The 83,968-nt window shown below is 42.3% G+C and carries 81 protein-coding genes, 1 tRNA gene and 1 riboswitch; of the genes, 32 read left to right on the top strand and 50 right to left on the bottom strand.

Annotated features, from left to right (window positions below):
- The coding region (locus F957_RS21815) for a hypothetical protein (RefSeq protein ID WP_016660104.1) at positions 1-173 on the bottom strand (173 nt) is incomplete at its 3' end.
- A gap of 56 nt (positions 174-229) precedes the next feature.
- The gene (locus tag F957_RS18985; RefSeq protein ID WP_016542685.1) at positions 230-1,486 is read right to left on the bottom strand and encodes a hypothetical protein; all 1,257 of its coding nucleotides are present in this window, start codon (positions 1,484-1,486) and stop codon (positions 230-232) included.
- 226 nt (positions 1,487-1,712) lie between these two features.
- Between F957_RS18985 and F957_RS18990 the strand changes: the two genes are divergently transcribed.
- The 3 genes from F957_RS18990 to F957_RS19000 all read left to right on the top strand — a co-directional run bounded on the left by F957_RS18990 (position 1,713) and on the right by F957_RS19000 (position 2,774).
- Positions 1,713-2,195 (top strand): hypothetical protein, encoded by a 483-nt coding sequence (locus F957_RS18990; protein ID WP_016542684.1) that lies wholly within the window; start codon positions 1,713-1,715, stop codon positions 2,193-2,195.
- Positions 2,196-2,271: 76 nt separating this feature from the next.
- Positions 2,272-2,598: a gamma-glutamylcyclotransferase family protein gene (locus F957_RS18995; protein WP_016542683.1), complete on the top strand. Its 327-nt coding sequence runs from the start codon at positions 2,272-2,274 to the stop codon at positions 2,596-2,598.
- A gap of 100 nt (positions 2,599-2,698) precedes the next feature.
- A tRNA-Thr gene (locus F957_RS19000) sits at positions 2,699-2,774 on the top strand.
- 9 nt (positions 2,775-2,783) lie between these two features.
- On the opposite strand, the gene F957_RS19005 is transcribed toward F957_RS19000, so the two are convergent.
- The 4 genes from F957_RS19005 to F957_RS19020 all read right to left on the bottom strand — a co-directional run bounded on the left by F957_RS19005 (position 2,784) and on the right by F957_RS19020 (position 6,642).
- Complete coding sequence (locus F957_RS19005; protein ID WP_016542682.1) at positions 2,784-3,206, bottom strand: GFA family protein; 423 nt, start codon at positions 3,204-3,206, stop codon at positions 2,784-2,786.
- Between the two features lie 7 nt (positions 3,207-3,213).
- A complete protein-coding gene (locus F957_RS19010; RefSeq protein WP_016542681.1) occupies positions 3,214-4,041 on the bottom strand; it encodes an SAM-dependent methyltransferase in 828 nt (275 codons plus the stop codon).
- A 2-nt stretch (positions 4,042-4,043) separates the two neighbouring features.
- Positions 4,044-5,342, bottom strand: coding sequence for an FAD-dependent oxidoreductase (locus F957_RS19015; protein WP_016542680.1), 1,299 nt, complete (start codon positions 5,340-5,342; stop codon positions 4,044-4,046).
- A gap of 433 nt (positions 5,343-5,775) precedes the next feature.
- Positions 5,776-6,642: a pirin family protein gene (locus tag F957_RS19020; RefSeq protein ID WP_016542679.1), complete on the bottom strand. Its 867-nt coding sequence runs from the start codon at positions 6,640-6,642 to the stop codon at positions 5,776-5,778.
- A gap of 286 nt (positions 6,643-6,928) precedes the next feature.
- Between F957_RS19020 and ycaC the strand changes: the two genes are divergently transcribed.
- Positions 6,929-7,555 (top strand): isochorismate family cysteine hydrolase YcaC, encoded by a 627-nt coding sequence (gene ycaC, locus F957_RS19025; protein ID WP_016542678.1) that lies wholly within the window; start codon positions 6,929-6,931, stop codon positions 7,553-7,555.
- A 69-nt stretch (positions 7,556-7,624) separates the two neighbouring features.
- Positions 7,625-8,551, top strand: coding sequence for a LysR substrate-binding domain-containing protein (locus F957_RS19030; RefSeq protein WP_016660103.1), 927 nt, complete (start codon positions 7,625-7,627; stop codon positions 8,549-8,551).
- Positions 8,552-8,558: 7 nt separating this feature from the next.
- Here the strand turns inward: F957_RS19030 and F957_RS19035 are convergent, their stop codons facing one another.
- Positions 8,559-9,479, bottom strand: a complete 921-nt coding sequence (locus F957_RS19035; protein WP_032861117.1) for a LysR substrate-binding domain-containing protein — start codon at positions 9,477-9,479, stop codon at positions 8,559-8,561.
- A 136-nt stretch (positions 9,480-9,615) separates the two neighbouring features.
- Between F957_RS19035 and F957_RS19040 the strand changes: the two genes are divergently transcribed.
- Positions 9,616-10,293: a hydrolase gene (locus F957_RS19040; RefSeq protein ID WP_016542675.1), complete on the top strand. Its 678-nt coding sequence runs from the start codon at positions 9,616-9,618 to the stop codon at positions 10,291-10,293.
- 66 nt (positions 10,294-10,359) lie between these two features.
- Here the strand turns inward: F957_RS19040 and ssb are convergent, their stop codons facing one another.
- From ssb to F957_RS19055, 3 genes are all read right to left on the bottom strand, one after another.
- Positions 10,360-10,956, bottom strand: a complete 597-nt coding sequence (gene ssb, locus F957_RS19045) for a single-stranded DNA-binding protein (RefSeq protein ID WP_016542674.1) — start codon at positions 10,954-10,956, stop codon at positions 10,360-10,362.
- Positions 10,957-11,007: 51 nt separating this feature from the next.
- Positions 11,008-12,372 (bottom strand): MFS transporter, encoded by a 1,365-nt coding sequence (locus F957_RS19050; protein WP_032861115.1) that lies wholly within the window; start codon positions 12,370-12,372, stop codon positions 11,008-11,010.
- Positions 12,373-12,527: 155 nt separating this feature from the next.
- Positions 12,528-13,610, bottom strand: a complete 1,083-nt coding sequence (locus F957_RS19055) for a DUF475 domain-containing protein (RefSeq protein WP_004657231.1) — start codon at positions 13,608-13,610, stop codon at positions 12,528-12,530.
- A 172-nt stretch (positions 13,611-13,782) separates the two neighbouring features.
- On the opposite strand from F957_RS19055, the gene tenA reads away from it, so the two are divergent.
- The gene (gene tenA / locus F957_RS19060) at positions 13,783-14,457 is read left to right on the top strand and encodes a thiaminase II (RefSeq protein WP_016542672.1); all 675 of its coding nucleotides are present in this window, start codon (positions 13,783-13,785) and stop codon (positions 14,455-14,457) included.
- Positions 14,458-14,610: 153 nt separating this feature from the next.
- Here tenA and F957_RS19065 read toward each other — a convergent pair whose 3' ends face one another.
- The 3 genes from F957_RS19065 to F957_RS19075 all read right to left on the bottom strand — a co-directional run bounded on the left by F957_RS19065 (position 14,611) and on the right by F957_RS19075 (position 16,619).
- A complete protein-coding gene (locus tag F957_RS19065) occupies positions 14,611-14,964 on the bottom strand; it encodes a DUF1304 domain-containing protein (protein ID WP_016542671.1) in 354 nt (117 codons plus the stop codon).
- Between the two features lie 65 nt (positions 14,965-15,029).
- A complete protein-coding gene (locus F957_RS19070; RefSeq protein ID WP_016542670.1) occupies positions 15,030-16,013 on the bottom strand; it encodes a zinc-binding dehydrogenase in 984 nt (327 codons plus the stop codon).
- A gap of 3 nt (positions 16,014-16,016) precedes the next feature.
- A complete protein-coding gene (locus tag F957_RS19075; RefSeq protein ID WP_016542669.1) occupies positions 16,017-16,619 on the bottom strand; it encodes a TetR/AcrR family transcriptional regulator in 603 nt (200 codons plus the stop codon).
- Positions 16,620-16,863: 244 nt separating this feature from the next.
- Between F957_RS19075 and uvrA the strand changes: the two genes are divergently transcribed.
- Positions 16,864-19,695 (top strand): excinuclease ABC subunit UvrA, encoded by a 2,832-nt coding sequence (gene uvrA, locus F957_RS19080; protein ID WP_016542668.1) that lies wholly within the window; start codon positions 16,864-16,866, stop codon positions 19,693-19,695.
- A gap of 120 nt (positions 19,696-19,815) precedes the next feature.
- Here the strand turns inward: uvrA and F957_RS19085 are convergent, their stop codons facing one another.
- Together F957_RS19085 and gigD are read right to left on the bottom strand one after the other, a co-directional pair.
- Positions 19,816-21,537: a GGDEF domain-containing protein gene (locus F957_RS19085; RefSeq protein WP_016542667.1), complete on the bottom strand. Its 1,722-nt coding sequence runs from the start codon at positions 21,535-21,537 to the stop codon at positions 19,816-19,818.
- A 274-nt stretch (positions 21,538-21,811) separates the two neighbouring features.
- Positions 21,812-22,264: an Lrp/AsnC family transcriptional regulator GigD gene (gigD, locus tag F957_RS19090; RefSeq protein WP_016542666.1), complete on the bottom strand. Its 453-nt coding sequence runs from the start codon at positions 22,262-22,264 to the stop codon at positions 21,812-21,814.
- A gap of 147 nt (positions 22,265-22,411) precedes the next feature.
- Here gigD and kynU point away from each other — a divergent pair, with 147 nt between their 5' ends.
- The 4 genes from kynU to F957_RS19110 are packed head-to-tail and all read left to right on the top strand — an operon-like array spanning position 22,412 to position 27,057.
- A complete protein-coding gene (kynU, locus tag F957_RS19095) occupies positions 22,412-23,662 on the top strand; it encodes a kynureninase (protein WP_016542665.1) in 1,251 nt (416 codons plus the stop codon).
- 40 nt (positions 23,663-23,702) lie between these two features.
- Positions 23,703-25,109 carry an amino acid permease gene (locus tag F957_RS19100; protein WP_016542664.1) on the top strand — a complete coding sequence of 469 codons (1,407 nt, stop codon included), beginning with the start codon at positions 23,703-23,705 and terminating at the stop codon, positions 25,107-25,109.
- Positions 25,110-25,116: 7 nt separating this feature from the next.
- Positions 25,117-25,872, top strand: a complete 756-nt coding sequence (locus F957_RS19105; RefSeq protein WP_016660102.1) for an alpha/beta hydrolase — start codon at positions 25,117-25,119, stop codon at positions 25,870-25,872.
- 24 nt (positions 25,873-25,896) lie between these two features.
- Positions 25,897-27,057, top strand: a complete 1,161-nt coding sequence (locus F957_RS19110) for a porin (protein ID WP_016542662.1) — start codon at positions 25,897-25,899, stop codon at positions 27,055-27,057.
- 346 nt (positions 27,058-27,403) lie between these two features.
- On the opposite strand, the gene F957_RS19115 is transcribed toward F957_RS19110, so the two are convergent.
- Complete coding sequence (locus tag F957_RS19115; RefSeq protein WP_081401608.1) at positions 27,404-28,246, bottom strand: OXA-286 family carbapenem-hydrolyzing class D beta-lactamase OXA-671; 843 nt, start codon at positions 28,244-28,246, stop codon at positions 27,404-27,406.
- 726 nt (positions 28,247-28,972) lie between these two features.
- Here F957_RS19115 and omp33-36 point away from each other — a divergent pair.
- Positions 28,973-29,872, top strand: a complete 900-nt coding sequence (gene omp33-36, locus F957_RS19120) for a porin Omp33-36 (RefSeq protein WP_016542660.1) — start codon at positions 28,973-28,975, stop codon at positions 29,870-29,872.
- A 119-nt stretch (positions 29,873-29,991) separates the two neighbouring features.
- On the opposite strand, the gene F957_RS19125 is transcribed toward omp33-36, so the two are convergent.
- Complete coding sequence (locus tag F957_RS19125) at positions 29,992-30,642, bottom strand: response regulator (protein WP_016542659.1); 651 nt, start codon at positions 30,640-30,642, stop codon at positions 29,992-29,994.
- A 349-nt stretch (positions 30,643-30,991) separates the two neighbouring features.
- Between F957_RS19125 and msuE the strand changes: the two genes are divergently transcribed.
- Together msuE and sfnG are read left to right on the top strand one after the other, a co-directional pair.
- Positions 30,992-31,732 carry an FMN reductase gene (gene msuE, locus F957_RS19130; RefSeq protein ID WP_016542658.1) on the top strand — a complete coding sequence of 247 codons (741 nt, stop codon included), beginning with the start codon at positions 30,992-30,994 and terminating at the stop codon, positions 31,730-31,732.
- A gap of 24 nt (positions 31,733-31,756) precedes the next feature.
- Entirely contained in the window at positions 31,757-32,863 is a 1,107-nt protein-coding gene (gene sfnG, locus F957_RS19135) for a dimethylsulfone monooxygenase SfnG (RefSeq protein ID WP_016542657.1), read from the top strand.
- A gap of 77 nt (positions 32,864-32,940) precedes the next feature.
- Here the strand turns inward: sfnG and F957_RS19140 are convergent, their stop codons facing one another.
- On the bottom strand, positions 32,941-33,354 hold the full coding sequence (locus F957_RS19140; protein WP_016542656.1) for a winged helix-turn-helix transcriptional regulator: 414 nt from the start codon (positions 33,352-33,354) through the stop codon (positions 32,941-32,943).
- A gap of 104 nt (positions 33,355-33,458) precedes the next feature.
- On the opposite strand from F957_RS19140, the gene F957_RS19145 reads away from it, so the two are divergent.
- Positions 33,459-34,001 (top strand): cysteine hydrolase family protein, encoded by a 543-nt coding sequence (locus tag F957_RS19145; protein ID WP_016542655.1) that lies wholly within the window; start codon positions 33,459-33,461, stop codon positions 33,999-34,001.
- 60 nt (positions 34,002-34,061) lie between these two features.
- Here the strand turns inward: F957_RS19145 and acs are convergent, their stop codons facing one another.
- On the bottom strand, positions 34,062-36,005 hold the full coding sequence (gene acs / locus F957_RS19150; RefSeq protein WP_016542654.1) for an acetate--CoA ligase: 1,944 nt from the start codon (positions 36,003-36,005) through the stop codon (positions 34,062-34,064).
- A gap of 339 nt (positions 36,006-36,344) precedes the next feature.
- On the opposite strand from acs, the gene F957_RS19155 reads away from it, so the two are divergent.
- Positions 36,345-36,908, top strand: coding sequence for a DUF805 domain-containing protein (locus F957_RS19155; protein WP_016542653.1), 564 nt, complete (start codon positions 36,345-36,347; stop codon positions 36,906-36,908).
- 130 nt (positions 36,909-37,038) lie between these two features.
- Positions 37,039-38,019 (top strand): mechanosensitive ion channel family protein, encoded by a 981-nt coding sequence (locus F957_RS19160; RefSeq protein WP_016542652.1) that lies wholly within the window; start codon positions 37,039-37,041, stop codon positions 38,017-38,019.
- Here F957_RS19160 and F957_RS19165 read toward each other — a convergent pair.
- From F957_RS19165 to prfB, 5 genes are all read right to left on the bottom strand, one after another.
- A complete protein-coding gene (locus F957_RS19165; protein ID WP_016542651.1) occupies positions 37,999-38,709 on the bottom strand; it encodes a 16S rRNA (uracil(1498)-N(3))-methyltransferase in 711 nt (236 codons plus the stop codon). The genes F957_RS19160 and F957_RS19165 overlap by 21 nt on opposite strands.
- Complete coding sequence (locus F957_RS19170; RefSeq protein ID WP_016542650.1) at positions 38,706-40,025, bottom strand: 3-deoxy-D-manno-octulosonic acid transferase; 1,320 nt, start codon at positions 40,023-40,025, stop codon at positions 38,706-38,708. Before F957_RS19170 ends, F957_RS19165 begins: the two co-directional genes overlap by 4 nt.
- 110 nt (positions 40,026-40,135) lie before the next feature.
- Positions 40,136-41,200, bottom strand: a complete 1,065-nt coding sequence (locus tag F957_RS19175; protein ID WP_016542649.1) for an alkene reductase — start codon at positions 41,198-41,200, stop codon at positions 40,136-40,138.
- A 27-nt stretch (positions 41,201-41,227) separates the two neighbouring features.
- Positions 41,228-41,530 carry an ArsR/SmtB family transcription factor gene (locus F957_RS19180; RefSeq protein ID WP_010590065.1) on the bottom strand — a complete coding sequence of 101 codons (303 nt, stop codon included), beginning with the start codon at positions 41,528-41,530 and terminating at the stop codon, positions 41,228-41,230.
- 162 nt (positions 41,531-41,692) lie between these two features.
- Positions 41,693-42,788 (bottom strand): peptide chain release factor 2 gene (gene prfB / locus F957_RS19185; protein ID WP_141669894.1). Its coding sequence is split into 2 segments (ribosomal slippage): positions 41,693-42,715 and positions 42,717-42,788, totalling 1,095 coding nucleotides; the frame shifts between segments, so codons are not numbered across the junction.
- Positions 42,789-43,200: 412 nt separating this feature from the next.
- Here prfB and F957_RS19190 point away from each other — a divergent pair.
- Positions 43,201-44,013 (top strand): putative porin, encoded by an 813-nt coding sequence (locus F957_RS19190; protein WP_016542648.1) that lies wholly within the window; start codon positions 43,201-43,203, stop codon positions 44,011-44,013.
- Positions 44,014-44,235: 222 nt separating this feature from the next.
- Positions 44,236-45,093, top strand: coding sequence for a putative porin (locus F957_RS19195; protein ID WP_016542647.1), 858 nt, complete (start codon positions 44,236-44,238; stop codon positions 45,091-45,093).
- Between the two features lie 49 nt (positions 45,094-45,142).
- On the opposite strand, the gene recJ is transcribed toward F957_RS19195, so the two are convergent.
- The 10 genes from recJ to F957_RS19245 form a co-directional block, all read right to left on the bottom strand.
- The gene (gene recJ, locus F957_RS19200) at positions 45,143-46,843 is read right to left on the bottom strand and encodes a single-stranded-DNA-specific exonuclease RecJ (RefSeq protein ID WP_016542646.1); all 1,701 of its coding nucleotides are present in this window, start codon (positions 46,841-46,843) and stop codon (positions 45,143-45,145) included.
- A complete protein-coding gene (gene pdxH / locus F957_RS19205) occupies positions 46,844-47,494 on the bottom strand; it encodes a pyridoxamine 5'-phosphate oxidase (RefSeq protein WP_016542645.1) in 651 nt (216 codons plus the stop codon). It abuts the gene before it with no gap.
- A gap of 12 nt (positions 47,495-47,506) precedes the next feature.
- Complete coding sequence (gene glmM, locus F957_RS19210) at positions 47,507-48,844, bottom strand: phosphoglucosamine mutase (RefSeq protein ID WP_016542644.1); 1,338 nt, start codon at positions 48,842-48,844, stop codon at positions 47,507-47,509.
- Between the two features lie 128 nt (positions 48,845-48,972).
- Positions 48,973-50,439, bottom strand: a complete 1,467-nt coding sequence (gene guaB, locus F957_RS19215; protein ID WP_016542643.1) for an IMP dehydrogenase — start codon at positions 50,437-50,439, stop codon at positions 48,973-48,975.
- Between the two features lie 267 nt (positions 50,440-50,706).
- Complete coding sequence (locus F957_RS19220; RefSeq protein WP_016542642.1) at positions 50,707-51,513, bottom strand: oxygen-binding di-iron domain-containing protein; 807 nt, start codon at positions 51,511-51,513, stop codon at positions 50,707-50,709.
- A gap of 162 nt (positions 51,514-51,675) precedes the next feature.
- Positions 51,676-52,251: a TMEM165/GDT1 family protein gene (locus tag F957_RS19225; protein WP_016542641.1), complete on the bottom strand. Its 576-nt coding sequence runs from the start codon at positions 52,249-52,251 to the stop codon at positions 51,676-51,678.
- An 82-nt stretch (positions 52,252-52,333) separates the two neighbouring features.
- A riboswitch (yybP-ykoY riboswitch) is annotated at positions 52,334-52,475 on the bottom strand.
- Positions 52,476-52,509: 34 nt separating this feature from the next.
- Positions 52,510-52,797, bottom strand: coding sequence for a hypothetical protein (locus F957_RS19230; RefSeq protein ID WP_016542640.1), 288 nt, complete (start codon positions 52,795-52,797; stop codon positions 52,510-52,512).
- A gap of 121 nt (positions 52,798-52,918) precedes the next feature.
- A complete protein-coding gene (locus F957_RS19235; protein WP_016542639.1) occupies positions 52,919-54,886 on the bottom strand; it encodes a 2-oxo acid dehydrogenase subunit E2 in 1,968 nt (655 codons plus the stop codon).
- Between the two features lie 2 nt (positions 54,887-54,888).
- Positions 54,889-57,606, bottom strand: coding sequence for a pyruvate dehydrogenase (acetyl-transferring), homodimeric type (gene aceE, locus F957_RS19240; RefSeq protein WP_016542638.1), 2,718 nt, complete (start codon positions 57,604-57,606; stop codon positions 54,889-54,891).
- 204 nt (positions 57,607-57,810) lie between these two features.
- Complete coding sequence (locus F957_RS19245; protein WP_016542637.1) at positions 57,811-58,515, bottom strand: M23 family metallopeptidase; 705 nt, start codon at positions 58,513-58,515, stop codon at positions 57,811-57,813.
- 105 nt (positions 58,516-58,620) lie between these two features.
- Here F957_RS19245 and F957_RS19250 point away from each other — a divergent pair, with 105 nt between their 5' ends.
- A complete protein-coding gene (locus F957_RS19250; RefSeq protein WP_004657154.1) occupies positions 58,621-59,061 on the top strand; it encodes a hypothetical protein in 441 nt (146 codons plus the stop codon).
- A gap of 98 nt (positions 59,062-59,159) precedes the next feature.
- On the opposite strand, the gene lpxC is transcribed toward F957_RS19250, so the two are convergent.
- The 9 genes from lpxC to F957_RS19295 form a co-directional block, all read right to left on the bottom strand.
- Positions 59,160-60,062, bottom strand: a complete 903-nt coding sequence (gene lpxC / locus F957_RS19255; protein ID WP_016542636.1) for a UDP-3-O-acyl-N-acetylglucosamine deacetylase — start codon at positions 60,060-60,062, stop codon at positions 59,160-59,162.
- A gap of 111 nt (positions 60,063-60,173) precedes the next feature.
- Positions 60,174-61,355, bottom strand: a complete 1,182-nt coding sequence (ftsZ, locus tag F957_RS19260; RefSeq protein ID WP_016542635.1) for a cell division protein FtsZ — start codon at positions 61,353-61,355, stop codon at positions 60,174-60,176.
- 164 nt (positions 61,356-61,519) lie between these two features.
- Positions 61,520-62,782: a cell division protein FtsA gene (gene ftsA, locus F957_RS19265; RefSeq protein WP_016542634.1), complete on the bottom strand. Its 1,263-nt coding sequence runs from the start codon at positions 62,780-62,782 to the stop codon at positions 61,520-61,522.
- A gap of 61 nt (positions 62,783-62,843) precedes the next feature.
- On the bottom strand, positions 62,844-63,701 hold the full coding sequence (locus F957_RS19270; RefSeq protein WP_016542633.1) for a cell division protein FtsQ/DivIB: 858 nt from the start codon (positions 63,699-63,701) through the stop codon (positions 62,844-62,846).
- Between the two features lie 6 nt (positions 63,702-63,707).
- On the bottom strand, positions 63,708-64,634 hold the full coding sequence (locus F957_RS19275) for a D-alanine--D-alanine ligase (RefSeq protein WP_016542632.1): 927 nt from the start codon (positions 64,632-64,634) through the stop codon (positions 63,708-63,710).
- A gap of 39 nt (positions 64,635-64,673) precedes the next feature.
- Positions 64,674-66,119 (bottom strand): UDP-N-acetylmuramate--L-alanine ligase, encoded by a 1,446-nt coding sequence (gene murC, locus F957_RS19280; protein WP_016542631.1) that lies wholly within the window; start codon positions 66,117-66,119, stop codon positions 64,674-64,676.
- Positions 66,120-66,132: 13 nt separating this feature from the next.
- Positions 66,133-67,230, bottom strand: coding sequence for an undecaprenyldiphospho-muramoylpentapeptide beta-N-acetylglucosaminyltransferase (gene murG / locus F957_RS19285; protein WP_016542630.1), 1,098 nt, complete (start codon positions 67,228-67,230; stop codon positions 66,133-66,135).
- Between the two features lie 225 nt (positions 67,231-67,455).
- Complete coding sequence (gene gshB / locus F957_RS19290) at positions 67,456-68,400, bottom strand: glutathione synthase (RefSeq protein WP_016542629.1); 945 nt, start codon at positions 68,398-68,400, stop codon at positions 67,456-67,458.
- Between the two features lie 225 nt (positions 68,401-68,625).
- The gene (locus F957_RS19295; protein ID WP_004657140.1) at positions 68,626-69,105 is read right to left on the bottom strand and encodes a glutathione peroxidase; all 480 of its coding nucleotides are present in this window, start codon (positions 69,103-69,105) and stop codon (positions 68,626-68,628) included.
- Positions 69,106-69,283: 178 nt separating this feature from the next.
- Here F957_RS19295 and F957_RS19300 point away from each other — a divergent pair, with 178 nt between their 5' ends.
- The 7 genes from F957_RS19300 (at position 69,284) to F957_RS19330 (ending at position 73,743) form a co-directional block, all read left to right on the top strand.
- Positions 69,284-69,736, top strand: a complete 453-nt coding sequence (locus tag F957_RS19300) for a MarR family winged helix-turn-helix transcriptional regulator (protein ID WP_016542628.1) — start codon at positions 69,284-69,286, stop codon at positions 69,734-69,736.
- Complete coding sequence (locus F957_RS19305) at positions 69,737-69,934, top strand: DUF3565 domain-containing protein (RefSeq protein WP_016542627.1); 198 nt, start codon at positions 69,737-69,739, stop codon at positions 69,932-69,934.
- 98 nt (positions 69,935-70,032) lie between these two features.
- Positions 70,033-70,431: a hypothetical protein gene (locus tag F957_RS19310; RefSeq protein WP_016660098.1), complete on the top strand. Its 399-nt coding sequence runs from the start codon at positions 70,033-70,035 to the stop codon at positions 70,429-70,431.
- Positions 70,432-70,553: 122 nt separating this feature from the next.
- On the top strand, positions 70,554-71,429 hold the full coding sequence (locus tag F957_RS19315) for a DUF6414 family protein (protein WP_016542626.1): 876 nt from the start codon (positions 70,554-70,556) through the stop codon (positions 71,427-71,429).
- Between the two features lie 252 nt (positions 71,430-71,681).
- Positions 71,682-72,401 carry an SDR family NAD(P)-dependent oxidoreductase gene (locus F957_RS19320; RefSeq protein WP_016542625.1) on the top strand — a complete coding sequence of 240 codons (720 nt, stop codon included), beginning with the start codon at positions 71,682-71,684 and terminating at the stop codon, positions 72,399-72,401.
- Between the two features lie 182 nt (positions 72,402-72,583).
- Complete coding sequence (locus tag F957_RS19325) at positions 72,584-73,063, top strand: hypothetical protein (RefSeq protein WP_016542624.1); 480 nt, start codon at positions 72,584-72,586, stop codon at positions 73,061-73,063.
- Between the two features lie 35 nt (positions 73,064-73,098).
- Positions 73,099-73,743 carry a hypothetical protein gene (locus F957_RS19330; protein ID WP_016542623.1) on the top strand — a complete coding sequence of 215 codons (645 nt, stop codon included), beginning with the start codon at positions 73,099-73,101 and terminating at the stop codon, positions 73,741-73,743.
- A 161-nt stretch (positions 73,744-73,904) separates the two neighbouring features.
- Here the strand turns inward: F957_RS19330 and F957_RS19335 are convergent, their stop codons facing one another.
- Positions 73,905-74,207 carry a hypothetical protein gene (locus F957_RS19335; protein ID WP_016660095.1) on the bottom strand — a complete coding sequence of 101 codons (303 nt, stop codon included), beginning with the start codon at positions 74,205-74,207 and terminating at the stop codon, positions 73,905-73,907.
- Between the two features lie 155 nt (positions 74,208-74,362).
- Positions 74,363-75,013 carry an orotate phosphoribosyltransferase gene (gene pyrE / locus F957_RS19340; protein WP_004657130.1) on the bottom strand — a complete coding sequence of 217 codons (651 nt, stop codon included), beginning with the start codon at positions 75,011-75,013 and terminating at the stop codon, positions 74,363-74,365.
- 41 nt (positions 75,014-75,054) lie between these two features.
- Between pyrE and F957_RS19345 the strand changes: the two genes are divergently transcribed.
- Together F957_RS19345 and F957_RS19350 are read left to right on the top strand one after the other, a co-directional pair.
- Positions 75,055-75,879: an exodeoxyribonuclease III gene (locus tag F957_RS19345; protein ID WP_005209503.1), complete on the top strand. Its 825-nt coding sequence runs from the start codon at positions 75,055-75,057 to the stop codon at positions 75,877-75,879.
- A 424-nt stretch (positions 75,880-76,303) separates the two neighbouring features.
- Positions 76,304-76,654: an arsenate reductase gene (locus F957_RS19350; RefSeq protein WP_016542622.1), complete on the top strand. Its 351-nt coding sequence runs from the start codon at positions 76,304-76,306 to the stop codon at positions 76,652-76,654.
- Positions 76,655-76,719: 65 nt separating this feature from the next.
- On the opposite strand, the gene F957_RS19355 is transcribed toward F957_RS19350, so the two are convergent.
- Positions 76,720-77,157, bottom strand: a complete 438-nt coding sequence (locus F957_RS19355) for a DUF2147 domain-containing protein (RefSeq protein WP_016542621.1) — start codon at positions 77,155-77,157, stop codon at positions 76,720-76,722.
- A 204-nt stretch (positions 77,158-77,361) separates the two neighbouring features.
- On the opposite strand from F957_RS19355, the gene F957_RS19360 reads away from it, so the two are divergent.
- The gene (locus F957_RS19360; protein WP_016542620.1) at positions 77,362-78,273 is read left to right on the top strand and encodes an alpha/beta hydrolase; all 912 of its coding nucleotides are present in this window, start codon (positions 77,362-77,364) and stop codon (positions 78,271-78,273) included.
- Positions 78,274-78,544: 271 nt separating this feature from the next.
- Positions 78,545-79,732, top strand: a complete 1,188-nt coding sequence (locus F957_RS19365) for a GGDEF domain-containing protein (protein ID WP_016542619.1) — start codon at positions 78,545-78,547, stop codon at positions 79,730-79,732.
- Between the two features lie 34 nt (positions 79,733-79,766).
- On the opposite strand, the gene F957_RS19370 is transcribed toward F957_RS19365, so the two are convergent.
- The 4 genes from F957_RS19370 to F957_RS19385 form a co-directional block, all read right to left on the bottom strand.
- Positions 79,767-80,462, bottom strand: coding sequence for a glutathione S-transferase family protein (locus F957_RS19370; RefSeq protein WP_016542618.1), 696 nt, complete (start codon positions 80,460-80,462; stop codon positions 79,767-79,769).
- 2 nt (positions 80,463-80,464) lie between these two features.
- Positions 80,465-82,315, bottom strand: coding sequence for a protein-disulfide reductase DsbD (dsbD, locus tag F957_RS19375; protein ID WP_016542617.1), 1,851 nt, complete (start codon positions 82,313-82,315; stop codon positions 80,465-80,467).
- Positions 82,316-82,392: 77 nt separating this feature from the next.
- Entirely contained in the window at positions 82,393-83,160 is a 768-nt protein-coding gene (locus F957_RS19380; protein WP_016542616.1) for a transporter, read from the bottom strand.
- Positions 83,161-83,192: 32 nt separating this feature from the next.
- Complete coding sequence (locus F957_RS19385) at positions 83,193-83,738, bottom strand: ankyrin repeat domain-containing protein (RefSeq protein WP_016542615.1); 546 nt, start codon at positions 83,736-83,738, stop codon at positions 83,193-83,195.
- Between the last annotated feature and the right edge of the window lie 230 nt (positions 83,739-83,968).

Genomic DNA, 83,968 nt, shown 5'->3' with positions numbered 1-83,968 from the left:
GTCGATAAACAGATCAGTTCTACAGATAATCCATCATTAATGCCATGATAACCCTCTAGGCGTTGCAGCATGATTTGAGTATTTAGAGCTGTATTTGAAAACCGCATACTCATCGCACGTTTTTGAGTGCCAACGCCTAATTTATCTAAGACGTTAAAGATATTATTCAACATTATTATTGCCTTATTCTTGATCAATAAAAGCTACCAGAATGACCTGTCTGATTCAATTATGAACTGTTTTCATTTTGTGTCATTTCAAATAAAAGTCTTCGATAACCTTGAACAACATAGCGACCCAACTGATATTTTTCTTGTATTTTCGCAATACTGAATTGCTCCAAATCCTGTTGGTGTTGTTTTACCCAAGCTCTCTTTTGATCCTCAATCGTAATATTTAGAAATTTTCTTAAAATCATACGATTTTTAATAATATATTTTTCACTCCGTTTTAATTTTTTTGCAATTTCAGTCACACTCAAATGTAAGTCTAATAAAATCTCCTGATTTTCTAAACGCCATGCCTGCACTTGATCCTTATGTTTTGGACGTCCTAAACGCTGTCTTAATTCATCTTTCTTCCGAAAAATTTGTTCAAGGCTCAGACCAAGCTTTTTAACTAAATCGGCATTACTCAGCTCAGGATTCAATAGATCATGCTGATGTAACGCGAACCAAGCCTCTTTTTGCGCCTTAATTTTTGGAATATCAAGGATTTCTCTTAATCTTGCTTTTGCTCTTAAAATTTCTCCTGGCATTTTTTGGAATTGATCCGCTAAGACAGCAACCGTTTTTCCTGAGTTTAATAATTCCTCCTGATGATCCAATAGCCATTGCCGCTTTTCTTGCTTATCATTTTGAAATTTTTCAGAAAAACTGAATTCATCTAGCGCTTGCCGAATACGGTTATAAAATTTTTTAGCGATGAATACACTCACATCAAATTTTTCTACGATTTCTTGAACAGTTAAGCCTTTCAGCTGTTGTTTATTGGCTTGAAACCATTGTTCTTGAATCACCTCAGCTTGTTTTTTTCGAAGTCTCTTACGCACAGGAATATCGACAAGTTCAGCCAACCAGATTTTATGTTGATAAACTTGAGGTCGCGTTAGCCCATATTTAGCTTTTAATGTGTCTAAACTGTCATACAACAGTTCATCTTGATGCGCCAAAAGCCATCGATCATTTCGATAGATAAAATTTCTTTGAATCCCCAATAATCGCCTGAATTTACCGACCATACTTAAAGACAGCTCAAGCTTATTTGCAGCTTCAAAAACTTTGTATTCCTTTACGAAATCAGCAACTTCTGGCGTTAAAATCACTGAAAATCCTGGCCCAACTCCCTCATCTTTAGCGCTCAGTCCATAAGGCCAGCCACGATAAACCATAATACCTACATGTGTTTTTCGCTCCTCATAGGCATCCCAGTACTCCCCCTCCCAATCCTTAACGGTTTTAATTTTAAAATGTTTATATTTTCCCATTATTTTATTTCACTGCTCACAATCCAATATAAAGCCGTATCCATCAGGCTTCTTAATATGCTTGATACTAACTAATCTTTATTTTAAAGATCAACAATCAACCTAATATGGATATTAAACTGACCTATTATGTGTATTGTTTTAAATAATTTTTTTTGGCATTCTTTTATTTGAAAAACGTAGAAAAATATGAATTCATAAAATTCAGTATAAAGGAAATTATGAAATGCAAATTTATGGAAGAGATACATTATCTACAGAAGAAATTTGGCAACTCTATCAGTTTATTATTCAAACACCAGAATTATGGCGCCCTGAAACATTTAAAGAAGCTGCAAAGAAATGTGGTCTAAGTCGAGTTGCTGCTCGCGAAGGTTATTTCAGTTTTACAGGCAAAAAAAATATTAAAGGGCAAGCTCATATTGTCAATAACTTTGTCGAGGAGATCCGTTTTTTCATTGTGAATGAACCCAGAAATTTAACAGAAGAACTTTATAAAAAAGATCGCCATAAAGTTAAACAGCTTGCTGCTGAATATTCAACCAAATTTAAGCAACAACTGGGAGAACCAAGAGTATCAAGCAATAATGATATTTTCGAATATAACGATCACCGCCTTAGAGTATTACCGAACAACCAAATTTGGGTGGTCATTTCTAAGCTTTCAATCCTTAAACAATTGCCAAATGACTGGTGGGCCGAGAAATAGAAAAATCATTTTCTCATCTGATACCCACACTTATCCATTTTTGCTACTCTATTTGTTTTACTTTCTAGCTTTCACTATGCTCAGTTTATTTGTTTACGGCACTTTAGGACCCAACCGTCCCAATGCCCATATCATGGAAAATATTGGTGGTACGTGGGCAGATGCACATGTATTTGGCACATTCAAACAACAAGGTTGGGGAGCTGAACTCGGCTTTCCGGGCATTGTGCTTGATCAAACAGATCAAAAGGTGTCTGGATTTGTGTTCTTCTCAGACAATCTAGAACAACACTGGCAAGCACTGGATGAATTCGAGGGTGCAGGCTATCAACGTGTCCCTGTTCAAGCACACTTAAGTACAGGTGAAGTGATTGATTCTTTTGTCTATGCACTCAATAGCTAAGCTGAAATTGGCGAAAATTCGACAATCCAATTAAATTTATCTGATTGCTCATTTTTTCGCTTGTTTTTTTAATTAGATTCTGTAGAATTCTCGCCACGTTGCCGGCATAGCTCAGTTGGTAGAGCAACTGACTTGTAATCAGTAGGTCCACAGTTCGAATCCGTGTGCCGGCACCATTTCTCGCTTTATTCTCGTTTCTTCCCCATCATTTTTTCAAAATGCGAAATATTCGGATTTAATAAATCCCATTCATTTGCATGACTCACAAAACATTCTGCTTGTGGTTGATACAAATTAGGATCATCCAGCGTTCCTGCACGTATCGAAATCATTTCAGGTACAAGTTCGGGTAGGCCAAACATTTGTGAGCCACAATTGGGGCAAAATGCACGGCGGATCGGCTTGCCTGACAGTCCCAAAGACTCAAAATATTTCAGCTCACCTTCAATTTTTAGTTCGGACTGATGAAAGAAGGCAATTGGCGCATAAGCACTGCCTGTAGCTTTCTGACAATCACGACAATGACAATTAAAACGATAACGTGGCGCAACCTCGGCCTGATAGCTCACTGCCCCACACAGGCATGAACCTTTATATTGATTTGGCATCTTGTTCTCACTTTTTTACTGCGCTGATTTGAATATAACGTACTAATTCATCTTGGTAGAGTTTTCGGCACAACTTGGCAGTCATGTTTATTTTGAGTTGGGCCAAATCAAAGGCAGATTTTTCATTTTTTTGTGTTTCGATATATTCAGCAAAACCATTCAATACAGGTTCGGAAAAATCCTGAATTTGAATTTCACCAAAACCATGCTGCGCTAAAGTCTGTCCCAACTGCTGCTGATCCATCAAATACTGCCAATTCACATCGGCACTTTTTAATAGATAGCGATATTTTTGTTTTTGTAGAGTAGAACACTGTAGCCAATTTTCCGACCACATTAGCGTGTGAAATGCGATGCGACCTTTTGAATTCAAAACTGGAGATGTGGATTCAAGAAATGAATTCAAATCACTGTGATAAGCCGCATCTATACACAGCACCACATCAAATGAATTCAAAAGTCCGAGTGTTTTTAAATTCAAAAAAGATCCACAATGAATTTGAACCTGCGGTAATTGTTTTTGAATTCGTTTGACGCATTCGGGCTGTAACTCAACAGCACTAAGTTGTTGAATGTGATAATGCTGGAGCCAATGCAACAGACTGGCACCTTGTCCACAACCCAGATCTAGAACACGATCTGTGGATTTCAGTTGAATGGATTGTGCAATTTGATCAGCCAGACTTTGGCAGGCTTGTGGATAACTATCATGTTGGCTTTGCCAAAAACCTAAATTACTCCAAGCAAGCCATGCATCATCACCAAGTCGTTTGGCATCAATCGCATATTTATGCCCAATGACTTTTTCGATCAACGCTTGCTTGAAGGTGGTCATGCTTAATAACCGAGTTCAGGCGCAACTTTAACTTTTGGTTTTAATCCAACAAAAGGTACGGCTGCACCTAAGATTTCAGAAATATGCATCGCTGATGTCACAGCAGATTCTAAAATTGGCAAGCCATCACATGACCATGAACCGCAATAAAACACTTTACGGTTTAAATCTAAATGACGTTGTTGAATTTGTTTATTCAAAGCCACGGTTTCCGAATCAACCACTGCGCGAGTGAGTTTGACTTTGGAAATCACTTTCTTTGGATCGATATCAATCACCGGACACCACGTCTGGAACACGGCATTTTTACCCACCAAGCTGGGTTCAATCGCATTAATCCACACGGTAAATTGCTGACGGGTAAATTTACGATCCATCATATAGCTCAATACCGCCCAATCTTTACGGCGTTGCGGCATCACAATTGGATCGGTGTGAATCACCAAATCACCCTGCTCAAAGCGGAATTTTTTCAGCAAGGCAATATCCTCAGCAAATTGTGGTTGCTTGAGAAAATCTTCAATTACTGGGGTTGGTGTCGCAATCACCACACGGTCAAATAATTGGCTTTCACCCTGTGCATTTTCCACCAAAACTTTTTCGCCCTGCTCTTCAACTTTTTGAACAGGCGAACCACTATGAATTTCAATGCCTTCAATCAAGCGATTGACCAGTGCAGGCGTTCCACCTTTCATTCGCAATAAGGCTTCACCTTCGGTCAACTGACGAATAAATTCCAATAAAGGTTTGGCTGGCCATTCTCCAATGGTTTTAGGATGGCAAGTACAAATGGTATACAGCACAGGCATCACCGTACCATGCCAAAACACTTCCTCAATATGATATTGATTCATGAATTCAGCTAGTGTGATGTCCTGATTCTCTGATTTAAAGAATTGATGTACCGCAGTTTTCAGTTGCAACATGCCTTTGACCAAGCGCCAACCATATTGCTGAATGCCTTTGCGGTTATTAATAATCGGGAAATTGCCGATACGGCTACGTGAAGTGGTGAGCCATGTATCGGTTTTATCTTCAAACAACCAACTGCAAGCCATAAAGGTACGGACAGGGAAAGTTTCGATACCTAAATAGCTGGCTAAACTTAAAGTATTTTGCCAAAGCTTTGGATTCATTACACGTAGCGGGGCATCAATAATGCCACCATCAAAATCAATACTATGACTATCCATGCCTCGCCCTGCGAGTGCTTCGAATATCGTTACCTTATGCCCTGCATCATGTAGGATTCTGGCTGAGGCAAGTCCTGCCATTCCACTGCCAATAATTGCAATATCCAAAATTATGTCCCATCAGTTGATGATTTTTCTTGATTATGACTGATAGTTAAGCGAAACACGGTATTAAAAAATACCAGATTCAGGGCTTCTGCCAGACTTTTGTCGTAATATCGTTGTTGATTTTTTGTTACATTTCATCACAAATTGCATTTCTATCTTAACATAATGAAAAAATTAAATTTATTACATTTTAGGCCACAAAAATATACAGAACATTCTATATTTTTTCATTTTCAGCACTTTACCGACTTCCCATTGCCCTAATTCAGTGCTATGTTTATTGAACAACAACGAGAATAAAGTCACATAACAAGCTGAATAATTATAAGTGACATAATATTAAAAAAATCAATAGAGGACCCTTACAGCGAAAGCCTATCACTCTAACGGAGTGATAGGCTTTCTTATATATGCAACTAATTTAGCTCAGCATTTAAGCTTCCATCGAACCAAATTTACCGCTATTGAAATCACGAACCGCATCCATGATTTCCGCTTTGCTGTTCATGACAAACGGCCCATAACCTTCAATCGGCTCATTCAGTGGTTGGCCTGTCAAGATCAGGAATTTACTGTCTTGTTCGGCCTTGATGCTAAAGTCAATTTCTTCACGGCTCAGTACCACCAAACTCGGTGCTTCTATGCTTTGGTTCTCATTTAAGATCACCTGACCAGAAAGCAAAACCAACAATGTGGTATGACCTTCAGTCGCATAAAAAGTATGTTCCTGATCTTTTACAATCATGCCATCCCAAACATTGACTGGGCTAAAAGTGGTTGCTGCACCAGCGGTGTCTTGATATTGACCTGCAATCACCCGCATTTCGCTACCCGCATCATCCAATTTAATGTGCTGAATTTGATCGGCTTCAATGGCTTGGTATTTTGCTGGCGTCATTTTCGAATGCGCTGGCAAATTAACCCACAACTGAACCATTTCAAACAAACCACCTTGATGGGCAAACTCAGGCGAATGAAACTCTTGATGCAAAATCCCACCACCTGCGGTCATCCACTGCACATCACCTGCTTTGATGGTTCCACCACCGCCACTCGAATCTTTATGGGTGACCTCACCTTGATAGGCAATGGTTACCGTTTCAAAGCCACGATGCGGATGCGAACCCACACCATGCTGAGCTGTGGTTGGATCAAATTGATACGGTGCAGCATAGTCCAAGAGTAGAAATGGACTAATGCTTTGACCTAAACGGTCATAAGAAAACAAGTTATAGACTGGAAAACCATCACCAACCCAGTGCATGTGTTTGTTTTGATACACACCAAGAATTCTTTTCATTCGCTTTCTCCTATAAGGTAGAAACTCTGTTCTTGAGGTCTATTTTACGCCTCCTCACACCGTGCTTATAGCCTCAGAATGACAACACATTATTCTACATATAGGACAATTTAAAATTAAAAACTGTATTGAACCCTAAACACTATCAATCATCCTATTTTTGATATTGTTTATCTCATTTTTTACGCTTCATCTACATGAAAAACTTAACTAGCATAATTTCAAGCACGACGGAAACTCACTGTCTTTTCCGTGTTCTTTTCTACAAAAACATGAGGATACAACCATGACTAAAGACTATATTCGCCTAGACAAAGACAACGCAGCCGTACTTTTGGTCGACCATCAAGCGGGGCTACTTTCATTGGTTCGGGATATTGATCCAGACAAATTTAAAAACAATGTCTTGGCATTGGCTGATGCTGCAAAATACTTCAACCTGCCGACAATTCTCACCACCAGCTTTGAAAATGGCCCAAATGGTCCATTGGTACCAGAGCTGAAAGAACTGTTTCCCGATGCCCCTTATATCGCTCGTCCAGGCCAAATTAATGCCTGGGACAATGAAGACTTTGTCAAAGCAGTGAAAGCCACAGGTAAAAAACAATTGATTATCGCGGGTGTAGTGACTGAGGTCTGCGTGGCTTTCCCTGCCCTGTCTGCACTGGCAGAAGACTTTGAGGTATTTGTGATTACCGATGCTTCAGGAACATTCAATGCCTTAACCCGTGATGCAGCGTGGGATCGTATGTCGCAAGCAGGTGCGCAATTGATGACCTGGTTTGGGATGGCCTGTGAACTGCACCGTGACTGGCGCAATGACATCGAAGGCTTAGGTGCTTTATTCTCAAATCACATTCCTGATTATCGTAACTTGATGACCAGTTATTTCACCAATAGCTCAGAAAAATAAATAAAGCCCTCGGAAGATGAGAAGAGTTAATGCTATTCTCATCTTTTGCTATTTCGGATTCGCTTTGCCTTGATCAACTCATTTGATGACTTTCATTATTTCTATTTGGTGGTAAAACACGGCGGATTTAGTGCGGCCAGCGAAGCTGAGAATATCAGCAAATCTAAACTTAGCCGTCGCATCATTGAACTTGAACATAAATTTAATGTTAGCCTGATCCAACGCACCACCCGTCATTTTAAAGTCACGGATTTAGGTCAAGAGTTTTATGAAGAATGCTGCAAAGTGATTGCTCAAGTCGAATGTGCCGAGAATGTCTTGCTCAAGCAGAAAAATGAACCACAAGGCATGGTCAAAATCAGTTGCCCACCGTTAATGATGCATTTCCAGATTCGGAAATTACTCAATCAGTTTTTAAAAGCCTATCCCAAAGTTGAAATCTCTTTAGAATTGACCAGCCGCCGCGTCGATGTGCTGCATGATGATATTGATATCGCGATCCGCACCAGTTTTGAACCGAATCAAGATTCCAGTTTAATTGTTCGCGATGTGATTCGAACTGAGCATTGTTTGGTGGCTGCACCCGAGTTACTTCAAGACAGAACCATTCAGCATTATTCAGAATTACAGCACTATCCAAGCGTGGCCCTAGGCATTCAAAAACATCAATATTATTGGCATTTATGTCATATCCACAGTGACGAAACTGTAGATATACCTTATCAACCACGAGTCAAAAGCAATGATTTGGCTGGGGTCTATTATGCGGTTCATGATGGTTTAGGTATTGCGGATTTACCTTATCTCACGGTGCAAGCCGATATTCAAAAAGGTAAACTGATTCACCTATTACCCGAATGGAAGTCCAATCGAGGTACCGTACAGCTGGTCTATGCCTCACGCAAAGGTCAACGTTTGGTGGTGGAAAAGCTGATTGAGACCCTGATGGAGGGCCTGAGAGAATTGGCAAAAACTGACAGTGGCTATTCTTTATAGTGCAGTATTAGTAAAGCACCGAATTGTGTTGTTTCAGTTCTGCAAATTTCTGTACCAGAAAATCAATCAATAATTTCATCGATGGCAATAATCCTCGTCTAGAGGTATAGACCAAATGAATCAGCTCAGGTTTAGGCTGCCATTGGGGTAGTACATGAATCAAACGCCCTTGTTTAATGTCTTCAGCTACCATTAATTCTGGTAATTTTGCCACGCCCAAGCCTTGCAGCGTGGCTTCTCTAAGCGCAGTCAAATCCGTGGTGGTCAGTCGTGGATGACATTGGACTTTGAGTTCTTGCTGATCTTGAGAGAATAACTGCCAAGCATATTCAGGCGCAAAGGACTCCATCATCAACACAGGGAACTGCGTCAGTTGTTGTGGCTCATGGATTGAATAAAACTGATGTAACAGGTCTGGACTGGCAACAATCAATTGTCGTGCCAAAGCCAGTTCTCGCACAATCAATTCACTGTCGGCTAAGGGTAAAGGACGAATTCGTATCGCCAAATCAAAACGCTCATTGATTAAATCAACACGGCGATTGGTGGCTTCGACATGCAGACTGATTTTGGGATATAGCTGCAAAAACTCATTCAGCATTGGACTAATATTGATATGCAATAAATTGGTCGGGCAAGACAGCTTGATCAATCCACGTGGCTCGGCGGTTAAAAATTCAATTGCTTCTTCGGCAGCTTCCGCTTCAATCAACATGGCCTTGCAATGCTGATAATAAATTTTACCCACCTCGGTAATTGACACCTGTCGGGTAGTTCGATTGATCAACTTCACCCCCAGTCGATCTTCCAATTCGGCAATACGCCGGCTCAGTAAAGACTTGGTCACCATCAATTCTTGGCTGGCTGCTGAAAAACCACCGCAATCAATCACTTTCACGAAGAAATATAAGTCATTTAAATCTTTCATGTTATTTGCTCGACCCACCAATAATGACAACAATTGTTCTTTTGGCATGACAATATATCCTATTGCAGATATTTTTCAGCCATCGTCATGTCTATATCATCAATTATACCCCCTAAGACAAGATGAGGATACAACAATGACAATGCCAGCAAACTTCAATGGTCAAGCACCTGTTATCGATGTCAATGATGCCGTGATGCTTTTGATTGACCACCAAAGTGGTTTATTCCAAACCGTCGGCGATATGCCAATGCCTGAATTACGTCAACGTGCTGCAGCACTTGCCAAAATCGCAAGTTTGGCCAAGATTCCTGTGATCACCACCGCTTCCGTACCGCAAGGCCCCAATGGTCCTTTAATTCCTGAAATCCACGCCAATGCCCCGCATGCCCAATATGTGGCACGTAAAGGTGAAATTAATGCATGGCATAATCAAGACTTTGTCGATGCCGTTAAAGCGACAGGCCGTAATACCCTGATTATTGCAGGAACCATTACCAGCGTGTGTATGGCTTTCCCTGCGATCAGTGCCGTTGCCGAAGGTTATAAAGTCTTTGCCGTGATTGATGCTTCTGGAACGTATAGCAAAATGGCAGAAGAAATTACCTTAGCACGTGTGGTACAAGCAGGTGTGGTGCCGATGGACACCGCAGCTGTGGCATCTGAAATTCAACGCACGTGGAATCGTGATGATGCATTGCAATGGGCAGAGGTTTATACCCAGATTTTCCCGGCTTATCAGCTTCTGATTGAAAGTTACAGCAAAGCTCAAGAAGTGGTGACTAACCACGAAACCTTGGACTCTGCGCGATAAAATCAACACCAAAAAAAAAGGCATAGAACTGAGTTCTATGCCTTTTTTCATGCTGAACGCGAAGCGTTAAAACGGTAAATCGTCATCTAAATCCGCTGGCGCTGCCGCAGCAGGTTGAGGTGCTGCTTTTGGTGTATTAAAACCATTGCCTGCTTGTGGGCTACCTGCATAATTACCTTGCTGGTTGCCGCCATTAAAGCCGCCACCTTGGCCATAACCACCTTGGTTGTTGTTATTGTTATAGCCTGTATTTTGGTAACCACCGCCTTGGTTATTATTGTTGTTAAAACGAGGTTGGTTAAAGTCGCCACCGCTCTGCTCGCCTTGTTGACGGCTATCCAACATCTGCATTTGATCGCCACGAATTTCAGTGCTGTAACGCTCTTGACCATTTTGGTCTGTCCATTGACGGGTACGCAATGAACCTTCGATATACACTTTTGACCCTTTACGGAGATACTGTTGTGCAATTTCACCTAAACGGTTGTGCAACACGATACGGTGCCATTCTGTTTGCTCTTTACGCTCACCCGTACTTTTATCCATCCACGATTCACTGGTTGCAATCGAGAATTGAGTTAATGATCCACCATTTGGAAAAGTTTTAGTTTCTGGATCTTTACCTAAAGTACCTACTAAAATAACTTTATTCACACCACGCATTAGCTGTCTTCATCCTATATATTTCTATGTTTTACTTTATAAGAGTTATGATTAAATGGCTACCTCTTTGCCAATCAAGTGCGTTAAATCTTGTCGCCCAGCATCATCAATGCACTGTTTATCGACTTTAATATACGCAACTTGCTGTTCTGGCATCACCACGACTTCTTCAATACCACGAATCGCCAACAGTTTTGAAGTCCATTCATCTGTTTGTATTGCTTGAGGTAAAGGCAACACAATAGAAGACAAATATCTCGGCTGAGCCAGACCAAAACTAATTAGCAGCCATATTATAGCAATCCCCGTCAACACACTCCACCCGAGCGCAGTATTCTGTAACATCAAAAGCTGACCACCCAAGGTTCCGCCAAAAAACGCTCCCAAAAACTGGCTGCTGGCATTGACGCCCATGGCAGTGGCTTTGGATTGGATCGGAGCTGCTTTGGATAACCAAGAGGGTAATAATGCTTCCATCACGTTAAATGCAATAAAGAATAAACCCAGTCCTGCCAACAATACATATTTAGACTCATAGCCAAAGATCAGAATCAGTAAACCACCAATAAGCCCAGCAATGGCAGTGAGAAAAATGCCGCGCATTTTGCGATATTTTTCCGCAATGATAATGCTTGGGAAGGCAAAAAACAGGCTGATCACTAACAGAGGTAAATAGACTAAACCATGCTTTGCCAATGGAATTTGCGCGTACTCAATCAACTGTGAAGGCACATAAATAAACATGGCCGTCAGCAATAAATGTAGTGCAAACACCGACACGTGCAAACGGTTCAACTCACCCATTTGGATGACTTGCTTGAGCTGATTCAAATAGCCTTGCTGATAATTTCGGTGGTGTCGCGTAACTTTAGGCACCAATAGCAACATCGAAATCGCAGCCAACCCCATAATGGTGGTGACAAAGAATAGACCTGATATACCGACCAAACTGGTCAGCCATGGCCCCAAACTAAAAGCAACAACGAAGGATAAGCCAATACTCATGCCCATCGCCGCCATAGCTTTGGTCCGTTGTTCTTCACGGGTGACATCGGCCAGTAATGCCATCACCACGGCTGAAACTGCACCTGCACCTGCAATCGCACGGCCAATAATCACCCCATAAATGGTGTCGGATAGACCCGCAATGGCACCGCCAATGGCAAATAACAATAAGCCGAGCACCACCAAAGGCTTACGGCTGAAGCGATCGGCCAAGAGGCTAAATGGAATTTGTAAAATTGCTTGGGTTAAGCCATAGACTCCCACCGCGAGACCGATTAAGGCAGGTGTGGCATATTGATAGGATTGTCCTGCAACTGAAAATACAGGAATAATCATGAACAAGCCCAACATGCGTAAGGCAAAAATGCTACTTAAGGCAAAGGTTGAACGGCGTTCTAAAGCATTCATTATTGATAAGACACTATAACTGGCTCAGCGAATTATAAGCCATTCGCCTACAAAGGTTGTACGTAGATTATGAAAAACACAATCTTTCTGCAGAGAAAAAAATAAAGGAGCGATGTTCGCTCCTTTATTTACACTAACTGATCAAGCTGAAAACAAGCTTAAGAAGCTTGCTGTTCTCGCTTGCTATACTGAATCGAAGCCAACACCGCCCACACAATAAAGGCCACCCCGATCAAACCCGTGACTACTTCAGGTACATGCAAGCCCGTACCACTTGCGATCATGATGAATGCCAGTGCACCAATCGCATAATGTGCGCCATGCTCTAAGTAGATATACGCATCCAAAGTGCCCTTTTCGACCAGATAAATGGTCATTGAACGGACAAAGATCGCACCAATCGCTAGACCGAGCATAATGATCACCACATCACTGGTAATCGCAAAGGCACCAATCACTCCGTCAAAGCTGAAGGATGCATCTAGTACTTCAAGGTAGAGGAAACCACCAAAACCGGCTTTTACCACACCCGAAGCTGCACCACTTGAGTCATGGCCAATGGCATTGCCATTTTCATCAATCTCAGGCTCACCACCCAATAAATGACTCAAGACCTGCACCCCGATGTACACCACGATGCCCCAGATTCCTGCCATGGTTACAGCCAAGCGAGCAGACTCATCGACATTCGCCGCCATAATGATCATCGCGATCAAGGCCAAGAACACCGACATGGCCGGCACGTTGGCCAAATGGGCTAGTTTCGCTTCCAACCATTTAAACCAATGGGTTTCTTTACCATCGTCAAAGAAGAAGTTTAAGAACACCATCAATAAGAAGGTCCCACCAAAAGCTGAAATTTCAGCATGATGCGCCATCAAACGCTCTGAATAGGTCTTCGGATCATTCAGGGCCATTTTGGCGACTTCAACCATGCCCATATCAGCGGTTACCGCGACAATCACCACAGGGAAGATTAAACGCATCCCAAATACGGCAATCAGGATACCGACGGTTAAGAAGATCATTTTCCAGAAATGATCCCAACCCCGCAGTACTGAGGCATTCACCACCGCATTGTCGAAAGAAAGAGACACTTCCATCACCGCTAGAATGGCAGTAATGGTCAGTGCTTTTAGCATGGTGGCAACACCCGCTTCAGGGCCATGCGTATAGCCCCAGTAGGCCGAAAGTGCTAAACACACAATCGTAAAAAATATTGAGAAACGGAAATGCTTCATGAGCAGCCTTTTATCCAAATATAGAGTGATAAAAATGTGCTTATTGTAGGCGAGTTTTGACCCAAAAACAGAAAAGATTGTTGGACTTGTTTGGCAAAAAAAACCATCCCGACCAGACTCTGCTATAGTGCTGAAAAGATTTCTTTTATATGTACTTTCATAGGTTCATTCCATGACGTTTTCTCAAGATGTTTGGCAACGTAATCAAGATTTATATCAAAAAATATTAGCACTACCTTTTAATCAGGAGCTTGCAGCAGGCACACTCGATCGTTCAGCCTTTTGTCATTATGTGATTCAAGATGCGCATTACTTATTGGCCTATGGACGTGCCTTGGCTGTTGCTGCCGCTAAAGCCTATGAAGCTGATGATGTGATTCAATTTTCTGAAGCGGCTAAAATTGCCATTATTGTAGAACGAAGTTTACACAATGATTTTATGCAGGAATTTGATGTCAGCAAAACCGAGTTTGAAAACACACCACTAACACTGGCCTGCCATCATTACACATCTTTCCTGACAGCAACCGCATGGTCAGAAAGCTATCCTGTGATTTTGGCAGCCTTATTGCCATGCTTCTGGATTTATGCCGAAGTCGGTAAAGACATCGTCAGTCAATCGGTTGCCAACAATCCTTATCAAGCATGGATCGATACCTATGCAGGGGAAGAATTTAATACCGCGGTGCGTAATGTGATTGCGACGGTTGATAAAGTCGCTGCACGGTGTGATGAGGATACCTTAGCCAAGATGCATGCGGCTTATCGCATGGGTGCAAAACTGGAATGGTTATTCTGGGACAGTGCCTATCAACAACGTCAATGGTTAGGACTCGATCAAGCCTAAGTATCAGTTTAGTCGTATTTTCTCCAGACATAAAAAAGCCCCAATTAAGGGGCTTAGTCGTATATCGTATCGTCCGATATACTGTATGAGGCTCATCTCAAACTGAGCGCATTAAAACATAAATAGGCTCAAATGCCTACTTTTATTGCTGGGTTAAAAAACATTCACTACAATTAAAGCAATCAATGCAGGCACCGCCTGAATGTAGATAATCTTTTTACTCGCAGTCAGACCCCCATAAATCCCGGCAATCAACACACAGCCTAAAAAGAAGTTGGCAATCGCCGTTGCATAGTCGGCAGGTGCCAGTAATGACCAAAATAAACCTGCGGCAAGGAAACCATTATACAGCCCCTGATTTTGTGCCAATACTTTGGTCAGTTGTGCTTTTTCCAGACTATTGCCAAAGGCCTTTAAACCATAGGGCTTGTCCCACAAAAACATTTCCAGTACCAAGATATAAACGTGCAATACTGCAATTAACCCGATCAATACTTGTCCCAACATGCGATTTTTTCCTTTTTATTGTGTTTGAATTTAATTGGATCAGTCGCAAAACTGACCCAGTATTTTTACAAAGATGGTGCTAACAACACTTTACCCTGACGCGCGCCTTGAGTTGCTTTCAACGCGGCAGTATTAATCTGGTCAAAACTAAAGATACCCTCAACAGGTAGAACCAGTTTTTTCTGCGTCGCCAATGTAATCAGTTCTACAAACAAAGCCTTTTTACGTTCCACTGGCATTTCTTTATTGACTACACTGGCCCAGAACCCTTTAACCGTAGCTTGTTTAAAAATCAGATCACCCGATGAGATCTGCATGGTCTCGCCAGTCATACTGCCAAACGACACCAATAGGCTATTTTCACTGAGTAAACTCAACATTTCCCCGCTGGCGCTGCCACCAATTGAGTCCACCCCAGCAATTAAGGGCTGATCTGTATGTATGGCTTTGACTTGTTGCTTCCAATCTGGCTGATCCGTCGCCACCACATGCTGAATCCCCAAAGCCTGCATTTCTGCTATCGCATCAGTACGACGAACCAAATGAATGACGTGTAGTCCGCGCGCTTGAGCAATCATGGCAACGGTTTTACCCACCGCACCATTTGCCGTATTTTGAATCAACCATTGATCTGCTTGTACGTTGACAAAATCGAGGAGCATCAGCGCACTGATCGGCATCCCGATTAGTTGTGCGGCGGTTTGGTCATCAATCGCATCATTTAAAGCAATAATACTGGCTGCTGGCGCGATAAAATATTCCGCCCAACTGCCATGTACGCCAGCAACCGCAACGCGCTGTCCTAATTTGCTGCCATCTACACCGTCACCTACTGCATCGACGATCCCTACCGCTTCGCTGCCACCAATGGCAGGCAAGGTTGGCTTATAACCATAACTACCACGTACAGTCCAAACATCGTGATTATGCATAGGAGACATGATCATCTTGATACGAACTTCACCCGCTTTCGGCTCAGGTTGCGGCATCTCACCCAACTGCAATACATCGACGGGTTCACCAAAACTGTGATGGATAATACTTTGCATGTTTTATTCCTTAATCGGTTGGAGCAGCTGTTGAGTGGTTTCTAAGGCTAAATGTAGCGGTGCTTTGTCTTGGGCCAGTTTGGTCATCAAGGCGGCACCCAGCCACAATTGATACATCACCTGAGCGGTTTTAAGTGGGTCAAGATGGGCAGGAATCGAGCCTTGTTGTTGCCCTTCTTGTAATAACAAGGCCACACGTTGCGTCAATCGATGCACGCCGAGATTGAGAATTTGACGCATGTCGTCGGACAAATCAGCAACCTCTGCTGCTAATTTCACAATCAGACAATTCTCTGCCCAGCTGCCATAAACAGGATCATCGATCCATGCCTGCCATAACGCTATCAAACGTGCATGCGCACTTTGTTCGGTATGTTGCCAGAGCTGTTCGACACGGACTTTATAATCCGCCATATATTGTTCGAGCAAAGCACAGCCAAATGCTTCTTTAGAAGCAAAATAATGGTAGAACGACCCTTTCGGGACATCACAAGCTTTGAGAATCTCTTGCAAGCCAACACCCACAAAACCTTTACGTAATACCAATTCAAAGCTGGTATCGAGAATATGTTGTCGCGTGGCTTCACTTTTATTTGATCGTTTCATGCACACACTATAAATCAATATTAGACCAGTCGTCTAGTTAAATATCTATTTTAATAAGTGATCAATTTTTACATGGTAATCTGCGGCATTGAATGCTAAAAATACGAGGCGCATCGCGTGAGATAAATGTGAACCAGTTCATTAACCGTCACAATTTGTCGTTTTAATTATTTTTATACCACTTGAACGATTTTAAATCGCTATCATATACCTGTTTTCATATTCAGCTTATTGAGATGTATTTATGAGTCAAAGTCATATCCGTATTCGAGGCGCACGTACCCATAATTTAAAAAATGTGTCACTCGATATTCCACGTGACAAGTTTGTGGTGATTACGGGACTTTCTGGCTCAGGTAAATCATCCTTGGCCTTTGATACCTTGTATGCCGAAGGTCAACGTCGTTATGTCGAATCACTTTCGGCTTATGCGCGTCAATTCCTTTCGCAAATGGAAAAACCAGAAGTCGACTCGATTGAAGGTTTATCCCCTGCAATTGCGATTGAGCAAAAGTCGACCAGCCATAACCCACGTTCAACCGTGGGTACCATTACCGAAATTTATGACTATTTACGTTTGCTCTATGCGCGCGTAGGTACACCCTACTGCCCTGAACATGATTTGCCGATGGTGGCACAAACCATTTCAGAAATGGTCGATGCAGTCAAAAGCCTTGAAGAAGGCACTGCCTTGATGTTGCTTGCGCCTGTGGTGCGCGAACGTAAAGGCGAATACACCCAACTGTTTGAACAGTTGCAAGGCCAAGGCTTTGTGCGTGCCCGTGTCGATGGTGAAATCATTGATATTGATACCCCGCCTGAACTGGACAAAAAGAAAAAACATACCATTGAAGTGGTAGTCGATCGCTTTAAAGTGCGCGACGACCTCGGTAACCGTATTGCAGAGTCGTTTGAAACGGCACTGCGTCTAGGCGGCGATATTGCAGTTTTATCGTGGATGAATGGCGAACATCCTGAACGTGTGTTTTCAGCCAAACACTCCTGTCCTGAATGTGACCGTGCTGTAGCAGAGCTTGAACCACGTCTATTCTCATTCAACAACCCCTTCGGTGCCTGCCCCGTTTGTGATGGCTTGGGAACACGCAGCCATTTTAGTGCTGATAAACTGATTCCGAATCCAGAAGTATCCATTAGCCAAGGGGCGATTCGCGGCTGGGACAGACAGCGTCCGTATTACTACACCATGCTGCAAAAAGTGGCTGATCATTTCAATATTGACCTCGACCAACCGTGGAACGCACTGGATAAAGACACGCAAAAGAAATTCTTACAGGGCTCAGGCAAAGAGAAAATCGATCTGAGTTATATTGATGAACGTGGTCGTAAACACAGTCGTGTGCAAGCCTTTGAAGGGATTTTGCCGCATTTAGAACGTCGCTACCGCGAAACTGAATCGAATTATGTGCGTGATGATCTGGCGCAATATCTGTCGAATGCGGCTTGTGATGCTTGCGGCGGTTCACGTCTGAATGAAATCTCTCGCCATGTGCGGGTCAAAGACAAGACCATTGCCCAAATCACCAAAATGTCGATTGGCGATGCTGAACACTATTATCAAGACCTGAACCTTGAAGGGGCCAAGGGTGAAATCGCCGATAAAATCTTTAAAGAGATTCGTGAACGCTTACACTTCTTAGTTAGTGTTGGCCTGAATTACCTCAGCTTGGCACGTTCAGCTGAAACCCTTTCAGGCGGTGAAGCGCAACGTATCCGTTTAGCCTCACAGATCGGTGCAGGTTTAATGGGCGTGATGTATGTACTGGATGAACCGTCAATTGGTCTACATCAACGTGATAATGATCGTCTACTGCAAACCCTGATTCGTTTACGTGATCTCGGCAATACCGTGTTGGTGGTTGAGCATGATGAAGATGCAATTCGTGCCGCTGACCATATTATTGATATCGGTCCAGGTGCGGGGATTCATGGCGGTGCGGTGATTGCTGAAGGCACTTATGATGAATTGGCCAATCATGCGGACTCGCTCACAGGCCAATACCTGTCAGGCAAGCTCAAAATTGAAGTACCGAAACAACGTACCATCTCACCGCGTCCAGATGAAGTGATCAAATTGTCTGGCGCTAGCGGGCATAACTTACAGAATGTGGATTTGACCATCCCATTGGGCATCATGACCTGTGTCACAGGAGTTTCAGGTTCAGGGAAATCAACGCTGATTAACCGTACCTTATTGCCTTTAGCTGCGACGCAACTGAATGGTGCGACTACCCTGACTGCGGAAAAATTTGATTCGATTGATGGCTTACAGCATTTAGATAAAGTGGTCGATATTGACCAAAGTCCAATTGGTCGTACCCCTCGTTCAAATCCAGCAACTTATACGGGTTTATTCACACCGATTCGTGAGTTATTTGCACAAACGCCTGAAGCCAAAGCGCGTGGTTATAGCGCAGGTCGTTTCTCGTTTAACGTGAAAGGTGGCCGTTGTGAAGCCTGTGAAGGCGATGGCATGATCAAGGTCGCGATGCACTTCTTGCCTGATATGTATGTGCCATGTGATGCTTGCCATGGCAAGCGTTATAACCGTGAAACTTTAGAAGTCGGTTATAAAGGCAAAAACATTTCTGATGTACTGGAAATGACCGTTGAAGATGCCGCGGAATTTTTTAGTGCAATTCCGGTGATTCATCGCCGTTTAGATACCTTAACCCAAGTCGGGCTCGGCTATATTCGTTTAGGACAAGCCGCAACCACGCTTTCTGGTGGTGAAGCACAACGGGTCAAACTGGCACGTGAGTTGGCAAAACGCGATACAGGTCGAACCTTATATATTCTGGATGAACCGACCACAGGTCTGCATTTCCATGATATTGCCAAGTTACTCGATATCCTGTACGAGCTCCGCAATAAGGGTAATACCATCGTGGTGATTGAGCATAATCTGGATGTGATCAAAACTGCCGATTGGGTAATTGATCTTGGCCCTGAAGGTGGTTCGGGTGGTGGTCAGATTATTGCTGAAGGGACACCAGAACACGTAGCACAAGTTGAAATTTCACATACTGGTCGTTTCTTAAAACCGATGTTGAAGTGATCCTTCTTATACAAGATTAGAGTTCTCTAACAGGATTAAGTACACAAACTTAATCCTATTTTTGATTCTATACTCAAAAATACTTGAAGAAAAATAAGCATCACACCTTCCGTACAAGCTTTAGGTCTCTACAATATTCTTCCCTTTGGCCTTTGCCTTGAGCAAGGACTGATCCGCTTTTTCTAACAACTCTAACCAGCTATTTGCCCCAATTGCGACGCCGATACTGACCGAAACATGAATCGACGCCGCTACATTCGGCACGACAATCGTTTCTTTTAAAATAGCCGCGCGGATACTTTCTGCAACCACTTTGGCAGCGCCCATCTGGATATTTTCAATCACCACCAAGAACTCATCACCGCCATAACGCACAATTAAATCGGACGCTCGCACATTATGTTTCAGTTGATCGGCAATCATGCTAATCACCTGATCCCCGACAATATGTCCATACTGGTCATTCACAAACTTAAAATTATCAATATCAATTGCAATCACGCAGGTCTGTGACAAAGACGCTGGTTTGGATTCCAACATTTGAATATATTCATCCAAAGCCAAGCGATTGGCGACTCCTGTTAACACATCGGTATTCGCAATTTGTTTAAGTTGCAGTTCCATTTGATCACGCTGTGTCAACATGACTTTGAGTTTATCAATCGCCTCAAACAAGGAGAAAAACTCGCCTTTCCGCTTGTTTTCCGCAGGCAACTCATCAGACGTTCCCGAAAGGCGTAAAATCATATTACGCGCATGAATTAATGGGCTAAATACCCTTCGCTTGGCGTAGATCATGGTAAAAATGGCGATCAGCAAAGACAGACTTGAAATACACAAGGTGAATATGAATTGCCGCTTAGCCAACTTATTCTGTTCATCAGCCACCCGAATACTGTAATCCAGAATATAGTTTTGCAAATCCATCACCGTGGTGAATTTCCCCACCATTCGTTCTGTCAGTTCTGTACCCGACAGGAAATAGGCCTGATTATTCTTGCTTTCATCAAGCAACTTGGCCACGATCGGCAAGCCTTTATCTAAAAATTCGGTTTTTACACGGCGATATAAACGCACATATTCAAGCGTCTTTGACTGTTCAGGCTGAATCGTGTCAATTAGTTCCCAAAGATAAATCGCTTGATGCTGGGTTTGTAAAGAACGTGCGCGGTTTTCATCTGAGATTTTCTCATCAAAAGTCACAGGTGCCATAATATTAGATGCCACCCGTCCTGCCTGATCACGCATATCCGTGAGCACCAGAATCGAGGTAAAGTAATTCGACATCTTGCTATTTTTACTATTAGAACGTACCAATAACCAAGTTAAAAACTCACGGCTTTCATCCCAAACACTAAACATCGATAAAATCGCATGATCGTATTGCTTCGAGGTTCGCTCTGCATGCGGTGTATTGGCATAGGCATCGACAATACCGCGTGCTTTGGATAATTTTACTTTTAGACCTGTTTCCAGTTCATAAGCAATTAACCTAAAGCCATGTTGTGTTAATACCTCAATGGTCTCATCAATCTGCGCATCGACAATTTTACGATATTCGAATAATTCCTTTTGATTTTCTAACAGCACCTCAGGCTGGCTCGACATCACTTTATTGGAAGGTGCCCGTTCTCTGGAAATTTTATTGGATGTTTTGACTAAGGCGCGCAGACAGGTAATTTCTGTCAAGGTCTGATCAGATTTGATATATTCTTGGTAACTATTGATAATTAAAGGAATGGAAAGATAAAAAATCGAAAAGATAATGACAATCATGCAGAAAAAGAGGCGACGGCTAATTTGCTCAGATCGTAATTTCGAGCTTTTTAATTTACGCCCCATTCACACACCTTGCACTTTTCAAAAACGATCTCAATTGATTTTTAAATAGAACTTAATTTTACCTGAATTCTAAATCGTACTACCACGCTTAAACCAAGGTTTTTGGTTACATTAATCGCGGCAGCTTGAATTCAATCGTGGTTGTCATATTGAGATTATTTTCAAAAAATCAAATTTGAGAATGATTTTTATTTAATTAAAATAGGCTAAGTGTTTTATATTATTAAAATAAAGTATTATAAATTTAGACCAAGCTTCAATAGCGCATAGACAATCAAAGCAGTTTTTTCTGAATCACCTTATCCAAAATGATCTTAGAATTAATACTCATAATGCCCTTAATCTTATTCAATTTATTAATAATGAATTGTGAAAACGCATTCAGGTCTTTGGTCGCCACATGCAGCACATAATTCGAATCACCTGTAATCACATAGGCGTTCACAACTTCTTCAAAGTCCTCAATCTGCTTTAAGAAAAAATTATGATCACTTTCAGTGAGTTGAATTAATTTTATTTCAACTATTGCCTCAATTTTAATGCCTAATTTTTCATAATTGAGCCGAGCTTGGTATTTCTCAATAATGCCATTGCTTTCCAAAAGCTTGACCCGTCGATGACAGGCAGAGGGGGAAAGATTCACCAGATCGGCCAATTCCTGATTACTCAGGCGTGCATCGTTCTGCAAGAAATTTAGGATTTTAAGATCAATCGCATCAATATTCATATTCGGAAATTATTCTAATAATTTAAATATTATTGAAATCATATCCTAATTTTCAACTTTATCTACCGATTTTATCGGATAAAAAACAAAAAATGCAGTGATAAAATTTAACAGTGGAATTCAATAAATATAGGGATGCAATTCAATATGGTGACACAAGAACAATGCCTTTATTGGGATAAACAAGACGAGCTCAGCACATTTAAAAATGAATTTGCCTTGCCTAATAATGTGATTTATCTAGACGGTAACTCTTTAGGTGCCAGACCAAAGCAATCTTTAAATTATGCGCAGCATATTATCCAACAAGAATGGGGTGAAGATCTCATTAACAGTTGGAATAAAGCAGATTGGTGGGGCTTACCCACCCGTCTAGGTGATAAAGTCGGACAACTGATCGGCGCCAATGCTGGCGAAACCGTAATTTCTGATTCAACCACCTTAAATTTATTTAAAGTGCTATCCGCTGCAGTCAAAATTCAAGCCGAGAAGCATCCGCAACGTAAAATCATTGTCGCGGAAAAAGACGCTTTCCCCACCGATATTTATATTATCGAAGGCTTCATTGACTTGATCAATCAAGGCTATCAGGTCGAATTGATTGAGGGTCCTGCAGGTTTAAGCAAGATTTTAACGACTGATGTGGCCGTTGTGGTGTTGTCGCATGTTAATTATCGCACTGGTTATTTCTATGATATGACCGTAATTAACCAGCAAATCCATGCCAGTAATGCCTTAATCATCTGGGATTTATGCCACTCTGTTGGCGCTGTACCGATGGATCTCAATCAAACGAACAGCGATTTTGCCATTGGTTGTACCTATAAATATCTCAATGGTGGTCCTGGCTCGCCTGCGCTGCTCTGGGTCAATCCCAAACATCGAGATCAGTTCTGGCAACCACTTTCTGGCTGGTGGGGACATCAAAAACCCTTTGCCATGGCTCAGCATTATCAACCAGCCAACAATATTCGCCGTTATCTGTGTGGTACTCAGCCAATTATTTCCATGAGTCTGATCGAATGTGGGGTGGATATTTTCCTGAAAGCCAACATGCAGAAAATTCGTGAAAAATCGCTTAAATTAACCGATCTATTTATTGCACTGGTTGATCAGGAATGTGCCGAATATGGTTTCGAGCTAATCACACCAAAAGAGCATCAATATCGCGGCAGCCATGTCAGCTATCAACATCCGCATGGCTATGAAATTATTCAGGCACTGATCGCTCGTGGGGTGATCGGAGACTATCGTGAACCTGAGGTCTTACGCTTTGGCATTACCCCGTTGTATCTTGGATTTGAAGATATCTGGAATGCGGTGCAACATCTCAAAGCCATCATGCAGCATCAAGAATGGAACAATCAAAGCTATCTGGTACGGGGTGAAGTGACCTAAGTTGTCACGTTCAGATTGAGCTTATGGCTAGGAGAGGCCGATGAATAATTTTGACAAGATTCAAGCACGTGAAGCAGGGCTACATAAGAAATTATCCGCCAAACAAATGGCAATGATTGCGATTGGTGGCGCAATTGGAACAGGGCTGTTTATGGGGAGCAAATTTGCGATGAGCTTTGCTGGCCCTGCGGTCATTTTGAGTTATGCCATTGGCGGGCTAATTGCCTTTGCGCTGATGGCATGTCTCGCCGAAATGACCGTACAACACCCGACTTCAGGCTCATTTGGCGCCTATGCTGAACATTATATCAGCCCCTTGGCGGGTTTCTTGGTACGCTACAGTTATTGGGCCTGTATCGTGCTGGCGGTTGGAACCGAAATCACTGCCGTCGCAGACTATATGAAAATGTGGTTTCCCGATCTGCCCGCATGGATCTGGATCGTGTTTTTTTCAGGTACTTTGCTTGCAGTGAATGCCTATAGTGTCAAGGCATTTGGACTGGTGGAATATTGGTTCTCCACCATTAAAATCTTTGCGATTATCGTGTTTATTCTGTTGGCAATCGGCATTCTGACTCAAAACAATCAGCAAAGTCATCATGTGCTGACTAATCTAACTGGACATGGCGGTTTCTTTCCCAATGGATTCAGTGGCGTCTGGATTGGGGTGATTATTTCGATTTTCAGTTATTTAAGTATTGAAATGATTGCCGTTGCTGCAGGTGAAGCATCGAATCCAGAAAAAGCGGTCAAATACGCCTTTAAGAGTACCGCAATACGTCTGATTTTATTCTATTTACTGTCTTTGTCTTTAATTGTAGCACTGGTTCCATGGACAGAACTGATTGGTAAAGATGCCAGCAGCCCCTTTGTGACCGTGATGAAAATTGTCGGTATTCCATATGCAGATAGTATTCTCAATTTCATCGTGATTGTCGCGGCCCTCTCTGCCATGAATAGCATGTTGTATATTTCAACCCGAATGCTATTTAGCTTGTCACGGGCAGGTGATGCTCCTCAGATCTTCGGTAAAATCCGCCCCAATGGCGTGCCCATCAATGCGCTGTTTTTATCCGCGATGGGGATTGCTGTTGCAAGCGTGGTCTATACCATCAATCCTGAATCGGCCTTTCCCATCATGATTGCCTTATCCATGTTCGGAGCACTATTTACTTGGGGCAGCATCTTTGTGACCCATATCTGTTTTAGACGGCATATTGCGAAAAATGGTATTGGATTAAAATACAAAATTCCAGCAAGTCAGTTCATTTCACTGTTTGGCTTATTCAGTATTCTGAGCATTACCCTCACCACCTGGTTCACTGCCGAATTTAAATCCACCCTACAGTTTGGCATTCCCTTTATTGTGCTGTTAATCGTTTTTTATATGCTAAAACGCAGCTCGGCAAAGCTCGATTTAAGCACAAACACAGAAGCTTCTGAGTAAATACGCCATGAAGCTTTATGATAATTCTCGAACAGTTGCAAATGAGCAGGATATTCTAATGGAGTTTCAACAGCGTAGCCTGTTGAGTTATCAGCAACATTCCTGTATTCAGAATATTACCTATGCGGCGACAGCTCGATCGTGCTTAGATCTCTTTCCTTTAGCACAGGCGCGCAAAACTGTCGTGTTTGTGCATGGTGGCTATTGGCAATGGTGTAATAAATCCGATTTTGCCTTTATCGCCACGGATGTTGTTGCCAACAATATGCAATGTGTCTTACTTGAATATGACTTGGCCCCGCAACGCAGCATGGGTGAAATCGTCCAGCAAATCCAAAAAGCACTTGATTTTATCCAACAACAAGCATGGAGCACTCAAGAGATTATGTTGGTTGGGCATTCTGCGGGGGCTCATTTATCTGCACTAATGCTCAAGCATCCTGCTGTAAGTGAAGCCGTTTTATTGAGTGGTATTTATGATCTCGCGCCCATTCAGCAGACCCATTTAAATACAGCCTTGAATCTCTCGGAACACGAGATTCGACAATATAGTCCCCTCCTGATCGAGGCCACTGTCCAAAAGCCCTATGCCATTTTCTGTGGCGCACAAGAGCTCGATGAGTTGATCGGGCAAAGTCAGTCGTACTTTCATCGAAGGAAAGCCATCGACCCAGACTTTGTCTCCTTCCAGCTAATGGATAACACGCATCATTACAATATCTTAGATGAATATTTTCATCGGAGATTAACCCCTCACACTTAAATTTATACATGGACGTATTTAAAAATGGTTAAGTTCAAACTTCAAAACCATCGGGTTTTTATTGCCCTGAGTTTTGCAATCAGCTCTTCGGCATTTGCACAAATTGAATTGATCAATCAGGATCAGATTTTCACTGCGCAGGACAACTTTAAACTGACCAGTGCTGGCAGTCTCAGACTACAAGCCCTAAATTTTGATCAATATCAGCCATCCAATGCAGACCAGAAATATCGTCGCAATGGCTATAGCTCAACCAGCAGGATCTATCTCAATACCGACTATAAAATCAATGATGATCTGCATTTGATTACGGGTTATCAGAATTTTATTAATCCAGCCAAAATTTTAGATTGGGATGGACATTATCAAAACAATGATGAGCGTCTGACCACAGAGCAAGCCTATGCGGGAATCTCGAGCCATCGCTATGGCACTTTAAAATATGGAAAAATTTATAGTCTGTATTACGATGTGGTCGGGAGTAAAACCGATCTTTGGGACTACAGTACACTGGCACAACCTCAAACATGGAGCCCTTTTGCTTATTTCGATGGGACTCAAGCAGCCAGTAATACTTTAAGATATGAGAAGAAAACGAAAAATATTGATTTTTATGCAGCTTATTTATTTGAGGATCGCATCAGCCTGAATCAGCTCCGTTATCAACGTAAAGCGGGGCAAGAAGCCGCTGTCGATATTCACTTAAATAAAAACTTAAACTGGGCAATTTCATGGAAACACAACAAAGCTCAGCTGCAATCTGATCATGCAACATCTAAGCTCTCACAAGACATGCTTGCGACAGCCCTATTCTATTTTGATGGGACATGGATGCTCAGTACAGGTGCAGGCTGGTATAAAAATCTATTGCCTAATTTTGATGCATTCAATCAAGCCTCCACCCAATCAGTTGAAAACCTGTTAGACACTGAAGCGTATGGGCTTGAATATTATGCAGGCTATCATGTCGAGCTTGACCATCATGGTATGAAATACCTCCAACCGTATCTGATGGGGAATTATTTAACATATCGGAGCGGCTACGATTTCTCTCGACGCGACCATGGCATTGGCGTGGCAATCCGTTTCAATCGCGGTTTTGGCTTTGATTATGAACGCCTGTATACCCAAGACAGCAACCATACCCCTGACATGCATTTATTTCGCTTACGCTACGAGTGGTAATCCCGAAATTTAATGCACTCATATGGGCAAAACGTTTTGAGTCTCAAGTACACGCGCCAAGGGATCTAAACGTTTTGCCACTAAACTTCTAGTTTAAATAATATCAATCATATTTCACTTGGGTTCAGCGCTTGCTTTTCCATGCTTGAATGCATTTAAAAATCGAAAAAAACTATTCAAAGTATAAAAATAATCAATTTTACAAATTAATTTTCAAAGGAGATAATTTAAGCATACAGAGATTTGCAGAATTTAAACCGCTAACCCTCTAGGATGTTTTCTCCCCCAAGTTAAACATCCTTTCTCAGCCCAGCTTTCCCCAAAAGCTGGGTCTTTTTTTGAGTATTTAAGTGGCTAACAATCCCAACTGTTGCAAGGCTTGATACACAATCGCTTTACGTGCATCTGCATGTTCAGGCTGGCTCATTTGCATATTCAATGAGAATGCAATGACCTTACCATTTGGCTGTTCAATCCACCCCGTCCACCAACCCACTTGCGGGCTGACATCCATTCCCCAACCGCTTTTGGCATAGATTTTGGTATCCTGGATCTGATCCACCAATAACATCGCTTTGACTTGTTGCTGTGTCGGCTGATCAAAGGGTAATTTCTGTTTTGCTAATGCATAGGCAAAGCGAACTTCCTCTACGGGAGTGATTTTTAAGGGACCAACTAACCAGAAATTATCCACTTGCGTCCCAATATTTTTATTACCATAACCTACACGCTTCACTTCACGGGTCATCAGTTCTAAACCAATCCGTCTTGCCAACTCTTGATAAACGGGTACCGCCGATGCCTGCATCGCTTCAGCTAAGGTTAAATCTTTTTCCCAGCTACTAAATGCTCGCTTTTTTCCATCCCATTTAAACACTTCATTTGGTGCAGTCTTATGATGTTGTATCCCGATCAAAGCATTCAACATTTTAAAGGTTGAGGCGGGAATATAACGCTGCTCTGCACGATCAAGCGCATTGCCATAGCTTTGAATTTTCTTGCCGTCATAAATCACCAAAACACCACTGGTTTGAGCGCTCTGGAATAAACTTGAGATCTGCTGCTGATCATTTTTTTCTGTCGTGAGCTGTTGCTTTTGTTGGCTTAAACTTTGACAAGCAGCCATAGGAATTGCAAAAAAGATGGCTGTAAAAAGCGTCAGACATTTTAATTTTTTCGACATGATCATAAAGCTGGAAAAGTAGAATAATCTGTCACTATAAGTGTTTTATCGTCATTGTTCTGTAGTGTTATTTTCATCAATAATGTTTAAAAAACAAATAAAAAAAAGCTCAGCCTTGGGGAAAGCCGAGCTAGTAAAACGATGATGTAAAACATCAAAAAACTCAAAAGAAAATGTTATGAGATATTTAAATGCAAATTAGATATCTCTTGCTATGTATTATGTGAATTAGCTCTCAGAAAGTAAAGTTGATTAAATAGATCGGGTTTATCATTACAATCGATTTTGTTAATTGATCATTAAAAGTTCGATTTTTATGTGATTTTTAGTTTATATTAACTGAGAATGAATATCATGATTTTGCAAAGTTCATCGCAGAAAAACTCAAAAACCAGATTAAATCTCACACTTTTAGCTGCATGTTTATGACAATAATAAGAATCTTTTGAGCGAAAAAAACGATTAATAAGATCGAATAAACCAATCAAAATAGTGATACATGACATTCTGATTACTTGCTTGATATTGTCAAAAAATAAACTTATCTATTTGTTTGATATGTATTTTATAAATGGTTGACACGATTTATTTTAATCGCTCATTTTTCACACACCAGCTGATCAGCATTTGTTCGTTTATCGGAAGCCCAAATTTATTACATTGACTTCATACTTTGTTACAATACAATGACTCCAACTTTACTCTTTAATTGTTTTAAAGCTGGAAATCATTATGAAAAAACTCGGTTTAGCCACTGCTTTAGTTTTAGCCATGACCGGTGCTCACGCATACCAATTCGAAGTTCAAGGTCAATCTGAATTCATCGAAGCTAAAGACTTAAATGACAAAGACTTTACAGGTGCTGCTCAAGGTACTTACTACTTTAAAAATGTAGATGCATCTAAAGGTCCTTTAGCTGAAGCTGCGTTCTTAAACCAAGCTTCTAATGTATCTGTAGCTTACAGCTTTGCAAAATTAAGCGGTGACGAAGTTGCAACTGTTAAGAACAACTCTTTCGGTGCAAAAGGTGAAGCTTACCTTCCAACACCTTACTTACCAGTATATACAAGCGCTTCTTATAGCCACTCTCAGACTAAGTCTGAAGGCGAAAAAGACAATGGCGACCGTTTTGCATTAGAAGTAGGTACAATGCTTACTCCTAACTTCTTAGTTGCTGTTGGTTATACAAACATCGCTGACCAATTTGCTTTAGATGCAAATAGCGTTCTTTCAAATGGTATTGCTAAATCAGTAGCTCAACCATTAGTTATTGGTGAAGACCAAGATGCGATTACTGCACGTACTAAATACGTAGGTAACATCGACGGTACAAACATGGCTGTAGGTTTTGAAGCTGGTCTTGTTTACGGTGACTTCCAAGCATACGAATTGAAAACTGACGTATATGTAACGCCTAAGTTAAGCGTTGGTGCATCATATGCAGAAGCTAACTTCAGCTCAAACCCATTAAATGAAGACAACTTCTCTCCAATCAAATCTGCTTGGGGCGCGAATGTCAACTACTTCATCACTCCAGCAATTGCTGTAGGTGCAACATATGTAAACGCGAATGCAGTACATGCAAACGTAGATACACAAACTGTTGGCTTAAACGCGAAGTTCCGTTTCTAATATTGGATTTAGGTTCTATACAGAACATCTAATTCATAGCAAAAAACCAGTTCATATGAACTGGTTTTTTGTTTTTCGATCTGATTAAGCGAAGACATCCAATCCCTCAGTTTTAAACCTTACATCTTCTTATCTTCAATATTTAAGGCACTAATCGCCAAGACGGCTTGAGTGCGATTTTGTACGCCTAGTTTACGGAAAATCGCAGTCACATGCGCTTTAATCGTCGCTTCTGATACCTCTAACTCATAGGCAATTTGTTTATTCAACAGGCCTTCTGCCACCATCATCAACACACGGAACTGCTGAGGGGTGAGCGATTGTAAACGTTCGGCTAAAGCCGTCTCATCTGCCGCACGCGGATCAAAGCCCGCATGGGTTGGTAAGTTCGGTGGTAACCAGATCTCGCCTTCTAACACCTGCTTAATCGCTTCACCGATATGGCTTGGATGTGAAGATTTTGGAATATAGCCCATTGCACCATGCGCAATCGCACGTTGAATAATTGAAACTTCTTCATGTGCTGAGACCACAATAATCGGAATTGCGGGATATTGTGCGCGCACATACACCAAGGCAGAAAAACCGGATGCACCTGGAAGATTTAAGTCCAGCAACACCAGATCAGGCTCTGAGCCATGCTCTAAACGTGCATAAAACTCATCAACATCAGCTGTTTCCTGAATCTGCGCCTGTGGCAAACTATAACGAACCGCTTGAATCAAAGCATGTCTAAATAAAGGATGGTCGTCTACAATTAAAATATTCATAAGCGCTTAAGCTATCTGCAAGTACGTCACTGTACGATGTTTATTTAAATTCAATCCGCTTAAGCCTATTTTCAATTCAAGGCTAGGTCAAGCACAAGACAGGATTTATTTCCTTTTCGCGCAAAATAAATCAAATATTGATATAACTTCATTAAAATGTTCTGTAAATAAAATAGATTCAAAAATCTTGAATAGAAACAGAAAATTAACTACCTAAAATTTGATATTTATTGTGATTTATCGACATATCTTTAAAAAAGATAAGCTTGCAGCATTTCCTTATTTTACAGCTTGGCCTGCGGTGTAGATAAATAAATAGCAATTCGAAATGATCTTTTAGGCCGTTATTATGTCCAATCGCAATACTCTCACAACTCCTCTCAATATTGTCGCTGTATCAGGTGGTTTAAACAGCCCGTCAAAAACTGAAAGTTTGGTTCAGGCGATTCTGGATGAACTTTCAGAAGCGATCGATATCAAAGTCCATTTCGTTAAACTCAGTGAAATCGGGCCATTATTGGGTGGAGCCATTTACCGCAATCAATTGCCACAACGCGTACAAGATGATCTCGCAGCGGTAGAAGCAGCAGATGCACTGATTGTCGGCACCCCAGTTTATCGTGCTTCGTTTACAGGTTTATTTAAACACTTCTTCGATTTTGTTGAACAGACGGCTTTGGTCGATGTACCCGTTTTACTGGCAGCCTCAGGTGGCAGTGACCGTCATGCGCTGGTATTAGAACATCAATTACGCCCTTTATTTAGCTTTTTCCAAGCACAAACCTTACCGATTGGGGTCTATGCCACTGACCGTGACTTTACGCCTGAATATACGGTCAAAAGCGAGCAATTATCAGATCGCGTGACCCTCGCCGTGGCACGTGCCTTACCGATTTTAGAGTGGGCGCCAGCCAAAGGCCAACGTGCAGCGGCAATCAAAACCAAAACTGAACAAGCCAATCAAAATCTCGGCATCAATAAACAGATTGAACAGGCAGAGGTACTCCCATCTGCTGCGGTACCGAATCTGGATGCAGCTGAATCTCGCTTACACCCCAAGTCAGCCAAGAATCTTACTCACGTGGCATAAGCATATTGAATGGAGGATACAACGATGACAACAACAGCATCCGCAATTAAATTTGCCTACTGGGTTCCAAATGTGAGTGGCGGTCTCGTTGTAAGCAACATTGAACAACGTACCGACTGGAGCTATGACTATAACGTGCGTCTCGCACAAGCAGCGGAACGAAGCGGCTTTGAATACGCCCTCACTCAAATCCGTTTTACCGCGGGTTATGGCGCAGACAACCAACATGAATCGGTCAGTTTCAGCCATGCCCTCTTGGCAAAAACTGAGAAGCTCCGAGTAATTGCAGCAATCCTACCTGGCCCTTGGAAGCCTGTACTCGCGGCTAAACAATTGGCCACGATTGACTATCTCACCCAAGGGCGTATCGCCATTAATGTCGTCAGTGGTTGGTTCCGCGGCGAATTTGATGCGATTGGTGAACCTTGGCCTGAACATGATGAACGTTATGTCCGTTCAGAAGAATTTATCCGCACCCTAAAAGGGGTATGGAGCACTGACAATTACAGCTTTGATGGCAAATACTACCAATTTCAGAATTACACGCTTAAACCAAAGCCGCTGCAAAAACCTTATATCGAAGTGTTTCAAGGCGGTAGTTCACGTGCCGCACGTGATATGGCTGCGCGTGTATCGGACTGGTATTTTACCAATGGCAATAGCGTTGAAGAAATCAAAAAGCAGGTTGATGATGTGCGCAGCAAAGCCAAGTTAGCCAATCGACAGGTCAAAATTGGCGTCAATGCTTTTATTATTGCTCGTGATACTGAGGCGGAAGCCAAAGCAGTCCTGAATGAAATCATTGCTCAAGCCAACGTCGAAGCAGTGAATGCCTTCGGTGATGCGACTCGTGAAGCAGGTGCAGCAGCGCCCGAGCGTGAGGGAAATTGGGCAAAATCGACCTTTGACGATCTGGTTCAATATAATGACGGTTTTAAAACCAATCTGATTGGCACACCGCAGCAAATTGCAGAACGGATTGTGGCTTTAAAAAATGTGGGGGTAGATCTTGTTCTTTCAGGCTTTCTGCATTTCATTGAGGAGGTGGAATATTTTGGAGAAAAAGTTTTACCGCTGGTCCGTCAACTTGAACAACAACAGGAGCATCATCTCGCAGCAAAATCAGCGTAGTTTTCAGCGTTAAATAAAAAGAATAACAAAACAAATGGCAGATACTCCCCCAAGGCTCGGCTTGGGGCTTTTTTATTTTAATGGGTCTCAATTTCACGCATGACCGTTTCAACCGAATAACGGCACCACTGCGACAGCTGTTCAATAAATTCATTTAATTGTGGCGGGTTAAAGTGGCTCACGATCATATAGCAGGCATTGCCAAGAATTTTAAAACACTCATCCACTTGCTCATATTGTTTAACCAAACGCTCAACCTCAATAAAAGCTTGCTGATCATTCATAAACAATTGGATGAATTGTTGATGTTCATACTTTATCGCGATGGTGTAATTTTTGATAATGCCTGCATCCATTAACTGTGCAATACGAGCACCCACTGCCTGCCCAGTACGATGCACGCGCTGTCCAATTTCTTTATGGCTTAAACGTGAGTCTTGCTTCAGCAATTCAATAATTTTTAAGTCGATGGGATCAAGTTCAATATTCATTTTTCATTACGAAAGAAAACCAGCAACAATGCTTTCACCTGAATATAGCCGATTTCTCTGTTTCACCCTATGCTTGTTTTATCTTAATCTTGGAACTAAACATAATGAAACAGGCCCTACTAATTATTGATGTGCAAAATGATTATTTTAAAAATGGCAAAATGGAATTGGTCAATCCAGAGCTTGCTCTGCAATATACCAACCAATTAGAAGATCATTTTATCCAAAACAATTTACCGATTATTTATATTCAACATATTAATCCAGCTTCAGCCAGTTTCTTTCAGGAAAATACCGTCGGTGTTGAATTACATCCACAACTGAAAGTGACCGAGAACTCAATCATTGTTGAAAAACATTTTCCCAATAGCTTTCTAGAAACCAATCTTCAAGCGTTGTTACAGCAGCATCAAGTTGAGCAGTTAGTGATAACTGGCATGATGACCCATGTCTGTATTGATTCGGGTACACGTGCAGCCAAAGAACTCGGCTATCAACCTATTGTGATTGCAGATGCCACGGCAACCCGTGATCTCGAACATGCGGGTAAAATCGTCAAAGCCGCAGATGTGCAAACGGCGTTCTTATCTGCACTGGGTTTCTTTGCCACTGTACAAAACACGGCAGATTTTTTGGCGCACAATTAAATAATACAGATAAAAAAAAAGAGCGTTCCATCGAACGCTCTTTTCACATTTGCATCGGGTTTATCGGTTTGGATAAACCGTGGCAATCAAATGTTCAACCACAGCAGGTTCAGCCAACGTTGAGGTATCCCCCAAAGTATCCAATTCATTTGCCGCGATCTTTCTTAGGATACGGCGCATGATTTTACCTGAACGGGTTTTGGGTAATGCAGGCGCCCAATGCAGTGCATCTGGGGTGGCCACAGGCCCAAGCACTTTACGCACCCAATTGACCAATTCCTTACGTAGCTCCTCAGACTCAGCCACATCAGCTTGTAAAGTGACAAAAGTACAAATGCCTTGACCCTTAATCTCATGCGGCATGCCGACCACCGCAGCCTCAGCCACGGCCTCATGTGCCACCAATGCACTCTCAATTTCAGCCGTCCCTAGACGATGACCAGATACATTGAGTACATCATCGACACGTCCAGTAATCCAGTAATAGCCATCTGCATCTCGGCGTGCGCCATCACCAGTGAAATAACTGCCTTTAAAGGTCGAGAAATAGGCTTCAATAAAGCGTTCTGGATCGCCCCAAATGGTTCGCATTTGACCTGGCCATGAATCTTTAATCACCAGATTACCTTCGGTTGCACCTTCAAGCTCATTGCCCTCGGCATCGACCAAGGCGGGTTGTACCCCGAAAAATGGACGTGTCGCGGAACCTGGTTTTAAGGCGGTTGCACCCGGCAATGGGGAAATTAAAATACCGCCAGTTTCAGTTTGCCACCATGTATCGACAATTGGACAGCGACCTTCACCCACCACTTCGTGATACCAGTTCCATGCCTCTGGGTTGATCGGTTCACCGACCGAGCCAAGTAGGCGTAAACTACTGCGATCACTTTCACGCACATAGGCATCGCCTTCACGCATCATGGCACGAATCGCAGTCGGCGCCGTATATAGAATGGTAATGTTGTGCTTATCAATTACATGACCGATACGTGCCCAAGTTGGGTATTGTGGAATCCCTTCAAACATCACGGTGGTGGTGGCATTACTCAGTGGCCCGTAAAGTAAATAACTATGCCCTGTAATCCAACCTACATCGGCGGTACACCAATACACATCATCTTCGCGTAGATCAAAGACTTCTCTAAAGGTGGTATTCACATAGACCAGATAACCACCTGTGGTATGCAATACACCTTTCGGTTTACCTGTTGAACCAGAAGTGTACAGAATGAAGAGCGGATCTTCTGCTTTCATTGGTTCTGGTGGACAGTGCTCATCCACTTCCATGATGGCAAGGTGATACCAAATATCACGCTCAGCATTGAACTGAATCGGATTACCTGTACGATGCACCACAATGACATTTTGGACACTATCCGTCCCATTAATTGCTAAAGCAGCATCTACATTTTCTTTTAATGGAAGCAGCTTGCCGCCACGCATGCCCGCATCCGCGGTAATGACCAATTTTGCTTGACTGTCTTCAATACGACTGGCCAATGAGTCTGGCGAGAAGCCACCAAACACCACACAATGCACTGCACCGATGCGTGCGCAGGCCAGCATCGCTATTGCGGCTTCAGGCACCATTGGCATATACAGCACCACTCGATCCCCTTTGCGAATACCCTGTTTTTTAAGTACGTTGGCAAAGCGGCATACTTCATCATGCAGTTCGACAAAAGAAATGATCTTATGTCGTGATGGATGATCACCTTCCCAGATAATCGCAGGCTTTAAAGGATTATCTTTAAGATGACGATCTAAGCAGTTGGCAGAAACATTCAGCTCACCATCTGCAAACCATTCAATTTTGAAATTATCTTGCTGGAAACTGGTATTCTTGACCTGTGTGAATGGTTTGATCCATTCAATCTTGCCGGCTTCCTCTGCCCAAAATGCTTCAGGTTGCTCAATCGAATGCTGGTAACGTTTGAAATAGTCTGCTTCAGAGATTCTGGCCGTTTCTTTGAATTTATCAGGCACTGGGTAGATTTCTTTCATAGCTCACTTCCTTGGTTTTTTATCTCATACCTTAGATGTTCTCATCTATTGCTCGGGTATGTTTTGTTCTCTCTCGCAGTATGGGCACCATTTACAAGCGCAAACAATGCGGCTTTGGTCGTAGAAATGTCAGGACGATGCTATTGCAACTTTTTAGCTGACATGCTCAACTAAAATAACAAAGCCTGTTGTTTTACCACGCACTTACTTTCAAAAATTTACTCAAAATAATTTAAATTTGAACTGCTTGTCTATGCTTTTTGTTCTTAAAATAAGTGATTATTTTGATCATTGCTAAAAGCTTAAAAGATTTAATAATCAAAAAAATAGGAATGCTCTATGTTTGATCCTGCAACAACTGTGCAAGTACAGCCCCGTAGTGACCATCCGCTCTCTCCAAGCGGTCGTTTCAATCGCCTCAGTTATTTAGGTTGGTATGGTTTACTCAGCTTGGCCTGTCTGGCTGCATTTATCTTGATCTTTGCCTTCGCGGGTATTTTTGCAAGCAGCAATATTGATGATGCCATATTCAGCGCCTTTTCAGGCATGTCAGTCTTTGCCATGATTGCAGTATGGTTGGGTGCCTTTTATTTACAAATCGTGTTTTTGATTCGTCGTCTACATGACTTAAATAAAACCGGCTGGCTCTGTTTGCTGTTATTGGTACCTGTGATTCAGTTGCTATTTACTCTATATGTTTTATTGGCACCAGGTACCCCTCATCGCAATGATTATGGCGATCTTCGCCCTTCACGGGCATGGGAAAAATTACTGGCGTGGCTGATGATTTTGATCACCTTACTGATGATGTCAGGGATCTTCATTTTTGCTTATTATTTTGCGAGCCCAGACCTTTGGGAAACCCCAACACAACTGATTGAAAATACCACCGGTTATTTCTAATCCAATCGCCTCTGTCGAATGATTTGATCATGAGCGGAAGCAAATATTGAATTTCACATGCGTATTAGGCATAAATTCATTATGATTGCTCCCCTCATTTACTCCTCCTTTGCGAAATAGAGATCTTGCTGTGGCAAACGAACAAACAACATTGACTGAAGTGGCGAAAGATACGGGTGCGCTGATTCATCAAGCAAGCGCCAAGACCACTGAAACAGTATTGGCGCATACCGAAAAATATCATGATGCCTATACCACCATTGATAAAATCATGGACAGCTTTTGGGAGCGCATTCCCTATATCGGGATTGCGATTACTGTTTTCATTATCTTTTGGCTGCTCACCAAGTTGTTTAAACTCTTTATTCGCAAGACGTTAGAAAATCGCAGCTATACCCGCCAAAATTTAGTCCTAGTACTCAATCGTGTCGGTAGTACTTTTATTATCTTCTTTGGCTTCTTGATTGCGTTGGTGATTGCCATTCCGGGCTTTACCCCAAGTCAATTGATTGGTGCTTTGGGAATTGGTTCGGTTGCAATTGGTTTTGCCTTCAAAGATATCTTCCAGAACTTATTGTCAGGGATTTTGATTCTGATCAGCGAACCGTTCCGCATCGGCGATGATATTGTGGTAAATGGTTTAGAAGGCAATGTGGAGGATATTCAAATCCGTGCGACTTTCCTACGTTCGCCTGATGGCCGTCGTATCGTAATTCCCAATGCCACGGTGTACACCAGTGCCGTCACCGTCAATAATGCCTATCAACGTCGTCGCTGTGAATTTGTAGTCGGTATTGGCTATGAAGATGACATGCAAAAAGCCAAGAAGATTATTCTAGATATCCTGGATCGTAATCTGAATGTGCTGAGTCAACCAGGCTTCTCGGTCAATGTCACTGCGCTGGCAGATTTCTCAATTAATTTAACGGTACGCTGGTGGGTCAATACCACAGAAACCAGTACCTCAGCCTCTATCAGTGAAATTCAAGAATTGGTGGTGACTGCTTTTGACGAGAAAGGCATTTCAATTCCTTATCCAGTACAAGAAGTCAAAGTCTACCGTGGTGATCAATCTGAGCAGGCGGATAATTCAGACAAACAAGCGCCCTAAAATATTCGATACGGCTGTTTCAGTTCGCAAAATTCGGTTGCCTAAGCTCATCGCTTGGCAGCCGTTTTTGATGAGTAGATCGACCTCATAGGGAATAAATCCTCCTTCTGGACCAATGATCACACTACAGCGATGTTGAATCGCATACGGCATTGGCTGCTCAGCATAGGGATGCGCCACATAAGCAGGCTGTTCCGCAACAATCAATGTCGGTAAAACATCTTCAACAAAAGGTTTAAAGCGTTTATACAGCTGGATTTCGGGTGCTAGGGTATCGCCCGCCTGCTCCAAGCCCAAAGTCACATAATCATTCAGTTGCTGTAAAAACGGTGTTTGCCAATAGCTCTTATCCACGCGATAACTATGAATCAGGCTAATCCGTTCCACGCCCAAAGTCACCGCATCCATAATGATACGACGTAATACTTTAGGACGTGGCAAGGCCAGAATTAGATGCACGGGAAGCTTTGCAGGAACAACTTCTGTTTGAATTGGGCGAACCGTAATACCATGTTCGCTGATACAAACAACCTCCGTAAGGTAGCGCTGACCTGCACGAACCCCAACTTTCAGGGTATCACCAACATTGAGCTGTAAGTGCTGAGCTAAATGCTGCAATTGTCTAGCTTGGTTAATCTGCCATGCATCGATTGAGTGACATTGTTCGGTTTCAAGTAAAACAATATTCATGATAATGCTGTTTGCTGTAAATAGTGATCAAGGCACTGAATGTGCTGCTGTAACGAGCCTTTATTTGCCTGTAACACCTGCTCAGCCTGTCGAACCAATTGCTGAGTCTGTGCATTATCCCCTAGGCAGGCTAATAACTGCTGCCCCACCTGTGCTGCATCCTCTCCAATCAAAATGCCTTGTTGCGCCACAAACTCATCCACAATCGTTTGAAAATTGAAATAACGTGGACCAATGACGGTTGGCACATTCAAGACCATCGGTTCTAAAATATTATGCCCGCCACCTGGCTCATTCAATGAACCACCAACAAAACAAGCTTGGCTCAAAGCATACCAGAGCCACATTTCCCCCATACTATCAGCCAGAAATACTTGAGTATCTGCTTGAATGGATTGTTGCAAACTACGCCGTTGGGTTTTTAAATTTAAACCCTGACAAACTTGGTACACCTCATCAAAACGTTCTGGATGACGCGGCACCACAATACACAGCAACGCTGGATTTGAATTTAAATGCGGCTGCAATTGTTTGAGTAAACTTTGTTCTTCGGGTGCATGCGTACTGGCTAAAGTGATGATCTGACGATTCGCCAATTGCCACTCTTGTTTGAGTTGCTGTGCTTGCATGACAAAATGCTCTGGTGCAGCAATATCAAATTTAATATTGCCAACCACCTGACTTTTGACTGGATCAAGACCTAGATCGACATAGCGTTGTTGCGTTGCCACATCTTGGGCCAGTAGCCAAGTCAACTGTTGCAGCATCGGTTGAGTTAAACGACGAACCTTGCCATAACCTTTGGCCGATTTTTCGGAAAGGCGTGCATTCAATAAAATACAGGGAATCTGTTGCTGCTGTGCTTCGGCAATTAAATTGGGCCAGATCTCCGTTTCAACCAATGCCAATAACCGAGGTTGATACAGATTAAAAAAACGTTTTAATAATGCTTTTTGATCAACAGGCAAATATACCGCCTGAAATAAATCGAGATAAGGGGCTTTTAAAAACAGGGATTTTGCCCGAGCTTGCCCCGTCTTGGTGGTATTGGTCACTAAAACGGGATGACCTAATTTTAAATAATGTTCAATCAGAGGCTGTGCCGCGTTGGTTTCGCCAACAGAAACAGCATGAAACCAAATTGCCCCTAAATTTTTAGCAGGCTGAAACGGCCCAAAACGCTCGATACATTCCTGCTGAAACAGCGCATCACTTTCTGCCCGTTGTTTGATTTTCCAACGGTATAAGGGCTTGATAACAGCCAATAGAACGTTATACCAAAACGGTGTTTGCTGTGCTGCTGTGTTCTGCGCCATCCGAGACCATAATTGACAATGTGATTCCCGCTCATTATGCGGAATTTAAAACAAAAACTCATGCAATTTTGGTAAATCACATGAGTCATTTTTTAAAGTTTTAAAGCAGATTAAGCTTCTAACTGTTCAAAGGCTGGATAATCAGTATAACCCTCAGCGCCGTCACCATATAGCGTTTGTGGCTGAAGTGGATTTAAAGGCAAATCGTGTTGTAAACGTTCAAATAAATCAGGGTTCGCGATATATTGTTTACCAAATGAGACTGCATCGGCTTGGCCTGTCGCCAGAATACGTTTCGCAGAATCCGCAGTTAAACCTTCATTGGCAATCCACACCCCTTTAAATTTAGGACGGAGTTTTGGCAATACACTATCTTCAGCTTCATACTCGCGTGTGAAAATAAAACCAATATTGCGTTGATTCAATTGCTCAACCACATAACCAAAAGTTGCCAATGGATTTTCATCACCCATATCATGGGAATCACCACGCGGTGCAAGATGCACACCGACTCGACCAGCACCCCACACCTCGATAAATGTATCTACAACTTGGAGCAATAAACGCGCACGGTTTTCAATTGCACCGCCATATTCATCATTTCGCTGGTTAGTTGTGCTTTGTAGAAATTGGTCAATCAGATAACCATTGGCTGCGTGCAATTCCACACCATCAAACCCAGCGGCTTTGGCCTGTTCAGCAGCATTTCTATATTGCGCGACAATTTCTTGAATTTCTTCATGGGATAAAGCACGTGGTGTCACAAAAGGACGCTTTGGACGAAGTAAGCTCACTTCACCGGCAGGTTGAATCGCACTCGGTGCCACAGGTGTATCACCATCCAATAAGTCTGGATGTGAAATACGACCGACATGCCACAGCTGAACCACAATTTTTGAGCCTTGTGCGTGCACGGCTTCAACAATTTTATGCCATGCCTGTGCTTGTTCTTGCGACCACAAACCTGGTGTATTGGCATAACCCGCTGCTTTTGGGCTAATCACGGTTGCTTCAGTAATAATTAAGCCCGCATTGGCACGTTGTTGATAATATTCCACCATCAAATCGTTTGGAATACGCTGTGCACCACTACGTGCTCTCGTTAAAGGAGCTAAAACCAAGCGGTTTTTAATCGTGAAATCACCTACTTGCAAAGTAGAATTTAGTTCAGCCATGATCGCCTCAACTTACACTTCTTCGATTTAAAGTGCTTGTTTTAAATGTTCGATATATTGCTGAATCAAAGCTTCATTGCGCGTGAAATAAGACCACTGTCCATATTTCTCAACCTTAATCAAACCTGCCTGTTGCAATACAGACAAATGATTCGACATGGTCGATTGTGCAACTTTTCCTAAACGTTCGATGTGCCCTGCACATACACCCCGTTCAAAACTACCACCACATTGCTCAACGGGTAGAAATTGCTCAGGCTCTTTTAGCCATTGCAAAATCTGTCGACGTAATGGATTGGCTAAGGCTTTGCTTATAACATCAATATCCATAGACTCACCACGTTTCTCAAGCGGCAACGCTTTGTTCAGCACCTGAAACCAGTATATCGAAGTTTTTAAATATTAATATCCATTTTTTTCGATATTAATATCATATTTTTTCGATTAACCAGCCGATGCTGAACGAGATTGCCGTTTTAATTGGATTAAAACTTATAAACCTTGTTTCAAACTTGCTTCGATGAACTTATCTAAATCACCATCTAACACCGCTTTGGTATTGGAATTTTCCACACCAGTACGCAAGTCTTTAATGCGTGAGTCATCGAGAACATATGAACGAATTTGACTGCCCCAACCGATATCGGACTTCGAGTCTTCTAAGGCTTGAGCAGCTTCATTACGTTTGCTCATCTCTAATTCATAGAGTTTGGCACGTAATTGCTTCCACGCATGGTCACGGTTAGCATGTTGTGAGCGTTGGTTCTGACAAGCCACTACAATCCCTGTCGGTGCGTGAGTTAAACGTACTGCAGAATCGGTTTTGTTAATGTGCTGACCACCCGCACCCGAAGCACGGTAAGTATCGGTACGAACATCGGATGGATTGATATCAATCTCGATATTGTCATCAATCTCAGGGGAGATAAATACCGCAGAGAATGAAGTATGACGGTTGTTATTACTGTCAAATGGTGACTTACGGACTAAACGATGTACGCCACTTTCAGTACGCAACCAACCATAAGCAAACTCACCATCAACACGGATGGTTGCTGATTTAATTCCAGCCACATCACCGTCTGACACTTCCATCAATTCAGCTTTAAAGCCATGACGTTCGATCCAGCGCAAATACATACGCAATAACATCGATGCCCAATCCTGTGCTTCTGTACCACCTGAACCTGATTGAATTTCAAGGAAGCATGGATTTGGATCCATTGGATTACTAAACATACGGCGGAATTCAAGATTACCTAGCGCCTCTTCAGCACTATCCAACTCGGCCTGAACATCCAATAATAAACTTTCATCATCTGCTTCAACCGCAAGGTCAAGCATGGCTTTGGCATCATCTAACTGTTCAGCAAGACGATCAAACACACCAATCGTATTTTCTAAGCTGCCCTTTTCTTTGGCGATGGTTTGAGCACGGTTTTGATCATTCCAAATCGCTGGGTCTTCTAATTCTCTTAAAACTTCTTCTAAACGCTCAACCTTTAGATCGTAGTCAAAGATACCCCCGTAGTGTTTGGCTACGATCAGATAAATCTTTCAATTGAATTAAATACGGATTAATTTCCACGCGTCTGTTCTCACACTATTTTTTCACTTAATCCGTTATTTTAACATAACTGTTTTAGTCGACACAGCCATGTCATTTTTAATACTTTTATTTATTAAAATAAAAAATTATAAATAAATTTATTTTATCTTTGAAATATTTCTAAGCCCTGATTTTGCTCGGCCCATTGTGTGAAAATTCGACTAAATATACTAAAACACACAATTCCTCCTAAATTTTAATAAATCAAAACAATGAATTTTTAATGATAAATATCAATAATTTAAAATATAATTATTACAAGTTAATTACATTTGTACAGTTCGATTACCTTATCAAGATTGACGCTCGCGAAAATTGCTCTAGACTCAAGTTGTAACAAAACATGTATCAATGTTTAACACTTGGTTTAAATCTTAATGAGGAAACAACCATGAAAAAATTAGCAATTGCATCAGCACTTTTATCTGCAATCGCAGTAACAGGAACTGCTCATGCTTATCAAGCTGAGGTAGGTGGTTCTTATACCTATAAAGACCAAGATCGTTTTGGTGACAGTGATCGTTTCAGCGTAGATGGGAAATATTACTTCAACCCAGTGCAAACACGTAATGCACCGCTTGCTGAAGCAGCTTTCCTTGACCGTGCGAGCAACGTAAAAGCACAGTACGCTTATGAAAAAGATGATGCATTCAAAAACAATCAATATGGTGCAGGTATTGAGTACTTTGTTCCTAACAGCGACTTCTATTTAAGCGGTAATATTGGCCGTGAAGAAATCAAACCAAATTCTAAATATGCAACTGATGAAGACAAATTAAAAATCAACCATTATTCAGCTGAAGTGGGTTACTTACCAGCACCAGGTTTATTGGTTGCTGCGGGTGCAAAAACGGTTGACGTGAAAGACGGCGACCGTGAAACCAGCCCGACGCTTCGTGCCAAATATGTCACTCAAGTTGGTCAAAATGACGTGAACTTAGAAGCTTATACTGCTTTTGGTGACAACAAAGAAGTGAAATTAAAAGGTGATTACTTCATCGACAAAACTTTAAGTGTTGGTGTTGATTATCAAAAACTTAAGTATGACGACACAATCGTTAACTCAAATGAATGGGGTATTTCTGCGAAGAAATTCTTCAATCAACAAGTGAGCTTGGAAGGTCGTGTAGGTTTCGGTAACGATAAATCATATATCGATAATGACTACACCTCTTTCGGTCTTCGTGGTGCATACCGCTTCTAAGACCTGAACAGAAGCATATAAGCTAAAAAACGCCCTGAATCATTCAGGGCGTTTTTTATTGCTTTAAATAGTGCTCTTATCCACTTTTAATCCCTACTCTCCCTTTCTTCCCTTATAAGTTTTTCAACTGCTGTCTGCATTTAGCAATTGACGCTTATCCATTTTTGAATACACTACTCAATGCAACAAAATATGTATTATTTTTAATCGGGGGAAATTCTAATGAAAAAATTAAATCTTCTTGCAACACTTGTGAGTGCTTGCTTTGCAGTCAATGCCCATGCTTATCAAACCGAAGTTAACGGTGCATATGAACATATCAATATGGATGATGGTAAAGGTAACAGTGCTGTCATCACGGGTAAATATTATTTTAACCCTGTGCAAACCCGTAATGCGCCTTTGGCAGAAGCTGCTTTCTTAGATAAAGCATCGAATATCGGTGGTGGCTATGCCTATAGCAAACTCAAAGATGACCAAGATTTTGGTGACTTACAATTCAACATTATCGGATTTCAAGGTGAATTTTATGTTCCTAATTCACAATTCTATCTTTCTGGGGCCTTGCACCGTACCAATATCAAAGCAACAATTAATGGTCTAGGTTCTGATTCTGAAAATGGCGATGGCTATAGTCTTGAAGCTGGTTTCTTGCCCATCAATGGATTGCTCCTTGCAGTCGGTGTTGCCGATTTATCTGATAGCCTAAATCCAGTGCAAATTGCTCAATATGGCTTTACCAATACCCTTTCAAATGCTGCAATCGTGTCTGGTGAGAATGACGATACTGCTGTTTCTTTACGCGCGAAGTATGTTTCACAAATTGGGGGTTACTATACCAACTTTGAAGCACTCAGTTATATTGGTGATGAAACAACTTATCGTTTAGGTGCCGATCTTTATCTTGATCCAACCCTCAGTGTTGGTATCTCATTTGCAGATTCTACTGCGGATGATTCAGACAGTGTTTTCAGTCTTCGCGCACAAAAATTCTTTACCCCACAATTTGCTTTAGGTGTCGGTTATACCACAACAGATGGCGCTGACTCTTACGGCCTTAACGGTACTGTCCGCTTCTAATCAATCGCATATTAACAGTAAAAAAATCCGCTCATCAGAGCGGATTTTTTTATTGTTTTAAATAGGCAATTTGCAGTTGTAGACTAGTGCTGCCATTAAAGATATTGCGCTCCAAGGTATACACTAAATCCACATAACCCAGCATTGGATTAAATTCAAAACGATCCATGGCATTAAATGCAATCGCATCAATGGCATGTGACCCAACCGCCAACTTGAGTTTTAAATGTTGCTCCTTGAGCCAACGATAATCAATGACTTTAAAGCGTCCTTCAAATTGAGGTAAAGGAAACTTTTGTCCCCAAGGTCCAAGCTGCTCAATCCAATCCAAGGTTCCTAAATGCAAATCTGACTCATGTAATTCCCCATCAGTCCATAAAGTCGCCGTAAATAAATCATCATCCATCTCAGCAATAGCGTGGGTGAAAGCAGCTTTGAATGCATCAAAATGTTCTTTCTTCAACGTCAGGCCCGCTGCTGCTGCATGGCCGCCAAAATGACTAACCAAATGCGGATTTTGCTCAGCAACTTGCTCAATGGTATCGCGAATATGAATACCATCGATTGAGCGTGCTGAACCTTTAATATGGATACCATCTTCATCGGGTGCAAATACCAGACTTGGACGATGGAATTGCTCTTTTAAGCGCCCAGCCACAATACCAATCACACCTTGATGCCATTGTTCATCAAACATCACCAGTGCAGCAGGTAAATGCTCTGTTTCTAACTGAATATGTTGCAGTGCACTCAGTGCTTGTTGCTTCATTTCAGTTTCAACTTGACGGCGTTCAATATTGAGCTGATTCAATTGCTGCGCAATTGGATAAGCTGTTTGCATATCGGCAGCGAGTAGACACTCAATCCCAATCCGCATACTTTCCATACGACCTGCGGCATTAATACGAGGACCGACGACAAAACCTAAATCCTGCGCGCGCAAGCTCGCAGCATCACGACCCGCGATATCCAATAACGCCAAAATGCCTGCACGACATTGATGTTGCTGAATCCGCTTTAACCCAGCATCAATCAAAATCCGATTGTTATAGTCTAGACTTGCGACATCGGCATAGGTTCCCAAAGCCACTAGATCTAGATACTGGGTGACTTTGCTACTGCTTTTAGCTTGCTGGCTGCGGTAACTCGCCAATTTTGCCAGTACATAAAAGGCAACGCCTACCCCCGCCAGTGCTTTACTGGGAAAGTCACAATCTAGCTGATTCGGATTAACCACAGCCTCAGCACTCGGTGTCGGCTTAGTGGTTAAGTGGTGATCGGTAATAATCACCTGCATCCCCAGTGCCTGTGCCGTTTCCACACCGGCATGGCTGGAAATCCCGTTATCGACTGTGATCAAAAGATCAGGCTGATAACTGTGCTTGGCTAATTCAGCAATTGCCGGCGTGAGTCCATACCCATACTTAAAACGATCAGGCACCAGATACTCAACGCTAGCCCCCATATCTTGCAGGACAAGAACCATTAAAGCGGTACTGGTCGCCCCATCGGCATCATAGTCCCCGACAATCACGATCTGTTTTTGCTGATCAATGGCTTGATCGATCAACGCAACTGCCTCTGCTAAGCCTTTAAGCTCAGGGGAAAGCAAATGCTTGAGTTTGAGTTCCAGCTCTTGCTCAGACTGCACACCACGTCTTGCTAAAATTTCGGCAATAAACGCAGGCACGCCCTGAAACTGTTCAGGGCGCGTCAGTAAAGGTCTTTGTTGAATTTGAATCTGGGTCATTTATGGCATCAAGCGTTGTATAGTCCAAAGACCATTTTGTTTTTCATAACTTAAACGGTCGTGTAAGCGATTTGGTCGCCCTTGCCAAAACTCATAGTAATCGGCTTCTAAGCGATATCCACCCCAAAATTCAGGCTTATCCAACACATCTTGAACTTGGCTTTGCAGCGCTTGAAAACGTTGTTGCAATAACTCACGGCTTTCAATCACCCCACTTTGCGGGGTACTGATATGTGCAGCAATCTGACTATCACGTGGACGTTTATGGTAGTAATCCGTCGATTCTTGTTCAGAAATCTTAACAACTTTGCCACCAATACGGATCTGACGCTCTAGACTTGGCCAGTAAAATAGCAGTTCAGCATAAGGGTTTTCTGCCAAGTCCAACCCTTTTTGACTGTCATAATTGGTATAGAAATCATAACCCGCTGCTGTCGCGCCACGTAATAATACGGTACGCACATGCGGGCGACCTTGCTGATTTGCTGTCGCCAACGACATGGCATAAGGCTCATGCAAATGTGCTGCAAGGGCATGATTGAACCAATTCAGAAATTGCGCATGCGGTTCAGCACTGATCTGAGCTTCATGTAATTCACCTTGCTCATAGCTCAAACGTAATTCGCTGAGGTCTTTAATGACATCACTCATGATGGCCCTCCCTTAAGCAGCTTGAGCTTGAGCGCGTACTGCATCGGCCAAATGATTGGCCAAAGCCTCAACTTCTTGCTGCTGATCACCTTCCACCATGACACGAATCACAGGTTCCGTACCTGATTTACGAATCAATAAACGGCCTCGACCTTTTAGTTGCTGTTCCGCTTTCTCAAATTCTGCAACCAAGGCAGGAATCGAATAAGGGTCAATCATGTGTTGCAGGCGAACATTGACCAACACTTGCGGGAATAACACAAAACCGTCCACTAACTCATGTAAGGCTTTGCCTTGTTCAACCATCACCGTTAACACTTGCAGAGCTGCGATAATGGCATCTCCTGTCGTACTCTTATCCAAAGTCAAAATATGGCCTGAAGGCTCACCACCTGTCACCCAATTCTTTTCTTCCAGGGCTTGTAATACATAGCGGTCACCCACTTTGGCACGGACAAAGCCAACCTCAGCTTTTTGCAAAGCCAACTCAAGCGCCATATTACTCATGACCGTACCTACAACGCCCTCTGGCTTATGTTTTGCCTGAGTTGCAAGGATATACAAGATATGGTCACCATCAATCAATTGACCATTTTTATCCACCATCACCACACGGTCAGCATCACCATCGAAGGCAATACCCACATCGGCTTGATGTTCCAATACCGCTTTCTGTAATTGTTCTGGATGAGTTGAACCGCAGTTTTCGTTGATATTTAAACCATCTGGCTCGTTAAACAGTGGAATAACTTTAGCACCGAGCTCACGGAACACTGACGGACCTACGCTATAGGCTGCTCCATTGGCACAATCCACTACGATTTTTAAATTACGTAAGTCAAAATGGTACGGGAAAGTTGATTTACAAAATTCGATATAACGACCATTGGCATCCTTAACACGCACACTCTTTCCTAGATTTGCGGTGTCCTCAATCAGTAACTCTTTTTCCAGTTCCTGATTGATTTGGTCTTGTAGAGAGTCTGGTAATTTTTTACCTTCGCTGGAAAAGAACTTAATGCCATTATCAAAATATGGGTTATGCGATGCAGAAATCACAATCCCAGCATGCGCATGTAGCGCGCGGGTAAGGTGCGCAATCGCAGGAGTGGGTAGTGGCCCCAATAAATGCACATATACACCTGCCGCATTCAAGCCTGCTTGTAACGCAGCTTCTAAAATATAGCCCGATAAGCGCGTGTCTTTCCCCAGCACCACAATCGGTTTATTTTTAGGGCTATTTCTTTTTAATACTTTTCCTGCGGCAAAGCCTAATTTTAGTGCGAACTCAGGAGTAATTGGCAGTTGTCCAAATTTACCGCGAATTCCATCAGTACCAAAATAACTCATCTTCTACTCACTTTCTTATCTTTTATATGGTCTGTAACCATATCTTTCTTCATCTACTTCACTTTACACCAAAACAAAAAAAACCGTCAGTGGCCTGACGGTTTTTCAATCAGCAAAATTACCAAAAATCAACCAACTCGATAGTTTGGTGCTTCCTTAGTAATAGTGACGTCATGAACATGTGATTCCGACATACCTGCTGAAGTAATTTTCACAAATTTTGCATTTTGACGAAGATCTTCAATCACCGATGAACCGGTATAACCCATTGATGAGCGTAGACCACCCATCATTTGGTGAACGATATTCCCCATTGGTCCTTTATATGGAACTCGACCTTCGATGCCTTCTGGGACTAACTTTTCAGCACCCGCTTTAGCATCTTGGAAATAACGGTCTGCAGAACCAGATACACCCGCCATTGCACCCAATGAACCCATGCCACGGTATGCTTTGTAGTAACGACCTTGGAAGAATTCAACTTCGCCTGGTGCTTCTTCAGTTCCAGCAAGAAGTGAACCCACCATAATCGTGCTCGCACCTGCGCCAATCGCTTTCGCCATATCGCCAGAGAAACGAATACCACCATCTGCAATCAAAGGAATTTGATCTTTTAGTGCATTGGCAACACTATCAATTGCCGAAATTTGCGGCATACCAATACCAGCCACGATACGTGTGGTACAAATCGAACCAGGGCCGATACCGACTTTCACGGCATCTGCACCCGCATCAAGCAATGCCAATGCTGCATCACCAGTCGCAATGTTGCCACCAATCACTTGCACTTGTGGGTAGTTGGCTTTGACCCAACGTACACGTTCGATTACGCCAGCAGAATGACCATGTGCGGTATCGACCACAATCGCATCAACACCAGCATCGACCAAAGCTTCCACGCGACTTGGTGTTTCAGCACCAGTACCCACTGCAGCACCAACACGTAAACGACCAAGGTCATCTTTACAGCTGTTTGGATAACTTTCAGCTTTACGGAAATCAGTCACCGTAATTAAGCCTTTCAGTTCATGGTTTTCACCAACAACCAATACTTTTTCAATACGGTGTTTTTGCAATAATGCTTGGATATTTTCTTTAGACTCGCCTTCACGTACAGTCACAAGACGATCTTGACCTGTCATGATGTTACTTACAGGCTGTTCAAGATTGGTTTCAAAGCGTGTATCACGACCTGTCACGATTCCAACCACTTTGCCGTCTTTCACAACAGGTACGCCACTAATATTATTGGCCTGAGTGATTGCAATCAATTCACGAACTGTTGTTTCAGGGGTGACCGTAATTGGATCTTTCACCATACCTGCTTCAAATTTTTTCACACGACGGACTTCAGCGGCTTGCGCTGCGATATCCATATTTTTGTGCAAAATACCAATACCACCGTTTTGCGCCATCGCAATTGCCATACGTGACTCAGTCACCGTATCCATTGCAGCAGAAACGAGAGGGATATTAAGTTGAATTCCGCGAGTTAAACGTGTCTTTAAGGAGACATCTTTTGGGAGAACAGTTGAGTAGGCAGGAAGTAATAAGACATCATCGAAGGTTAACGCTTCTTGAACGATGGTCAGCATAACAATCTCACTGGTAATTTCCGTGAGCTATTATAAACAAATTTCGATGTGATTTTCATTTTCTATGATGAAAATAATTTGAATCGACACTTGAATGACTTTTCACCTAATCGGTTTTCGTCTTGAACCTTAAAACCACAGTCCGTATCTTGGCGCTTCAATATTAGAATTTTCAACAACCTACATTGCAAATTCTAAAACTGACTAGTGGGATAACGACTTTGCTATTCCACCAGCCATAAAACATTATATTTCACTGATCATTGCTTAACTCATTTCAGCTGGCAAACTAAAGACATATTCATTCATTAAGTCCACACCACATTCTAAGGTTTCAATCCAATCTAAGAATTGATTGATCATCTCCTTACCAATAAAAGCGGTCCCATGTTGCGGTACAATCATTTCCAAATCCATTTGCCGCACCATATTCACCCATAAACAAATCACTTTATTGGAACACATATAGCGCTGGTGAAAGCCTTTCATCTTTTTAATATGGGCGTCAAAATCAGTAATCGGCTGGCTAGCATCCTCAACAATGGAAGCCCCCATATCTCCTGAAAACAGAATTTTGGCAGTTGGATCATAAAACTGGAAATTCCCCACCGAATGTAGGAAATGTGCAGGGACAGCCACAATCGCAGACTCGCCCAAAGGAATAATCTGTCCCGTATCCGATAACTCGATCAAGCGCTCTTCCCAATTCCCTTTCATGCGATCACTCATAAAGGCTGAATTTAAATGAGGTAAAAAGCGCGCCCATAGCTTAGAGGCTACCACTTTGGCATCGGTATACACCAACCAACGCGGCATTGAGGTAATAATGTCAGGGTCTTGATGTGAAGCCATCACATAGTCCAAATTTTTTAATTTGGTATAGCGATTGAGCTCCATGGTTAAAGGCACATAGGTGAGGTCGCCACCTGGATCTAGAACCGCTGCACGCTCATGATCAATAATTAAAAATTGATTGGCCTGAATGCCTTCCCCTTTAACCAAACTGGTAAAACTAATGCATTTATGTGTGCCATTATCAAACAGTATTTGCGATGTTGTCCGCTCAAAACTCATAACTACCCCAGAAAAATTCTTTAAATATGAAATATTTTTAATTCCATAATAAAATAATGGGATTTAGTTCATGTTTCAATCAGATATTGGATTTTTATCCTAATTTATCAGAAAAAACCCATCTCTATTGGATGGGTCTGGATGATCTTAAATTCAAACCATTTAGAAGAAATAATGCTGCGCTAGAGTTGAAACACCGACAATCAAGAAAATCGCAGCACCAATTTTGTGAATCAATGAAATCGGTAATTTATCTGCCAACTTATTACCAATAAATACCGCGGGGGCATTGGCAAGCATCATCCCGAATGTGGTGCCCAGCATCACCCAGAACACACTGTCGAAGCGCGCTGCTAAGGCCACTGTTGCAATCTGGGTTTTATCGCCAATTTCAGCCAAGAAAAACAGGATGAAGGTTGCACCAAATACCCCAAACTTCTGCCATTTATTGATATTTTCAGTTTCATCACCTAGTTCATCTGGTATCAGCATCCAGATTGCCATGCCAATAAAACCAAGTGCCAGAATCCATAATAAAATTTCAGGACTGAGTACAGTGGTAATCCATTGTCCCAATACAGCAGAAATACCATGGTTAATTGTGGTGGCCAGTAAGATGGCTATTAAAATCGGAATCGGTTTACGGAATCGTGCAGCCAGTAACAGGGCAAGCAATTGCGTTTTATCACCCATTTCAGCAATGGCAACAATTGAAGTGGAGATGAGGAATTCATACATAGTGAATGCTCTGGCTAGCAAAATATACCGATGACCTACCGCTCCTGCTAGCCAAAATCAAATAGATTGATGCAGAGTGGTAAATCAAAGGTCTTGCCAACAAAAGCACAGCTGAGAAGCTGTTCTTGGTTCTTTGCTATGATGACCATGTTCGGTTGAACAATTATGTTGATCATCACCTCTTTACTTTGCGTAAAGAGCGGCTACTCCCCAATGAAGTGAATCCATTCTAGCAAACAATAAAATGCTTTTGAATGCTTATGCCCAAAATTTTTGGTAACTCCACAGCAACACCCGTAAAAGACCAAGCAAAAAAGCCAAATAGGCACTTAGCCCCAAAAAACCAAAGCTGCCCCAACCACTCGCTCCGCCCACATCTTGTGCTTGAAACTCCATTGCCATCACAACGGTCGCAAGCAACACTTCAAGCCCCATGACCACATACATCACCCAATCCCATGGAAAATGTAAGAAGCTGACCCACAAGCCCATCGCTACAAAAACAATCAGCAACAAAGGCAGCATCACCCGATAAATCACCAACATCCCCGCTCCCTCTAGCAATGAAAATGTATTCTCAGCTCAACATAACATACATCTATTCATATTTTATTCAGCCTAAAAACAGAAAACCCCGCTTCTGCGAGGTTTTCCAAGTTCAAAACAATTAGAGCAATAAGCTACGGATGTCTTTTAACAATTTTGTCAGCTTATTGGTAAAACGTGCTGCGTCAGCACCATTAATCACACGGTGGTCATACGATAATGACAATGGCAGCATTAAGCGTGGATCAAAGTCTTTACCATTCCATACCGGTTGCATGGTCGCCGGTGAGATACCCAAAATCGCAACTTGCGGCCAATTGACCAACGGCGTAAATGCGGTACCACCAATACTACCCAAACTGGTAATGGTGAAGTTGGCACCTTGTAGATCTTTCGGTGACAATTTACGATCACGGGCTTTTTGACTGAGTTCCGCCAATTCAGCTGCAATTTGCTTAATTGATTTCTGGTCCGGATTACGCAGTACTGGAACTGTTAAACCATCTGGTGTTGCAACCGCAATCCCCATATGAATTTCGTTACGCAACAAGACTGACTTCTGATCATCAGCCAAATGGCCAGCAAAGTACGGCTCTTCTTTCAGCAAATGCGCAACCGCCTTGGCAATAAAGGCCAAGATGGTTAAGCTGAGACCCTGCTTTTTAAAGCCATCTTTCAGTTCGCCACGCCATGCTTCGAGTTCAGTAATATTCGCCAAGTCAAACTGCGTCACTTGAGGAATGAAATTGTTCAATGACAATTGCGGTACAGACACTTGCTGTAAACGCGTCATCGCTTTCACTTCACCGCCACCAAATGCATTAAAGTCTGGCAACTTCGGTAAGCCTGAAGCCACTGGAGCAGCTTGAGAGGTCGATGCAGCCTGTGGTGCAGTCAAACGCGTTTTCACATAGGCAAAAACATCGTCCTTCATCACGCGACCATGCTCACCAGAGGCTTTGACCTGTCCAAGAACCACACCTAACTCACGTGCCAGTTTACGTACCGCTGGCCCAGCATAGACTTTGGCATTGTCTGCTTCTTGCTGTTTGGTCAGCTTCTCAGCTTGCGCTGGAGCACTTGGTGCTGCTGTCGCTGCCGTCTGTGGTTTTGCTGGTTCAGCTTGAGTAGGAGGCGTAGTGGTTGGTTGAGCTTTTGGCACTGTTGCTGGTGCAGCAGCCTGACCACTCACCTCAATCGTTGCCAAAGCCACGCCTTGACGCACTTCTTGATTGGCAGAGACATGAATTGCTTTCACAATCCCTGCAACTGAGCTTGGCACTTCAACCGAAGCCTTATCTGACTCAACCACGCATAAGCTTTGTTGGGCTTCGACGCGATCACCAACATTGACCAGAATTTCTGAAACAAGTGCTTTTTCTACACCCAGATCAGGCACTTCAATTTCAACATTACCTGTTGAGGTATTCGTTGCAGCTGGTGCTTCTGTTGTTGCGACTGGCGCTTCTGTTTGAGCAGGTGCTGCTTGCGATTCTGGTGCAGCAGCCGAACTTGCGGTCTTGACCTGAATCAAGACCACGCCTTCCTTAATGCTATCGCCTTCTTTGATTTGGATGGCTTCAACAACACCAGCAACAGAGCTTGGGACTTCTACCGTCGCTTTGTCTGATTCAACCACGACAATACTTTGTTCTGGCTCAATCTGATCACCGACTTTGACCAACACTTCTGCAACCAGCGCTTTTTCCACACCAATATCTGGAACTTTTACATCCACAACCTGGCTTGCTGTCGCTACTGGAGCGGCAGCGGGTTGTGCTTTTGTTACAGCTTCGACAGGTTTCGCTTCTGCTTTTGGCGCTTCTGCTTTCGGTGCTTCGTTCGCAGGTGCTTCAGCAGCAGACTCAGACTCTAATTCAATCAATGCGACGCCTTCAGTGACTTCATCGCCCTGTTGAACCAGAATACTTTTTACGATACCTGCCGCAGTGCTTGGTACTTCGACCGTTGCCTTATCTGACTCTAAAACCAAAAGGCTATCGTCTACTGCAACATGGTCGCCTACTTTGACCAAGATTTCTGCAACCAGTGCTTTATCTACGCCAATATCAGGTGCTTGGATTTGCATGATTATTTCCCCTCACCTGTTTGCGTTTCATGGTATTCAGCAACTGCCTGAACTTCTGGGTGCGCTTGTGGCGCCCATGCTACTGGACGGTCAGTATCTAACTCAAAATTAGAAATCGCATCTTTCACTAAACGTGCATCCACTTCGCCTTCATCTGCTAATTTTTTCAACGTCGCAACCACGATATGCGCAGCATCAACACCAAAGAAACTACGTAAGTTGGCACGTGTATCTGAACGACCGTAACCATCAGTACCTAAGGCAACAAATGGACGACCATCTGGGAGATATGCACGGATTTGTTCGCTATACGCACGCATATGATCTGTCGCAGAAACAACGATACCTTCTGTACCACGTAACTGTTTAGATACCCAAGATTCTTTCACTTCTTCAGTCAGTGGGTGTAGGCGGTTGTATTCTTCACATGCCATGCCATCACGCGACAACTCATTGAAGCTGGTTACACTCCAAACGTTTGAATGGATTTGGTATTCATCACGTAAGATTTTCGCAGCTTTGATCACTTCGCGAAGAATGACACCTGAACCCAATAATTGCACAGTGGCTTTTTCGTCTTTTTCGAACAAGTACATACCACGTTTAATGCCTTCCTCAGCCCCTTCTGGCATTGCAGGATGCTCGTAGTTTTCGTTCATTACGGTTAAGTAATAGAACACTCGCTCTTGGTTCACATACATACGTTGTAAACCATCATGTACGATCACTGCCAATTCATAACCAAAACATGGATCATAAGATACACAGTTTGGAATGGTGTTCGCCAAGATATGTGAATGACCATCTTGGTGCTGTAAACCTTCACCATTCAATGTGGTACGACCAGCAGTTGCACCGAGCAAGAAACCTTGTGCCTGTGCATCACCAGCAGCCCATGCAATGTCACCAATACGTTGGAAACCAAACATTGAGTAGTACATGTACATTGGAATCATCGGCAAGTTATTGGTTGAATAACTGGTTGCCAACGCAGCCCATGCACTCATCGCACCCGCTTCGTTAATGCCTTCTTGCAACATGTGACCATCACTTGCTTCACGGTAATGCATTAACTGTTCTTGGTCTTCTGGGGTATATTTTTGACCGTGAGCGGCATAAATACCCAGCTGACGGAACATCCCTTCTAAACCAAAGGTACGTGCTTCGTCTGGAACGATTGGAACAACGCGGTCTTTAATGGCTTTTTCTTTCAGTAAAGCCGCAATTAAACGCACCATCAGCATCGTGGTCGATTGTTCTTTACCACCGGAACCATTTAATACCGCATCAAATACAGAGAGTTCAGGAATCGCTAAAGTTTCACTCTCACGACGACGTGCAGGTAGGTAACCCCCTAATGCTTCACGACGCGCCTTCATATACTTCATTTCTGGAGAGTTTTCACTTGGACGATAGAATGGCAACTCTTCTAACTTATCATCTGTAAATGGCAGATTAAAACGGTCACGTACATACTTCAAAGAGTCGATCTGCATTTTTTTGATTTGGTGGGTTTTGTTCACCGCTTCAATTTCTTCAGATAAACCGTAACCTTTAACTGTTTTCGCAAGAATAACGGTAGGTTGACCTTTGGCTTTCATTGCTTCTGCATAGGCAGCAAAAACTTTGTACGGGTCATGACCACCACGGTTAAGATTATCAATGTCTTCATCGCTCAAATCTTTGACCAGTTCCGCAGCTTCAGGGTACTTGCCAAAGAATTTCTCACGGGTATATGCACCACCTTTCACTTGATAGCGTTGGTACTCACCATCAACTGTTTCTTCCATGACCGCTTTTAAAGCGCCAGAAGCGTCTTGTGCAAGCAATGGGTCCCAATGACGACCCCAAACCACCTTAATCACACGCCAGCCTGCACCGCGGAACAATGATTCAAGCTCTTGGATGATCTTACCATTACCACGTACTGGGCCATCCAGACGCTGTAAGTTACAGTTCACCACCCAAACCAAGTTATCTAATTTTTCACGACCTGCCAGTGAAATTGCACCCGTACTTTCAGGCTCATCCATCTCACCATCGCCTAGATATGCCCAGACTTTACGATCTTCTTCTTTGATCAAGCCACGATTCATCAAATACTTTTGAATGTGCGCTTGGTAAATCGACATAATCGGGCCTAAACCCATTGATACAGTCGGGAACTGCCAGTAATCAGGCATTAAATAGGGATGCGGATAACTTGGAAGACCATTTCCACCCACTTCACGGCGGAAATTATTCAATTGATCTTCAGTTAAACGACCTTCAAGGAATGAGCGCGCATAGATACCAGGCGCACAATGTCCTTGGTAATAAATCATATCACCGCCAAAGTTATCTGAGGCAGCACGGAAGAAATGGTTAAAACCAACATCATAAAGCGTTGCAGACGATGCAAAACTGGCAAGGTGACCACCCAAATCATCACCCGTTTTATTGGCACGCAACACCATTGCCAATGCATTCCAGCGAATCAAGGCACGGATACGACGTTCCATATCCTGATCACCAGGCATCGCTGGTTGTTCTTCAACTGAAATGGTATTGAGGTAAGGGGTATTTAGGCGTTGGATTGGAACATGTTTTGCAATAGCCCGTTGATAAAGTTTTTCTAGTAAGAAAGCAGCACGCTCCGTGCCCATATGTTGTAATACTGAATCAAATGCTTCTTGCCATTCCTGGGTTTCTTGCGCGTCAGAGTCGCCATAAAACGCCATACAATTCACCTTTTCCCTTAAGTTATTTGTCAACCCTATTTTTATCATGTTTTGCGGTGATAGAGGTATTGCCCTAAATGAATGCAAAACGCCTTATTATTTTCTGACAAAATAGTCATTGACCGAAATGAAACAAAAAACATAAAAAATCGCCAATAAAGGCGATTTTTTTGGATATTTATATACAACTGTTAACAAATTACATTAAGGCAACATTGCTAAATAAGTTGATGGATTTTTCCGTTGACCATCTTTCACAACTTCAAAATGTAAATGTGGTCCAGTACAACGACCTGTACAACCGACATTGGCAATATGCTCGCCCGCCCCAACACGGTCACCCGCATTGACCATTAAGCGCGATGCATGTGCATAACGGGTGATATAACCATTGCCATGATCAATTTCAACATACTGACCATAACCTGTACCCCAACCCGACTTAGTCACCACACCAGGGCCTGTCGCATAGATTGGCGTACCTGATGGTGCAGCAAGATCAACACCTGAATGGTGACGGGTTGAACCGAGTAAAGTACGAGTTCCCCAAGATGAGCTAACTCGCCCTTCCTGTAATGGGTGGCTGACCAACCAAGAATAACCTGTATTTGCAGAGAACGAAGAAGGTGCATTGTCTTGAGATGAAATCGCTGAACGACCATATTTCTTCTCGATCGTTGCATTGTTCAATTCAATGGTTTTTTCACGTAATTTAACTGACACATTCGATACGGCTGGCAGATCCATATCAGCAGAATGAGTATAAGAACCTTGAGCTAAGGTTTTTGATAATTGCTCTAAACGGTCATCACCTGTGGCTTGACCAATGTTCTGATAATCTGCAAAAGCAACCGAAGCAGCTGAAGCAGCCAACGAAAATGCGAGTAAAATACGACGCGTATGATGCATAAAAAACCTCTTGAAACCGTCCTTCAAACGTTCCTTTATCATCTGTTCCTTGATAACAGTTGGAGCAAACGCTTAAGATGGACACATTACCTCCGAGGAAGTTCTATGTCTGAGCCTAACAACGTTTTCCAACAGAAAGGACAACACATAAAAACTGGAAACTTAACGTTTCTGACGACGCAAGTCACACAATGGAAACAACTTACGAAAATTATTCAACCCTTACTGCCCCAACCAGAGCAATGGCAGGTTGTTTGTTATCAACATGGCGTTTTGATCATCACTGGTGAAAATCAAGCAATGATTAGTCAACTCAGCTATTTACAAAGCCACTATGTTGCGCAGTTAGCTCAGCTCGAAGGACTCAAGGAATTACGAAAAATTCAAGTTCGGTTAAGAAACAAAACAGTTGTCTCTCGTGAACCCTCTCCCCCAACAAAAACACTAACATCAGAGACCCAAGAGCAATTGCGCAGCGCCGCTGAATATGTGAGCGACCCTAAGCTTAGCCAAGCTTTACTACGTTTGGCAAGCAATAAAAAGTAAACTGCATAGATTAAGTGTTGGAATACACTCTAATTTTGTGTGATGAAAATCTCAGATTCAATTGTTATAATATAACATAGGCAATAAAAGACAATGACTTATGTCACACTCACATAAGGAATTGGACAATCACTCTCGTTATTAAATGTTACAATTTCATAGCTGCTTGGATCGTTTTGAACATTGCGTAATAGCTGGTTGTTCAACGCATGCCCTGATTTGTACCCATCAAACTTGGCAATAATCTGATGTCCAAGTAAATATAAGTCACCGACGGCATCTAAAATTTTATGTCGTACAAACTCATCAGCAAAGCGCAAGCCTTCCTCATTGACCACACCGGTATCATCCACGCCAATCGCATTTTCAAGACTCGCACCCAACGCCAGATTATTGGCTTTTAAATAGTCTAAATCTTTCATGAAGCCAAAGGTTCGTGCTTCACTGACTTCATAGACAAAGGTTTCTGTTGAAAAATCGATCGTCGCTGATTGGTATTCTTTGGCAAAGGCAGGATGATCAAAGTCGATGGTAAAGTTCAGCTGGAAGCCTGAATGGGGTGAAAAAATGGCTTTTTTGTCTTCGATTAAAGCCTCTACAGGCTTTAAAATGCGAATGAACTTCTTTGGCGCATCTTGCTCCGCCAGTTCACCTTGCATCAATAAATAAATAAACGGTCCCGCGCTACCATCCATAATCGGTACTTCGGATGCAGACACTTCTACAATCAGGTTATCAATCCCCAAGCCAGCAATCGCACTCATCACATGTTCAATGGTACCGACTTTAATGTCATCACGCACCAGATTCGAACACATAAAAGCTTCTTGGATTAACAGCGCATTGGCCGTAATATCCACCGGAGGATTTAAGTCGATACGGCGAAAGACAATACCCCCATCAATATGATGCGGAACAAAATTAATCAGCACCTTTTGACCACTGTGCAGACCAATACCGCTCGCTTTCACCACACGCTTGAGAGTACGTTGTTTCAACATGCCATACCAACTTCATTTGCAAAAACCGATATAACTTAGCATATTTTGCCATTTTAAAAAAATAAAAAAGGGGGCAATTAATTGCCCCCTTTCTCTAAATATATGATTTTATTATTTACGCTGTTGATTTTTCAGATAGTCTTGAATGCTCATTGGCGATGATCGTGGCGTAGAACTTGCCGCAGCGCTCACTGGCGCATCGGTATTTGTACGTTTGCTGATCGCAGGAACATCATCCTCATCAACCGACTGCTGTACAGATTGAGAAGCTGGTGCATGTGAAGTCACCGCACGGCGCTTCTGATCAACTTCACTCGCATTACGGGTTAAACCTGTTGCAATGACCGTAACGCGTAATTCATCACGTGCATCCGGATCAAATACTGTGCCGTAGAAGATTTCACCCTCATCCAAATCAACGATTTGATTGACCACATCAGTAATGATTTCAGTTTCACGCAGAGTAATATCATCTCCACCCGTGATGTTAATCAACACACCTTTGGCATTGATAATATTCACATTATCAAGCAATGGGCTACGAATTGCCTGCTCAGCTGCTTGGCGAGCACGGTCTTCACCACGGCCTAAACCAGCACCCATCATGGCATAACCACGGGTACTCATCGCTGTTTTCAAGTCAGCAAAGTCAAGGTTAATATGACCACGATTTACCACAAGATCAAAGATACTGCGTACCGCATTCAGCAACACATCATCTGCCTTTTTATAGGCATCTTTCATTGAAATATCGCCATATACGCTGAGTAAGCGTTGGTTTGGAATGATGATCAATGAATCCACATGTGCTTCTAAAGCATCAATGCCTTTTTCAGCAGACTTTTGACGACGACGGCCTTCAAAGTTGAATGGCGTAGTCACCACACCTACAGTCAAGATGCCCATTTCTTTGGCAACTTCGGCAACCACTGGCGCAGCACCGGTACCTGTACCACCGCCCATACCGGCAGTGACAAACACCATGTCAGTCCCTTCAAGATGCTGACGAATCACTTCACGGCTTTCTTCTGCCGCAATTTGACCCACCTCAGGATTCGCACCAGCACCTAAACCACGTGTACTTTGTTCACCCAATTGAATTTTGAACGGGGCATTCATGCTATCCAAGGCTTGTTTGTCGGTATTTGCACAAACGAACTTTACACCTTGAATGTCAGATTGCGCCATATGCTGCACGGCATTACCACCGCCACCACCAACGCCAAATACTGTGAAACGGGCTTGACCGTTGCCATTGTCTAGTTCATCTTCTATAAATTCAAATGAGGCCATGACCTTTAGATTTCCTAATATTAATGGCAGTTACTTCAGCCCGTTACTGCCCTGATTTTTAAACAACTGATGTTTAGGATGCTGTTCAATAATCGCTAGCTTGTCAAGTACAGTGGCGGATTTAGAACAACTTCCTAACAAATTTTCCCAAAAATAACTACAACTTAAAAGATGGCCTTTAATTTGCTATTTAATGCATTCCAACCATTGGCAACGCGATCAACAAAACTACGATCACTTGCCTCTTCTGGTTCTTCCACCGTATCTTGCAAATCACTTTGGCTAAACATCAACAAACCCGCTGCGGTTGCGTACATAGAACGACGCAAGGCTGCTAAGTGCTGATCATCCGCATAGACCTGTAACGGCGGATTGCCCAAGTGCGCAGAGACACCCAACATACGACGTGCCAGATTCACCATGCCTTCAATTTGACAGGCATCCCCAGTGAGTACCACGCCATGATAGAGACCATGAATTGCACCACTATGCTCTAACTCTTCACGAATGAGGCTAAAGATTTCTTCATAACGTGCAATGATGATTTCTGCAAGCTCAATACGACTGATGGTTTGTGTACCATCAATGCCTTGTACTTGAATCATGTGATCAGGTTTGACTACGCTCATATCCACGCAGCCATGCAAAATCTTGATGCGTTCCGCTTCTTCCGTGGTGGTCTGCAAAACAGCAGCAATATCACGGGTGACATTCTCACCACCACGTGGCAAGGTCCGTGCAAGTGCCAAACGACCATCCAGATACACCGCAATATTGGTAATACCCGCACCAATATCCACCAAGCAAACACCATATTCTTTTTCGTCTTTGAGCAGACTGGCTTCAGCGGTTGCCAAGCAAGACACCACCATTTTCTCCACCCCGATATTGGCCCCTTTCATGGCACGATCAAGGTTTTGCATGGTGCTGATCGGCATCATCATCAACTGATAATGCCCGGTCATGCTATGCGCCGACATATTGACTGGGTTTTGTACCCATTCGGCCGAATCACCCAGCTCAAAGCCCAATGGCACTGCGCTAGCAAGATAATAATCTGGTGACACATGACTGGCTTTGGCCAATTCTAACGCGCGTACCACTTCATTTGTCGTAATAATATGATCGTGGTTGGCAACTGGCGTACGGCCTGAGGCATAAAAACTTTGTAATTCAGTACTTGGAATCGATACCCATGCACTATGAATACGGCATTCAGCCATATCCTCTGCTTCGGATACCGCATTTTTAATCGCCGCAATCACCTTGTCTAAGCTAACAATCTTGCCTTTAACCATACCTCGGTTGCGAGCAGTTGCCATGCCAATGACCTGGATCTTATCCGGCGCATGGATCTTACCAATCAAAACTGTGACTTTATGAGTCCCAATATCAATCGCAACAACTGAGGGAACAGCTTCACTCATTACTTCAATACCATATCTTTAGTGTTGTTTAGGACCACTGCCCTTTATTTTAAGCCACGTATTATGGCTTTGCCTGAATTGCCCCTGCAAGGCTTGTGTCATCAATCGTTACAACTAACTGACCGTTGACAATCTTTGGCGGAGCTGCGTTTTTCCACTGAATAGCCAAGCCATTCCGATAACGCAGATCAATTGCCGTGATTTTTGACCATACAGGTTTTAAATCCGTTTGTGCCAAATGGCTTAAACGCTGAAGCTTATTCATGGTCTGATCCTGATCTACAATAATCCGTAGGCCTGAATCAAATTGCATGAACCACGTCATACGCTCGGTTAAATACAATTCTTTTAATCTCAAATTCGCTGGATGAAACAGTTGATTAATTTCATTATAGCGACGCATCATCATTTTGGATTGGCTGGCTGGCCCATGCAGTAGCGGCAAGTTTGGATGTGCTGTTGGCACTGCCTCGCTAAATACATCACCATTGTCACTGAGCAAACGCCCTGTTCCCCAACGTGCAATCGCATGACGCGGCATCACCCGCACCCGAATTGCATTTGGCCAAGCCCGTGACACCACCACACGATCAACCCATGACACTTTTAATGCTTGATCGCGAATTTGCTCTAAATCTGAAGTGAAGTAGTTATCTTTAATAATCGGATTCAGATATTGAACTAACTGCTGGTTCTCAACATCAGAATTGGTCCCGACCACCTGCAACTGCGCCACTCGAGCATCTGTCATGACTTTATATAAAGCAAACAAACCCAGTGCCAACACCGCAAATGCAATCACCAGCAATATCCAACCACCCGCATTCACCATCTTTTGTCGAGGCGAAGGCGGTTTCTCGTGAATCGAGCTAATGGCTGGCCGTGTTTTACGGCGCATCGAAGCAGGTAGTTGAGCCATAAATCGTTAAGCCGACTTTGTTAAGGTTTGCTCTAAAATCGCAACGCAGAGCTGATCAAAGTTATAGCCCACTGCTTGCGCCGCTTTTGGCACCAACGAGTGACTGGTCATACCTGGCACTGTATTTACCTCTAATAACCAGAAGTTACCCTGTTCATCCTGCATCGCATCAATACGACCCCAGCCTTCTGCACCGACCGCTTGGAAAGCGCGTAAGCAAAGCGCCTGTAAGCTTTTTTCTTCTGCTTCACTCAGACCGCAAGGAATGCCATATTCCACATCATTGCGTTGATATTTGGCTTCATAGTCGTAGAACGCCACATCTGCGGGTGGCTGTAAACGAATCACTGGTAAAGGCTGACCATTTAAGAATGAAATGGTGAATTCACGACCCGTGATCCATTTTTCTGCCATCACCACAGCATCGTGCTGAGTGGCTTTTTCAATCGCAGCAGCAAAATCTTCAGCTTTTTCAACTTTACTCATGCCAACGCTTGAACCTTCATGCACTGGCTTGATAATCACAGGTAAGCCCAATTCTGCAATTACAGGCTCAAGATCCGTGTCTTTGGTAATGATACGGTAGGGTGCAGTTGGCAGATCACTGCCCTGCCAGATTTGCTTGGTTTTGACTTTGTCCATGCCAATCGCAGAACCTTGTACACCCGTACCCGTATATGGCAGGTTTAACCATTCCAATACGCCTTGGATCTGACCGTCTTCACCGCCACGACCATGTAATACGATAAAAGCACGATCATAACCCACCAGTTCAGTCACGCTTCGATCTTGTGGGTCAAATGCTTCTGCCTGTACGCCCGAACGCAATAACGCCTCTAGAACAGCTTGACCGCTGTCCAATGACACAGCGCGCTCAGCCGACTTCCCACCAAACAACACAGCAACTTTGCCGAATTTTGCAGCATTTGACACGTTTATATCCTTAAAACTTTTAATATTCACAAAACAAAATTATTTGGCATACAAGCGATGCTGAGCCAATTCTACCGAAATTGCACCGACGTTACCCGCGCCTTGTGTTAATAACAGGTCATTTGCTTGTAACACTTTTTGTAAAACGTTCGGTAAATTACCATCCACTGGATCAACCAAGATCGGTTCAACTTCGCCACGTAACCGAATACTGCGTGCTAAAGCACGACTATCAGCACCCACAATCGGCTTTTCACCCGCTGGATAGACTTCCAGTAATAACAATTGATCGACTTGTGATAACACATCGACAAAGTCATCAAAACAATCACGGGTACGGCTAAAACGGTGTGGTTGGAACAACATCACCAAACGACGGTCTGGATGGCTGGCACGCGCGGCTTTAATGGTCGCTTCAACTTCTTTCGGATGGTGACCATAGTCATCCACTAACTTCACCAAGCCTTCGCCCACTTCATATTCACCTTGAACTTGGAAGCGACGACCGACACCACTAAAGCCTTCTAAAGCACGACAAATCGCACCATCAGAAACACCTTCATCGGTTGCCACACCAATCGCAGCCAACGCATTCAAGACATTATGCAAGCCCGGTTGATTGATGGTGACACGCAATGGCTCACGGTCTTTACGCAATACGGTAAAGTGCGACTGCATGCCTTCTTGTTCAACATCAACCGCACGAATATCGTTGTCTTCATCAAAACCATAGGTCAAGACTGGGCGGCCCACACGCGGTAAAATTTCACGAATATTGGCGTCATCACCACAGACCACAGCCAAGCCGTAGAATGGCAGGTTATGTAGGAACTGAATAAAGGTATCTTTTAACTTATCAAAGCTGCCTTCATAAGTGTCCATATGATCTGCATCAATATTGGTCACGATCGCAGCCATCGGTTGCAAATACAAGAAAGAGGCATCTGACTCATCTGCTTCCGCCACGATGAAACGACTTTCACCGAGTGCAGCATTCACACCTGTACTATTCAGCAAACCACCAATCACATACGTCGGATCAAGGTTTTCTTCTGCCAACATGGTGGTCAACAAACTGGTGGTGGTGGTTTTACCATGCGTACCCGCAACCGCAATCCCGTGGCGGTAACGCATCAATTCACCCAACATTTCCGCACGGCGGACAATCGGAGTCCGCTGTTCAATCGCTGCTTTAATCTCTGGATTTTCAGGATCAATTGCAGTCGACACCACCAATACATTGGCATTTTTAATATTGTCAGCCGAGTGACCAATAAATACTTTAATGCCATTGGCTTCAAGTTGAGCCGTGGTTTTCGACGCTTTAATGTCTGAGCCTGAAATTTTATAACCTTGGTTACTCAATACTTCGGCAATACCGCACATCCCCGCACCACCAATACCAACAAAGTGGATATTTTTAATACGGCGCATTTCTGGCACTTTAATCAGCTTTTTGGCTTGGCTTGGATTTGTAGGAGACATAGATAAACTCGAATTACAATTTTTTAATTAGATCAACCACATGCTGTGTTGCATTCGGTTGTGCTTGTTGACGTGCTTTAACTGCCATTTCAGACAGGAGTTGGCGATTTAATAAGGTTGCTAACAACTCATCCAAAACAGCAGGTGTCATGTCTGCTTGCTGGCAAATCTTAGCAGCACCTGCATTGGCCAAGAATTTCGCATTTGCAGTTTGGTGGTCATCCACCGCAATCGGTAACGGCACAAAGATTGCAGCCAAACCTGCAGTTGCCACTTCGGTTACCGTTAAAGCACCGGCACGACAAATAATCAAATCAGCTTCACTATAAGCCTTGGCCATATCCTGAATAAAAGGTTCAACCTGAATATTCAAACTGGCAGGGGCATCTTGATACAGTGCACGCGTGGCATCTTGCTTGTTTTGACCACATTGATGAAATACCTGCAGCGGCACAGTGACCTTTTTCAAGGCCTCAGGCAAACGCTCATTCAGCGCTTGCGCACCGAGCGACCCCCCTACAATCAAAACATTCAATGGCAGTTGTTCTTGTTCGCGGGTTTGATAGCGCCAAGAAGGATTTAAAATCGCAGTGATTTCCGCACGCACAGGATTACCTGTGGTCACGACTTTATCACTGTTTGCAAATGTATTTGGAAAAGCCTGACACACGGTCTTGGCAATACGTGCCAATTGAGTGTTGGTAAAACCTGCAATCGCATTTTGCTCATGGATCAATACAGGAATACCGAGTAAACGTGCAGCCAAGCCGCCTGGGCCTGCCACATAACCACCAAAACCCGCCACAGCATCAATCTCGAGCTGTTTCATATAGCGCATAGCACTGAGCGTGGCTTTTAAAATTTTAAACGGTGCACTGAGTTTACGGACCAGACCATTGCCGCGCACACCTTGAATATCAATTTGATAAATCGGAATATTTTGATCTTTCAACAACCGATTTTCCATTCCTGTCGGGGTCGCCAACCATGAGACCTGACAGCCTTCTTGTTGCAGTTGTCTAGCAACAGCAAGTGCAGGAAAAACGTGTCCACCTGTACCAGCGGCCATCATCATGACATGTTTAGGTTTGTTTTGTGGGGAATTGGTCACAGTCTAATTCTTCAACTCAAAAAAGAAGGTTATCGTCTATTGTTTTCGGCAGTTATTTTAATCCTAAAGCTTCATTCACGAAAAGCGAATTTCACCTGTTTACAACAGAAAGCTGGGCTTTTTTCGATTCTTTGTTAAAAACAAGGTTCTGCCGATATACAAAAGCCCGTTTGCCTGCCAATTATGCTGACATTCAAACGGGCAATTCGGTCAAAAAACAACTTTTTAGTTTTGACGACCAGCTTCTAAAACATCAAAAAGATCATCGGCAATTGACGTCCCAAACTGTGCATCAATCTCACGGATACAGGTTGGACTAGTGACGTTAATTTCAGTCACATAGTTGCCAATCACATCCAAACCCACAAAGACCAGCCCTTTTTCACGTAGGAATGGACCGACTTTCGCCGCAATCAATTTATCATTTTCAGTCAGTGGACGGGCCTGGCCTAAACCACCTGCAGCCAAGTTACCTCGCACTTCACCATTTTGTGGAATACGCGCCAAGCAATATGGAATCGGTTCACCATTGACCATCAAAATGCGTTTGTCACCTTCCACAATTTCAGGGATATAACGCTGCGCCATAATCGGACGGGTGCCCATTTCCGTGAGCATTTCCAAAGTCGAACCAATGTTCACCCCATCTTGGTATAAGCGGAAAATTCCCATGCCGCCCATGCCATCCAAAGGCTTCACAATGACATCGCCATGTTCTTTGATAAATTCACGAATCAGACTTTGTTGTGAGGTCACCAAAGTGGGTACTTGTAGTTCTGGGAACTGCGTGGCAAACAATTTTTCATTACAGTCACGTAGCGATTGTGGTTTATTGATAATCCACACCCCTTCACGCTCGGCCTGTTCCAAAATATAGGTGGTATAGACAAAGTTCATGTCGAATGGCGGGTCTTTACGCATCAACACCACATCGTAATCCGCCAACGATTCTTTGCGCTGCTCACCCAACTCATAATAATGGTTATAATCTTCAAAGACTTTTAAAGGTGAGATCAGGCCAAAGGCTTTGCCTTGGTCGATATATAAATCGTGTTGTAATGCATAACCCAATTCATGTCCGCGACGGCTGGCCGCCCATAACATCGCCATAGTTGAATCTTTTTTAAGATTCACAGTTTCAATCGGGTCCATCACCACCAGTACACGCATAATCTGACGCTCGTATTTTTAATCTTGGCAAAAAGTATAGCGAAGTTTGCGGTCAATCGTGAAACAAGTTGTATAAATCTTAAAGATTAAAAAATCTATTTTGTTCAATTAATTACAACATATTAAAAATATTCAGCTTTATGATTTAATTTGTTTCGGAAGAGGAAATCACCAGTAGATGTATCGTAGACCAGTCATTTCCATTTTCCTCATTTTCTAGCCTATTTATCGCAAAAGCTTTTGAATATCTTTGGCAATTTTTTCAGGTTTGGTGATTGGGGCATAGCGTTTAACCACTTCACCTTTTTGATTGATCAGAAATTTAGTGAAGTTCCATTTAATACTGCTGCCTAATAAACCTTTGGCTTCAGAGGTGAGGTATTGATATAAGGGATGTGCCGTTGGGCCATTCACATCCACCTTGGCAAACATCGGGAAAGATACACCATAGTTGCGCTGACAGAAGCTGCCGATTTCTTCATTGCTGGATGGATCTTGATTGGCAAATTGGTTACATGGAAAACCCAGAATCACCAGACCTTGTTGTTGGTAGTCCTGATATAACTTTTCCAAGCCTTCAAATTGTGGCGTTAGACCACACTGACTTGCAGTGTTCACCACCAATAAAACTTTGCCTTGGTAATCCGCGAGGTTCTTTTGTTCGCCTTCTAACAGTTCAGCCTGAAAATCATAAATCTTGCTCATAGGTGTTCTCTCATCTATCCAATGGTGGAATTGCTCAAAATAATTTGCTGAATCTTTCAGCTCGCTTATTTAATATTGCACACAATTATCTTGCGAACAAGCTTATTATGCGCAATGTACTTTTAAAGCAATCCAATTTATACTGAATGTTCAACAACCGAGTCGAGGACAGATCATCATGGCTGACGTTTCATTTTTGGATAACCAAGTGTGTTTTGCCATGTATTCCGCGACCAATGCGATGATTCGTCAGTATCGCCCTTTGCTGCAGGAATATGATCTGACCTATCCGCAATTTATTGTATTGCTGGCTTTGTATGAACAGGACAATGTGATGTTGTCTGAGATTGGGCAAAAGACTTTTTTTGATTCTGGAACGCTGACACCGATTATTAAAAAACTCGAAGAGAAGCAGTTTTTAAAGCGTGTTGCGGTCAAAGAAGATGAGCGGATGAAGAAAGTGATCTTGCTGGAAAAGGCACTGGTATCAAAAGATGAAATTACTCTGATTCCGTTTAAGCTCGCCTGCTCTTTGGGTATGGACCCGAATGATCTGCTGGCGATTCATAACTTATGCCATCGCTTTTTAAAGGGTTTGGAACAATCTAAACTCGAAAGTCTGGAAAATTAAATGCAGCAAGCGATTGTGGGTTTTCATCTCGATGAAGAAGCTCATTGGATAGCTGATCTTGCCTGTGGTCATGGGCAGCATGTGCGCCATGATCCACCGTGGCAAAATCGCCCTTGGGTGTTAACCGAACAAGGGCGGAATGAAAAATTAGGGGTTATGTTGGAATGTAAGAAGTGTGAGGAAGAACTATTTGAATAACAGATTGGTATTAAAAAATCTAAAAGAAAATAACTTTCAAAACTATTTTTATATTAAATTACTTATAAATATTTAGCTTAATTGAGGGTCATCAATGCATGAAAAAAATTTATATTTGGCTGATTTTCACCGTATTGATTGGACTTTTACCAATAATTTCTCGCATTACAACGGTAAATGTTTTTCTTTTACAAGATGTTGTAATAATAAGTCCTGTTGATGTTATTGTATTTGGTATCGTCTTACATGTATCAATTTTAAATGAATTAAATAATCTCCAAAAAGACAATGAATGGAGACTAATAGCTATTGGTATTTCCACATTGTTTATTATTGGATATGTCTTGCTACTTAGCGCTGCTATTTGTAGTGAAAGTAAGAATCTAACCTTAAATATAGATCTTCTCTTAAATGCATCAATAGGTTTAGCAACTATTTCTTTTATTCAGTGTTTTGTAATTTTATATTATTATAGACAAATAGAATTGGAGTATTAAAACATGAATACATTAATACTTTATACTGCTATAATATTGTTTTTAATAGGTTTGTTTTTCTGCATTTGGTCTATATTCCATATCAGGAAAAAAAGCTATGATGATTACATTAAGAGAAAAAGATGATGTTAAAAAATTTTATTTATCTTGATAAAGATAAGATGTACTCAATTTCCTCTCAAATGTTTGAAGGAATTGCACAAGAGCTCTTAAAGGAGGAGACTTTTGAAAATGAAGAAAGTGAATCCCAAGATGGTCCAAGATTCAGTGGAAAAGTATTAGCAGATGTTGTAAAAAATACCACAAAATCAATAGAAAAGAAATTTCTACATGATTATTCGTTTACTCTTTTCGAAAAAGAGTTGAATAACAAGCAAATCATATTAGATATTAGTGACCTATCTGACAGGGAAATTAATGAAAAAATTAATAAATACTCTTTTATAAAAGTAACTAAAGAAGTAACTTTTAACGATCATGCCGAACTACAGGCTCTTTTTTCTAAATTCAACCAAATCGGTACTGCCATCAGTCGTATGCAATTAGCAGGAGAAATAGATTACTTAGAAACACTAGGGCAACAAAAAAGAAATCAGTATATTAAAGATAAAGAAAATAGTTTACATCAAGATCCAAAGTTCTTAGAAAGCTTTCTTCTTCTGTCAAAGCACGGTTATCAAGATAATTTTGAAGTTGTTCAAAAAATTAATAATATATTAGTAACATCTTATTGGAATAGAGACTATCTAAGAGAAGATGAACAGTTAATCATTAGAAAGTATTCAAGAAAAACTAATGTGAAAATAAGTATTATTGGAACAGTATCGCAGTATTTAGAAGTTAATAAGGCTCAACCACAAGATAATTTCCAGTCTGAAGAACTCAGTTCCCATATGAGAAATATGTTCGAGCACCTGACAAGTGTGGAATACTCAATTTCTGGAAAAAGTGATAATGAGATTGTCATAGATCCAATTGCTGCATATATAGAATTATAGTAAGCATTATACAATTTTATTAAAATTTAAATTTTATATCAAAATATTAAAGCAGCCCGCTCTATACTTTAGTGTAGTAGAGCAGCTCTTTCATATTTTAATGGCTTGCCCTTCTTTTTCAATACCTCTATAGACAAACTAGAAAATAAGGATTTCTTCTTAATTTATCGTATACCTAAAATGCAATTCTTGACCTCAAGCCAGCTTGAGCTTTTATAGTTGCATTTTGATCTAAAAAATACGGATAGATGGATGGATAACTCGAATAAAACATTTCTCATATACGGCGTCAGTAAAGGTCTAGGCAAAGCCATTGTTCTAGCTATACCAAAGCCAACAGATACGATCTATGGCGTATCTCGCAGCCAACCACAAGAAACTCCAAAATTAAACTGGATTTGTGCTGATCTATCCAAACCAGAGCAGGCTGTAAGCGATGTAAAAACAGCAATGGGACAGCAAAAACTTGATGTACTGATTTACAATGTGGGCATTTGGGAGCAACAAGCTTTTAGCGACAACTATAATTTTGAAGAGGTTTCTGCTGCTGAAATCAACCAAATCATCAATACCAATATCAGCACCTGTATCCTGTCGATTCAATCTCTCATTGAAAATCTCAAACTCTCCGACAACGCCAAAATTATTCTGATTGGCTCAACGTGGGGGGTTGATAATCATAATGGTAAAGAGCTTGTTTTCTCCGCAACTAAATTTGCTCTAAGAGGTATTGCACAATCCCTTCGAGAAATCTTGCGTGAGCACTTGATTGGGGTCAGTGTACTGAACTTGGGCTACCTTGCCAGTGAATATGAGATTAATCAACCTACTCAAGACGTTTTAGAACAAACCGAATATTCTCTCATCCCTTTAGCCGATGTGATTCAGGCGATTCATTTTATTCTTTCAACCACTAAGGCAAGCTGTGTTAAAGAAATCCTGATGCCGGCGATGTTGGATCAGAATGTTTAAATTCTGGTCCGCATGACCACAGGCCTCATCATCGTTTTATTTCCTATTTTTTATAAAGACACCCCTGTATACTATGCTCTTGAAATAACCGCTTATAAGCTCAACTTTCCAAAACGATTAGATCAACGCAGATGTACAAAATAATTCTAATTCTCTTTTTATGTGGGCTATCTACCGCCTGTATGAATGCAAAATATATTGATGATCCAGATCAATATTTTGATCTTTTGGGTGAAACAACAGAAAGTAAAAAATTTGAGCGATTTGTTCATCAACTCGAACCCAAAGAAATGCCCCAGCTCAGCAATCAATTCTGGAATGACGAATTTCCTAAGCTTGATTTCTATGATCAAAGCTTAATGTTTCCTCAAAATGGCATCGAAATGCTGTTAAAGAATAAAAAAATTGTCTCGATCAAGTTATATCTACCTGATCAAGAGGTTTCATTTGCAAACTATAAAGGGCGAAAATTACCCCTCGGTCTTTTCAGTGATGACACCGAAAAAGAAGTGACGAAAAAACTAAAGACCCACAAAGACACCAATACCAATCCTCATCGGAACGTCAAAGAATTTGAAACTGAAAAAGCCAGTGTTGCGATTGATCAAGCCACTGGAAAAATCATTTACATCGAACTACATGAGCACCCCCTACAAGACTAAAACATTAAGCAATTAATTAAATTGGATAATTTTGAATGAAAAGCACACTTAAATATGTATTTGCCAGTATCGTTTTACTGCAATCGAGTCACAGTTTTGCAGATAAAAAGATCAGTACAGAAGAAAAGGCCGTTTATCAAGATATCGGTGCATTACTATTCGGTCAGTCAAAAGATACTCAAGTTACATCCACCCCCGATGGTGTTTATATTGAATCACTATTTTGTCGAAAACAGACGCCCCCTTTTACAACGTTATTAAAAGGGCAACTGGCTATCAAACAGGATCAGGCCTTAATTTCTCTTTTTCAAAATATGTTCTGCGCACCTGCAGATGCCGATTCGCAAGTGAGCTTAGGTGCTTTTTCAAACCAGATTCAGGATTCACTTCCCTTTAGTTTGGCCTCTTATATGGGGATGCAAGAGTTAGGACACTGGTCCCTCAAGGATTCTATTGTCCTTTCCAATACCCCAGCCAAACAAGTTGAAGTCAATATGTTTGGATTAAACCCTAGACAGGTTTCAAGCTCAGTGGTTTTTTGGCAGGTTATTTCACCCACACATGTCCGGGTGTGGTTTGGTATGTTTAAAATGGCCCCTTCAGATGCCATTATCTATGAATTTAAATTTAAAGATCAGCGCTGGAAACTTACCCATCTATGGATGAGTACTCGTTTGTAAAATATAGACGAGACAAAAAATTGCTCAGCGGAATACTTTTCCAAGCTAAAAAAGAAATCCTTATCCTTTCTCTAGCTTTTCCACTATGCTTTTGAAGTTTACTTTGAGCAATGATATTGCTCAAAGTAAGTATTTAGAAAATTGTTTTTTAACATTGATAGTTAAAATTTTAAAAACAGTCTTATGCCGAGTCTAAACTCATTGAATGAATCTTTAGCAGCCTCAAAAAAACCTCTATTTTCAAAAGATTTTATGTAAGCAGCTCTATAAACAAGCCATAATTCCAGCATAAAAACTAAAAAAAACAAACATAAACAAATATTAGTCACTAATTGGGTATCACCCATAAATAGAACTAAAAATATTTGGAAAATAAAAATTATAATTGCCGATGGGATAAGAAATACCAAATTAAAAAATAAATAATAAGGCAACGTCCAAAATAAAAGTGATACAAAAGGCATGGCAATTCTCGTTTTTTTTCAATTATAAACAACAATTTGTATTAAAAAAACACTTTTGATCACGATATATTTAAAATCATCTATTTTTCTAGAATTAGAGTAATCAAGCGAACAAAAAAGGAAGCCTCAGCTTCCTTTTCGTTTACATCTAAAACTTAGATGCCATATTTTTCACGATAGGCCTGCATATTGGCTAAAGCGTCTTTTTCGCCTTTCGCATCTAGATAATCCATCAAATCTTTCATGGTGATCAATGCATGTACAGGAATTTCGAGTTCTTTTTGCACTTCCTGAATCGCAGAAAGCTGACCTTGACCACGCTCTTGACGATCTAATGCTACCAACACACCTGCAATTTCAGCGCCCGCATTTTTTAAGATCGTAACAACTTCACGAATTGCCGTTCCCGCAGTGATCACATCATCAATGATCCAAACTTTTTGACCTGCAACCGATGCACCCACCAACACACCACCTTCACCGTGATCTTTGGCTTCTTTACGGTTAAAACCCCAAGGTACGCTCTTACCATGCACTTGAGACAATGCCACCGCTGTTGCTGCGACAAAAGGAATCCCTTTATACGCTGGACCAAAAATCACACCGACATTGTCGCATTGTACTAGTTTGTCGGCATAGCCTTGCGCTAACAAAGACAGTGCTTCACCATCGTTTAGCAAACCTGCGTTAAAGAAATAAGGACTGACACGGCCTGATTTTAAGGTAAACTCACCAAATTTAAGCACTCCACGTGATAATGCGAGTTCGATAAAAGCTTGCGGATGAAATGACACAGGCGTTGTCATATAAAGTGCTCCAAATTCTTCAATTGAGGTTAAACAGACGTATGATACCAAAGGATAGCTATCCAAGTGATGTAAAAATTCTTCGAGTCGTTTCAATTAACGTAAATGGCTTGCGCTCATCAGTCACCAAAGGCCTGCTCGAATGGTTAGAACAGTCAGGTGCCGATGTGGTATGTATGCAGGAAAGCCGCATCACCCATGAACAATGGACCGATAAATTTAAACCAGAAGGCTGGTATACCCACCTATTCCCTGCTGAACGCGCAGGCTATGCAGGTACGGCGATTTATAGCCGTCTGCCATTTGTATCGGTAAAAGATGGTTTAGGCTTTGAACTCGCCGATTCCCAAGGCCGTTTTACCACGGCTGAATTTGATTTAGGCTTGTCACAAACTGTTCATATTGCCTCGTTATACTTGCCATCAGGATCAAGCGGTGACGAAGCGCAAGCACGCAAAGACGTGTTTTTACAAGAATACGCCAAAATACTCAAACAGTGGCGAGATGAAAATAAATCAATCATTGTCTGTGGGGATTACAATATCGTGCATAAACGCATCGATATTAAAAACTGGTCAGGTAACCAGAAGTCTTCTGGGGTTCTGCCACATGAACGTGCTTGGCTCGATCATATGTATGATGAGTTAGGTTATGTGGATAGCTTCCGCGAAGTTCGCCCTGAAGCAGAATTGTATTCATGGTGGTCAAATCGCGGTCAAGCACGTGCGAAAAATGTTGGGTGGCGTATCGACTACCATGCCTGCTCTCCAGACTGGAAAGCACGCACAACAAATGCATGGGTGTATAAAGAACAATGGTTTAGCGACCATGCACCGGTGATTATCGACTATAAAATACACGAATAAGTGAACACTTGTTCACTTTGACCGCTTCTTTAGCTTACATAACTTGTCGCTTTTGTGTATTTTTATTTCACTTCTAGAACGGCATTATAGCTTCACGGCACAGGGAAGCGGTCAGGATGACCAAAAAGGGATAGGACGCCGTAGGAAGATAAAATAAACTTAGATTAAGTTTATTTGCATGGATGAGACATTGGACGTTGAAATGAGACCCGCATAATCAGGAAGATTATATGCGGGTTTTCTCTTTTCTAAATCTTGGATTTTATTTCTTTAATTTATCTTTATCACTTCTGCTCAAACTACATAATTATTTCTGTTTCATATACATGACCGATCAACATAATAAAAAATTTCAACTGGTACATTCCCCTACTTTTACGTTAGGCTTTGACTCATCTCTTTTATTGTTTTTATGGTTTTTCACATGTTTAAAATTTACGGGATTAAAAATTGTAATTCGATGAAAAAAGCCTTTGATGCATTACAAGCCAACGGTATCAATTACGAATTTCATGATTATAAAAAACAAGGCATTGATGCAGAGACTTTAGCACTCTGGCTAAAAGAGATCGGTGCGGACAAAGTACTGAATAAAAAAGGCACCACATGGCGCAAACTCACTGCCGATGAGCAAACACATGCCACCAGCAATGAACAGAACCTGATTGAAGCCCTAATTGCGCAGCCAAGCCTGATTAAGCGTCCTGTACTGCAAACCCCTCAAGGTTTTGTGATTGGCTTTGATGAAGCCACCTATCAAGCTTTATCCGCTTAAATACGATCAATAAAGCAATAAAAAACCGAGTCTCATGACTCGGTTTTTGGTTATTTAAATTTAGCTTAGTTGGCACGAATCCAAGTTTGGTTACGACCTAAAGCAGCGACACCAATATAGCCACGTAATTTCAGCTTCTTACCACCTTCAATGATTTCAGCTTTCAATTTATAGGTTTTACCATTTTTAGGGTCGATAATTGAACCGCCATCGTAATTCACACCACCGACATTTTTCAGACCATTCACAATGGTCACGCCTTTCAGTGGTTTGTTATGATACGTTCCTTCACACTTAGAGCAGGCATTTTCCTGACCTGCCACTAAATACTTTTGAATTGATGCAGTGAGCGTTCCATCCTTTTGCTCCGTGAACTTCACGATCGCCTTTGGCTGTTTTGTTTCATCATCAATGGTCTGCCAAACACTGCCATTCAGCGCATCCGCTGCATTGGCAAAAGTTGTCAAACCGAGCAATCCAAATGCTAAAGCAATTTTCTTCATTTTTGTAATATCCTTAAGGGGTCTTTCAAACTGAAAGTATTGAGAACTTCAATCAATATTGCAATTCTTGATTATGACTATTTGGTATAACCTGAGTAAGGGTGTCATAGCGCACATTTTTTCAGAGATTATCGTCGTGCGTAGCCATCACTTATTTTCAAGAACTTTCTTATTGGTATACTGATCTAACAATATGGAAAAATTATGAAATTTGCTACTGTTTGGAAATATTATTTTACTGAATCTTTACTTAAAGCGACGATTCGGACACCGAGTCAATTTAATTTGGCCCCAAATGCATTACGCCCTTTACTCGATCAATTGTGTCGCCTATTTCCACAAGATCCAACAGTACAAGTTCGCCCGATCCGCTTAGCAGGTGTGCGCGGAGAAGAAATTAAAGCGCAAGCTACCGCAACACAGCTGATCTTCCACATTCATGGTGGTGCCTTTTTCCTCGGCAGTTTAAACACGCATCGCGCCTTAATGACCGATCTTGCTGCACGCACCCAAATGCAAGTGATACATGTTGATTATCCACTTGCACCAGAACACCCTTATCCTGAAGCGATTGATGCGATTTTCGATGTTTATCAAGCGTTATTGGTACAAGGGATTAAACCCAAAGATATTATTATCTCCGGCGACTCTTGCGGTGCTAATCTTGCTTTGGCACTGTGTTTACGTCTCAAACAGCAACCTGAGTTGATGCCAAGTGGCTTGATTCTGATGTCGCCTTATCTCGATCTGACCTTAACCAGTGAGTCGCTACGCTTTAACCAAAAACATGATGCACTCTTGTCTATCGAGGCCTTACAAGCAGGTATCAATCATTATCTCACAGATAACATTCAGGCCGATGACCCACGTGTTTCCCCCTTGTTTGATGACTTAAAAGGGCTTCCACCCACCTTGGTACAAGTCGGCTCTAAAGAAATTCTATTGGATGATTCAAAACGCTTTAGAGAAAAAGCGGAAAAAGCCGATGTCAAAGTCCAGTTCAAGCTGTATACCGGCATGTGGCATAATTTCCAAATGTTTAATGCTTGGTTCCCTGAAGCCAAACAGGCATTGGCCGATATTGCCGATTTTGCCCATGCACTTGATCGTGACTGAACCAAATAAAATCGTGTAAAAAATGGTCAGCTATGGCTGGCCATTGTCACTCTTAATTCCCTTTTGTCATCATAAAATAAAAGTCATTGGATATTTAGATTACAGCTGATTTATCAAAGAATTTTTCCCGTCCTAATTTGCACTAAAAGCCTAGAGTTCGTCTTTTTTCTCATTCTAAAGATGTTATTGTTATTTCAATAATCGTTCTTCAATATTTTGACGACAGATCTACAGTTGCTGGGAATCTCATTGCATAAAAGGATGCATGCCAATGGTGAAGATTCGTTTTAATCGGACAACTGACACAAAAGGATGGGGCTTTAAGCTTTCTTGGGAACATCATATTGTAGTCAATTGGACCATACTTAAAAAAAGTATTTTATTGCTGATACTGGCTGCATTTATGAGCCTATTTTGGATCAGCTGGGACATTTTTGTGCTGACCCACCCCCAATATGCCGAATGGGTGAATCTCGGGATTGTGCGTTCACACTTAATCACCAGTCTGATTACCTTAACGGTGATGCTGCTGCTGATTATTCCTTGTGCGATATTTAAAGATCGGACTTGGGCACAGAATGTGCTCCCGATTCTCAGTGTGCAAATTTTCACAGCGATGCTGTGCCACAAAGGCTATCTCGCAGGCAGTTTTAGCCCAGCCACCATGGTCGGCTATGTCAGTGTTGTCGGTGTGGGTTTGGTTCTATTTGACCGCAGGATGGTCTATTGTGCGCTTATTCCTGCAACATTGGCTTTGCTGCTTTGCAACTATCTAAGCATGATTGGGGTGTTGACCTATGCGCCCCTGTTCAACATGCAACGCTTAAATGAAGTACCAATGCATCCTTTTTGGGTGGGCAGTATGGTGTTTTTCTTATTGCCGATTTTGTTAGCCTGCTTATTTTTATTTGAAATCTTATTAACGCAATGGCGGACTCGGGAGATGACCATTCAAATTCTCAGTCGTCTTGATCCACTGACCAATGTGCTCAATCGGCGCAGCATTGGGGGCTATTTGAATAAGTTACACCAACATCCGAACCCGCTGTACTCGATTATCCTGCTCGATCTGGATCATTTTAAAAGCATTAATGATCAGTATGGACACAGCATGGGGGATCAAGTCTTGGTCCAAGTTGCAAAATGCTTGACCAACAATCTACGCGATCAAGACATTATTGGTCGTTTTGGTGGAGAAGAGTTTATTTTATTACTGCCCAGTACCACGACCATACAAGCTCAAAGCATCGCAGAACGCTGCCGTATTGCTATCTCACAACTGCGTTTTATCACCGACTATAAGCAAGAATTTAGCATCAGCGCCAGCTTTGGGATAAGCAGTTCACTCAGTGCCGATGAGCCACATTTGATCATCAGTCAGGCTGATCAAGCCCTGTATGCAGTCAAAGCAGAGGGCCGTAATCAAGTTAAAATCTTTACTGAACTGGCAATAACCTAGACTGATTAGGGCTTTGCCAATCCTCACTGAACCCTTATGCTTTCAAAAATTCTTCACGGTGTTGCCGATAAGGCTCGTCAAAAGGTACAAACATCTGCTCTTGTCTGGCCTCGGCTATCCATTGCTGTACCGATGCCAAAGACAAGATTTTTTGCACATAGGCTTGGCTGGATGCAGACAATGGCAGTTGATAACATTCAAAACGCATTACCACAGGCGCATAGAATGCATCGGCAATACTAAACTCGCCACATAAAAAGCCGTCTTCGCTCGGACGTTCAGACCAGATCTGATCAATTCGAGCCACATCGGCACGTAACTGCGCATGTTCGGCCCAGAGTTGTTTGCCAATATGACCTAGATCCGCTTCTACATTCATGGGGCAGAGATTGCGTAGGCTTTGAAAGCTGCTGTGCATTTCTGCACTCACACAACGTGCTCTAGCCCGTAATGTTTTCTGTTGTGGCCACAACTCTAGCTCAGGATGCTGTTCCGCAATATATTCACAAATCGCCAAGCTATCCCAGACCACCAGTTCGCCATTCACAAGCGCAGGGACTTTCCCCGTTGGGTTGAGCTTTAGAATCTCTGTTTTAAATTGGCTATCTGCTTCAAAGCTATCAAACTGAATCATATGCTCCTGAAAGGAAATTCCCGCTTGTGTAAGTAAAATCCATGGGCGCATCGACCAAGTAGAGTAGTTTTTATTGCCGATAAAGAGCTGATACATGATTATGGTTTCCCTTTAAATAAAGCCAGTTGTTGTAATAGTTCTGATTTCTGGAATGCACCCGTTAAGCGCAGCGAGCGAATTTCTTGTTGTTGCTGATCTAAGAATAAGTAAGTCGGTGGCCCTAAAATATCCCACTGTGCCAATAGCGCTTGATGGGAGGCATCATAATGGCTTAGATCCATTTTAATCAGATAATAGCCCGACAATGCCTGCTGTACCTCTGCATCTTTTAAAATACGATGCTCAATCGGCTGACAGGCCACACACCAGTCCGCATAGACATCAATCACAATGCCACGATCTTTTGGTGCATTGGCGAGTATCTGCTGAAATTCATCTGCAGTCTGAGCCACATGCCATTCGGCCAATTGATCTGCCTGAACCGAACTGAGACTCTGAAAATGCTGATATTGATTAAAAGCCAGTGCTGGAATGGCTAAAATCAGTAACAATGCATAGAGCCATTGCAACTTAGATTTCTGTACAAACAGACGATATGCCGCATAAACAATAAAGGCCAAACCGAGAATCAGGCTGAGAATTTGAATCGCGAGTTCTGGCAATAAAGGGCGAATAAAATAAATGCTCAAGGCCAGCATTAAAAAAGCAAAAATGACTTTGATTTGATTCATCCAATCACCAGCTTTGGGTAAGGCTTTCGCCCCCAACACACTGGCGAGTAGCAATGGGATCCCCATGCCAAAACCGAGCGTAAACAGCAACAATCCACCTTGCCATTGACTTTGTGTTTGCGAGATAAACAGTAACACCCCAGCCAAAGGTGCGGTCATACATGGCCCGACCAACAGGGCAGAGATCATACCCATAACACTAGCGCCAACCAAGGTACCGCCTTTTTGATTGGACTGCAGCTGATCCAGCCGATTGACCCAGTTCTGAGGCAGTTTCAACTCGAACAAGCCAAATAAATTGAGGGCAAACACCACAAACAAAAAGCTAAATGCAATCAGTGTCGCGGGTTGTTGTAACCAGCGTTGGAAATTCAATCCTGCTGCTGAAGCAATTAAACCCAATACCGCATAGACCAAAGCCATGCTCACGACAAAAGTCAGTGCAATCGACCAAGCCTTGACACCTTTATTGTCACGTACAATCAAGGAAGTCAAAATCGGCAGCATTGGTAAGGAACACGGCGTAAAGGCCAATAAAATCCCTAAGCCCAGGAACAGTAAAAGACTATAAGCCAAGGAATGCTGTTCCAGCGCACTGGACCATTTTTGGTCTTGCGCCATCACGCCTGAGTTATTTGAATCTGAGGTTTGTGCAGTTGGCTCAGCTTGCGCTTCATTATTGCTTGCTGTTTGGGTATTTAAAGCTTGAGATGAACGTGCGACATCTAAAAAGCTTTTTTGGGTATTTGTGCTGACATTCTGAGCACTGACCAAGCCATCCGCATCAGTTTGGAATTCAATATTCTGTGGCGGATAACAAATGCGATCTTTGGCGCAACCTTGCCAAGTGACCCGATAATGTTGCGAGGCTTGAGTTGGAATACTAAATTCGGCTTGTTGATAATAAACTTGGCTATGACCATAGTTCTCATCATACTGCTCGACTGCTTTCGGTAAAGTCAGTGCAACGGGCTGATTACCCTGCTGCACTTCAAACTTATGCTGATAGAGATAATAATTCGGCTGAATTGACCAATGTAAACGTGCCTGATTGGACTGGGTAGATTCAACCGTAAATGCAAAAGCCTGTTCAGGACTCAGCAACGGTGCGGATGAATTTTCTTGGGCGTAAGTCAGAGACCCACATAACAGCAATAAAGTCCCGAGAAAGTAACGCATCAGCGAGAAAGACGTCCCCACCTGAACAGACATTTTCATGATTCTCTCACTACGACCTACCTGAAGCTCTCCCATTCATATAGAAGTGAGTTTAAGCACATTCAGGCGGATTGTTCTTAGAATAAAACCGATACGCCGAAGCCACCGTTATAACTTTTTTGATCGCCATTGAGGTCAACACCGATGCTGGCATCCAATTGCGTGCGATTATTCAAAGCATAAATCAGACCTGTACCAAGACCATATTCATAATCTTGACTCTCGGCTTTACGGTAAACAAACTCTGAATAACCCGATAATTTACCGGCAATTTTATAGTCAATCGTTGGAATTGCAGTCACTGCCCAATCACTGTTTTGCGCTTCATAACGCATGGTGATCGAAGTTCCAATCAAGTCGCTAAATTCATACGCAACAGCTGAGGTGAGACTATAGATATCATCATGGTTGGTGAATTCATCATTGCCCGTTGCAATAATGGCTTCAGCCAACAATGCCATGGATAAACGATCATCTTTTAAATCAATGGCTTTTTTCAAACCAATGCTGACATCGCCTAGACCATTGGTCTCTTTTTTTGTGCCCGCACGTTTGTATTGCTGCCACACTGGACCTTGCCAACCCAATTGCAATTCGAGGCCATCAGCTAAACCTGTACGCAATAACATGTCACCATTCAAGGTCAAGGTCTTGTCTTTGACACCATCAACCTTGCCTTCTTGATAGCTGACACTCGGTAAACTTTGTTCCCATGCCAACTGCCCTACAGGGGTAATACCTGTCCCTATCCCCGCACCAGGGCGGTCAAACGAAAAGTCAGCCGCAAAAGCCGTACTTGTGAGCATTGATGCAGCCACTAAGCTCAATGTTTGCAATGTTTTCATTCTATTCCTCATTCTATTTCTAATGGCTTCGCTTATGCGCTGAGCTCTTTTGACATTTTTGCACCATGTTGGCGTAGCAACTCCAGTGTTGCACGCTCTTCTGGCAATGATTCTGACCAATCAATCTCATCAAATTCACAATCAAAGAATAACTGGCTGATCGAAGATAAAATGGTGAGACCTTCTTCGTCACGGGTATTTGGATCTACTTTTTCATCAAGTAAACGTTGAACCACAGGTACACAAGCAGAACTTGCTGCATCCCAAAGTGGACCGTAGAATTCTTCTGCATCCCACAAATGTAAATTGGCTTTGGCTTGAATAAGCGCATCTAAAATATCAAGATAGACTTTAAGTTCTTGTTGCTTTTGTTCTTCGCTCAACGGTTTACCTGCTTCGTAAGCTTCACAGATTTTTTCCCACCACGCGAATAAGCCATCACAAATCAAAGAAACAGGTGGGCCTTGTTCAGGATCAATAAAATTTGGGTCGAGTCCTTCAGCAAGTAAAGTTTGCACTTGGTCTAAATCGAGTTGTTGTATGGCTTGCACCAAGGCCTGCTGTTGCTTATTTAACATGACCAATTCTCACAATATTTTTTAATGGGTCTATTATGCCGAATATCCTGACAGGATTTTATAAAAGCATCTAAAAAATCATGTATAAATTTGATACACGCATAAAAAAAGCCCTAAACAGGGCTTTTTTTATGCGTCTGTCCCGTCCTAGATAAGGTTGACACTTTCTAAACTTAAATTTGGAGAGTGTAATGAAAACAATAGTTAAAAGAACGCAACGAGATTACAGC

It is taken from the genome of Acinetobacter gyllenbergii CIP 110306 = MTCC 11365, from assembly GCF_000413855.1.
GTDB classification, from domain to species: domain Bacteria; phylum Pseudomonadota; class Gammaproteobacteria; order Pseudomonadales; family Moraxellaceae; genus Acinetobacter; species Acinetobacter gyllenbergii.
This window is presented reverse-complemented; position numbering and strand designations above follow the sequence as displayed.

Coding starts and splice junctions, on each gene's coding strand:
- lpxC (WP_016542636.1), bottom strand. CDS start 60,062: ATGTTGAAACAACGTACTCTCAAGCGTGTGGTGAAAGCGAGCGGTATT.
- F957_RS19225 (WP_016542641.1), bottom strand. CDS start 52,251: ATGTATGAATTCCTCATCTCCACTTCAATTGTTGCCATTGCTGAAATG.
- F957_RS19175 (WP_016542649.1), bottom strand. CDS start 41,200: ATGGCTGAACTAAATTCTACTTTGCAAGTAGGTGATTTCACGATTAAA.
- F957_RS19040 (WP_016542675.1), top strand. CDS start 9,616: ATGACAATGCCAGCAAACTTCAATGGTCAAGCACCTGTTATCGATGTC.
- acs (WP_016542654.1), bottom strand. CDS start 36,005: ATGAAAGAAATCTACCCAGTGCCTGATAAATTCAAAGAAACGGCCAGA.
- sfnG (WP_016542657.1), top strand. CDS start 31,757: ATGACAACAACAGCATCCGCAATTAAATTTGCCTACTGGGTTCCAAAT.
- F957_RS19010 (WP_016542681.1), bottom strand. CDS start 4,041: ATGACCACCTTCAAGCAAGCGTTGATCGAAAAAGTCATTGGGCATAAA.
- F957_RS19230 (WP_016542640.1), bottom strand. CDS start 52,797: ATGTTGGTGATTTATCGGGTGATGCTGCCTTTGTTGCTGATTGTTTTT.
- dsbD (WP_016542617.1), bottom strand. CDS start 82,315: ATGAAAATGTCTGTTCAGGTGGGGACGTCTTTCTCGCTGATGCGTTAC.
- F957_RS19065 (WP_016542671.1), bottom strand. CDS start 14,964: ATGTTGGGACAAGTATTGATCGGGTTAATTGCAGTATTGCACGTTTAT.
- F957_RS18995 (WP_016542683.1), top strand. CDS start 2,272: ATGCTCAGTTTATTTGTTTACGGCACTTTAGGACCCAACCGTCCCAAT.
- F957_RS19195 (WP_016542647.1), top strand. CDS start 44,236: ATGAAAAAATTAAATCTTCTTGCAACACTTGTGAGTGCTTGCTTTGCA.
- F957_RS19370 (WP_016542618.1), bottom strand. CDS start 80,462: ATGTATCAGCTCTTTATCGGCAATAAAAACTACTCTACTTGGTCGATG.
- F957_RS19125 (WP_016542659.1), bottom strand. CDS start 30,642: ATGAATATTTTAATTGTAGACGACCATCCTTTATTTAGACATGCTTTG.
- F957_RS19325 (WP_016542624.1), top strand. CDS start 72,584: ATGAATGCAAAATATATTGATGATCCAGATCAATATTTTGATCTTTTG.
- F957_RS19020 (WP_016542679.1), bottom strand. CDS start 6,642: ATGAAAAGAATTCTTGGTGTGTATCAAAACAAACACATGCACTGGGTT.
- F957_RS19170 (WP_016542650.1), bottom strand. CDS start 40,025: ATGGCGCAGAACACAGCAGCACAGCAAACACCGTTTTGGTATAACGTT.
- F957_RS19250 (WP_004657154.1), top strand. CDS start 58,621: ATGTCTGAGCCTAACAACGTTTTCCAACAGAAAGGACAACACATAAAA.
- ssb (WP_016542674.1), bottom strand. CDS start 10,956: ATGCGTGGTGTGAATAAAGTTATTTTAGTAGGTACTTTAGGTAAAGAT.
- F957_RS19380 (WP_016542616.1), bottom strand. CDS start 83,160: ATGAAAACATTGCAAACATTGAGCTTAGTGGCTGCATCAATGCTCACA.
- ycaC (WP_016542678.1), top strand. CDS start 6,929: ATGACTAAAGACTATATTCGCCTAGACAAAGACAACGCAGCCGTACTT.
- murC (WP_016542631.1), bottom strand. CDS start 66,119: ATGTCTCCTACAAATCCAAGCCAAGCCAAAAAGCTGATTAAAGTGCCA.
- F957_RS19300 (WP_016542628.1), top strand. CDS start 69,284: ATGGCTGACGTTTCATTTTTGGATAACCAAGTGTGTTTTGCCATGTAT.
- guaB (WP_016542643.1), bottom strand. CDS start 50,439: ATGCTGACCATCGTTCAAGAAGCGTTAACCTTCGATGATGTCTTATTA.
- F957_RS19315 (WP_016542626.1), top strand. CDS start 70,554: ATGATGTTAAAAAATTTTATTTATCTTGATAAAGATAAGATGTACTCA.
- F957_RS19350 (WP_016542622.1), top strand. CDS start 76,304: ATGTTTAAAATTTACGGGATTAAAAATTGTAATTCGATGAAAAAAGCC.
- F957_RS19165 (WP_016542651.1), bottom strand. CDS start 38,709: ATGAATATTGTTTTACTTGAAACCGAACAATGTCACTCAATCGATGCA.
- F957_RS19100 (WP_016542664.1), top strand. CDS start 23,703: ATGAATAATTTTGACAAGATTCAAGCACGTGAAGCAGGGCTACATAAG.
- F957_RS19355 (WP_016542621.1), bottom strand. CDS start 77,157: ATGAAGAAAATTGCTTTAGCATTTGGATTGCTCGGTTTGACAACTTTT.
- recJ (WP_016542646.1), bottom strand. CDS start 46,843: ATGACCCAGATTCAAATTCAACAAAGACCTTTACTGACGCGCCCTGAA.
- F957_RS19270 (WP_016542633.1), bottom strand. CDS start 63,701: ATGGCTCAACTACCTGCTTCGATGCGCCGTAAAACACGGCCAGCCATT.
- F957_RS19295 (WP_004657140.1), bottom strand. CDS start 69,105: ATGAGCAAGATTTATGATTTTCAGGCTGAACTGTTAGAAGGCGAACAA.
- F957_RS19180 (WP_010590065.1), bottom strand. CDS start 41,530: ATGGATATTGATGTTATAAGCAAAGCCTTAGCCAATCCATTACGTCGA.
- F957_RS19245 (WP_016542637.1), bottom strand. CDS start 58,515: ATGCATCATACGCGTCGTATTTTACTCGCATTTTCGTTGGCTGCTTCA.
- F957_RS19140 (WP_016542656.1), bottom strand. CDS start 33,354: ATGAATATTGAACTTGATCCCATCGACTTAAAAATTATTGAATTGCTG.
- F957_RS19235 (WP_016542639.1), bottom strand. CDS start 54,886: ATGCAAATCCAAGCACCTGATATTGGCGTAGATAAAGCACTGGTTGCA.
- F957_RS19115 (WP_081401608.1), bottom strand. CDS start 28,246: ATGATCATGTCGAAAAAATTAAAATGTCTGACGCTTTTTACAGCCATC.
- msuE (WP_016542658.1), top strand. CDS start 30,992: ATGTCCAATCGCAATACTCTCACAACTCCTCTCAATATTGTCGCTGTA.
- F957_RS18985 (WP_016542685.1), bottom strand. CDS start 1,486: ATGGGAAAATATAAACATTTTAAAATTAAAACCGTTAAGGATTGGGAG.
- F957_RS19305 (WP_016542627.1), top strand. CDS start 69,737: ATGCAGCAAGCGATTGTGGGTTTTCATCTCGATGAAGAAGCTCATTGG.
- aceE (WP_016542638.1), bottom strand. CDS start 57,606: ATGGCGTTTTATGGCGACTCTGACGCGCAAGAAACCCAGGAATGGCAA.
- kynU (WP_016542665.1), top strand. CDS start 22,412: ATGGTGACACAAGAACAATGCCTTTATTGGGATAAACAAGACGAGCTC.
- F957_RS19385 (WP_016542615.1), bottom strand. CDS start 83,738: ATGTTAAATAAGCAACAGCAGGCCTTGGTGCAAGCCATACAACAACTC.
- F957_RS19190 (WP_016542648.1), top strand. CDS start 43,201: ATGAAAAAATTAGCAATTGCATCAGCACTTTTATCTGCAATCGCAGTA.
- F957_RS18990 (WP_016542684.1), top strand. CDS start 1,713: ATGCAAATTTATGGAAGAGATACATTATCTACAGAAGAAATTTGGCAA.
- F957_RS19075 (WP_016542669.1), bottom strand. CDS start 16,619: ATGAAACGATCAAATAAAAGTGAAGCCACGCGACAACATATTCTCGAT.
- F957_RS19085 (WP_016542667.1), bottom strand. CDS start 21,537: ATGGGGCGTAAATTAAAAAGCTCGAAATTACGATCTGAGCAAATTAGC.
- F957_RS19310 (WP_016660098.1), top strand. CDS start 70,033: ATGAAAAAAATTTATATTTGGCTGATTTTCACCGTATTGATTGGACTT.
- uvrA (WP_016542668.1), top strand. CDS start 16,864: ATGAGTCAAAGTCATATCCGTATTCGAGGCGCACGTACCCATAATTTA.
- F957_RS19360 (WP_016542620.1), top strand. CDS start 77,362: ATGAAATTTGCTACTGTTTGGAAATATTATTTTACTGAATCTTTACTT.
- F957_RS19105 (WP_016660102.1), top strand. CDS start 25,117: ATGAAGCTTTATGATAATTCTCGAACAGTTGCAAATGAGCAGGATATT.
- omp33-36 (WP_016542660.1), top strand. CDS start 28,973: ATGAAAAAACTCGGTTTAGCCACTGCTTTAGTTTTAGCCATGACCGGT.
- F957_RS19220 (WP_016542642.1), bottom strand. CDS start 51,513: ATGAGTTTTGAGCGGACAACATCGCAAATACTGTTTGATAATGGCACA.
- gshB (WP_016542629.1), bottom strand. CDS start 68,400: ATGCGTGTACTGGTGGTGATGGACCCGATTGAAACTGTGAATCTTAAA.
- F957_RS19345 (WP_005209503.1), top strand. CDS start 75,055: ATGATACCAAAGGATAGCTATCCAAGTGATGTAAAAATTCTTCGAGTC.
- F957_RS19335 (WP_016660095.1), bottom strand. CDS start 74,207: ATGCCTTTTGTATCACTTTTATTTTGGACGTTGCCTTATTATTTATTT.
- F957_RS19035 (WP_032861117.1), bottom strand. CDS start 9,479: ATGAAAGATTTAAATGACTTATATTTCTTCGTGAAAGTGATTGATTGC.
- tenA (WP_016542672.1), top strand. CDS start 13,783: ATGACGTTTTCTCAAGATGTTTGGCAACGTAATCAAGATTTATATCAA.
- ftsA (WP_016542634.1), bottom strand. CDS start 62,782: ATGAGTGAAGCTGTTCCCTCAGTTGTTGCGATTGATATTGGGACTCAT.
- glmM (WP_016542644.1), bottom strand. CDS start 48,844: ATGAGTTATTTTGGTACTGATGGAATTCGCGGTAAATTTGGACAACTG.
- F957_RS19070 (WP_016542670.1), bottom strand. CDS start 16,013: ATGCAAAGTATTATCCATCACAGTTTTGGTGAACCCGTCGATGTATTG.
- F957_RS19005 (WP_016542682.1), bottom strand. CDS start 3,206: ATGCCAAATCAATATAAAGGTTCATGCCTGTGTGGGGCAGTGAGCTAT.
- pyrE (WP_004657130.1), bottom strand. CDS start 75,013: ATGACAACGCCTGTGTCATTTCATCCGCAAGCTTTTATCGAACTCGCA.
- F957_RS19145 (WP_016542655.1), top strand. CDS start 33,459: ATGAAACAGGCCCTACTAATTATTGATGTGCAAAATGATTATTTTAAA.
- F957_RS19155 (WP_016542653.1), top strand. CDS start 36,345: ATGTTTGATCCTGCAACAACTGTGCAAGTACAGCCCCGTAGTGACCAT.
- F957_RS19320 (WP_016542625.1), top strand. CDS start 71,682: ATGGATAACTCGAATAAAACATTTCTCATATACGGCGTCAGTAAAGGT.
- pdxH (WP_016542645.1), bottom strand. CDS start 47,494: ATGAGTGATGTCATTAAAGACCTCAGCGAATTACGTTTGAGCTATGAG.
- F957_RS19330 (WP_016542623.1), top strand. CDS start 73,099: ATGAAAAGCACACTTAAATATGTATTTGCCAGTATCGTTTTACTGCAA.
- ftsZ (WP_016542635.1), bottom strand. CDS start 61,355: ATGGCCTCATTTGAATTTATAGAAGATGAACTAGACAATGGCAACGGT.
- F957_RS19365 (WP_016542619.1), top strand. CDS start 78,545: ATGGTGAAGATTCGTTTTAATCGGACAACTGACACAAAAGGATGGGGC.
- F957_RS19110 (WP_016542662.1), top strand. CDS start 25,897: ATGGTTAAGTTCAAACTTCAAAACCATCGGGTTTTTATTGCCCTGAGT.
- gigD (WP_016542666.1), bottom strand. CDS start 22,264: ATGAATATTGATGCGATTGATCTTAAAATCCTAAATTTCTTGCAGAAC.
- F957_RS19055 (WP_004657231.1), bottom strand. CDS start 13,610: ATGAAGCATTTCCGTTTCTCAATATTTTTTACGATTGTGTGTTTAGCA.